The organism is Streptomyces sp. NPDC052016, from assembly GCF_044548445.1.
Taxonomy (GTDB): Bacteria; Actinomycetota; Actinomycetes; order Streptomycetales; family Streptomycetaceae; genus Streptomyces.
On record NZ_JBIUBX010000019.1, the window covers coordinates 113,520 to 194,726 of the forward strand.

Here is an 81,207-nt window from a genome sequence, read left to right on the forward strand (position 1 = left end):
GTTCCATCGCGCTCAGCGAGGCGCTGTTCGAGGACGCGTCCTGGGGCGTCGTCCTCGTCGACGCCGACCTGCGCCCCGCCGTGGTCAACGCGCACGCCGCCCGGGCGCTCGGCACGGGCCGTACGGCGGTCCTGGGCCGTCCGCTGGGCGAGCTGCTCACGCGCGGTGTGGAGGAGCTGGAGAACGCGCTGACGCATGTCCTCGCCGAGGGCGCGCCGCCCGCGCCCGCCGAGATGTGGGTGGGGGTGCGCACCCCGGAGGGCGAGCGACGGCGCTGCTGGCGGAGCGGGTTCCTGCGGCTGGCCTCGCCGCTGGCCGAGGAACCGGTGCCGTTGGGGGTCGGCTGGCTCTTCCAGGACGTCACGGAGGCCAAGCAGAGCGAGCAGGAGGCCGCTTCGCTGCGCTTCCGCGCCAATCAGCTGCACCGTGCCTCCCGTGCGGCCGCCGAGTGCGAGGACCCGGCGGAGGCGGCCACGGTCCACCTGGACTTCGCGCTCGCCGGCTTCGCCGATCACGCGGTGATCGACCGCGTCGCGGGCGTTCCGGCGGCCGACGGCGACTCCGTGGCGCCGCCCCGGCTGGTGCGGGTGGCGGCGACGCCCTCGGGTGGGCCCGGCCCGAGCGCGCTGAGCGGCCACGCGGGTCTGCCCGTGCGCTACGCCGAGGGGCATCCGGCCCTGCAGTGCGTGACCCGCGCCGGCTCGGTGCGCGCGTCGGCCGGGAGCGTGGCGCCGGACCGTTCCCGTGAGTGGGCACGCGCGCGTCAGTGGCCCGAGGACACCGTGCACGCCCTGTGCGCCGTGCTGCGCAGCCGGGGCCGCACCCTGGGCGTCGTGACATTTCTGCGCGGCTCGGCGCGCGCCTCGTTCGAGCGGTCCGACGCGACGTACGCCGAGGACGTCGCCGTGCGCATAGCGACGGCGCTGGACCTGGCCGGGGTGGTCGGGCGCGGCGAGGACGCCTGAGCGGGGCCTGTGCCCGTGTGGGGCCCGTGCCCGTGTGGGTCAGCGCCGGTAGAAGATCCGGTCCCCGTACTCGTCCATGATCCGTCCGTTCCACTCGTGTCCGCCGTCCACGTTGCCGGAGCGCAGCAGGGGCGGCTCGATGCCGCGGTCGGCGAGGGCGGCGGCCGCGGTGGCCATGACGGCCTGGAGCAGGGCGGTGGTGACGACCGTGGAGGCCGGCGCGAAGGGCACGGGGACGGTGTCGAGGGTCAGTTCGGCGTCGCCCACGGCGATCTTGGAGTCGAGGACCACGTCGCAGTGGTCCTTCAGGAACGTCCCCGAGGCGTGCCGCGACGTGGTCTGCGTGGCGTACGCCACCGACGTCACGCCGATGACCTTCACACCGAGGGCACGTGCGTTCAGGGCCATCTCCACGGGCAGGGCGTTGCGGCCGGACAGGGAGATGATCACGAGGGCGTCGCCCGCGCGCACGGGCGAGGTGTCCAGGACGGCGGCGGCCAGGCCGTCGACGCGCTCCAGGGCGGAGCCGAGGGTGGCGGGCACGACGTCGACGCCGACGACGCCGGGGACGGCGAGCAGGTTCATCAGGGCCAGGCCGCCGGCCCGGTAGACGACGTCCTGCGCGGCCAGCGAGGAGTGGCCCGCGCCGAAGGCGAAGAGGCGGCCGCCGGAGGCCACGGTGTCGGCGAGGATGCCGCCCGCGGCCTCGATGGCCCGGGCCTCCTCGTCGCGGACCCGGTGCAGCAGGCCGATCGCGGCGTCGAAGAACTGGGCGGCGGGCGTGCGGTCGCTCATCCGAAGGGCCCCTCTGCCGTGTCCGGTGTCCGTGTCGGGATCACGGTGCGGTCTGGACCAGAGCCCTGTCAACACGGCACGACGCAACCCACACGCGGGCACCCGCCGACGGCCCCGGGCACCCGCCGGCGGCCCCGGGCACCCGCCGGCGGCCCTGGGCGGACGCTCGCCACCGCCCTCACCTGGGCCGGCCCTCGCCCGAGCAAGCCGCCGGACGGCCGCCGGAGGCCGCCCCGGCTCTCGCCGGGTCTCCTCGGCGAGGCCTTGATCGAGGCCTAGGTCCTCGCCGTAACCGTTCGGTTTCGACGGCGCGGCACGCTTGTCAGTGGTATCCGGCAGAATTGAAGACAGGGCCAGCGCACGCGCCGGAGAGCCGTCGAGCCTTCGGCACACTCATCGAGGGGCACGTATGTCCGGACTGATCGACACCACGGAGATGTATCTCCGCACCATCCTCGAGCTGGAGGAGGAAGGTGTGGTCCCCATGCGTGCCCGGATCGCCGAGCGGCTCGACCAGAGCGGGCCGACGGTCAGCCAGACGGTGGCGCGCATGGAGCGGGACGGCCTGGTCTCCGTGGCCAGCGACCGGCACCTGGAGCTGACGGACGAGGGTCGCCGGCTGGCGACGCGCGTGATGCGCAAGCACCGCCTCGCCGAGTGTCTTCTCGTCGACGTGATCGGCCTGGAGTGGGAGCAGGTGCACGCCGAGGCCTGCCGCTGGGAGCACGTGATGAGCGAGGCCGTCGAGCGCCGCGTGCTCGAGCTGCTGCGGCACCCGACCGAGTCGCCGTACGGCAACCCGATCCCGGGCCTGGAGGAGCTGGGCGAGAAGGACGGCGCCGACCCGTTCCTGGACGAGGGCATGGTCTCGCTCGCCGACCTCGACCCGGGGCTGGAGGGCAAGACGGTCGTCGTCCGCAGGATCGGTGAGCCGATCCAGACCGACGCGCAGCTGATGTACACGCTGCGCCGCGCCGGCGTGCAGCCCGGTTCCGTGGTGAGCGTCACGGAGTCGGCCGGGGGTGTGCTGGTGGGCAGCGGCGGTGAGGCGGCCGAACTGGAGTCGGACGTCGCCTCGCACGTCTTCGTCGCCAAGCGCTGAGCCGCTGCTCCGCGGCGGATCGAGACAGGCCGAAGGCGGTTCAAGGTCGGTTCGAGGCCGGTTCGCGGCCGTTCCCGGCCTGTTTCGGGGTCGCCCCCCAAGCCGCTATAGAGCTGCTGGGGAGCCGTTTCGGAGCCGCCGGGGGGCGGTCTCAAGACTGAGCCTTGTTCAACTCCTGCGACCCGCGGTGCAGTTGAGGCGCGGCGTCGATGTCGTCGGATCGGGGATTCCCTGCGCGGAATCGCAGCGCTGCGCCGCTTCGCGTGCCAATCTGTCGCGTGAGGCATATGACCTGAGGGGGCGGGATGATGTGCCGCAGACGAAGGGAGGGCCCCGGTGCCGTTCGGCACCGGGGCCTGTCCTCCCCTGTTCTGACCCGGAGCCCCGAGCTCTCAGGGTCATTCCCGACGGACCGGTTTCCCCGAGCGGTCCGCCTCCCGCTGAAGATCTCCCCTCGGCGGCGGCGATCATTCCTTGAGCGAGGTCACTCGAACGAGGGGTGTTGGCTGGGGAGAGGCGTATTTTCGAATAGGCATTCGATAATCTGCGGGTGAGTGAGCCCGCGTGTGACGGATCACGCGCGGCGCGCGATGACTGAAGGCAGTGCGCAGCACATCAGTACGAGGGCAGACACGACGCGTGACCGGACCGGCCGCTTCGAGTGGGAGCGAGGGGTCCGAGTGGAGCTAGGGGGTGCCAGGAGCTATGGCGCGACGCATCGACGTGACCGGGGCGGGCGGCGTACGCCTGGCGGCCTGGGAGTTCGGCGACCCGCCCAAGGGTGACCCGTCGGACAACGGGTCGGAACCCACGATTCCGGCGCAGTCGGCGGGGGAGCCGACGGCGTCGGCCGGTGAACCGACGGCTTCGGCCGGTGGACTGGCGGCGCCGGCCGACCCCGACCGGCCGACCGGCATCCTGTTACTGCACGGCCTGATGGGCCGGGCCTCGCACTGGGCGTCCACCGCCCGCTGGCTCTGCGAACGGCACCGCGCGGTCGCCCTCGACCAGCGCGGCCACGGCCAGAGCGAGAAGCCCCCACAGGCCGCCTTCACCCGCGAGGCGTATGTCGAGGACGCCGAGGCCGCCCTCGAACAGCTCGGCCTCGCCCCCGCCGTCCTCATCGGGCACGCCATGGGCGCCCTGACCGCGTGGCAGCTCGCCGCCAAGCGCCCCGACCTGGTCTCCGGGCTGATCATCTGCGACATGCGGGCCTCCGCGCTCGGCGCGGCCTCGCAGCGCGAGTGGGCCGACTGGTTCAAGTCCTGGCCCGTCCCCTTCGCCACCCTCGCCGACGTCCGCAAGTGGTTCGGCGAGGACGACCCCTGGGTGGAGCGCCCGAACCCGGCGCGCGGCGAGTTCTACGCCGAGGTCATGCACGAGTCCGCCGACGGCTGGCGGCCCGTCTTCGAACTCGAGCAGATGCTGAAGTCCCGCGAGACCTGGGTCTACGACGCCCACTGGGAGGAACTGGCCCAGGTGCAGTGCCCCACGCTGGTCGTCCGCGGCCTCGACGGCGAACTCGGCCGCGCCGAGGCCCAGGAAATGGTCCGCGTCCTGCCCCGCGGGGAGTACGCCGAGGTCGCCGACGCCGGGCACCTCGTCCACTACGACCAGCCGGAGGCCTGGCGGGTGGCTGTCGAGCCGTTCCTGGACGCGGTGCTCACGGTGTGAGGCCGGGCCGGGCGCCTTCCCGTCCGCGTGGGCGCGGTGCGTCGGCGGCCGCACCCCGTCCGTGCGTTCTCGTGCCGTTCCCCGTGCCCATGAGCGGGCCGCACGCCCCTGCCCGCGTGTCCTTCGCACTCGTCCGTCGTCGGCGTCCGTCCGTCGCGCCGCGCCTGTCCGTCGCGTTCCGCACCCCGTCCGTGCGTTCTCGTGCCGTTCCCCGTGCCCCTGAGCGGGCCGCACGCCTCTGCCCGCGTGCCCTTCGCACTCGTCCGTCGTCGGCGTCCGTCCGTCGCGCCGCGCCTGTCCGTCGCGTTCCGCACCCCGTCCGGTGCGTTCTCGTGCCGTTCCCCGTGCCCCTGAGCGGGCCGCACGCCTCCGCCCGCGTGCCCTTCGCACTCGTCCGTCCTCGGTGCCCGTCCGTCGCCCCGCGCCCGTCCGCTCTCGGCGTCCGTCAGCCGTCCCGCACCCGCCCGTCCTCGGCGCCCGTCGGTCGTCCCCGCACCGCCGCCCGCGGCCCCCGCCCGCGTGCGCCCGTCCCGCGCCGGTCAGCCGTCCCGCACGCCTCCGCCCGCGGCGCCCGTCACCCCTTGCTCACCGCTGTGAGGATCTCCGGCAGCCGGGTCGCTGTTCGGGGTGCCGCCAGGCGGAGGCCCAGCCAGGTGATCGCGGTTCCGTAGGCCGCGCCCACCGGCAGCAGGACCCAGCTCCACGCCTCCCCGCCCTCGCTCACGTTCAGCCAGATCGTCACCGTGATGACGGGAGCGCACAGGAGGGCGGAGGCGACCATGCCGCCGAAGATCGCGATCCAGGCCAGCCCGGCCTGACCGGGGGCCACGTTCTTGTGGCCCTCCTGCGGGATGGAGTACGGGAAGCGGGCCGAGGTCCAGGCGCCCGTGGCCAGCATCGCGCCCAGCAGTGCGAAGGACAGCCCAAGCACCTCCGGCAGCTTCCCCCAGGCGCCGAGGAGCGCCGTCGTCAGGACGGTCACCAGCGTCGTGTACGGCAGGGTGATCACCAGCAGGGCCAGGGCCCGGGCGCGCAGTTCGGCGTACGCGTCCCGCCGCGACGAGATCGTCATCGCGACCATCCAGAACGCGGACGTGTCCTGCCCGAACTGGTTGTACATCTGGATGCCGAGCATCCCGGCGGCGAAGCAGGCGAAGTAGATCGAGCCGGTGCCCTGCGAGGCGTTGAAGACGGGCACGATCAGGCCGATGGCCAGCGAGGTCACCCAGGCCGCCTTCGTCTTCGGGTCGCGCCAGACGTAGCGCAGGCTGCGCTCCATGACCGTGCCGGTGCGCCCTCCCGGCAGCAGCCGGCCGAGGCCCGCCGAGGTCCGCCGGTCCCGTGCGGCCGGCTCGGCGGCCTGGAGGGTGGACCCGTCCGGCGCGGTCATCAGCCGCGTCAGTGTCCGCGCCCACAGCGCGACCAGCAGCACGAGCGCCCCCGCGCTCACGACCAGGCGCGCGACGGCGACGCCGTACGCTCCCTCGCTCGCCGCGTCCACCGCGCCGATCGTGGACGCGGGCGGCACCCAGGCCAGCACCCCCGCCGCCGGATCGAGCTGCCCGAGCCCGGCCGTCCCGAGCCGCTGGGCCCCGAAGTTGACGACCTGCGCCCCGATCGCGATCACCAGCCCGCTCAGCACCGCGAGATCGCGGCCCCTCCGGCTGGTCAGCAGACGGAGGTTGGCGGTGGCGACCGCCCGCGCGAGCGCCACGCACACCAGCAGCCCGATCACGACGGCGACCACGGCCACTCCGTACGCGAAGGCCCCGTGGCCCACGGCGATCGCCGAGCCCAGCAGCATCAGCAGGGTGAACAGCGGTCCGATGCCCACCAGGGACGCCGCCAGCAGTGCCCGCACCAGCGGCCGGGGCCGCAGCGGCAGCATCACCAGCCGGGTGGGATCGAGCGTCTCGTCACCGTCGGGGAAGAACAGCGGCATCACCGCCCACCCCAGCCCCAGGACCGCGACCAGGAGCACCACCAGCGACGCGGCGTGCGCGTGCCCCCGCAGGGCGATGAGCCCGGCCAACTGCAGCGCGGCGAACAGCAGGGTCGCCACCGCGGACGCGACGTACGCCGCCCGCCGTCCCGTGGACTGCCGCAGCCCGTTGCGCAGCAGCGACCACTTCAGCCGTACGACGGTGGAGGTCAGGCCGCTCACCGGGAGCCGCCGCCCAGCCAGTCGAGGTGGGAGCCGGCGTCCCGCCCCCGCGCACCGACGAGTTCGAGGAACGCCTGCTGCAGGGAGGGGGCGGACCCGCGGACCTCCGCCAGGGGCCCGTGGGCGCGAATGCGGCCCGCCGCCATCACCGCCACCCAGTCGCACAGCGACTCGACGAGCTCCATGACGTGCGAGGAGAAGACGACCGTCGCGCCGGACGCGGTGTACCGCTCCAGCACTCCGCGGATGGTCTGCGCGGAGACGGGGTCGACGCCCTCGAACGGCTCGTCGAGGAAGAGCACTTCGGGGTTGTGCAGCAGCGCCGCCGCGAGGCCGATCTTCTTCCGCATGCCGGTCGAGTAGTCGACGACGAGCTTGTGCTGGGCGCCGGCCAGGTCGAGGACGTCGAGAAGTTGCGCGGCCCGCTTGTCGACCTCGTCGCCGGGGAGCCCGCGCAACCGGCCGCTGTACCCGAGCAGTTCGCGCCCGGACAGCCGCTCGAACAGCCGCAGCCCCTCGGGCAGCACCCCGATCCGCGCCTTCACCTCCACCGGATCACGCCACACGTCGTGTCCGACGACCTCGACGCTCCCCTGGTCGGGCCGCAGCAACCCGGTCACCATCGACAACGTGGTGGTCTTTCCGGCCCCGTTGGGCCCGACGAGCCCGATGAACTTCCCCGCCGGCAGATCCAGATCGATCCCGGCCACGGCGACCTGCTGCCCGAACCGCTTCCAGAGCCCACGCACCCGTACGGCGGCGGCACCCACGACTGCTTCCGAGGTCATGCCCGAACCCTACGGCGGGCCGGGCGCGCCGAAAGGGGCGCGAGGACTGCGCGAGCCATCACGCACGACCCGCACCCGCCGACGGCGAGCGCCCCCGGGGCCGGGGGGCGCCCCTACCGGTCCCTGCCGCACGCATAGGCGAGCGGCGAAATCAACTCCTCCGCGTCCGGCAGCCACCGGTTCGCCGGAGTCGGCCGGCAGGCCCACTGCACGGCGCCCCGCGACCCGAACCGCGTGGGCGGCGCGGCCACGTACGCGCCCTCGCCCAACGCCACGAGGTCCAGCGACCCCGGAGACCAGCCGAGCTTGCGCACCAGATCCGGAACCTTCACCGCCGCGCCGGGCAGGACGAAGAAGTGCATCCGGCGGTCCGGCGTCAACGTCACCGGCCCCAGCGTCAACTCCATCCGCTCCATCCGTGCCAACGCCAGGAAACCCGCCGTCTCCGCCACGGAGATCGCGTCGAACGTGCGCCCGGTGGGCAGCAGGATCGATGCCGTCGGCTGCTTCTGCCACATCCGGCGCGCGACGGTCGCACTGCCCGTCGCCTGCGTCGCCCAGTCCTCCCGTGAGGGGTGCGCGCCGGGCGCCGGACACGCCGCGTCGCCGCAGGAGCACCGCTGCACGCCGTCGACGGCTTCGAGCCAGGTGCCGGGGAAGACGTCCCAGTGACGCTCCTCGGCGTAGCGCACAGCGGTGTCCAGCAGCGAATTCCCGCGCTGCTTCGGGATCTGGGTGGCTTCGGTGCCCACGATGGTCTCTTCCACGATGAGCACAACTCTGGGCGTCACCAGGGGTTACGCACGCCCGTGTGCGCGGGGGGAGAGCATCCGTTCACCGGCCGGGGCGCATGGGTGCATGGCTGGGGGCGCGCGGGAGGAATGAGCGCGGGAGCGGGTAGTCACGCTTGGGGGTCGGCTTCCGCCTTTACCCCGGCAATCCGCGCATGCCTCGCATTTTCGCCCTGTTCGCGGGGCATTGATCTTCACGGCCGGAACCAATCGGTGGAAGACACGTCAACTCGGTGCGCGGGAAGGCACCGCAGTCACATGGCGAGCGAGCCGAAGGCGAGCCGCCAGGACACAGGGGGTAGTGCCATGGCCGCAAGGCCTCTCGTCGCGCGGCAGCCCAACGAACGGCTGCAGGCGCTCATCCAGGAAGCGGCATGCTCGAACGCCGGACTCGCCCGCCGCGTCAACATGTGCGGCGCCGAACACGGCCTCGACCTGCGCTACGACAAGACCTCCGTGGCCCGTTGGCTGCGCGGGCAGCAGCCACGGGGCCGTGCGCCGGCGATCATCGCCGAGGCCCTGGGCCGCAAACTCGGCCGTACGGTCACGATCGACGAGATCGGCATGGCCAACGGCAAGAACCTCGCGTCGGGTGTCGGTCTCCAGTTCTCGCCGACGGTGCTGGGGGCCATCGAGCAGGTCTGCGAGTTGTGGCGCAGTGACGTGGGCCGCCGGGACTTCCTCTCCGGGTCGTCCGTGGCCGCCTCGGCGCTGGTCGAGCCGAGCCGCGACTGGCTGATCTCCTCACCCGACGCCCAGGTGGCGCGTTCGGCGGGTCCCCGGGTGGGCCTGTCCGACGTGGCGGCCGTGCGGGCGATGACCCAGGCGCTGGTCGACCTGGACCACCAGTACGGCAGCGGACATGTGCGTCCGGTCGTCGTGCACTACCTCAACAGCGTCGTCTCCGGGCTGCTCGCCGGCTCCTACCGGGAGTCTGTGGGGCGTGAACTGTTCGCGGCCGTGGCCCGCCTGACGGAGCTGGCGGGCTACATGGCCGTCGACACCGGCCAACCCGGCCTGGCCCAGCGCTACTACATCCAGGCCCTGCGCCTCGCCCAGGCGGCGGGCGACCGCGGTTACGGCGGCTATGTGCTCGCCGCCTCCATGAGCCACCTCGCGGCCCAGCTCGGAAACCCGCGGGAGATCGCCCAGTTGGCGCGCGCGGCGCAGGAGGGCGCGCGGGGGCGCGTGACACCGCGGACCGAGGCGATGTTCCACGCGGCCGAGGCGCGCGGACACGCGCTCATGGGCGACGCGCGGGCGGCGCAACTGGCCTCGGGGCGGGCGCTGTCGGCGCTGGAGGCGGCCGATCCGTCCTCCGGGGACGACCCGGCGTGGATCGCGCACTTCGACGAGGCCTACCTGGCCGACGAGTTGGCGCACTGCCATCGCGACCTGGGACAGGCGGAGGCGGCGGCGCGGTGCGCGCAGCAGTCCCTGGCCGGGCACCCGGAGAGCCGGGCGCGGCGGCGGGCCATCGGATATGTGCTGTTGGCCACCGCGCAGGTGCAGCAGCGAGAGGTGGAACAGGCCTGCGCCACCGGTCTGAAGGCGGTGGAACTGCTGGAGACCCTCCGCTCCGACCGGGGCGCGGAGTACCTGGAGGACCTCCAGCAGCGGCTGGAGCCGTTCCGGGAGGAGCCGGTGGTCAGGGAGTTCGGGGCGCGCCTGGAGCTGCAGGCCGCCGCGTGAGAGGACGGGCCACCGGGCGTCGACGGCCGGGGCACCGGCCGCGGTCGCGCGATGGCCCGGCGGACACAGCGCACGGCGCTCCGGTTCCGTCACTGGAGGCATTTGGGAGGGAGCTCACGTTCTGAGGTGCGTGGCACGGGGTTCCGGGGACCCGGTAGCGTGAGCCGACGATTCCGAAGGTCCCCCATCAGTAGGAGTCCCGGTGACGCAGAGTGGACAGGGCGAGGAGCCCTCGGCGCGGCCCGCGCACGAAGGCATCGTGCTGCCCTCCGACGGCGGGGAACCCCTGCTGCCGGGCATGAGGAGCGGTGCCCACGACGGCGGGCAGCAGTACGGGCAGCAGGCGCCGCCCGCCTCCGCGCCGCCCGGCGGGCAGACCTGGGGGCAGCCGTGGGGCCCGGAACAGCAGCAGCCGGGCTCCGCCGGCCAGGGCTGGCCGCTGCCGACGGAGCAGCAGGGGTGGCACACTCCGCGGCCGACCGGCCCCGACGGGTGGGGCTCCGCGTCCCGCCCGGGCGGCGCCCCGCTGCCGCCGGAGGGCGCCCCGGCCCCGTCGTCGTACGGGCACGGCGCCCCGTCCGCGCCCCTGCCGCCGCCCGCCGACGGGGGCGTCACGCAGTACATATCGCCGGTCCCTGTGACGCCGGTGGACGACGGCGCGACGCAGTACATATCGCCGGTCCCTGTCACGCCGGTGGACGACGGCGCGACGCAGTACATATCGCCGGTCCCTGCCACGCCGGTGAACGAGGGCGCGACGCAGTACATACCGCCGGTCACGGCCGCCCCCGTGGACGAGGGCGCGACGCAGTACCTGCCGCCGGTCGGCCCGGGCGCCCTGCCCCCGGAAACCCCGTCGGAGTCGACCCACTTCCTCGGCAGCACCGCCCAGAGAGGCCCGGGCCCGATGCCGGGCGCCGGTGCCCGGCCCGCCGGCTCCTTCCCGGGCGCTCCCTCGCACCCCGGTGCCCCGGCGTACCCGGGTGACCCCTCCTACCCGGGCGCGGGCGGCCCTCTGCCCGGGGCGTCCCACCCCGACGCCGACGCCACGCAGTACATCCCGCCGGTGACCGGCCGTACGCCGTACGGCGGGGGCGACGGGGAGCGGCAGCCGCCCGCGGAGTTCGAGAACCTCTTCAGGAACGGGCCGGCGGGTGACGGACCGGCCGCCTCCACGCAGCATTTGCCGCGGTTCGCGGAGCCGGGAGCCGCCGCCGGACACGGCGGTTACGGTGCCGGACACGGCGGCCCTCACGGCGGCGGCCACGGCGGTCACGGTGCCGGGACCGGCGGCCCCGCCCGGCCCTCGCGCGCGATACGGGACGACGACGATCACGGGCGCGGCCGGGGAGGCCGTACCGGGTCGCGGCTGCCGTTGTTCGCGGCGGTCGGGGTCGGTATCGCGGTCGTCGGGATCGGCGCGGGTGCGCTGCTCGCCGGCGGAGGCGGCGGCGACCAGGGCGACGACAACAAGACCGTCGCCGCGTCCGCTCCCGCCACCGAGGCCTCCCCGTCGGCGTCCGCCGCCGATCCGGCCGAACAGCAGGCGATCGCGCTGGACAAGCTGCTCGCCGACAGCGGCAGCAGCCGGGCCAGTGTGATCAGCGCGGTGGCCGACGTGAAGAAGTGCGGCAACCTCGCGCAGGCCGCCTCGGACCTGCGGGACGCGGCGAAGCAGCGCAACGAGCTGGTGACCAAGCTGTCGGGGCTGAGCGTCGACAAGCTCCCGAACCACGCCGCCCTGACCACCGCCCTCACCAAGGCGTGGCAGGCCTCGGCGTCCGCCGACAACCACTACGCGGCCTGGGCGGACCAGGTCGCCGGGGACAAGAAGAACTGCAGGAAGGGCCAGGCCCGCACCACGGCCCAGACGCAGGCCGGCAACCGGGCGAGCGGCACGGCCAGCGCCCAGAAGACCCAGGCCGCGAAGTTGTGGAACGAGATAGCGAAGACGTACGGCCTGACGCAGCGCCAGCCGACCCAGCTCTGACGTGAGGCGGGCGCCGCTCAGTCGACGTCCGCGTTCTCCAGCGTCTTCGTCACGTCGACGAAGCCGTTCTTGGCGGCCACGAGCTGGCCCTTCCGCACCGTCTGGAGGGTGACGTCGGCGTTGACCAGGCGCGGGAAGCCGATCGAGGCGAGCTTGTCGGTGAACCCCCACCGCAGTTCGGGCGTGAGCCCGCCCGTGCTGATCCTCAGCCCGTCGTCCAGCGCGTCGCGCACGCTGTCGGCGGTCACCTCGCCGCCGCCCAGCGACTCCACGACCTGCCGGAACACGGTGTAGGCGATCCAGGTGGTCTGCACCCCGGTGTCCGCCGCGTCGATCCGGGTGTCGGAGAAGGCCTGCTCGCTGATGACCTTCTTCATCGCGTCCCAGCGGGTGTCGCTCGCCACCGGGTACCAGCCGGTGACGTACGCCCCCTCGAAGGGACTCGACGCGCCGCCGGTGGAGTTGATGACCGTCTGGTCGACGCTGCCGAGCACGGTGGCGGTGCGCACGGCGGGGTGGTCCCCGCGGCTGCGGCGGAAGGAGTCCATGAAGGTGCGGGTCCGGTCGCCGAGCGCGGGCACCACGCACCCCTTCTCGCCGGTGTCTCCGGCCGCGTGCTCCAGGGCCGTCTCGGCCTGCGCGGAGTACTCGGCGGCGTCCTCCGCCGCCCGCTGGTCGTCCGCGGCTTCGTGCCCGCCCGCCTTCAGCCCGGCGTCGAGCATGACGGGCAGGGCGTCGCCCGCGATGGTGTCGGGGCGGACGAGCGAGACGGGGCCGCAGACCGCGGAGAGTTCCCTGCCCAGACCGGCCAGCAGCGCGGGCTGGCCGCCGTTGACGGGGTAGGAGAGCGGGCTGGTGAATTCGGCGTTCGTGACGCCGTAGCCCCCGATGTAGGGGATGCCGGCGCCCTCCAGGTGCGGGAGGAAGGACTCGGAGTGCTGGCTGTAGGAGCCGACGACCGCGACCGCGCCCTCCTTGATCGCGCGGCGGGCGCACTGCGCGGCGTCCACGGTGTCGTTGTGGTCGTTGCAGGTCAGGACGGTCAGTTCGCGGCCGCCCAGCCCGCCGTGGGCGTTGACCCAGCGGGCGTAGGCGCGGGCGAAGGCGGGCATTCCGGGCTTGTTGGTCGCGGCCGTGCCCTCGGGGGCCCAGGTCATGACGACGATCGGATCGTCCCCGGAACCCCCCGTGGTACCGGGGACGATCCCGCATCCGGCGGCGAGTGACGCACACGCCGCCAGAGCTCCCGCCGACAGGGCGGTGGCTCTGGCAGATCTGCTGCTGCGGAGGAACCTGGGGAGGAAGGTGCTTCGCGGACGTCGCCTGCCGGTCATGGGCACACACGATTCCGTCACATCGATAACCCGGGAGTGACCCTCGGTCAACGGCCGGTGACGTGCAGGTGAATTGCAGGGGCGGCTGAGGCGCCGGGGACGCGGAACGTACGATCGATGACCGTGCAACAAGGTTCGGAGAACTCTTCCCGTCGCGGCCGTCGCTCATCCACCATGGGCGGCATGCCACTCAACGACATGCCGTGGTGGCGCTGGCGCAGCAATGTGCGCTCCGCGCTGCACATGCTCTCCGATCCGGTGTTCCAGCGGGACGTCTGGCTGGCCGGCGTGGACGGGTACGGCGACGTCACCGACGCCGTGTACCGCCTGGTCGAGGACACCTGGCTGGACAACTGGTCCGCGGAGAAGTACGTCGGCACGATATTCCGCGACTCCCAGGAGGCGGCGCTCGTCGACACGGCCGTGCTGCGGGTGCTGCGGATCATGCACCAGGTCGGCCCGGACGCGCCGGTCTCCGCCTACCTCGACCACCAGGCGTGGCCGGAGGCGGTGCGGGCGGCCCGCGACGCGCACGTCCGCATGGCCGTGGCCGACGGGGAGGACCCGGACGCGCCGCCGCGCACCCTCGAGGTGCTGCGGATCCTCACGAGGTCCGCGTAGGACCGCACGGGTCCACGGGTCCGAGTCCGCGTCGAGCGCGCGGGTTCACGGGTCCGAGTCGGCGTCGAACCGCGAGGGCCCACGGGGCCGATGAGGGCGCCCGCCACCGGTCCGCCCTGCGGACGGGGTTCCGCCGGGCCCGTACCGTCATGAGACCCTGTCCTGCATGAGTGAGCAGTCCACCCGAGCCGCGGCCACCCCCGCCGACCAGTACGTCCTCACCCTGTCCTGCCCCGACAAGCAGGGCATCGTGCACGCCGTGTCGAGCTACCTCTTCATGACCGGTTGCAACATCGAGGACAGCCAGCAGTTCGGCGACCACGACACGGGACTGTTCTTCATGCGCGTCCACTTCTCGGCGGAGGCGCCGGTGACCGTGGACAAGCTGCGGGCGAGCTTCGCGGCGATCGGTGACTCCTTCCACATGGACTGGCAGATCCACCGGGCCGACGAGAAGATGCGCATCGTCCTGATGGTCAGCAAGTTCGGCCACTGCCTGAACGACCTGCTGTTCCGCGCCCGCATCGGCGCACTGCCGGTGGAGATCGCGGCGGTGGTCTCCAACCACACCGACTTCGCCGAGCTGGTGGCCTCGTACGACATCCCCTTCCACCACATCCCGGTGACCAGGGACAACAAGCCCGAGGCCGAGGCGCAACTCCTGGAGATCGTCCGCGGGGAGAACGTCGAGCTGGTGGTCCTCGCCCGTTACATGCAGGTCCTCTCCGACGACCTGTGCAAGCAGCTCAGTGGGCGGATCATCAACATCCACCACTCCTTCCTGCCGAGCTTCAAGGGCGCGAAGCCGTACCACCAGGCGCACGCGCGGGGCGTGAAGCTGATCGGCGCGACGGCGCACTACGTCACCGCCGACCTCGACGAGGGGCCGATCATCGAGCAGGAGGTCGAGCGGGTGGGGCACGACGTCACACCGGACCAACTGGTCGCGGTCGGCCGGGACGTGGAGTGCCAGGCGCTGGCGCGGGCCGTGAAGTGGCATGCGGAACGCCGCATCCTGCTGAACGGGCGGCGCACGGTCGTCTTCGCGTAGGCCGTCGCCGGTCCGCGGGGCCCGGGCGCCGCTCGCGCCCCCACCGCGGATCCGCACGCACGACGACGGCCCCGCGCCGCGCCTCGGCTCCGACCCCCCGCTACATCCGGCTCAGGGACGCCGCCGCGGACAGGACCTCCCTGATCGCCGCCCGGTCGCCCACCTGACCGGCCGCGGCCTCCTCCGGTGACACATGGCCCGCGGCCAGCTTGCAGAACTCCACGTCGTCCAGGGCGACATGGGCGACCTGGTGGTCGGCGGAGCCCACCGCGCCGGGGGAGTCCAGCGGGATGAGCCACTCGCCGCCGCCCAGCCCCTCGATCTCCAGCCGCAGGCTGCGGCCGGGCTGTCCGGCGGCGACCAGGTGCCGGCTGGACACCGGTGCGGTGAGCCCCGCGCGGCGGCGTTCGGCGAGGACGCCGGGCAGCATGCGGGCGGCCAGGTCGATCATGTCGTGGAGGTGGCGCGGCGCGGGCGGCGCGTACGGGTAGTCCACGGCCTCCGCGATGTCCTCGGCGTGCACCCAGCACTCGAAGGCCCGGTCGAGCAGCGCGTCCCGCAGCGGCAGTTCGAAGTCGCCGTACGAGACCGGCAGGGTGCCCGGGCCGGCGCCGGTGAAGGAGACCGTGCGGACGAGGGCGTGGGCCTGCTCCCGCCACGGCCCCCGCACGGAACGCGTCGGCGGGAAGTGCGAGGCCTCCCAGAACGCCTCCGTGCGCTCGGCGGGCGTCCCGGCCGGCTTGTCGCCGGGCCTGTCGCCGGCGAGCGGGTCGTCAAGGCCCAGCGCGACGGCGACCAGACCGTCCACCGCGAGCAGATGCGCGATCACGCCGGCGACGGTCGTACGCCGGTTCACCCCGCCCTCGCCGCGGAACCAGCGCAGCCGGACGGGCGCGTGCCACTCGGCGTCCCCGAAGTCCTGGAGCAGGGCGTCCAGGCGCGCGGTCTCGGCGTCGTACGGCATCGCCCACCCGGGAACCGGGATGCGGGGCGGGCGCCGGTCCAGGCAGCCGTCCAGGACGCGGGTGCGCAGGCCGGGGTCGAGGTCGAGGCTCTCGGGCCGCTGGAGCAGGCCGACCGCCTCGCGCAGCCGCCGGGCCTCGTCGGCGCAGGCGCCGCAGCCGCCGAGGTGATCCTCGACGGCGGCGGTCTCCTCGGCCGAGCAGGCGGCCAGCGCCCACGCGCCCAGCAGCGACTTGAGCACCGGGTGCTCGAGCCGGGGAGGCGCGGGGTCCACGAAATCCGGCAGCGGCAGTCCGCCGTCCTCCACGGAGGCGCGGGGAGTGGGGATGCGGGGGGTCCGGCCGGGGACGGGGAGCGGGCGCGCAGGGGTGTCGTCGCCGGTGCCGTCACCGTGGTCGTCGCCGTGGCCGGTGCGGCCGTCGTGGTGGTGGCCGCTGTCGGCGTCGCCGCCTTCGGCGTCGGGCGGACCGCCGGGCGCCCCCGTCCCCCGGGTCGGGAACTCCCCTTCCTCGTCCTTGCCGTCGCCCCGGCCCTCGCCGTACGCCCCGAAGCGATCCGGGCCGCTCATGCCGCACCTCCGTAGCCGGGCGGCGCTCCGGGCGCGGCGGCGTCGTGGGCCGTGGACAGCAGTTGCAGTCCGAGGCGGAGGCGGCGGCGGGCCTCGTCCTCGGTCACGCCGAGGTCCACGGCGGTCTGGCGGTAGTCACGGCGCTGGAAGTACGCCAGTTCGAGGGCGGCGCGCAGCGGGGCCGGCATGGACTGGACGATGTAGTCGGCGCGGGCGGCGACGGAGGCGTGACGGACCTTGTCCTCCAGTTCCTCCGCGGTGCCCGGGCCGCCGTGGGCGAGGGCCGCGGTCTCGGTGGCGCGCAGTTTCCGCACGGCCAGGTGGTGGGTCAGCGCGGCCACATAGGTGCGCAGGGGGCCCTGCCGGGGGTCGTAGGCGTCGGGGTGCTCCCAGACGTGGGCGAAGACCTCGCGGGTGATGCCGTCGGCGGCTCGTTCATCTCCGAGCACGCGGTGGGCGAGACCGTGCACGAGCGAAGCGAATCGGTCATAGAGCTCGCCGAGAGCGGCCGCCTCGCCGCGCGCGAGCCGCTGCTGCATTTTGCGGTCCCAGCGGGGCGGTGCGTCCTTCTTCGCCATACGGCCCCCTCACCGTGCTCCTGTCCGCGTCCAGCGTGCGTCCACCGTCAGCTCGAATGTAGTCGGCACGTCCGGCACCGCACGCCCCTTTGTTCCAATGTGCGCCCCCTGCCCGTCGGGGGGTGGTATAGGCCTCGCCTACCCGTGGGGACGATTGATCAGGCCCGATCGTGTCTATTCAGTCCTGATCGACAGTGATCGAACAGGACTGAATACGACTGGAACAAGCCTCTTTCCTCAAGCGTCCGTTTTCCGCCCCGTGTTTCGGGGCAACGCCGCTGGGCAGCCGCGCTGCAAGGAAGCGAAGGGACGGCTTCCGTTTACGGCGAGCGAAGGGCGTGGTGGTGGCCTTCAAAGTGACCGGCGGCGAGCGGGGCGAATGGGCCGTGCTCCATGTGTCGGGCGAGCTGGACCTGGTGACGTCGCCCCTGTTGCGGCAGCGGGTCCACGACGCGGTGGCCGAGGGCCGCCACGACCTCGTCCTCGACCTCTCCGAGGTGCATTTCTGCGACTCCAGCGGCGTCGGCGTCCTCATCGCCGCCCGTCGCCTCATCCGATCCTGCCAAGGCCGCCTGCGCCTGATCCTTCCGGCGCGCGGTGCCGTGGAGGACTCCCATGTCAACCGGGTCCTCGGCGCGTTGGGCGTGCGCCGGCTCTTCGACGTCTACGGCGATGTCGCGGAGGCCGTGGACGACGGCACGGAGCCGCTGTCGGCGTAGACGGGATCGGCCCCGCGGCCCGCCCGAACTGCGCCGGAAAATAGCCGCATATGCCAGAACCGTGCCGGAACGCGTGCCGACCGGACCCTTCGGCGTGCCTTCGGCCGCGGCGAACTCCCTCAGGCGCCCGGCAGCGTTGCCGGCACCGCTGTGACACGCGCCACCACCGCTTCCGTGTCCGACGGTGGATCACATCACGGCTCGGCCACACGCCTGTCCCGAAATTCCCCCGGTCTTGGCACAACCGTCACCTTCCCGCTGCCGGAGCGTCGTCGGCGTCGTACGCTCCCTGGCGGAAGCACCCCCACGCGAGATGTAAGGCGGCCCGAGGAGACATGGTCAGCAGCGAGTACGAGCGCAGGATCGCCGGCCGGTTCGCCACCTTCGACCAGGACGGCAACGGCTACATCGACCGCGAGGACTTCGGCGCCGCCGCCAAGGCGCTGCTCGCCGAGTTCGGTACGCCGGCCCGGTCGGACAAGGGGCAGGCCCTGTACGCCGGTGCGGAGGCGTTCTGGCAGGGCATGGCCGGGATCGCGGACCGGGACGGCGACCAGCGCATCACCCGCGACGAGTTCGTCCACGGCGCGGTCAAGCGCCTGCGCGACAACCCCGACCGGTTCGCCGAGATCGCCCGGCCCTTCCTGCACGCCGCGCTCGACATCGCCGACGCCGACGGCGACGGCCGCGCCACCGTCGAGGACACCGTACGGGGCCTGAGGGCCCTCGGCGCGACCGAGGAGACCGCCCGGGCAGCCGCCGCGGCCCTCGACGCCGACGCGGACGGGAAGGTCGGCGAGGCGGAGATCGTCCCGGCGTTCGCCCGCTACTTCACTGTCCCGGAGTAGCCCTCCTCGTGGCTCCGCCCCGGCCCCCGGGGGGCGTTGCCCGCCCGCCCGACTCGGTCGGGTGAGGAGTCCCCTCTCTTCGGGGCTCCGCCCCGGGCCCCGGGGGAGTTCGCCCGCCCGCCTGCCTGGCTCGGTCGGGTGGGGAGTCGCCTTTCTTCGGGGCTTCGCCCCGGGTCCCGGGGGTGTTCGCCCGCCCGCCTGGCTCGGTTCGCCTCGGATTCCGCGGGCGTTGCCCGCCCGTCTGAGGGCCGCTCGGTGGGGTGAGAGGCCATCTCCGCTGTGGGCGGAGGAGCCTCACCCCTCCGAGAACCTCTCCCGCAGCTTGTACTTCAGTACCTTCCGCAGCGTCTCGTTGCGGGGCAGCGCGTCCACCAGTTCCAGCTGTTCCGGCAGCTTGTGCGGGGAGAGGCCTTTCGCGCGGAGGTAGGACGTCACCGTCTCCAGGGTCAACCGCCGGCCCGCCTCCGCGCGTTCGACCACCGCGCAGACCCGTTCCCCTCGCTCCGCGTCCGGGAGTCCGATCACGGCCACGTCCCCGACGGCCGGGTGGGTGTGCAGCAGGTCCTCGATCTCCTTCGCCGACACGTTCTCGCCCTTCCGGATGATGACGTCCTTCAGGCGGCCGGTGAGGACCAGATGGCCCTCGTCCGTGAGGTGCCCGAGGTCGCCGGTGCGCAGGAAGCCCTCCTCGTCGAAGGCCTCCGCCGTCTGGGACGGGTCCAGGTAGCCGCTGCATACCGCCTCGCCGCGCAGGCGCACCTCGCCGTCGACGATGCGGATCCGCATCCCCTCCGGAGGCCGCCCCTCCGTCGTCGCCAGGTTCTCCGGGGTGTCGTCGGGCGAGCCCATGGTGATCATCGGGACTTCGGTCATCCCGTACCCGTGGGTGAGCTGTACGCCCATCTCGCGGACGACGGAGTGGTACAGCTCGGGCGGCTTGGGAGCCCCGCCGCCGGCCAGCAGGCGCAGGGTGGGGATCAGCCTCGTGTCCGGCCGCTTGCGCTGCTCGGCGAGGAACATCGAGTAGAACGCCGTCGAGCCGCCCGCCACCGTCACCCCGTGCCGCCGGTACTCGGTCAGCGCGTCCGGCAGCGCGAAGTGCTCGAACATCACCGCCGGGAAGCCGTACAGCAACAGCATGACGGTGTAGTCGGGGCCGGCGATGTGGGCGTAGGGGAAGGCCATGGAGCCGACGTCGTCGGCGGAGAGGCGCAGCGCGTGGGCGAGGCAGGAGCCGCCCGCGATCAGCGAACGGTCCGTGTGCAGCACTCCCTTGGGATCGGAGGTGGTCCCGGAGGTCCAGTAGATCCAGCGGACGGACGTGCCGTCGGCGGGCGGGGCGGGCAGGACGGCCGGGTCGCCGTCCGGGAGGTCGTCGTAGGCCTCGAAGACGCCCTTGGCGCCCAGTCGCCGCGCCATCTCGCCGTGGTCGAAGCCGCGCCAGACACCCGGCACGGCGAAGTACTCCGCCCTGGACTCGCGCAGCGCGAAACCGACCTCGCGGTCGCGGTAGAACGGGATGACCGGGCTCTGCACGGCGCCCAGGCGGGCCAGCGCGAAGGTCAGGACGGCCGTCTCCAGGCGGGTGGGGAGCTGCCAGGCGACGACCGTGCCGGGGCGTACGCCCCTCTCGTACAGGCCGGCCGCGGTGCGTTCGGCGCGCTCGCGCAGGGCGCCGAAGGTCAGGACGCGGTCGCCCTGGAGGAGGACCGGACGGTCGGGGGTGAGGGCGGCGCGGCGGGCGAGCAGGTCCCAGAGCGTGCGGGACGCGCTCAGGGCGTGGGCGGTGTCGGTCACGGCGAACCCCCAAGAGCTGACGGTCAGTCAGATTGTGGGCAGAGCGTAGGGCTCGTCGCCTTGTCGGTCCAGGGGGTGCGGACTAGCCTGCTGGGCGAGAGGCCGATCTGACGAACCGTCAGTTACCCATGAATCGCCCGGTTCGGGCGGCGCTCGCAAGACCTCCATCGGAGTCGGCTCGCCGGAAAAGGTCCATCGGCACAGCCCGCCAGCAACAGCCCACGACGGCCCACCACGGCCCACCAGCAACGGTCCATCAGGACGCGTCCGCCAGGCGGAGGGGACCCATGACCGAACTGCCCCGCATCATCAGCGTCGACGACCACGTCATCGAGCCCGCGCACCTCTTCGAGACCTGGCTGCCGCGGAAGTACCGCGACCGCGGCCCTCAGCCCCTCACCGCCGGGATCGGCGAGCTGGCCTACGTCGGCGGCAAGTACCAGATCACGATGGACCCGGCCGGCCAGCCCACCGACTGGTGGATCTACGAGGACCTGAAGTTCCCGTACAAGCGCAACATCGCCGCCGTGGGCTTCGACCGCGACGAGATGACGCTGGAGGGCATCACGCGGGCGGAGATGCGGCGGGGGTGCTGGGACCCCAGGGCGCGGCTGGCGGACATGGACCTCAACCACGTCGAGGCCTCGCTCTGCTTCCCGACCTTCCCCCGCTTCTGCGGGCAGACCTTCGCCGAGGCGCACGACAAGGAGGTCGCCCTGGCCTGTGTGCGCGCCTACAACGACTGGATGGTCGAGGAGTGGTGTGGGGACAGCGGCGGGCGGCTCATCCCGCTGTGCCTGATCCCGCTGTGGGACATCGACCTCGCGGTGGCGGAGATCCGGCGCAACGCCGCCCGCGGGGTGCGCGCGGTGACCTTCTCCGAGATCCCCACCTACCTGGGCCTGCCGTCCATCCACTCCGGCTACTGGGACCCGTTCTTCGCGGTCTGCCAGGAGACCGGGACGGTGATCAACATGCACATCGGCAGCAGTTCGCAGATGCCGGCAGCGTCCCCGGACGCCCCGCCCGCCGTCCAGGCGTCGCTGTCCTTCAACAACGCCATGGCCTCGATGATGGACTTCCTCTTCAGCGGGGTCCTGGTGAAGTTCCCGACGCTGAAACTGGCCTATTCGGAGGGGCAGATGGGCTGGGTGCCGTACGCCCTGGAACGCGCCGACGACGTCTGGGAGGAGCACCGCGCCTGGGGCGGGGTCCGCGACCTGGTCCCCGAGCCGCCGTCGACGTACTACTACCGGCAGATCTTCTGCTGCTTCTTCCGCGACAAGCACGGCGTGGCCTCGATCGACGTCGTCGGCCGGGACAACGCCACCTTCGAGACCGACTACCCGCACGTCGACTCGACGTTCCCGCACACCAAGGAGGTCGCCCTCGACCATGTGAAGGGCCTCGACGACGAGACGGTGCACAAGCTGATGCGCGGCAACGCGATCCGCATGCTCGGCCTCGACCTCGACCGTGCGCCCGACGGCGGCACCGGAGCCGGCGCCGGCCGCGCTCCCCACCCCGGCCGTGCCCCCGGCCCCGACGGCGACCTCGGCCCGAGCCGCTGATGGACCTCGCGGACGCACCGGAGGAGGCGGAGTTCCGGGCCCGCCTGCGCGAGTGGCTGGCCAAGGCGCTCCCGACGCTGCCGGCGAAGCCGTCCCCGGAGGACTGGCCGGCCCGCAGGGCCTACGACCTCGGCTGGCAGCGGATGCTGTACGAGGCGGGGTACGCGCACGTGCACTGGGACGCCCCGCCGGGCGTCCGTCTGATCTTCCTGGAGGAGACGGAGAAGGCGGGCGCGCCCTACGTGGGCGCGAACTTCGTCGGGCTGCTGCACGCCGGTCCGACCGTCGCCGCCGAGGGCACGGACGCCCAGCGGGCCCGCTGGCTGCCGCCGATCCTGCGCGGCGAGGAGGTCTGGTGCCAGGGCTTCAGCGAGCCCGGCGCCGGTTCCGACCTCGCCTCCCTGCGCACGCGCGCGTGGCGCGACGCAGACCACTACGTGGTGAGCGGCTCCAAGATCTGGACCTCGCACGCCGAAGTCGCCGACTGGTGCGAGCTGCTGGTCCGCACGGACCCGCGGGCGCCCCGGCACCGCGGCATCACCTGGCTCGCCATGCCGATGGACGCGCCCGGCGTCACCGTACGGCCGCTGCGCACGCTCGCCGGGTCCGCCGAGTTCGCCGAGGTGTTCCTCGACGAGGTGCGGGTGCCGGTCGCGAACCGGGTGGGCGAGGAGAACGACGGCTGGCGGGTGACGATGGTGACCCTGTCCTTCGAGCGCGGCACCGCCTTCGTGGGCGAGGTCGTCGCCTGCCGCCGCGTGCTCGGCGAACTCGCCGGCGAGGCGCGGCGCAACGGGCGCTGGGACGATCCCGCGCTGCGGCGGCGGCTCGGCCGGCTCAACGCCGAGTTCCGGGCGCTGTGGCGGCTCACGCAGTGGAACGTGAGCGAGGCGCAGGCCACGGGCGGTGTGCCCGGCGTCAGGGGTTCGGTTTTCAAACTGAGGTACTCGCACGCGCGCCAGGAGCTGTACGACGCCGCCGCCGACGTCCTCGGCGACGGCGCCCTCGACCTGGACCGGCCCTGGGTGCTCGACCGGCTGTCGTCGCTGTCGTACACCATCGCGGCCGGGACCTCGCAGGTCCAGCGGAACATCGTGGGCGAGCGGATCCTGGGGCTGCCGAAGGGGCGGTGAGGCTGCGCGATGCGTTTTCGACTGACGGAGGACCAGCGGGCGCTGCGGGACGGCGTGCGGGCCGTGCTGGCCCGGCGGTTCGGCCCCGGGGAGCTGCGCGCGGCCGTCGAGCGGCCGGTACTGGACCGGGCGCTGTGGCGGGAGCTCGGGGACGCCGGGTTCTTCGCGCTGCGGCTGCCGGAGGCGGACGGCGGGGTCGGACTCGGGCTGCCCGAGGCGGTGTTGGCCTTCGAGGAGGCGGGCCGGGCACTCCTGCCGGGTCCGCTGGTGGCCACCCATCTCGCGGCGGGCGGGACGCCGGGGGCGGCCACCGGGGAGACGGTCGTGGCGGCCGTCGACGGCGGGCTGGTGGAGTGGCTGGACGAGGCGGACGTGGTCCTGGGGGAGGCGGAGGGGGCCGTGGCCGTGCGGTCGGTGGATCCCCTGACGCCACTGCACCGGGTCCCCGCCCGGGGGGCCCCGGATCCCGTCGCGGTCCTCCTGACCGCCGCCGAACAGCTCGGCACGGCCACGCGCGCGTGCGAGCTCGCCGTGCAACACGCCCGGACACGCGAGCAGTTCGGCCGGCCCGTCGGCGCGTTCCAGGCCGTCAAACACCTGTGCGCCGACCTGTGGGTGCGGGTGGAGGTGGCCCGTGCGGCCGTCCACGCGGCGGCCGTCACCGTCGACCCGGCCGACGTCGCGGCCGCCCGGCTCCTCGCCGACGAGGCCGCCGTGCGCGGCGCCCGCGACTGTCTCCAGGTGTACGGCGGTATGGGGTTCACCTGGGAGGCGGAGGTGCACCTGCTGCTGAAGCGCGCGTGGGTGCGCACCCGGCGTGCGGGAGGTGCTACGGAGAGTGAGGAACTGCTCGCGCGGGACCTGCTGTCGGGAAGCGGGCGGCAGGGCGCCGGCCTGCGGTGACGCCGGATCGGCGGGCCGGATGTCGCGGATCGTGGCGCACCGCAGTCACGGAGCGTGAATTGTGGTTGTGTCCGAGGCGTGACCCGTCACGGCCCGGAGTCGGGGAGTCGCTCGGGTACCGTCTGTGAGATGCGAGTGGTTCCGAGCGCGAGCCGTGCCGGTGGTGCCCCCGGGGCTGCCTCCGCTGCCGCCGTGCACCCGCCTGCTCGCAGGGCGGATGTCCGTCGGAGCCCCGTCTGTTCGACTCTTCCGGGTGAGCGTCGCACAGTATGCCGCACGAGTACTCCTTCGCGCTGGAATATGCCCGAAGCGCTTGTTGAGGTGACTGTACGTCAATCAAGCTGTCTCGTAAGGGATTCACGTTCCGTCACCCTGCCTCTGGCTGTTGTTCTGGTCATGCAGAAAATGGCTACGATCGTGGCCCTCGTCGTCATGGTGCTCGCGTGGCTTGCGTGGCTCACGTGGCGCGCGGCCATGTGTCCGCCGGTTCGGATGGTGTGAGCGGTGCAGGTGCTTCAAGTGCAGCTGGAGATCCGGCCCGACCCCGCTGAGGTGGGTCGGGCCCGGAGGTGGGCCCGTTCGCGCCTCGCCGGGTCCGGGATAGAGGTCGACGAGGCGCTCGCCGAGACGCTGGTCCTGCTCGTCTCCGAGCTGGTCACCAACGCCGTGGTGCACACCGGTCGCCCCGCCGTGCTGCGGCTCTCCCTGCCGCGCGGTCAGGACGAGGAGGCGGGGGAGTCCACCGTCCGCCTGGAGGTGGCCGACAGCAGTAGCAGGGCCCCCGTTCCCCGGTGTCTGGACGACGACGCCACCGGTGGCCGCGGCCTGGCCCTCGTCGACGGTCTCGCGGACCGCTGGGGCTGGGTCGTCGAGTCGCCCGGCAAGCGCATCTGGTGTGAACTCGACCGCTGTGCGCGGCCCGTCGCGGGCGCGGTCGACCGCGGGACGACGGTGGACCGCGCGGGCGCGGCGGAGCGTGGGGCCGGGGCCCTGCCCGAGCCGGCGGTGGCGTACCAGGGGCCCGCCTACGGCGGGTTCGCGTACGAGGCCGTGTGAGGCGCACGGGCGTGGGGGCGTCCGGGCGGAGGCGTGGCGGACGGAGTGACGCCCGCGGTGCACGGGTGTGCGGGTGCGCAACCGTGCGGGGTCGAGGTGCACGGATGCAGAAAGCGCTGTCGCCGCCTCTCCGGCGGGACGTCGGTGCGCCCGGGTGTGCTTCTGTGCGCGCCCGTCACAAACGGGGCGAAAGGAATGAATCCCCGATCGGGTGTTGACGCGACGTGTCCGTTTGATCACGCTTGTGGGCAGCGATTCGCTGCGAGGGGACGGCGAGGGCTTCGGTGACGGGAGCCCTCGGCGAGTGCGGGTCGTTGACTCGGCGTCGGGTCTCTCAGGGTCGAGGGGAGCCGATGGGGGTCCCCCGCTCGAGCGGAGCGGAGAGCGGGGGAAGGTACGCCGAGTCGGATGGCGGCGCGCGGTGCCGTGCTCGGGGCGGGGTTCGAGGCACCTCCCGCTCGAGCGCGGTCGAGAGTGGGGGAGGCGCGCGCCGCCATCCGGCGTTCTTCCGTCTAGAGAACGGCCACCGGCGCCACCGGAGTGCCGGTCCCGCCGACGAACGGCTCGGGCATCGCCGACAGCAGGAACGTGTAACGCCCCTCTTGTCCACAGGCTGTGGACAACTCTTCGAGATTCCAGTTCTGGCCCTGCAGCATCCCCATCTCGACCAGGTCGAGGGCGTGCACCGGCAGCCACAGGTCGTCGATCTCGGGCGGAAACACCTCGAAGGTGAGGGTGTCGTTGGCGACCGCCGCCACATCGCGCGTGTGGAACCACTCCGGCGTCCGCAGCGACAGGCCCGGCGACGGATGCGCGTACCCGTGCTTGTCGCCGGAGAGGTACAGCCGGACCTGCCCGGTCCGGACGAGCGCGATGTCGCCGGCCCGCACCCGTGTCCCCGCCAGCTCCTCCGCCGCCTCGAGGTCCTCCGGGGTGACCGCGTGCCCGCCGTCCAGCCGGTCGACGCCGCGCGCGCGTGCCACGTCCAGCAGCACCCCGCGCGAGACCACGTGCCGCGCCTTGTCGATGCCGCTGAACTCGGCGCCCCCGTGCGGGGTGATGGTGCCGGCCGGGCGGCCGTTGTAGAGCCGGCCCGAGTGCGAGACGTGCGTCAGCGCGTCCCAGTGGGTGGCCGCCTGCAGCCCCATGGTCACGGCGTCGTCGCTGCACGCGACCGTGCCCGGGCCGAAGATCTCCTGGTTGATCTGCACCATCGTGTGCAGGGGGTTGACCCGCCCCGGGATCATCCCGGTCTGCACGCCGTCCTCGCGCAGGGGGAGGGCGAGCGGGACGCGCCGGCCGGTGCGGATCTCGGCGGCCGCCCGCCGCACGACCTCGTCGGTGATCAGGTTGAGGGTGCCGATCTCGTCGTCGGCGCCCCAGCGCCCCCAGTTGTTGACGCGCTCGGCGATGTCGTGGAACTCGGCGGGCAGTGCCATTCGGTGCCTCCCCGGGGCTTGTCGCCGGGTGTCCTACGGGTCAAAAATCTAACGGACCGTCAGAAACCGTGGGAAGGGGCCGGGCGTGGGGAACTTCTTGACCGGCAGGACCGTGGCCGTCACCGGCGCGGGGCGAGGCATCGGGCGGGCGGTGGCGCTCGCCGCGGCGGCGGAGGGGGCCCGGGTCGTCGTCAACGACCACGGCGTCACCGTGGACGGCGCCTCACCCACCAGCGAGGTCGCCGAGGCCGTTGTCAAGGAGATCGAGGCGGCCGGCGGGCAGGCCGTCGCGGTCGCCGACGACATCTCCACGATGGCGGGCGGGCAGCGGGTCGTGGACACGGCCATGGCGGCGTACGGACGGCTCGACGGGGTCGTGTGCGTGGCCGGGATCCTGCGCGAGCGGATGCTGTTCAACATGACCGAGGAGGAGTGGGACCCGGTCGTCGCCACGCACCTGAAGGGCACGTTCACCGTCTTTCGGGCCGCCTCCGCGGTCATGCGCGCGCAACGGTCGGGCACCCTGATCGGTTTCACCAGCGGCAACCACCAGGGCTCCGTCTCCCAGGCCAACTACAGCGCCGCCAAGGGCGGCGTCATCTCCCTCGTGCGCAGCGCCGCGCTCGGGCTGCACAAGTACGGCGTGACCGCCAACGCGGTGGCGCCGGTCGCGCGGACGCGGATGTCGGCGGGGGTCCCCGTGGAGCTGGCGGAGATCGGGGAACCGGAGGACGTCGCCCCGCTGGTCGTGTACCTGCTGTCCGACCGCGCGCGCGAGCAGGGCGTCACCGGGCAGGTGTACACGGTCGCCGGGCCGAAGATCGCGGTGTGGGCGCAGCCGCGTGAACTGCGTGCGGCTTACACGGAGGGCGGCTCCTGGACGCCGGAGCGGATCGCGGACGTGCTGCCCGGGTCGGTGGGCACGGATCCGATGCCGATGCTGGCGCGGGTGGAGGAGATGGCTCGCGCCGCCCGGGAAGGGGAGAGGCCGAATGTGTGAGCGCGCCTGTCGCAGACCTCGGGGTGCGGGGCGTCCCCGGCCGGCCGCTCGGTTCCCCGCGCCCCTCGAGCCGTTCGACTCGACCCCGGCCTGAGGCGGTGCCGTGGATTTCGCACCCGTACCCGAGGACGACGCGTTCCGTACCGAAGCCCGGGACTGGCTGGCCGCGAACGCACCGCACGCCCCCGACCGCCGCATCTGGGAGCGCACCCTCGGCGCGGCCGGGTGGGTCGGGATCGGCTGGCCGGAGGGGGGATACGGCAACCGCACCGCCACCCTCACCCAGCAGGTCGTCTGGGCCGAGGAGTACGCCCGGTCGGCCGCCCCGCCCCGCTCGGGGCACATCGGGGAGAACCTCCTCGCCCCCACCCTTCTCGCGCACGGCACCCCGGAGCAGAAGGCCCGCTTCCTGCGGCCGATCGCCGCCGGAACCGAGCTGTGGTGCCAGGGCTACAGCGAACCGGGCGCGGGATCCGACCTCGCCGGAGTCCGTACGCGGGCCGAACTCGCCGCCGGAGGACGGTCGTACCGCGTCACCGGCCGGAAGATCTGGACCTCGCTGGCGCACGAGGCCGACTGGTGCTTCGTGCTCGCCCGTACCGACCCGGGGTCGACGCGGCACCGGGGGCTGTCCTTCCTGCTCGTGCCGATGGATCAGCCGGGGCACGTCGAGGTGCGGCCCATCCGGCAGATGACCGGCACGAGCGACTTCAACGAGGTCTGCTTCGACGGGGCGCAGGCGCGCGCGGAGCACGTCGTCGGTGAGGTGGGCGACGGATGGCGGGTCGCGATGAGCCTGCTCGGCTTCGAGCGCGGGGTGTCGACGCTCGCCCAGCAGATCGGGTTCGCGCAGGAGCTCGGGCGGGTGCTGCGGACGGCCGTGGAGACCGGGGCGGCCGAGGATCCCGTCGTACGGGACCGGCTGGTGGGGCTGTGGGCCGAGCTGCGGGCCATGCGGTGGAACGCGCTGCGGACGCTGGGGGGCTCCGGCGGGCCGGGGGCGCCCAGCGCGGCCAAGCTGCTGTGGGCGGGCTGGCACCAGCGGCTGGGGGAGGCCGCGGTGCTGGTGCGGGGGGCGGCGGCGGGCGTCGGGCCGGTGGAGTGGTCGCCCTCGGCGCCGTACGAACTCGACGACGCGCAGCACCTGTTCCTGTTCTCACGGGCCGACACGATCTACGGCGGCACGGACCAGATCCAGCGCACGATCATCGCCGAGCGCGTGCTCGGCCTGCCCAGGGAGCGCAAGGGGGTCGTCTGATGCGAGGCGTGGTGTTCGACGGGAAGCGGGCCGAGGTCGTCGACGACCTCGTCGTACGGGATCCGGCGCCCGGTGAGGTGCTCGTGGCGGTCTCGGCGGCGGGGCTGTGCCACAGCGACCTGTCGGTGGTGGACGGGACGATCCCGTTCCCGGCGCCCGTGGTGCTCGGGCACGAGGGCGCGGGCGTGGTGGAGGCGGTCGGGGCGGGCGTCACGCACGTCGTCCCCGGGGACCACGTCGCGCTGTCCACGCTCGCCAACTGCGGGACGTGCGCGGAGTGCGACCGGGGGCGGCCGACGATGTGCCGGTGGGCCATCGGGCGGCCGGGGCAGCCGTTCACCCGCGGGGAGCGGCCGGTGTACCAGTTCGCGTCGAACTCCGCCTTCGCCGAGCGGACCGTGGTCAAGGCCGTGCAGGCGGTCCGGATCCCGAAGGACGTCCCGCCGGCCTCCGCCGCGCTGATCGGGTGCGGGGTGCTGACCGGTGTGGGGGCCGTGCTCAACCGGGCGCGCGTGGACCACGGGGAGAGCGTGGTCGTCATCGGCACGGGCGGGATCGGGCTCAACGTCCTCCAGGGCGCCCGGATCGCGGGCGCGTCGCGGATCGTGGCCGTCGACGCGAACCCGGCGAAGGAGGCGGTGGCGCGGCGGTTCGGCGCGACCCACTTCCTGACGTCCGCCGAGGGGGTGCGGGAGGTGCTGCCGACGGGCGCCGACCACGTCTTCGAGTGCGTCGGGCGGGTGGAGCTGATCCGGCAGGCGATCGACCTGCTCGACCGGCACGGCCAGGCCGTTCTGCTGGGCGTGCCGCCCGCGGCCGCGGAGGCCTCCTTCCGCGTCTCGTCCCTCTACCTGGACAAGTCGGTCCTGGGCTGCCGCTACGGCTCCTCCCGTCCGCAACGGGACATCGCCCTGTACACGGACCTGTACCGCGAGGGGCGGCTCCTCCTCGACGAACTCGTCACGCGGACCTACCCGGTCGAGGACTTCGGGAAGGCCGCGGCGGACGCGGAGGCGGGGCGGGTGGCGCGGGCGGTCCTCACCTTCTGACCGCGGGCCCGCTCACGGCCCGACGGCGGTCCGGAAGGTGCGCCGGTACGCCGTCGGCGTCACCCCCAGTGCCGCCTGGAGGTGCTGCCGCATCGACTGGGCGGTGCCGAACCCGGCGTCGCGGGCGACCTGGTCGACGGACAGGTCGGTGGACTCCAGCAGGTGCCGGGCGCGCTCGACGCGCTGCTGGGTGAGCCACTGGCCCGGGCTGACGCCGACCTCCTCGCGGAAGCGGCGCGTGAAGGTCCGTACCGACATGGACTCCTGCGCGGCCATGTCGCGCAGCTGGATGGGCTCGTGGAGGCGCCCGAGCGCCCATGCGCGCGCGGAGGTCGTGGTGGCGTGCTGCGGATGCGGGACGGGCCGCTCGATGTACTGCGCCTGCCCGCCGTCGCGGTGCGGCGGTACGACCGTACGGCGGGCGACCTCGTTGGCGAAGGCGGTGCCGTGGTCGCGGCGGACCATGTGCAGGCACAGGTCGATGCCGGCGGCGACGCCCGCCGAGGTCAGGACGTCGCCGTCGTCGATGAACAGCACGTCCGGGTCGACCGCGATCCGCGGGAAGAGCCGCTGGAGGCGCTCGGCGTCGGCCCAGTGGGTGGTCGCCGGGCGGCCGTCGAGGAAGCCGGCGGCGGCCAGGACATAGACGCCGGTGCAGATGGAGGCGAGGCGGGTGCCGGGGCGCAGGTGCGCGAGGGCGGCGGCCAGCTCGTCGGTCAGCACGCCCTGCTCGAAGACCGGGCCCAGCTCGTAGGAGGCGGGGACGATCAGGGTGTCGGCGGTGGCCAGGGTCTCCGGGCCGTGCGCGACCTGGACGGCGAAGTCGGCGTCCGTCTCGACCGGGCCGGGCGGGCGGACCGAGCAGGTCACGACCTCGTACAGGCGCCGTCCGTCGGGGCCCTTGGGGCGGCCGAAGATGCGGTGCGGGATGCCCAGCTCGAAGGGGAGCAGGCCGTCGAGGGCGAGCACGACGACTCGGTGCGGACGGAAAGCGGCGGGCTCCGGCTCTCGGCTCATGGCCCGATCCTAACGAACACTGTCCTTCGGGCCACTCGATGGGCGTGGTCCGGTACCGGAAGCTCTAGGGCGTGACCCAGACATCCGAAACCGCGGCAGAGATCGCAGGACAGGCGCCCCGTGCCGGAAGGCCCCGCATCCACCGGGCGTGGTTCGTCGCCGCCGTCACCTTCGTCACGATCATCGGCGCGGCGGCCTTCCGCTCGCTGCCCGGACTGCTCATCGACCCGCTGCACCAGGAGTACGGCTGGTCGCGCGGCACGATCGCCGCGGCCGTCTCGGTCAACCTCGCGCTGTACGGGCTCACCGCGCCGTTCGCGGCCGCGCTGATGGACCGTTTCGGCATCCGCCGGGTCGTGGCCGTGGCCCTGACCGTGATCGCGATCGGCTCGGGCCTGACGGTGTGGATGACGGCGGCCTGGCAACTGCTCCTGTACTGGGGGCTGCTGGTCGGCCTGGGCTCGGGCTCGATGGCCCTGGCGTTCGCGGCGACGGTCACCAACCGCTGGTTCACCGAGCGCCGGGGCCTGGTCAGCGGCATCCTCACCGCGGCCTCCGCCTCCGGCCAGCTGATCTTCCTGCCGCTGCTGTCCTGGATGGTCACCCGGTACGAGTGGCGCCCGGCGGCGGTGACCGTGGCCCTCTCCGCCCTGGTCGTCGTCCCCTTCGTGTGGCTGCTGCTGCGCGACCACCCGGCGGACGTGGGCCTGAAGCCGTACGGAGCGCGGGAGTTCGTGCCGAAGCCCGCGCCGGTGACGGGTGCCGCGCGCCGGGCCGTCACGGTCCTCCTCTCCGCGATGCGCACCGGCCCGTTCTGGCTGCTGGCCGGCAGCTTCGCCATCTGCGGCGCCTCGACGAACGGCCTGGTCCAGACCCACTTCGTGCCCGCGGCCCACGACCACGGCATGCCCGTCACGGCGGCGGCCTCGCTGCTCGCGGTCATCGGCGTGTTCGACGTCGTCGGCACCATCGCCTCCGGCTGGTTCACCGACCGCTTCGAACCGCGCCGCCTGCTGGCGGTGTACTACGCCCTGCGCGGCATCTCCCTGCTCTTCCTCCCCATGCTGCTGGCCCCGACGGTCCATCCGCCGATGATCTTCTTCATCGTCTTCTACGGCCTCGACTGGGTCGCCACCGTCCCGCCCACCCTGGCCCTGTGCCGCGAGCAGTACGGCGACGACAGCGCCATCGTCTTCGGCTGGGTCCTCGCCTCCCACCAGGTCGGCGCCGCCCTGGTCGCCTTCCTCGGCGGCGTCGCCCGGGACGTCTTCGGCTCCTACGACGTCGTCTGGTACGCCTCGGGCGCGCTGTGCGCGGCGGCGGCGCTGATGGCGCTGGTGATCCGGCGGCGGCCGGTGGCGGCGCCGGGGCTGTCCGCGGCCTGACGGCGCCCGCCCTCGCGGCGGTCTGATTCGGGGCGGTCTGATTCGGGGCGGTCTGATCGGGGCGGTCTACAGAAACCGTCCCTTGTGGAAGAGCAGCGGCGCCGCCTCCTCGCCGGTGCCCAGCGCCTCCACCCGCCCGACGACGATCAGATGGTCGCCGCCCGTGTGCACCGCGTGGATCGTGCAGTCGATCCAGGCGAGCGTGCCCGCCAGGCGCGGCGAGCCGGAGGCGGGGGCCCTGTCGTGGGCGACGCCCGCGAACTTGTCGGCCCCGCTCACCGCGAAGGCGCGGCACAGGCCTGCCTGTGCCGCGCTGAGGACGTTGACGCAGAAGACGCCCGAGCGGGCGATGCGCGGCCAGGTCGCGGACGTGCGGCCCACCATGAAGGCGACCAGGGGCGGGTCGAGGGAGAGGGAGGAGAAGGACTGGCAGGCGAAACCGGCGGGGGTGTCCTCGTCGTCGGCCGCGGGGGCCGTGATGACGCTGACGCCCGTCGCGAAGTGTCCCAGGACGCGGCGGAACTCGCCGGGGTCGACTGGCGCGCGCTCGTGGTCGCGGACGCAGCGCAGTTCGGGGCGGGGGAGCGGCTCGACCGGCGCCGCCCGGTGGGTCCGGAGAAAGCGGACGGCCGCCGCCGCCATGCCTGCGTGTCCCATCACGCCCCCATTGAAACTGACGGGGTGTCAGATAGGAAGGGCCGTGCACGCGGGAGGGAAGGGGGCCCGTACGCTGCCGCCGAGGGGTGGGGTGGCATGCACACGAAGACGGCGTCGAAGCGGCCGGGGACCGAGGCGACCGCGGCGATAGCGGCCGGAGCGGCACAGCTCCCTGCGGTGTTCCTGCTCTGGTGGCTGGTCGGCCTGCCTTCCGACCCGTACGGCCGCGACTACGGCGGCGCCCTGGCCCTGCTCTGCGTGTTCCTCTTCGCGCCCGTGTACGTGCCGCTGCTGGGCCTGCTGCACGCGCTCGCCCACACGCTGCCCGGCGCAGCCCTCGCCGACCTCGCGTTCGGACGGCTCCGACGGCCGTCCGGGGCCCGGCATCTGCTGGGCGCGGTCTCGGTCGGGGCGGTGTGGGCCGTGGTGACCGCCGTTCTATGGGACTGGCCGTTCGTCACCACCGCCCCGGTGCTCATGGCGCTCGGAGTCCTGCCGGTCCTCGCGATGGCGTACGCGCGCCGGACGGTGCCGGGCACCTGGGGCATCTGGTGGCGCGCGGGCGCGGCGTCCGTCGCCTTGTCCGTCCTCGCGTTCTCGGGTGGAGCGCTGGCCACCGCTACGGGCCTGGTCCGGGGGTACGAGCCTCCGGAACTGTCCGCGACCCGGGTCGCCGGGGTCTGGCGTGGCGACGACGGCGCGGAACTGCGGCTGCTGCCGGGCGGGCGGGCCGAGCTGACGCGGATGCCGGCGGAGCCGGAGCCCTTCGCGGACGCCGACCCGGTCGTGTGCGACGGCACCGGGACCTGGTCCCTCGACCGGGCGGACGAGGACGGGCGCCCGGACGTGGTCGTGGTGCGCCTCGACGAGGGCCGTGGTACCGGCAGCGGCTGCGGGAACGAGGCGGCCTGGACGATCGGCGGGACCGGGCGCGCTCCCGAGCTGTTCATGTTCGTGGGCGGCCCGGTCGTGGGAGAACTGCGGATCCTGACGCAGGCCGAGGCCTGAGCGTCACCGGCCCCGGAACCGGGCCTCCCGGCGCTCCACGAAGCTCGCCACGCCCTCCCTCGCGTCCGCCGTCGTCATGTTGATCTCCTGCGCGGCGGCCTCGGCGGCGAAGGCGGTGGCGCGGTCGGAGTCGAGGGAGGCGTTGACGAGCTGCTTGGTCAGGGCGAGGGCCCGGGTGGGGCCGGCGGCGAGACGGGCGGCCCACGCGCGGGCCGTCCTGTCCAGCTCCCCGTCCGGGACGACCCGGTTGACCAGGCCGAGGCGTTCGGCGTCGGCCGCGGTGAGGGCGTCGCCGAAGAACATCAGCTCCTTGGCGCGCCGGGGGCCGATCAGGCGGGGGAGGAGGTAGGCGCCGCCGCCGTCCGGGACCAGCCCGCGCCGTACGAACACCTCGATGAAGCGGGCCGACTCGGCGGCCAGGACGAGGTCGCAGGCCAGGGCGAGATGGACGCCGAGGCCCGCCGCCGTCCCGTTCACGGCGGCGACGACCGGCTTCTCGCAGTCGAGGACGGCGGCGATCAGGCGCTGTGCGCCGAGGCGGAGGGTGCGGGCCACGTCGCCGGGGATCCGCTCCCCGGCCGGCGGGCCGCCCCGCAGGTCCGCGCCCGCGCAGAAGCCGCGGCCCGTCCCCGTGAGGACGACGGCCCGCACCTCCGGGTCGGCGGAGGCCTCGGCGAGGTGCCGGATCAGGCGTTCGCGCTGGTCGGGGGTGATGGCGTTGAGGGCTTCGGGGCGGTTGAGGGTGAGGGTCGAGACGTGCTTGTCAGTGGCGTGCAGTATCCATGACGCGCGGGCGTTGTCCGGCTTGTCGGTCGATGCCGGCGTACGGGGGGAATCGGACATGTTCATCTCAGCGACACACCGCCAGCGCGTCCAGCGCCACCGCTCCCTGCCCGCACGGCAGCACCACCAGCGGGTTGATGTCGAGCTCCGCGAGGTCGTCCCCGAGTTCCAGCGCCATGCGCTGCACGCGCAGGACGACCTCGACGAGCGCGTCCAGGTCGGCCGGGGGACGCCCGCGGACCCCGTCCAGCAGAGCCCGCCCCCGTAGTTCGGCGAGCATGTCGCGGGCCTGGTCCTCCCCGAAGGGCGGCACGCGCACGGCGGCGTCCCGCAGCACTTCGACGAGCACCCCGCCGAGTCCGGCCGTCACCGTGGGCCCGAAGAGGTCGTCGTGCGTGACGCCGACGAACATCTCCACGCCCCGCTCGACCATCTGGCACACCAGGACGCCGTCCAGGTCGACGCCCTCGTAGCGGGCGATGTCGGTCAGCTCGCGGTAGGCGTCGCGGACCTGGCTGGCCGAGGTCAGGCCGATCTTCACCAGGCCCAGCTCGGTCTTGTGGGCGATCTGTGCGCCGGACGCCTTCATCACCACCGGGTAGCCGACGAGCCCCGCCGCCCGTACGGCCGCCGCCGCGCTGGTCACCAGCTGCTCGCGCGGGACCCGGATGCCGTACGCCCGCAGCAGCTGCTTCGCCGCGTGCTCGCTGAGCTGCTGTCCCGGCCGCATCAGCATCCGGGCCTTGCGGAAGGACGGGGACGGGGTGCGGGGGGCCTGGTCGAAGGGGGAGCGGTAGTCCCGTACGAAGCGGTGGTGGTCGAGGTGGGCGCGGACGGCCGTGAGGCAGTTGGCGACGGTGCGGAAGGTCGCCACCCGGGAGGAGCGGAGGAGGACGTCGCGGTAGGCGGGCTCCGTGCCCACCGGGGATCCCCAGACCACGCACACCAGCTTGTCCGTCCGCTCCGCCGCGTCCACCAGGTCCTGCACGAGGCGGTCGCTCAACGGCGGGAAGGGGCCCGTGATCGGACAGATCAGGACGCCGACCTCGGGGTCGTCGAGGATCGCGTCGATGATCTGCCGGCCGCGCCGGTCCCCCACCGGATGGCCGCCGTTGTCGACGGGGTTGGCCACGTGCAGGTAGTCGGGGATCCACTGGTGCAGTTCGGCCTGCTTGGCGGCCGACAGCGTCGGAAGGCGCAGGCCCGCCGCCGTCGCCAGATCGGCCGCGTGGGCGCCGGTGCCCCCCGAGATCGAGTAGATCACCACCCCGTCGGCCCGCGGCGGGCGGGCGCGCGCCAGCAGGGTCGCCGTGTCCTGGAGTTCGTCGAGCCCGTCCACGCGGATCACGCCGTACTGGCGCATCGCCGCGTCCACGACCTCGTCCGCACCGGTCAGTTTGCCGGTGTGGGAGGCGGCGGTGCGGGCGCCGGTCTCGGTGCGGCCCACCTTGACCGCGACGACCGGCACCCCGCGCCGGGCGGCCCGGTCGGCGGCGAGCAGGAAGGCGCGGCCGTCCTTGAGACCCTCGACGTAACAGGCGATGGCGCCGACTTCGGGGCGCTCGGCGAAGTAGGAGAGGAAGTCGGCGGTCTCCAGGTCGGCCTCGTTGCCCGTCGGCGCCCAGTGGGAGAGCCGGATGCCGAGCTCCTGGAGGGCGAAGACGGGGCGGCCCTGGTGGCCGGACTGGGTGATCAGGGCGATCGCCGGTCCGTCGAGGTCGTCGCGGAAGCGCTCGAAGGCGTTGAGGTTGGTGTTGGGGCCGAGCAGGCGCATGCCCGAGCGTTCCACGGCCGCCGTGAGGCGGCCTTGCGCGGCGGCGCCCTCCTCGCCCGTCTCCGCGAAGCCCGAGGCGAAGACGACCGCGAACCTGGCCTTCGCCTCGGCGAGACGCTCGATCACGGGCAGCGGGTCGGCGACCAGGACCACCGCCAGGTCGACCTGCTCCGGCAGGTCGGTGACGGACCGGACGCAGGGGATGCCGAAGACCGAGTCGCGGATGGGGTGCACGGGATGCAGCCGCGCCCCCACCCGCTCCGCCCAGCCCACCAGTTGCCGGGTGACACCGGTGTTCGGGCGTCCTTCGGCGTCCGAGGCGCCGACGACGGCGACCGACTCGGGCCGGAAGAAGCGGTCCAGGTCGGGGACGTCCGCATACAGCGGGCGGCCGCTGACGTCGAGGTCGTCCGCGTCGGCCGGCCGCCCGTGCACGGTCGGACCGGGCTGCTCGCCGCACGCGATGACCCGGGCCCGGCGGGAGTCGGTGGTGAGGGTGCCGTGGGTTGATCCAAGCATCGGTCCGCCCGCTCCTGTGTGACTGCCAAGTAACTGACGCTCTGTCAGATTACAGAACTGACGGCCTGTCAGAAATGGTCGTGCACACAGAAACGAACGGGCCCGGATCGGGCGGACCGGCGGGGCCTACAGGACCGCCAGCACCTCCCGCGCCACCCGCTCGCCCGACCGCACGGCCCCGTCCATGAAGCCCGTCCAGTAGGTGGAGGTCTCGGTGCCGGCCCAGTGGATGCCGCCCACGGGCCGGCGCAGGGCCGGGCCGTACTGGGTCAGGACGCCGGGCGCGGCGATGGAGACGGGGCCGCCGCGCGTGTAGCCCTCGTTGTTCCAGCGTTGCAGGACGAAGGAGGAAGGGGAGGCGGCTTTCTCGCCGAAGTAGGTCGCGTAGTCCTTCAGCACGGCGGTCCTGACCTCCGCCTCGCTCGCCGCGTCCAGGGCCCGGGCCTTGTCGGCCTCGATGAAGCCCATCAGCGCGCCGTACGAGCCGTCGGGCGGGGAGTTGTCGAAGGTGGAGCTGACCACGCCGGTGTCGCTGACGACCTGGCCGTTGAGGCCGTCGGCACGCCAGAAGGGCGTGTCGTAGATCGCGATCGCCTTGCCCACCGAGGCCATCGGCAGGCGCTGGGTGAGCTGGTCGCGGCTCGCGGGCAGGAGGGGGTCGTACGTGATGCGGGCGGCGAGGGGCGGGGGTACGGCGACGACGACCTTCCTGGCGTTGACGGTGACGCCGTCGGCGGTCACGACGTACGAGTTGCCGCCCGTCCGGGTGATCGCGCGGACCGGGGCGTTCAGCACCACCCGGTCGCCGAGGGTGGCGGCGAGTCTGATCGGGATCAGCTGGGAGCCCCCGACGAAGCGCAGTTCCTGGGCGCCGTTCGCGGTCTCGGTGAGGCGCTCCAGAGTGCCGGGGTTCGAGGCGCTGCCGGCCGCGGCGATGTAGAAGAGCACGAACAGGAAGGACAGTTCACGGGGCTCGGCCGAGAAGATCGACGTGCACGCCACGTCGAGGAGGAACTTGGCGGACGGGACGACGGCGTTGGCGCGCAGCCAGGTCTCGAACGTCTGCCGGTCCCACTCCGCGGCCTTCGCGGCGGTCCAGGGCGCGTCGACCGGGATCTGCTTCGCCAGGTCGTCGAGCGTGGCCTGCACGATCGCCGCGTTGGCGAGCCCGGCCGCGTCGATCGGCGGGACGGCGCCGAGCAGTCCGTCGGTGGCGTACGGCGTCTTCCTGCCGTCCTTGTAGAGGAGGTTCCTGCCGGTGTTGTAGGTGGCGAAGGTCGCCACGCCGAGGGAGTCGGCGAGCGCCTTGATGCGGTCCTGGGTGGGGCCGATGAACTCGCCGCCGCCCTCGGTGACGCCGCCGTTGGCGAGGGGCAGACCCACCACCCGGCCGCCGACGCGGTCGCGGGCCTCCAGGACGGCGACGGTCCGGCCGGCCGCGACCAGGTCGCGGGCCGCGGTGAGTCCGGCGAGCCCGGCGCCGACGATCGCGACGTCGACGTCCGCGGTGGCCGCGGACGCCGTGGCGGCGGTGGTCGCGGTGAGGGCGGTCGCGCCGGCGGCCACGGCGGCGGTGCGGCCGAGCAGGGAACGGCGGGAGAGGCCGTCGCCGGAGCGGCCGGAAGGGCCGTCGCCGGAGCGGCGGGAGAGCTGTCTTTCACGTGCCACGTGCGTCCTCCGTCGAGAGGGAGTGGAGCCGGAAAGGTGAACAGGGCTCACATTCTGGCTTCGCACGTAGGCGCGGGACAACGCTCCCGTCACATCCGGTGCACGGGTAACGAGGAGAGGGATCAAGCGAGTTGGCGGCGCACGGCCTTCGCGATCCGTTCCGCGTCGAGGGCCACCTCGCGCAGCGTGCCGCTGATCGGGGTGGTGAATCCGGTGAAGTACAGGCCGGGCGCGTTCTTCGGGGTGCGGGGGCCGTGCGCGACCGGGCGGCCGTGCTCGTCGAGCACGCCGAGGTGGCCGACCAGGCCCTCCAGCGCGCGCACGTACCCGGTGGCGGCGACGACCGCGTCCGGGGAGATCCGGGTGCCGTCGGCGAGCAGGACCTTGCCGTCCTCGAAGCCCTCCACCGCGGCCACCACCTCGATCCTCCCCTTGCGCACGGCGTCGATCAGGCCGACGTCCAGCACGGGCACGGCACCCTGCCTGGCCCGGGTGTACAGGCCGGTGTCGGGGCGCGGCAGCCCGTGCGCGGACAGGTCGGGCACGCTCGCCCTGGCCGCCACCCGGCAGAGCCGGTCGACGAGGCCGACGGGCAGCCGGCGGACGAGGATGCCGCTGTACTGACCGGCCCAGCCGGCGGTCGAGCGGCGCATGATGTGCGGGACGGTCCGCACGGCCAGCCGCACCCGCCCGGCGCCGTGCTCCACCAGGTCGACGGCGATCTCCGCCCCGGTGTTGCCGATGCCGACCACCAGGACGTCCCGGCCGGCGTAGGGCGTGCCGTTGCGGTAGGCGGAAGCGTGTACGAGGTCACCCGTGTACGCCTCCCGGCCCGGCCAGTCCGGCAGGTGCGGGGTGTGGTTGTGGCCGGTGGCGACGACGACCGCGGAGCCCGTCAGTTCCCGCCCGCCGGAGGCGTGCAGCAGCCAGCCGGTGCCGTCGGGGGTGCGCTCGACGCGGGAGACCTCGACCCCGGTGACGAGCTCCAGCTCGTGGTGCTCGGCGTACTTCTCCAGGTACCGCACCACGTCGTCGCGGGCCACCCACCGCCCGAACCGGCGTGGCATGGCCAGACCCGGCAGGGCCGACAGGCGCCGGGTGGTGTGCAGGTGCAGCCGGTCGTAGTGGCGCAGCCAGGACGCGCCGACCCGGTCGGCCCGCTCCACCACGACGGCACGTATCCCCCGCGAGCGCAGCGCGTGCGCGGCGGCGAGGCCGCCCGGTCCGCCGCCGATGACGTACACGGGGCGGTCGGCGGGGTTCGCAGCGGTGATCGCGGCGGGGGTCGCGTGCGGTGCGGAGTCTTCCATGAGCGCGAGCGTAATCACGCACAGGATTGATGGGTCTCGGTCAAGACCGGAATTGGTTGCGGATCGATCACGCCTGTACGACTCGTGTGTGGGGCCGGTGACGTAGGTCACCTGATTGTGGACGCCCCGCGACGCCGGGCCCAGGTGCGCGGGGGCCCGGCGTCGCGGGGGCGGACGGTGTCCGGTCGTCATGACGGGAAACGGGACACCGCCGTTCGGGAGCCTCGGCAGCGCCCGGGGACGGGCTTCCTGCCGGGCCGGCTTCCTACTTCCTGGTCTTGGTCCGGTGACCCGTCACCTTCGCGATCCACTCGATGAAGTCGCCCGCGTCGGTGTTGGCGCCGTGGCCCTGGTCCCAGTAGTAGAGGTGGCTGACGTCGTCGCCGAGGGTGTGTGCGGCGGCGGCCAGGTTGGCGGACACCGTGTGCGAGGTGTCGGAGTCCTTGGCGCCGAGGCGGATCCACCAGTGCTTGGTGCGGTTCGGGTTGGCCTTCTCGACCAGGAAGTACATCGGGTTCATCAGCCGCAGCAGCTCGGGGATGTCGCTGTCCAGCCGCTTGCTCGTCAGCCCCGTGGTGTCGTTCTTCAGGCTGTACGCCGTGAAGTGGCGGGAGACGGTCGTGCCCTTGCCGAACAGGTTGTTCTCGCCGGTCGACAGGTCGAAGGCGTCGAAGGCCGGGGCGGTCTTCTTGCGGGCGCCGACGTGGGTGAGGAAGTCGGCCCAGGAGAAGGAGGCCCTGCCGTTCTTCCAGGTGATGAAGGTGTGGGCGTCGAGGTAGGTGGCGCGCTCGGAGTCCGGGAGGGCCGCGAGGTAGGTCGTCGCGGACGGCTCCAGGTACTGCTTGACCAGGTACTCGTCGTAGTTGCGGGCGTTGAGCGTGCCGAAGCCGTTCAGGCCCTCGAGCTTCAGGGAGGCCTGGTACTCGGCGAACCGGGCCCGCAGTTGCGTCGACACCGTCTGGTCGACCTTCGAGCCCGAACCGGTGGCGTTGGAGCCCCAGTTCCACTCGTAGGCGCCGTCGGCGTGCTCCAGGTCCGTGATCGGGCACCAGGCGCCGGTCGCGAAGATCGCGTCGCTCGCGTCCGCCGCGCCGATCTCCTCGAGGTACTCGTCGTAGAGCGGGCTGTCGCCGGAGGCGCCGAGCAGGGAGGAGAGCGCGCCGCCCGCGCTGGTTCCGGCGGAGACGATCCGGTCGGTGTTGCCGGGAATGCGGCCCTTGTTGGCGCGCACGTACCGCACGGCGGCCTTCAGGTCGACGATCGCGGCCGGGGCCACGCCGTAGTACTCGCCGGCGGAGTTCTTGAGCGTACGGCCGCGGGCGCCGGGCTCGACGACGACGTAACCGGCGGCCAGGGCCAGGAGTTGGTTGGTGCTCAGGGCGCCGCCGGTGGCGTTGGTGTTGCCGTTGGCGCCGGGGGCCGTGGCAGCGGCCGAGGCGCTGCCGGAGGGCGCCCCGCTGGGCGTGCCGCCCCCCATTCCGCCGCCCATGCCCCCGCCGCCGATCCCGGTCGCGTTCGCGACGGAGGACGGCATGTACCCGCCGACGGAGTTGGCGAACAGGATCGGCGCGTCGGAGGCGTCCACGGCGGTGCCGTCGATCGTGACGGGGACGCTGACGTTCAGGCTCTGGTAGGTCGCGTCGACCGGCTTGGCGACGTAGGTGATCGCCTTCCAGAAGTGGTAGGTGACCTCGTGGTCGGTGCCCTCCGTGTCCGTGACCGTGGTGGTCAGCTCGGTGTAGGCGTCCGGGTCGAAGACCAGGGAGCCCGAGGCGGAGGACGAGGACGCGGAGGCGTCACCGGACGCCTGCGCGGTGAGGGCGACGCCGCCCACCGCCGCGACGCCCGCGGCGGCGCCGATGCCCATGACGACCGACCTGCGCTTGACTGCCCTGTGCTTCACGGTTCGACTCCCTCGTTCGACGGGTTGCGTCTGCGAACCTAGCCTGACTGCCAACAAGATTGCCAACAATCCGTGCGTATTCATGGAGGACCCACAGCTTCACGGCGGACGCACAGGCTTGCCTCGTCGGGCACCCGAGGACTTCCCGGATCCCTTCACCTGACGTACCGTCAGATTTATGGATGCGATCTGGCTCACCGGTGCGGAATGGCTGGCCGTCCTGCGGATCGGGCTGGGTCTGTGGTGGCTGGAGAGCTGGCGGCACAAGGACAGGAAGAGCTGGCTCGAGGGCTCCGGCATCGCGTGGGCGGCGGACGTCGCGGCCAGGCACCGCTGGAACGCCGTCCGCTCCGGCTTCGCCGTGGTCGTCCGGCCCCGCCCGCGCGTGATGGCCCACGTCGTCCTCTCTGCGGAACTGGCGCTCGGCCTAGGGCTGGTCCTGGGCTTCCTCACCCCGGTCGCCCTGGCCGCCGGTCTGCTCCTCAACCTGATCTACCTGATCCTCATGATCCACGACTGGGCCGAGCAGGGGCAGAACGGGATGATGGCGCTGATCTCGGTCGTGGCGCTCTTCGGGATGTCCTGGCAGACGTGGTCGGTGGACGACGCGCTGGGGTTCTTCCGATGAGCGCGCGGTACGACGTCCCCGAGACCGACGCCTTCACCCGCGCGTACTGGGACGCGGCCGCCGAGGGCCGGCTGCTGATCCGGCGCTGCGAGGCGTGCGGGCGGGCCCACCACTACCCGCGGGAGTTCTGTCCGTACTGCTGGAGCGAGGACGTGACCTGGGAGACGGCGAGCGGCCGGGCGACCCTCTACACCTGGTCCGTCGTCCACCGCAACGACCTGCCGCCCTTCGGGGAGCGCACGCCGTACGTCGTCGCGGTCGTCGATCTCGCCGAGGGGCCGCGGATGGCGACGGAGGTCGTGGGGGTGCGCGCGGAGGACCTCCGCGCCGGGACGGAGCTGTGGGTGGCCTTCCGCGAGGGATTGCCGGTGTTCGCGCGGGGGTGACGGGCGGACGGCGCGGGGGACGCGAGCACGGGCGGCTGGAACGGGTGTTTCAATGAACGGATGACCGACATCCGTGAGTCGTCCGCTCTTCCGGCAGGCCCCCGACTCGAAGGCCACGGACTGCTGCTGCGCCTTTGGGATCCCGACTCCGAGACCGACGTGGACGCATGGTTGCGCGGGCTCCTCGACCCCGACTTCCTGCGCTGGAACACCCCCCTGCGCACGATCACGGATGCCGCCGGAGCGCGGGAGTCGCTCCGGGCGAAGGCTGCGGACGCGGAGGCCGGGACCGGCCTGACCCTCTGCGTGACCGACGCCGGTGACGGGACGGTCCTCGGACAGATCGGCCTCAACGCGATCGACCGCGTGCAGAGCGCAGGCAACATCGGTTACTGGGTCCTGCCCGAGGCCCGTGGGCGCCAGGTGGCCACCCGGTCCCTGCTGCTGGTGTCCCGCTGGGCGTTCACCGAGCTCGGACTGCACCGACTGGAGCTCGGGCACGCCCTCGGCCACGAGGCGTCCTGCCGGATCGCCGAGCGCTGCGGGTTCCTGTACGAGGGAACCCTGCGCGGGGCGATGTGGGAGGCCGGCCGCCGGGACGCCTGGCGGGACGTCCACCGGCACGGACGCCTGGCGACGGACCCGGAGCCGCGGGTCGGGGAACGCGCGTGAGCCCCGCCGAAACGGCGCCTCACCCACGACCTCGATGGCCGGTACCAGCGGATCGGGTACCGGCCGGTGGGGGACTTCGCGGTGTACGAGTGCGGCGGGTGAGCGCGGTACGCCCTCAGTGCCGGGCGAACTGGACCCGCGTCGCCTGGACGGCCTCCGCCCGCAGGGCGATGCCCTCGACGGTCAGCCGCTCCCCGTGGATGTCGGTGATCCTGATCGCGCCTCCGCACCCGCTGCCCTGCTCGGAGAGGAAGTAGTTGTACTCGGTGCGCGGCAGCGCGATCCACGCGCCGCCCGTGCGCACCTCCAGCCGCGCCAGCGGATTCCGGTGGCCGATCGCCTGGATGCCGCACCAGTACCGGGTGGACCCCGTCTTGTAGCGGATCGACACCGTGTCGGAGGTGCTGGGGCTCAGCAGGCTCCAGGTGATCGCTATCCGGCCCGCCGAGAGGGGGGCCAGCTCGGCGAACGCCTGCCGGCTCAGGTCCAGTTGGCCTGCCTCGCAGGGCGCGGGGCACTCGTTCGTGATCCGGACGGTGACGGACGTGCCGCCCGCGCGGACCAGGACGTACGCCCCGCACGCCTTGGACGTCTCGTAGTCCGCCGTGTTCATGGCCGCGGTCATGACGTCGTCGGTCGGGCCGAAGGAGCAGGCGCCGTCGCCGTTCCCGACGTCGTAGGAGGTCGCCACGCCCTGGTAGGAGACACCGGGGCGGATGCGTCCCGCCAGTGACGCCGTGCCGGACGGTGTCCGGGGGCGACTCGCGGCGGTCGGCCGCGCGGAGGCGGCCGGTGCGGCGGGGGAGGGGGTGGCCCGAGGGGTGGCCGGGGCCGCGGCCGTGGCGCTCGGCGAGGCGGGGGAGGCCGTGGCCGGCGTCGGGGCCGTCGGAGCCGACGCCGCCGGGGAACCGGCGGCCCCGGCGCCCGCGACGGACGTGGCCGCGGCCTTCCCGGCCCGGGTCCCGTCCCCGGACCCGGGCCCGAAGGCCGCCACCAGGGTCACGAACAGCGTCACGGCCGCGACGGCCGCCACGGCGACGGCGGGGCCTGGGGCGATACGTCTCTTGCCGCGGGAACGGCGGTGCGAAGGGGCAGCCACGGAGGGTCCTTACGGCTCGGAAGAACACGTCGTCCCCTCTCGGTCGCCGCCGGACGCGGAAAGGTTGCCGCGCACGCGGAACGGCGGGCGACCGCGCCTCCCGGCCTTGACGCCGGGACGAGCCCGCGATGGGGGGCAGGACCGTGGACTTCGAAGAGCACGCGGCCGGAACCGGGCGGCCCCGGCGGCTCGCGGCTCACGGCTCGCGGCTCGCGGCTCACGGCCAGAGCAACACCCGCTCCCAGTCCGGATCCGTACGCCGGTAGAGGAGCCGTACGTGCCGCCGCCTCTCGTCCCCCTGGAAGAACTCCACCGCGTCCGGCCGCAGCCGGTACAGCGTCCAGGAGGCCGCCTGGGCGTCCGGCTCCCGTCCCGCCCGTTCCCAGGCCGCCTCCGATGCCCGCGCCAGCTCCTCCAGCGATCCCAGGGCCTCGCTCTGCCGCCCGGTCAGGGCGGCGGCCAGCGCTCCCGTCGAGCGCATCCGCAGGTCGGCCCGGGCGGCCTCCGCCGGGGCCGTGCTCACCGGGCCCCGGACGCGGACCTGGCGGCCCAGGGCGGGCCAGTAGAAGGTGAGGGCGGCATAGGGGCGGGCCGCGAGCTGGCGGCCCTTGCGGCTGGTGACGTGGGACGCGAAGGACCAGCCGTCCTCGTCGGCGCCGTGCAGCATCACGATCCGGGCGTCGGGCAGGCCGTCCTCGTCCGCCGTCGCCAGCGTCATCGTGTGCGGCTCCCGCTCACCGGCCGCCACCGCCTCGGCGAACCACCGCGTGAACAGCTCCACCGGTTCGGCGGGCGCGGCCCCCGGGTCGAAGGGCGGCAGCGCGGTCACCTCCGGGGCCCACACCCGCAGCGACCTGAGCAGCTCGTGAAGATCCGTTCCCATGGCCCCGAGTATCCCCGTGCCCCCGGCCCCGGCCGCCACCGACGGGCCCGGGGCGCACGCCCCTAATCCCGCCCCAGCACCACCGTGCCCGAGGAACAGAACCACCCGCCGGTGCCCGAGGCCACCCCCAGTCGCGGAAGCTGCCCGTCCCGCGCGCGCACCTGCCGCGCACCCGCTTCCCCCCGTAGCTGACGTACCGCCTCCACGAGGAGGAACAGGCCCCGCATGCCCGGGTGCTGGGCCGACAGGCCGCCCCCGTCCGTGTTCACCGGCAGTTCCCCGCCGGCCGCCAGCAGCCGGCCCTTCTCCACGAACGCCCCGCCCTCGCCCTTCCCGCAGAAGCCCAGGTCCTCGAGGGTCACCAGCGTCATGTAGGTGAAGGCGTCGTAGATCTGCGCGAAGTCCATCTCCCCGGGGCCCACCCCGGCCCGCTCGAACGCCAGGCGTCCGCTCACCGCCGCCGGGGACACCGTGAAGTCGTCCCACTGCGTCATGCCGGCGTGCGACACGTGCTCGCCGGTGCCGAGGACCCACACCGGGGCCGTACGGCAGTCCCGCACGTACTCCCCGGCCGCGAGCAGGACGGCCGCGCCGCCGTCGGAGCGGATGCAGCAGTGCAGTTTCGTGAACGGGTCGGCGATCATCGGGCCGGACAGGACGTCGTCCACCGTCACCGGGGTGCGGAACATCGCCTCTGGGTTCAGGGCGGCGTTCGCCCGGGCCTGCACGGCGACCTCCGCCAACTGCTCGACGGTGGTGCCGTGTTCGATCATGTGGCGGCGGGCCGCCATCGCGTACTTGGCGATCAGGGTGTGGCCGTAGGGGACTTCGAACTGCAGCGGGCCGCGCGCGCCGAAGGCGAACGTGCCCGTGCGGCGGCCCGCCCTGACGTCCGCGCGCGCCGTCGAGCCGTACACCAGCAGCACCGCCCGCGCGTGGCCGGCCGCGATCGCGTCCGCCGCGTGGGCCGCCATGACCTCCCAGGTCGAGCCGCCGACCGAGGTGGAGTCCACCCAGGTGGGGCGCAGGCCCAGGTAGTCGGCCACCTCGACGGGGGCGAGGGTGCCCAGCCCGGCGGAGGCGAAGCCGTCCACGAGCGACCGGTCGAGTCCCGCGTCCGCCAGCGCCCGGCGGGCCGCCTGGGCGTGCAGGGCGTACGGCGTCGCGTCGTCCACCCGGCCGCAGTCGGAGAGGGCCACGCCGACCACGGCCACCCCGCGGTTACCCGGGTTGCTCCCCGGCTTCCCTGGCATCCCCATAGATCTGACGGTACATCAGATCCGATCGGGGTGGCAGGTGCCGTACGCCTGGGCATTCCCGTCCCGCCGACCTAACATGACGCCCCGTCAGAACCGGAGGGAGCGCCCGCCATGGACCCCAGCTTCACCGCCGAACAGGACGAGATCCGCCGCACACTGCGGGAGCTGCTCCACGAACGCTCCGGCCCGCACGACCTGCGGGCCGCCCTCGACACCCCCGCCGGCCACGACCCCGCCCTCTGGACCGCCCTCGCCGGGCAGCTCGGCCTCCCCGGCCTCGCCCTCCCGGAGGAGTACGGCGGCGTCGGCTGCCCCGTCACCGACCTCGCCCTCGCCTGCGAGGAGACCGGCCGCGCCCTCACCCCGTCCCCCCTCCTCGCGACCGGCGTCCTCGCCGCCCCGGCGCTCCTCGCCCTCGGCGCCGACGCCCAGCGCCGCACCCTCCTCCCGCGTCTCGCCTCCGGCGCCCTCACCGCCACCCTCGCCGTCCCCGCCCCCGCCCTGTCCACCGCCCTCGCGCTGACCCGCGGCAACGACGGCGACTGGGCCGGCGGCGGGCGCGCCGGAGGGGTCCAGGCCCGGCGCGTGGGCGGCGAGTGGCGGCTGTACGGGGAGGCCGCGCAGGTCCTCGACGGACACAGTGCCGGGCTGCTGCTGGTCGCCGCCCACACCGGAGGGTTCGTGCGCTCCCGGATCCTGCTCTTCCTCGTGCGGGGGGACGCCGACGGAGTCGTCCGGGCGCGGCAGACCGCGCTGGACGCGACCCGGCCGCAGGGGCGGATCCAACTCCGCGACGTGGCGGCCGACCTGCTGGGGGACGGCGAGGGCCAGGACGTGCCCGCCGCCCTCGCCCGGCTCGGCGACTCCGCGGCCGCCGTCCTCGCCTGCGAGGCCGTCGGCGCCGCCGACCGCGCGCTGGAGCGGACCGTCGAGTACGTCGGGCAGCGTGAGCAGTTCGGGCGGGTGATCGGCTCCTTCCAGGCGGTCCAGCACCGGCTCGCCGACGTGTACGTGCAGGTGCAGGCGGCCCGGTCCGCCGCCTACTACGCCGCCTGGGCGACCGGGCGGGGCGAGCGCGTGGGCGGGCTCGCCCTCGCCCAGGCCCTGCAGGCCCTGTGCACCGCGGCCGGGGAGGCGGTCCAGCTGCACGGCGGCATCGGTTTCACCTGGGAGCACGACGCCCACCTGTACTTCAAGCGCGCCGCCGGGGACGAGCTGCTGTTCGGCCCGGTGCACCGGCTGCGCGCCCGCGCGGCGGAAACGGCCCGGCTCTTCGAGCGGAAGGAGGTGGCGGTGTGATCACCGTCGGGGTGCGGCTCGTGCGGAAGATCTCCTCGGCCCCGGCCTTCGCCAAGGTCGCCCCGCACGTCATCCCGGCCCTGGACCGGGCCGTCCACCGGCTCACCCGCGGAAAGGTGCTGCTTAGCGCCCAGATGCTGCCGGGTGTCCTGCTCACCTCCACAGGCGCCCGCAGCGGGCTGGCCCGGCACACGCCCCTCGCCTGCATGCCCGAGGAAGGCGGCCGAAGTTGGATCCTGGTCGGCTCCAACTTCGGCCGCCCCGGCCACCCCGCCTGGACCGCCAACCTCCTCGCCCACCCGGACGCCGAGATCAGCTGGAAGGGCACGGACATCCCCGTGACGGCCCGGCTGCTGGAGGGGGAGGAGCGGGCGGCGGTCTGGAAGGCGGCGCTGGCGTTCTGGCCGCCGTACGCGACGTACCAGGCGCGGGTGGACCGGGAGATCAGGCTGTTCCGGCTCACCCCGCGGTCCTAGGGGATGTCCGCGAAGTCTCGCCTGGCCCGCGACGCCCTGCGGGCGGACGACGCGACTTTGCGGACACCCCCTGGCGCCGCCACCTCCGGGCATGGCGCCATGGCGTCGCCCCCGCCCGCCCGCCCGTCGCGCGGTCACAGTGTGGCCAGTCGCTGGACCAGCAGGAACGCCCCGATCCCCAGCATCGCCGCCCCCGACGTCCGGGTCACCGCGCGGGCGGCGGCCGGGCGGGCGCCCAGCACCGCGCGGGCCAGGACGCCCACCGTCAGGTAGACGGCGGCACAGCACGCCATGTGCAGCAGTCCGAGCGCGGCGGTCTGGACGGGGACCGGCAGGTGGGCGTCCCGGGTGGTCAGGAACTGGGGCAGGACCGAGAGGTAGAGCAGCAGCCCCTTGGGGTTGAGGCCGCTGATCGCTGCCCCGCGCAGGAAGACCCGCCCCCGGCTCTCGCCGCCGGCGTCCCCCGCCTCGGGCAGCGCGGGCCGGCGCAGCACCCCCCATCCCAGCCACAGCAGGTACCCCGCGCCCGCCACCGTCAGCGCGGTGAGCAGCGCGGAAGACCCGGCGACCAGCACCGCGAGTCCCGCCGCGGCCAGCGCGGTGTGCAGGGCGTAGCCGCTCACCAGGCCGCCCACGGCGGCGCCCACGGCCGCGCCCGCCGACCGGCCGCGCAGCCCGGCGGCGATCACGTACGCCCAGTCGGCCCCCGGCACGCACACCAGCAGCAGGTCGACGGCGAGGAAGGAGAGCAGCGTTCCCGAATCCATGGAAGTGACATTAGGCGCGAGACCGCCGAAGGTGTTCCCGAACTTTTCCCTGGAACGGGCTTTCTGAGGCAAGATCTACCTCATGGACGACGTGGACCGGAAAATCCTTGCCGAGCTTCAGCAGGACGGGCGGCTGACCGTGACCGAGCTGGCCGCGCGGGTGCGGCTGAGCGTCTCGCCGTGCCACCGGCGGCTGCGCGAGCTGGAGCGGACCGGGGCGATCAGCGGCTACCGGGCGATCGTGGAACCGGCCGCCGTCGGGCTCACCTTCGAGGCGCTGGTCTTCGTCTCGATGCGGCAGGAGGACCGGGACACGGTCGCCGAGTTCGAGAGCGCGCTGGCCGGCATCCCGCACGTCCTGGAGGCGGAGCGGTTGTTCGGGGAGCCGGACTACCTGCTGCGGGTGGCCACCGCCGACCTCGCGGCCTTCCAGCGGCTGTACGACGAGCGGCTGGCGACGCTGCCGGGGGTGCAGCGGCTGACGTCCACGCTGGTGATGAAGCACGTGGTGAAGGCCCGGCCGCTGCCGGCCTGAGCGCCGTTCCCCCGCGTTCCGCTCGCTCCGCCGCTCCTTGTGAGACAAGCGCCCGCATAGCGCGACAGGCGGTGGTCCGCCCGGGGAAACCGGGTGAACCACCGCCTGCCAGACAGGACTTCGGATGGATAAAAGGAGAAGTGCCGCTACGGGCTATTTCGTCGGCTTCCTGCCGGTGATGCCCAGGTAGACCAACAGCGCCAGATTGGGCTTCAGTTCAGCCTGTTTGACGCCCCACGTCTGGAATCCCTTCTGGTGCGAGGCGACCGCCGCCAGCATCGCGACCAGCGAACCGGCGATCGCGGCCGGATTCACGTCCTTGTCGACCCTGCCCTTGGACTGCAACTCGGTGACGGAGTCCGCCAGGGAGTTGTTCACCGAGTTCAGGATCTTCATACGGAGTTTGTAGAAGCGCTTGTCGCCCTCGGCGGCCCCGAGGTCGACGACGCGCAGGATCGCGTCGTTCCTCTTCCAGAACTCCAGGAAACCGTCGACGAGTTCCTGCGCCGTCTGCCAGCCCGCCTTGCCGACCCAGGAGCGGCCCTCGAGCAGCTCGGTCAACGCGGCGCCCTCGGCGGCCATTTGCTCGGCGATCTCCAGGACGGCGCCCTCGACGTCCGGAAAGTACTGGTAGAAGGTCGCGGGCGAAGTGCCCGCCTTCCGGGCGACGTCGATGACCTTGACGTCCCGGTACGGAGAGGAGCTGAGCATCTCACTGAGGCAGTCGAGCAGCTTCTGCCGCGTCGCCTGCCCACGTCGACCGGCCACGCGGCCGTCGACGGTACGCACTTGTCCTGTCATGTCGTCAGCTTACCGAGGGGTGATCGGAGCGCGATTCGGCCGACTGCAAATGGGGTGCGAGGGGCTGCGGAGGCGGGTGTGCCTGGTCTGCGGCTTGCGTGAAGCGCCGTTAGCTTGGCTGTATGGCCGAAAACAGGGCATCGGTGTACGCAGAGGGCGTCCCCTGCTGGGTGGACGCGCAGCTCCCCGACGTGGAAGCGGGGCAGCGGTTCTACGGGGCGCTCTTCGGATGGACCTTCGAGACGGCGTACGGCGCCGCCGTGTGGGCCCTGCTGGACGGTGAACCGGTCGCCGCGCTGGCCCACAAGGCGGACGGCCGCATGCCCACCGTCTGGACGGTGTACTTCGCGACCCCGGACGCGGAGGCCACCACCCGCCGGATCCGGGCGGCCGGCGGCCAGGTCGTCACGGCCCCGTTCCCGGTCCACGGGCTGGGCACCGCCGCCCTCGCCACCGACCCCGAGGGCGCCGTCTTCGGCCTGTGGCAGGCGGCCGGCCACCAGGGCTTCGGCGTCCGCCACCGGCCCGGCGCCTTCGCCTGGGCGCAGCTCTACGCCCGCGACACCGAGACCGTGAACACCTTCTACGGCCACCTCTTCCACGACGCCCTCTTCGGCCCCGGCGCCCGGCCCGACTTCGGCCGGGTGCCGGTCACCGACGTCTTCCCCGAGGTCATGCCGCCCCACTTCCTCGTCCACTTCGGGGTCGAGGACTGCGAGGCGGCGCTCGGCGCGGTGAGCCGGCTCGGCGGGCGGGTGCAGGCGGGTCCGTTCACCGCCTCGTACGGAACCGTGGCCGTCGTCACGGACAATCAAGGGGCGTCGTTCGCCGTCCTGCAGCGCTGAGCCGTCTTTTTTGCCGGTATATGAAATGAGACACCCTGATTGTCCCGGGGTTCGCAACCGGTGGCCCGGCCAGGAAGAATCGGGGTGCGTGCCGCCATGGCGGTGCGGTGGTGAGACGCTGCACGGGGTCGCGTACACATATGGGTGACGCGGCTCGTACGGGGAGGTGGCAGGCAAGTGGTGGATCAGCTGACGCAGCACGATCCGCGGCGGATCGGGCCGTTCGAGGTGCTGGGACGGCTGGGTGCCGGCGGCATGGGGCTGGTCTATCTGGCACGCTCGGCCTCGGGCCGGCGCGTGGCCATCAAGACGGTCCGCACGGAGCTCGCCGAGGACCAGCTCTTCCGCGTGCGCTTCACGCGCGAGGTGGAGGCGGCCCGGGCGGTCTCCGGCTTCTACACGGCCGCGGTCGTGGACGCCGACCCGCGCGCCGCCGTGCCCTGGCTGGCCACCGCCTACGTGCCCGCACCCTCCCTCGAGGAGATAGTGAACGAGTGCGGGCCGCTCCCGGCCCAGGCGGTGCGCTGGCTGGCGGCGGGCGTCGCGGAGGCCCTGCAGTCCATCCACGGCGCGGGTCTCGTGCACCGTGACCTGAAGCCGTCGAACGTGCTCGTCGTCGAGGACGGTCCCCGGGTGATCGACTTCGGCATCGCCTCCGGCGTGTCGAACACGCGTCTGACGATGACGAACGTCGCCGTCGGCACCCCGGCCTACATGTCCCCGGAGCAGGCCAAGGACTCCCGCAGCGTCACCGGCGCCAGCGACGTGTTCTCCCTCGGCTCCACCCTCGTCTTCGCCGCCACCGGCCACCCCCCGTTCCACGGCGCCAACCCGGTGGAGACGGTCTTCATGCTGCTGCGCGAGGGCCCGGACCTGGAGGGCCTGCCGGACGAGCTGCGCCCGCTCATCGAGTCCTGCATGCAGATGGAGGCCACGGGCCGCCCCAGCCCCGCCGACCTCCAGGCCCAGCTCGCCCCGCACCTCTTCGGCTCCGGCTCCGACGACAGCGGAACGGCGTCGGCGTGGCTGCCCGAGAAGGCCGTCGCGCTCATCGAGTCCCGCCGCGGCGGCCGCCCGCCCGGCAAGGCGGCCGCGCCCCTCACGGGCCGCGGCGGAGGGGGCGGCGCGGACGCCCGCCCCGCCGTCCCGCCCCCGCCCGCGCACGACCCCGTCGTCCCGGCGCGCCCGGCGCCCGTCGCGGTCGGCGCCCCCGACACCGGCCCCGTCCGGCTGGCCGGGGCGGCCGTCCCGATCGGCCCCGGCCCGCGCGTCGCCGACGTGCGCGCCACCGCGGCCGTGAAGGCGCCCGCGCCCGAGCCCGGCCTGGTCGCCTCCTGGTCCCGGCCCCGTCCCGGCGTCAACGGCGCCGACCCGACCGGCGTGCCGGCCGCCCCGCCCGCGCCCCCGGAGACCCCGGCCGGCTGGCGCCCCTGGCGCTTCCGCATGTCCAACGACGTCTGGGGCACCCCGGCCGTCGACGGCGACCTCGTCTACGTCACCTCCTTCGAGGTGCACGCCCTGGACGTGGCCACCGGCCGCCGCCGCTTCAAGACGCGGGACGTGGCCTGGTCGATGGCGGTCGCGGACGGCCGTGTCCACGCCTCCGACGGCCCCACCCTCTTCGCCCTGGACGCCCGTGAGGGCACCGACCTGTGGCGGCTGCCCACGGACGCCTGGGTGTACTGCCTCAAGGCCGAGCGGGGCACCGTCGTCACCGGCACCCGCGGCGGCGGGGTGCAGGGCTGGGAGGCCTCCACCGGCCAGAAGCTGTGGGAGGTCACCGGCTGCCAGACCGACTTCGAGTCCCCGGAGGCCGGGCCCGCCCTGCACGAGGGCACGGTCTACGTCTGGCAGGACGCGCGCCTGCGCGCCCTGGACGCCCGTACCGGCGACGAGCGCTGGGCGTACCCCATCGGCGACATGGCCTCCTGCGGCGGCGTCCCGGTGCGCGTCACGTCCGCGCCCGACGGCTACGTCTACATCTCCGCCGGCACCCGGGTCCTCGCCGTGGACGTGGCGAGCGGCATGGTGCGCTGGCACTTCGAGGCCCCGGCGGTCTTCCTCTCCCCGCCCGCCTTCGTCCCCGGCCCGGCCGTCACGGGCGGCGGCGTCTACCTCGCCGACTACCTCGGCACGGTGTACGCCCTCGACGCCACCGACGGCCGCGACCGCTGGCGCATCGCCACCGAGGCGCGCTCCTCCGTCGACCCGGTGCTGGTCGCCGCGGGTCACGTCCACGTCGGCAGCGGCAAGGGCCTCTACACCCTGGACGCGGTCACCGGCACGCCCAAGTGGCGCTTCCAGGCGGGCGGCGACATCGTGGGCGCCCCGGCGGTGGCGGAGGGCCGTATCCACTTCGGCTCCACCGACCACCTGCTGTACACCCTGAAGGCCGACGACGGCCGCCTGCGCTGGAAGCTCGCGACCGGCGGCGAGATCACCGGCTCGCCCGTGGTCAGGGACGGGGTGGTGTACGCGTGCAGCAAGGACCGGTGCGTGTACGCCCTGGACGCGGAGAAGGGAACCGGGACGGCGAGAACGGCTTAGCCGCTCGGCCTCGCCGTCCGGGACGGCCGTCGTACCGAGTACACGGAAAGGGGGCCGGACGGCGGCCGTCACTGCGGAAAGCGGCGCGTTCACCGCTCTCACCGCAGACGCTACGCCCCGCACGGGCCGGTCGCCAGGCAGTGGGCACGGCCGTGAGAGACGGTCCCCGCACGTCCACGGCGACGGTGCCGGCCCCTACGCCCCGCCGGCGGCCCCGTCCGGCTCACCGCGTCCGGAACTCTCCCGGCCGGCGGGCGGCGAACAGCTCAGCCTGGCGCTCGGCGGGCAGGTTGCCCAGCGAGACGAGATGCGGCGCCTGCGCCAACCCGGCCGCGCGGGCCGCCTCCCTGCCCGCCCACAGGGCCCGCACGGTGCCCTGCACACCGGCGGCCGGATACCCGGCGAGGACGCCCGCACGGGCGACGGCGGCGTCCAGCGCGCCACCGGCCTCGGTGATCTCGGACACGAGCCCGGTCTCGTACGCCCGCCGGGCCGAGATCCGCTCGGCGGTCCCCATGAGCATCATCCGCGCGGCCTCCCCGTACGGCATCCGCTGCGCCATGAGCACCGACTCGTACGCGCTGACCATCCCGTAGGAGGTGTGCGGGTCGAAGAAGACGGCGTCGGACCCGGCGACGAGGAACTCGCACTCCCCGAGCAGGTAGAAGGCTCCCCCGCAGGCCATCCCCTCCACGGCGGCGACGACCGGTTTCCACAGGTCGTTCGCCTTGGGCCCGACGGTGAGGAGCGGGTCGTCCTGCATGTAGGGGGAGCCGGGCTGGGGCACGACGGCGTCCCGGTCGATGCCGGTGGAGAAGGCGCGCGTCCCCGAGCCGGTGAGGACGACGGCCCGTACGGAGTCCTCGAACCGGAGCGCGCGCCACGCGTCCCTCAGGCGGCCGGCCAGGTCGAGGTCGATGGCGTTGAGCCGCTCCGGCCGGTCGAGGGTGACGACGGCGACGCCGGTCTCCCCGTCGGTGGTCAGACGCAGGCTCACGGCCGCTCCAGGACCCACTGGGGCGGACACGGGGAGGGCCCGTCCACGTCGAACACGGCCCGCACCCGGGCGCCGATGCGCAGGCGGCCGCGGGGAACGGAGCCGAGCGGCGCCCCGGCCCCGCTCACCAGGTTCCCCACCAGCCGGATCCGCGGTGCCTCGGCCAGCTCCACCAGGACGACGTCGTAGGGGGCGTGCTCGGCGTAGTCCGGCAGCAGGGGCGGATGGGCGACGACGTACGACCAGATCCTGCCTCGCCCGGAGGTCGCCGTCCACGCGCTCGCGAAGGACCGGCAGTGCGGGCAGCAGGGCCGGGGCGGGAAGCGGGGTTCGCCGCATCCGGAGCAGGTCTGGACACGGAGTTCGCCCTGGGCCGCGTACCGCCAGAAGGGCGCGCCGTCGGCGTCGGCGAGGGGTTTCAGCATCTCAGCTCCTCAGGAGCAGTGCGGAGGTCGGGACTCCTTCACCGGCGGTGACCAGGCAGGTCGCGGCGTCCGGCACCTGGGCCGTGCTCGTCCCCCGCAGCTGCCTCACGCCTTCGTCGATGAGGTTGAAGCCGTGGACGTACGCCTCGCTGAGCCCGCCCCCGCCGGTGTTGAGGGGCAGCCGCCCGCCGATCTCCAGCGCGCCGCCCTCCGTGAACGCGCCGCCCTCCCCGCGGCCGCAGAAGCCGTACCCCTCCAGGGAGAGGAGGACGAGCGGCGTGAACGCGTCGTAGATCTGGGCGACGTCGACGTCCTGCGGGGTGAAGTCGGCGTGCTTCCACAGGTGTCGGGCGGCGGTCCAGGCGGGGCCGGTGAGCGGGTCGTCGTTCCAGTAGTTGACCATGCCGTGGTGCTGGGCGGGCAGCCCCTGCGCGGCGGAGTGGACGTAGACGGGCCGTCGGCGGCAGTCCAGGGCGCGTTCGCTGCTCACCACCACGCACGCCAGCGCCCCGTCGGTCTCGAGGCAGTTGTCGTACAGGCAGAGGGGTTCGCTGATCCAGCGCGAGGTCATGTACGACTCGCGGGTGAGGGGCCGTTCGTACATGACGGCGGCGGGGTTCTGGTTCGCCCTGTTCCGGCAGGCGAGGGCGACGTTGAACAGGTGGTCACGGGTGGCGCCGTACTCGTGCATGTAGCGGCGGGCGAGCATGGCGATCTCGTCGACGGGCCGAAGGAGGCCGTAGGGCCGGGTCCACTGGGCCGGGGTGGGGAGCTGGACGGTGGTGTTCGTCCAGGGGCGGGGCCCGCTGCCCCTCTTCCGCGACCGCCACGCCACCCCGACCGTCGCCTGCCCGGAGGCGATGGCGGTGGCGAGGTGGGCGACGGTGGCGCAGGAGCCGCCGCCGCCGTAGGGCACGCGGCTGAAGAAGGTGAGGTCCCCGAGACCGACGGCCTTCGCCAGCTCCACCTCGTCCGTCTCCTCCATCGTGTAGGAGGCGAGGGCGTCGACCTCGCCGGGCGCGATCCCGGCGTCGTCGAGCGCGGCGAGGACGGCCCGGCAGGCGAGGGTCCTCTCGTCCTCGGGGAGGTGTCTGGCGAACGGCGTCCGGCCGATGCCGACGATCGCGGTGGCGTCCTTGAGTCCTGGTCCTGGTGCTGGTCCTCCGGGCACGGGCGCACACCTCCGCGGACGGCTGTGAGGAGCTGACAGCCCGTCAGGTTACAGCTAATCTGACGGTCAGTCAGCTCCTGGGATGAGGAGGTCCGCGGTGGACGACGGCGCGCGGTGCGGCGAGTGGGGCAGCGTTCCCGGGCTGGTCCGATGGGCGGCCGAGCGGTACGCGGACGTGGAGGCGGTGGTGGAGGGCCGCACCCGGATCACGTACGGCGAACTGGGCGCGCGGGTCGAGCGGTCGGCGGCGGCCTGTCTGGCGAGCGGGGTGGAGCCGGGCGACCGGGTCGCGATCTGGGCGCCGAACTCCCTGGACTGGATGGTCGCGGCGCTGGGAGCGGTGTCGGCGGGCGCGGTGCTGGTGCCGTTGAACACGCGCTTCAAGGGCGCGGAGGCCGCGGACGTGCTCGGCCGCAGCGGCGCCCGGCTGCTGTTCGTGACGGGCACGTTCCTGGGGACGTCGTACGTGGCCTCGCTGCGGCGGGCGGCCGGCCGGGGGCCGGGGGAGGGGCCGTTGGGCGGGCTGCCCGCGCTGGAGACGGCGGTGGTGCTGTCGGAGGACGCGCCGGTGGGCTTCCGCACGTGGAAGGACTTCCTGGCGGGCGGGGACGCGGTGGGCGCGGCGCGGGTGCGGGCGAGGGCGGACGCGGTGGACGGCGGCCGGCCCTCGGACATCGTCTTCACCTCGGGCACCACGGGCCGCCCGAAGGGGGCGGTGATCACCCACGCCCAGACCCTGCGGGCGTACGAGATCTGGTCCGAGCTGGCCGGTCTGCGCCGGGGCGACCGCTACCTGATCGTGAACCCCTTCTTCCACACCTTCGGCTACAAGGCGGGCGTCATCGCCTGCCTGATGCGGGGCGCGACGATGATCCCCCAGCCGGTGTTCAACGTGACCACGGTCCTGGCGAACGTGGCGTCGGAGCGGGTCTCGGTCCTCCCGGGACCGCCCACCCTCCACCAGTCGCTGCTGGACCACCCGGCCCGGGACACCTACGACCTCTCGGCGCTGCGACTCGTGGTGACGGGCGCGGCGGTGGTGCCGCTGCGGCTGGTGGAGCGGCTGCGGGACGAGCTGGGCGTGTCGACCGTGCTGACGGCGTACGGCCTGTCGGAGGCGAGCGGCATCGTCACGATGTGCCGCCGCGGTGACGAGCCCTCGGTGATCGCGTCGACCTCGGGCCGGGCGATCCCCGGGACGGAGGTGAGGGTGGTGTCCGGCGCGGGCGCCGTGCTCGGCCCCGGCGTCCCCGGCGAGGTCCTGGTCCGCGGCTTCAACGTCATGCGCGGCTACTACCAGGACGAGGCGGCGACGGCGGAGGTGCTGGGCGCGGACGGCTGGCTGCGCACGGGGGACGTCGGCGTGCTCGACGAGGCGGGCAACCTCCGCATCACCGACCGCGTCAAGGACATGTTCATCGTCGGCGGCTTCAACGCCTATCCCGCGGAGATAGAACAGCTCCTGGGGCTCCACCCGGACGTCGCCGACGTCGCGGTGATCGGCGTCCCGGACGCCCGGCTGGGCGAGGTCGGCAAGGCCTACGTGGTGCGGCGGGCGGGATCCGTGGTGACCGCGGACGACCTCATCGCCTGGTCGCGCAGGGAGATGGCGAACTACAAGGTGCCGCGGGCGGTGGAGTTCGTGCGTGAGCTGCCGCGGAACGCGAGCGGGAAGGTGGTGAAGGGGGAGCTGCGGGGTGGGCCCGCGCGGGGGGCCGTGTCCCGGTGAAGGCGGTGGTGCGGAACCGGTGAGGCCGGCGGACCCCGGACGCACCTCGGCCGCGGCGGCTCCCCTCCGCGCCGCCGCGGCCGATCCCCGTTCGGTCGAGGCTTACTTGCCGTCCAGGTCCAGGGCGGGCGGGGCCGGCATGTGGTTGTCCAGCGCGATGATGTTCTCCCCGGCCGGCTCGCTCGGCATGTGGTTGTCGAGCGTGGTGATCGTCTCGTCCTTCGCCGGCGCGGTGGGCGCGGTGTTCTCCTGCGGCGTGCTCACCGCGTCCTTCTTCGTCTCGCTCATGGGTGTTCCTCTGCTGTTGGGTGGTGAGTGAGGAACGCCCGTCCGGAAGCTCCCCCGCGGGCCGCCGGACGGGCGTTCGGAGCCGCACCCTAATCGACCGGCTCCTGGCCGGACCGTCTGCCCCCCGACGCGACGGTCTGGCAGGTATGAGCATGCCGGGCCGGGATAAACAAACGCTGAACGCCCCTCAGGGACCGGCGTGCGGCCCACTCTCAAGCCGGGGCCGACGTGAGCAGTGCCCGCACGTCGTCGACCTCCGCGGCCCCGTTCTGCTCGAGGAGGTTGAGCGCTTCGCGCCAGCACGCCCTGGCCCGTTCCACCTGCCCCAGCACGGACAGGGCCCGGCCCAGAAGCGTGAGGATGTTGCCGCGCATCCGGTCACCGCCGATGCTGCCCAGGGCGAGGGCCTGTTCGGCGTGCCGAGCCGCGTGGGCGGGGCGCTCGGCGGCCATGTGCACCTCGGCGATGCGGAAGTTCGTCGCGCCCTCCCACAGCCGCTGCCGGTGGTCGCCGAAGATGGCCAGGGCGTCGGCGAACTGACGGAGCGCCTCGTCGTGGCGTCCTGCCTTGGTCAGGGCGACCCCCACCGCGAAGTGCCCGTTGGCCAGGCGCATGGTGCGGCCCATCTCCACGTACAGCGCGAGTCCGTGCTGGGCGATGTCGACCGCCGCGGTGATGTTGCCCGCGCCCAGTTGGGCGCGGGACAGATTGGACAGGGCGGATGCCTCCCCCGGCTTGTTGCCCGCCGCGCGGAATCCGTTTATGGCCTGGTCGAAGAAGAGCTGGCCCTCCGCGTACCGGTGCTGGTGCAGGCAGATGAGCCCGCGGTTGTTGGCCACCCAGCTCACAGCGGTGGAGTCCCGCACCGATCCGGCGAGTTCCATGGCCAGCCGGGCCTCCTGCTCCGCCTGCTGGATCCGCCCCGAGACCAGGAGGACGTCGGTGAGCACCGTCCGGGCCCTGCCCTCGGCGCGTGCGTCGCCCGCGGACCGGGTCGCCTCGCACATCGCCCTGGCCGTGGTCTCGTACTGGTGCGAGTTGGCGCCCGATTCGGTCAGGTCCTTCGCCGCCCACAGCAGATCGACCGCCCGCCGCAGACGGTCGGTGCCGGCCGACTGCCGGACGCACGCCAGCAAGGGGGCGGCCTCCGTGTACAGCCAGTCCAGTGCCGCCGAGCCCTCGGTGAAGCGCAGTCCGGGGTGCTCCGTCGGCTCCAGCGCGTCCACCAGCCGGTCGCCGGGCCGCTCCGACGCGTAGACCGCCGCCGCCGTGGCCAGATAGAAGTCCAGCAGCCGCGACATCGCGGCCCCCCGCTCGCTCGGCGGCCACTCGTCCCTCTCCGCGCAGGCACGCGCGTAGAGCCGCACCAGGTCGTGGAACCGGTACCGGCCGGGCGCCGCCGACTCCAGCAGCGACGTGTCCACCAGGGACTCCAGCAGGTCCTCGGTCTCGTCCGTGCCCAGGTTCAGCAGCGCCGCTGCCGCCGCCAGGGAGATGTCCGGACCGTCCGCCAGGCCCAGCAGGCGGAAGGCGCGCGCCTGCGCCGGTTCCAGGGCGCCGTAACCCAGCTCGAAGGTCGCCTTCACCGCCAGGTCGCCCGCCTGGAGCTCGTCCAGCCGCCTGCGTTCGTCCGCGAGCTTCGCCGCCAGCACGGAGACGGTCCACGTCCGGCGCGCCGCCAGCCGCGACGCCGCGATCCGGATCGCCAGCGGCAGGAAGCCGCACGCCGCCACCACGTCCAGGGCCGCCTCGCGCTCGCTGGACACCCTCTCCTCGCCCACGATCTTCGTGAACAGCGCCAGCGCCTCGTCCGGCGACATCACGTCCAGGTCGACCAGGTGCGCCCCCGCCAGGTCCACCATCCGCACCCGGGACGTCACCAGCGCCGCGCAGCCCTCCGCGCCGGGCAGCAACGGCCTCACCTGCGCCGCGTCCTTGGCGTTGTCCAGCAGGACCAGCACCCGCCGCCCGTCCAGCACCGACCGGTACAGCGCCGCCCGTTCCACCAGCGAGTCCGGGATCGCCGAGTCCGCCGTCCCCAGCGCCCGCAGGAACGCGCCCAGCACCGTCTCCGGCTCCGCCGCCCGCTGCCCCGCGCCCTGCAGGTCGACGTACAACTGGCCGTCCGGGAACGCCGAGCGCGCCTGGTGGGCCACGTGCACCGCCAGCGTCGTCTTGCCCACACCGCCGATGCCGGCCAGCGCCGAGACGGCCATCACCCGGCCCTCGGCCCCCGACGCCAGTACCTCGCTCAGTTCCTGCACGAACGAAGCCCGGCCGGTGAAGTCGGGAACGGTCGCGGGCAGTTGCGCCGGACGCACCCGCACCACCGGCGGCTCCGCGGCCGACGTCGACGGCTCCGTCACGGCGGGGTCCGCCCGCAGGATGCCCTCATGGAGGTCCTGCAGGCTCCGGCCCGGGTCCACCCCGAGCTCCTCCGCCAGAAGCTGCCGCGCGTCCGCGTACACCGCCAGCGCCTCCGCCTGCCGGCCGCTGCGGTACAGCGCCAGCATCAGCAGCTCGCGGAAGCGTTCGCGCAGCGGGTGCGCGGCGGTGAGCGCGGTCAGTTCGGAGACCGCCTCCGTGTGGCAGCCCAGCTCCAGGTCCAGGTCCAGCCGGGCCTCCAGCAGGCCCAGCCGCCACTCCTCCAGGCGCACCCGTTGCGCCTCCGCGTACGGGCCCGGCACCCCGGCCAGCGCCTCCCCGTCCCACAGCGCCAGCGTGCGGTTCAGCACCTCCCGCGCGGGGGCCAGGTTCCCGGCGGCCCGCGCCTTCTCCGCCCGCGCCGCCCACTCCTGGGCCACCGCCAGGTCCAGGGCGCCGTCCCCCAGCCCGCGCACCGCGTACCCGCCCGACTCGGTCACCAGGACGCCGGGGTCCAGCACCTTCCGCAGCCGGGAGGCGTACGTCCGCACCGCCGCCAGCGCCTGGGACGGCGGCTCCTCGCCCCACAGCGCGTCGATCAGCTCCGCGGCCGTCGCCGTGCGGCCCTCGCGCAGCAGCAGGGCGGCGAGCAGAGCGCGTTGCTGGGGAGATCCGGTCGCCAGCGGCTCCTCGCCGCGCCAGGCGCGCACCGGGCCGAGCACGTCGAAGCGCAACGGCGCCGGCTCCCCCGAGGAGCCGGGACGCCTCTGCTCCGGCACGCGCGGTCCACCCTCGTCCATCGGGGTCCCCCTAGGCATCATGACCAACAAGGTCAGTTTGCCCTGTCCATGCCGGAACCGTCAGCCGTGCGAGACGCCGATCACAGGGCGGCACGCGGGAGGCACACACCTCTCACACGCTCTTCGCACACATCCGCACAGAGGCCGACAGGTGAGGCACCCGAGCGCCCTGCCACGCTAGCTGACGGACCGTCAGATCGGCGCTACCGTGCCCACATGGAGACCATGGAGACCCCGGAGACCACGGACACCCGCCCCGGCACCCCGTTGCCGCGGATCATCTCCGTCGACGACCACACCGTCGAACCCCCCACCGTCTGGCAGGACCGCCTCCCGAGGAAGTACCTCGGCACCGGCCCGCGCATCGTCCGCGCCCCGCTCAAGGAGATGACCTTCCTCGGCGGCCGCTTCAAACCCGTCATGGGCACCCCGGGCGGCGACGACGGCCCGCTCGGCGACTGGTGGGTCTACGAGGACCTGCACCGCCCCCTCACCCGCCTCGACACCGCCGTCGGCTTCGACCGGGACGAGATCAAGCTGGAGGTCATCACCTACGAGCAGATGCGTCCCGGCTCCTACGACGTCCCCGCCCGCCTCGCCGACATGGACGTCAACCACGTGCAGTCCGCCGTCTGCTTCCCGACCTTCCCCCGCTTCTGCGGCCAGACCTTCACCGAGGCCGCCGACCACGACCTCGGCCTGCTCTGCGTGCGCGCCTACAACGACTGGATGGTGGAGGAGTGGTGCGGCCCCGAGGCCCGCGGCCGCCTGATCCCGCTCACCCTCATCCCCCTCTGGGACGCCGAACTGGCCGCGGCCGAGGTCCGCCGCAACGCCGCCCGGGGCGTGCGCGCCGTCGCCTTCTCGGAGATCCCCCCGCACCTGGGCCTGCCCTCCGTCCACACCGACGACTGGGACCCCTTCCTCGCCGCCTGCGACGAGACCGGCACGGTCGTCGCCATGCACATCGGCTCCAGCAGCCGGATGCCCTCCACCTCCGCCGACGCCCCGCCCGCCGTCGGCTCCACCATCACCTTCGCCAACTGCTGCTTCTCGATGGTCGACTGGCTGATGAGCGGCAAGTTCGAACGCTTCCCGAACCTCAGGGTGATGTACGCGGAGGGCCAGATCGGTTGGATCCCGTACATCCTGGAGCGCGCCGACGTCGTCTGGGAGGAGAACCGCGGCTGGGGCGGCGTCGCCGACAAGGTCACCCGCCCGCCGTCGGAGCTGTTCGCCGACCACGTCTACGGCTGCTTCTTCGACGACGCGTTCGGGCTCAGGAACCTGGACTCCATAGGCGTCGGAAACGTCCTCTACGAGACCGACTACCCCCACTCCGACTCCACCTGGCCGAAGTCCAGGGAGGTCGGCGAGGCGCAGATGGGCCACCTGGACCCCGACGTCGTCGAGCGGATCGTCCGGGGCAACGCCATCGACCTGCTGGGCCTCACGCCGGAGGGCCTGTGGCCCGGTGGGATCCGTTGACCGGCTCGCCGTACGGCGCGACCGGTGCGGCCGGCCCGGAGGGCGGGTCGGAGGGCGGCCTGGAGTACGGCATCCAGCTCCCCGTCCAGTCCCAGTCGACCCTCTACGCCGAACCCTGGGAGGCCGGCGCCGGTCCCGCCGACCTGGTCGCCGTCGCCCGCGCCGCCGACCGCGCGGGTTTCGCCTACGTCGCCTGCTGCGACCACGTCGCCATCCCGCGCCGCCTGGCCGGCGCCATGAGCACGGTCTGGTACGACCCCGTCGCCACCCTCGCCCACCTCGCCGCCGTGACCGAACGCGTCCGCCTCCTCAGTCACGTCGCCGTCGTCGGCCTGCGCCACCCCCTCCTCACCGCCAAGCAGTACGCGACCCTCGACCACCTCAGCGGCGGCCGGCTGATCCTCGGCGTCGGCGCGGGGCACGTACGCGAGGAGTTCGAGGTGCTCGGGGCGGACTTCGAGCGGCGGGGGGCCGTCCTCGACGAGACGATCGACGCGCTGCGGGCCGCACTGGGCCCGGAGGAGTTCCCGGAGCACCACGGGAAGTCCTACGACTTCGAGGGGCTCGGGCAGCGGCCCCGGCCCGCCCAGCCCCGCGTCCCCCTCTGGGTCGGCGGGTCCTCGCCCGCCGCCGTGCGCAGGGCCGCCCTCAAGGGCGACGGCTGGCTGCCCCAGGGCGACCCGAGGGACCGGCTGCCCGCGCAGATCGAGCGGATCAGACGCATCCGCGACGCGGGCGCCACCTCCTCCGGCGTCCCCTTCACCATCGGCGCCCTCACCGAGCCCCTCTACGTCGGCGCCCCCGCCTGGGACGTCGGCCCCCGCACCCTCACCGGTCCCGGGGAGGCCCTCGCCGCCTCCCTCCGGGCCTACCGCGCCATGGGCGTCGACCAGATCCAGGTCCGCTTCCGCTGCCGTGACCGCGCGGAGCTCACGGACCAGATCGAGGCGTTCGGCGCCGAGACAGCCCCCCACCTGTGAGGAGACCCCATGGGCAAGCTGGACGGACGTGTCGTGCTCGTCACCGGCGGTGCGCGCGGGCAGGGCGAGCGGGAGGCGCGGCTGTTCGCCGAGGAGGGCGCGCGGGTCGTCGTCGCCGACGTCCTCGACGAGCAGGGACGGGCCCTCGCCGAGGAGATCGGCGCGCTCTACGTCCACCTCGACGTCGGCGAGGAGGACGGCTGGCAGCAGGCCGTCGAGGCGGCCCAGGACGCCTACGGCCGCCTCGACGGCCTGGTCAACAACGCCGGCATCCTGCGCTTCAACGCCCTCACCGACACGCCCCTCGACGAGTTCATGGAGGTCGTCAGGGTCAACCAGGTCGGCTGCTTCCTCGGCGTGCGGACGGTCGCACCGGCGATGGCCGACGGCGGCACGATCGTGAACACGGCCTCGTACACCGGCCTGACCGGGATGGCGGCGGTGGGCGCGTACGCGGCGACCAAGCACGCCATCCTCGGGCTCACCCGGGTCGCCGCCCTGGAGCTCGCGCCGCGCGGCATCCGGGTCAACGCCATGTGTCCCGGCGCCATCGACACCGCGATGTCCAACCCCGCCGCACTGGACCCGGCGGCGGACGCCGAGGAGACCGCGAAGGCCCTGGACGGGCTGTACCGCAAGCTCGTGCCGCTGGGCCGGATCGGCCGCCCGGAGGAGGTGGCCCGACTTGCGCTGTTCCTCACCTCCGACGACTCCTCCTACATCACCGGGCAGCCGTTCGTGATCGACGGGGGATGGCTGGCGGGGGTCAGCGTCATCTGACGGGTAGTCAGCTATTGACGGTCCACGCGGCCGGTGCCACAGTCGGCGGGAACCGATCTGACGACTCGTCAGAAACAATTGGGGACGGTGAACCTCCTTGGAATTCGGGCTCTTTGTACAGGGATACGTGGGCAAGCGCGCCGAGACCGACCCGCTGGCCGAGCACAAGGCGCTGATGGAGGAGACCGAGTACGTCATCCAGGCGGACCGCTCCGGCTTCAAGTACGCCTGGGCCTCCGAGCACCACTTCCTGGAGGAGTACTCCCACCTCTCCGCCAACGACGTCTTCCTCGGCTACCTGGCGCACGCCACCGAGCGCATCCACCTCGGCTCCGGCATCTTCAACCCGCTCGCCCAGGTCAACCACCCCGTCAAGGTCGCCGAGAAGGTCGCCATGCTCGACCACCTCACCGGCAACCGCTTCGAGTTCGGAAGCGGACGCGGCGCGGGCTCCCACGAGATCCTCGGCTTCCTCCCCGGCATCACCGACATGAACCACACCAAGGAGATCTGGGAGGAGACCGTCGCGGAGTTCCCCAAGATGTGGCTCCAGGACGAGTACGAGGGCTTCCAGGGCAAGCACTGGCAGCTCCCGCCGCGCAAGGTCCTGCCGAAGCCGTACGGGAAGTCCCACCCCGCGATGTGGTACGCGGCCGGGTCGCCGCCCTCGTACGCGATGGCCGCGCGCAAGGGGCTCGGGGTGCTGGGCTTCAGCATCCAGAAGGTGTCCGACATGGAGTGGGTGCTGGAGCAGTACAAGACGGCGATCGTGAACGCCGAGCCGATCGGGGACTTCGTCAACGACAACGTGATGGTGACGACGACCGCGATCTGCGCGCCGACCCACGACGAGGCGATACGGATCGCCGTGAACGGCGGGCTGCACTACCTGCCGTCCCTGGTCTTCCGCTACCACGACACCTTCCCGCGCCCCGAGGGCTTCCCGGTCTGGCCGGAGACGCTGCCGGAGTACACCGCAGAGTTCGTCGAACTCCTCATCGAGGAGGAGCTGCTGATCTGCGGCGACCCGGACGAGGTGCTGCGGCAGTGCAAGCGGTGGGAGCAGGCGGGCGCCGACCAGCTGTCCTTCGGACTGCCGGTCGGCGTCCCCAAGGAGGAGACGTTGCAGACGATCCGGCTGATCGGGGAGCACGTCATTCCCAAGATCGACACGGATCCCGTGCATCGGACGTCCCGTTTCCGCCAGAGCGCGTGATCACCGTAGGGGTGCGGGTCGTCCGGCGACCGCGGGCCGTGGGTGGCCGGTCGCGCCCACGCGGCGGTAGCCGCACATCGCTACAGCCCCGCGCCCCTTCAGGGCGTCGACCGCCACGGAGTTGAGGAGGAAGCCCCCATGCTCGATCACGTCATCCGAGGCGCGACCGTCGTCGACGGCACGGGAGCGCCGGCCCGCACGGCGGATGTCGGCATACGGGACGGCCGTATAGCCGCGATCGGCTCGGTCACCGAGGAGTCCCGTACGTCCGAGGACGCGGCCGGCCTCGTCCTCGCCCCCGGGTTCGTCGACCCGCACACGCACTACGACGCCCAGCTCTTCTGGGACCCGTACGCCACCCCGTCCCTCAACCACGGGGTGACCACCGTCGCCGCCGGAAACTGCGGCTTCACCCTCGCGCCCCTGAACCCCGCCCGCCCCGAGGACGCCGACTACACCCGCCGCATGATGTCCAAGGTGGAGGGCATGTCCCTGGTCGCCCTGGAGGAGGGAGCGCCCTGGAGCTGGCACTCCTTCGGGGAGTACCTGGACGCCCTGGAGGGCCGGATCGCCGTCAACGCGGGCTTCATGGTGGGGCACTGCGCGCTGCGGCGGTACGTGATGGGCCCGGAGGCGGTGGGCGGTCAGCCGAGCGCGGAGCAGCTCGCGCGGATCGTGCGGCTGCTGCACGAGGCCATGGACGCGGGGGCGTGGGGCTTCTCCACCACCCAGTCGTCCACGCACTCCGACGGCGACGGGCGGCCGGTCGCCTCCCGGCACGCCCGGCCGGAGGAACTGCTCGCGCTGTCCCGGGCCGTCGGCGAGCACGAGGGCACCCAGATCGAGGCGATCGTCGCGGGCTGCCTGGACCGGTTCAGCGACGCCGAGATCGACCTGCTCGCGGAGATGAGCGCGACGGCCGGCCGCCCCCTGAACTGGAACGTCCTCACCGTCGACGCGGCCGTCCCGCAGCGGGTGCCGAGGCAGCTCTCGGCGAGCGAGCAGGCGCGGAAGGCGGGCGGCAGGGTCGTCGCCCTGACCATGCCGATCCTCACGCCGATGAACATGTCCCTGGGCACGTTCTGCGCCCTCAACCTGATCCCGGGCTGGGGCGAGATCCTCGGCCTGCCCGTCCCCGAGCGGATCGGCCGCCTGCGTGACGCGGACGTCCGGGCCGAGATGCTCCGGCGCGCCGACTCCGAGGAGGCGGGCGTCTTCCGGCGCCTGACGAACTTCGGACGGTACGTCATCGGCGACACCTACAGCGCGGCCAACGAGGGCCTCACCGGCCGGGTCGTACGGGACATCGCCGCCGAACGCGGCCTGGACCCCTTCGCCTGCCTGGTCGAGATCTGCGCGCACGACGACCTGCGTACGGTCCTGTGGCCCATGCCGACCGACAACGACCCCGCCTCCTGGGCGCTGCGCGCGGAGACCTGGCAGCACGAGGACGTCCTCCTCGGCGGTTCCGACGCGGGCGCGCACCTGGACCGCATGTGCGGAGCCCCGTACACCACCCGTTTCCTCGGCGACTGCCTGCGCGGCCGGAAGCTCGTCGGGCTGGAACGGGCGGTGCGGATGCTGACGGACGACCCGGCCCGGCTCTTCGGCCTGCGCGAACGCGGGCGGATCCAGGAGGGCTTCCACGCGGACCTCGTCCTGTTCGACCCGGAGCGGATCGACGCGGGCAAGGCCACCCTGGTGCACGACCTGCCGGGTGACGGTCCGCGGCTGGACTCGAAGGCGATCGGGGTGCGCGCCGTCTGGGTCAACGGGGTGGCGACGATCCGGGACGACGTGGTGACGGGCGCGGTGCCGGGACGGGTGCTGCGGTCGGGGCGGGACACCAGGACGGTGAGCACGACGTGAGCCCGCACGCGCCCGACGCGCAGAGGTTGTTCATCGGCGGCGCGTGGGTCGAGCCGGACGGCGGCCACTACGAGGTGACCGATCCGGCGACCGAGGAGACCGTCGGCCGCGCGCCCGAGGCCTCGCGGGACCAGGTGCGCGCGGCCTGCGCCGCGGCCCGCGAGGCCTTCGGTCCCTGGTCGCGTACGGCTCCGGAGGAGCGGGCGGCGGTCCTCGGCCGGGCCGCGGACATCATCCGCGGACACCTGGAGCCGTACGCCGCGCTCGCCCGGGCGGAGACCGGCGCGACCACGGCGACGGCGCGCGCGATGCAGGTCGGGGTGGGCGCGGCCCGCTTCCGCAGGTACGCGCGCGTGGAGCCGACCGAGTGGGCGATCCCGCCGCAGATCAACGAGGCGGGGCCGATGGGGAAGGCGGGCGTCATGGGTGCGCTGGCCGTACGCCAGCCCGTCGGCGTCGTCACCTGCGTCACCTCGTACAACAACCCCTGGGCCAATCCGGCCGGCAAGATCGCCCCCGCCCTCGCCATGGGCAACACGGTGGTGGTGAAACCGGCCCCGCAGGACCCCCTCTCCGTCTACCGGATGGCGGAGGCGCTGGAGGCGGCGGGCGTGCCGCGTGGCGTGGTCAACGTCGTCTCCGGCCGGTCCGTCGAGGTCGGCGAGGCGGCCGTGGACTCCCCGGACGTGGACATGGTGAGCTTCACGGGCTCGACGGCGGTCGGGCAGCGGATCGCCGAGGTGTGCGGGCGCGGGATGAAACGCCAGTTGATGGAGCTGGGCGGCAAGGGCGCGGCCGTCGTCCTCGACGACGCCGACCTCGCTTCGGCCGTGGCCGGCATCGGCACGACCTTCTCCTTCTACAGCGGCCAGATCTGCACGGCGCCGACCCGGGTGCTGGCGCAGCGGCGCGTGTACGAGCGGCTGGTCGACCACTTAGCGGCCTACGCCCGTCGGCTGAAGGTGGGGGACCCGAGGGAGCCGGACACGGTGGTGGGGCCGCTGATCTCCGCCGCCCACCGGGACCGGGTGGAGTCGTACGTCGAACTCGGCCGCAAGGAGGGCGCGGTGGTGGTGACGGGCGGCGAACGCCCGCCGCTGGAGCGCGGCTTCTACACCTCCCCGGCGCTGCTCGCCGACTGCACCAACGACATGCGCGTCGCGCGGGAGGAGATCTTCGGCCCCGTGGTCGTCGTCATCCCCTTCGACGAGGAGGACGAGGGCGTGGCCCTCGCCAACGACTCCGACTACGGCCTGATCGACTACGTCTGGTCCGGCGACGTGGCGAGGGCCTTCCGCGTGGCCCGCCGCCTGCGCGCCGGCGGCGTCGGCGTCAACACCGTCGGCCGCAACATGGAGGCCCCTTTTGGCGGGTTCAGAAGGAGCGGGGTGGGACGCGACGTGGGGTCGTACGCGCTGCACGCCTACAGCGAGGTGCAGGCGATCGTCTGGCCGGGGTGAACGCCCTCGGCCCGGCCACGGGACCCGCCGGGGCGCTCAGTCCGTCAGGTCCACCCGCACCGTGAGCAGGTTCGTCCCCAGCGCCCGTACCGCCGTGCTGTTGAAGCGGGGAAGGGCGCGCAGCCGGGCGACGGGGTCGTCGTCGGGGAGGAGGTGGGCCGTTCCGGTGTGCCAGCGGCCGCGTATCCGTACCCGTACCCGCGGGTCGGCCTTGATGTTGCGGACGTACTGCGACCGCTCCCCGAACTCCGACACGAGCCAGAACGAGTCGCCGACGCGCCGGCCGCCGACCGGTGTCCGCCGGGGCAGGCCGGAGACGCGGCCGGTGGTCTCCAGGACCGTCTGGAAAGGGAGGCGGCGCAGCACGGGGTTGCCGACGCGCCGCTGGAAGGCGGTCGCGGCACGGAAACGGATGTCGTCGAGACGGGGCATGATCCGTTGTGCCTTCCGGATGGTGGGCGGACAAGGACGCGCGCCTCCACCTTGTCACCCGGTCGCCCGTAGGGGAGGACGCCCCCGGTGCTGGAGTGGCCCTCCGGCCATGCGCCGGGCAGGATGTATCGGGCTGAAAGGTGCATATCACCGCCGGGAAGGGACCCCATGCCATGAGCGCCGACGCGTCGGAGGCGAAGAGACCACCGCGACGAGCCACCGCCCGCGCCCGGGCCGCCACCGCGTTCGCCGGACTGGCCCTGGCCGCCGCGGGCACGGCGTCCCTCGTCTCGTGCGGCACGGGCGACGACGACGGCGGTGAGTCCGGGAGGACCCCGGGCCCGACGGCCGCCGACACCGCCTCCTTCACCGGCACGCCGCCCTCCGCCCTCGCCTCGCTCAAGGAGTCCGCCCGCGCGGTCGCGTCGGCCGCGGCCTCGTCGGCATCCGCCAGGGCCTCGGAGTTCGAGGCCTCGGTGTCGGCGGAGGTCGCACGGGCCAACGCGGCCGCCCAGAGGGAGCTCGAGGACGTCGAGGGCCGCGGCAACGCGACCGCCGACGTGTCGCTCACCGGGAAGCCGAGGTCGGAGACGGGCGGCCTGCTGGCCGTCGTCGTGAACATCACCAACCGCACGGACGGCGCCGCGTCCTACGCCGTCCAAGTCGACTTCCGCGACGCCGACGGCAAGGTCAGGGAGACCCGCTACGTCGGCGCCGAGGACCTCGCGCCGGGCGAGAGGGCACACCCCCTCGCCATCAGCCGCAAGCCCCCCGAGCCACCGCTGATCGCCGAGGTCGCCAAGGCGCAGCGGTACTGAGGCGCCCGGCGGACGGCACGGGCCCCGCTGCCAGCGGGGCGGGACACTCGGTCCTGGCGGCCTGCGTCCTGGCGGCCTCGGCCCGTGGCCGGCGCCGGTCTCGCGCACGCGGGTCGGCTCCGCCCTGTTCCGCATCGGTTCTCCGGAGCCCGGCGACGCGGCCGGCCGTCGCGGAGGCCGTCGTCGGCGGACGGCGCGGACGGCCGTCCCGGCGGGGAACGATCCGTGCTACACCTTCACACCGGCCGGCTCGAACCGTTGCTTCAATGGTGGGCGGCACGTGGAGGGAGCGGGTGGCTGCGGATGCGGATCGTGACCTGGAACCTGTGGTGGCGCTTCGGTCCGTGGCGGGACCGGCAGAAGGCGATCCTGTCGGTCCTGCGGGACCTGCACCCCGACGTCGTCGGCCTGCAGGAGGTGTGGGCGGCGGCCGGGGAGAACCAGGCCGAGTGGCTCGCCGGCGAACTGGGCCTGCACTGGACCTGGGCCCCGTCCCCCGCCCCCGAGCGCTGGCGGCACCGTATCGGCGACCCGTCCGTGGACATAGGCAACGCCGTGCTGAGCCGCTGGCCGGTCACCGAGCAGGAGACGCTGGAACTGCCCGCGCCGCCCGACCTGTCCGACGGCCGCACGGCCCTCTACGCCCGTCTCGCCGCCCCCGCCCACGACATCCCGTTCTTCACCACCCACCTCACCTCGGCCCTGCACGCCTCGGCGGTGCGCAGCCGCCAGGTCACCGCACTGGCCGAGTTCGTCGCCCGCCACCGCGGAGACGGACCCTTCTCGCCGATCGTCACCGGCGACTTCAACGCCTGGCCCGACTCCGACGAGATCCGCCTGTTCGGCGGCTACAGGACGGCTCCACCCGTTCCCCGCCAGGTGTTCCTCGACGCCTGGGAGTACGCCGACCCCACGGCCCCCTGGGCCACCTGGGACGCGGCCAACCCCTACGTGGCGCGGGGCGGCCTGCCGAGTGCCCGCATCGACTACGTCCACGTCGGGACGGGGGGACCGGCCCGCGTACGGGCGGTGCGGCGGGCCGGCGACGGGCCGGTGGAGGGGGTGTGGCCCTCGGACCACGCCGCGGTGGTGGTGGACCTGGAGGCCGGCCCCACCGCCTGAGACGCCGGGCCCACCGCCCGGAAACGCCTGCCGCGCGCGGGCGTTGGGATCCTGTGAGGCCTGTACGGAGAGGTGTGATCCGCCGACGGCCGTGCGCCTGCCGCTGGCCATCCTGGCGGCCGTCGTCCGCGCGGGCGGCCGTCGTCCGCGCGGGCGGCCTCGCCTACGCGGCGACACTGCCCGAGCCGCTGCCCCGCCCCGACGCGGCCACCAGGGTCCGCGACTGGCTGACGGCGGCGACGGAACTCGCGGGCGGACCCGACGTCGAGGAGACCGCAGCGCGCTGGCTGTGCGCGGTCGCGACGATCATCGAGGTGCGTCAGCTGAACAGGTCGAGGGCGTGAGGCCCGCAACGGCCTGAAGGAGAGCGGCGAAGGCGGTGGGGGTGGCCGTGAGGGTCGCCCGGGCGGGGTCGGCGGATTCCGTCAGTCGTATGAGCGCGGGGGTGCTGGATATGTGGACGCAGGCCTCTCCTTCTTGGCAGTAGGACGACTTCTGCCAGGTGCCAGTGGGCATGTCGGGCTCCTTCACAGGTTCTGGGCGATGGAGTGGATCAGGTCTCGCGACTTCTCAGGGCTGAGGGCGGTGGCTTCGACGACGTCCAGGAGGCGCCGGTACTTCTCCAGGTGGGCCTCGGCGTCCAGCAGCTCGGGGCCGTGGAACTGGTCCAGCTGAACGGTGTCCAACTCCGGTACGGGGCCGCAAAGGTAGTTGATGGACTGGCCGGACCCCGGGAACGCCCCCACGTCGAAAGGGAGCACCCGCAGGATGATGTGATCCCGTTCGCTCATGTCCACCAGGTGCTGGAGCTGCTCGCGGGCCACCCGTGGGCCGCCGACCCGCATGTGCAGGGCTGCCTCGTGGATGACGGTGCTGTACGGGTTCGCGTTCGCCCGGAACACGACGTCCTGGCGCTTGATGCGGTGCGATACGCGGTGCTCGACCTCCGGGGGAGTGGGCGTCGGGATCGCGTGGCGGAAGATCTCCCGGGCGTGTGCGGCGGTTTGCAGCATGCCGGGGATGTGCGCGGTGAAGGCGGTACGGATGGCCGTGGAGTGGTGCTCCAGCTCGGCGAGGGTGAGCAGCCCTGACGGCAGCACCTCGCGGTACGCGTCCCACCATTGGCCGCGCACCTTCTCGGCGGCCATGTCGGCCAGGGCGTCGACGTAGTTCTGGTTGGTGCACGAGTAGACGTTGGCCATCGCCCTGACGCGCTCAGGGCTCACCCCGAACCGTGCCGACTCGACGTTGCTGAGTTGACCGGAGCTCGTGCCGAGCAGTTTCGCGGCCTCCGTCGAGGTCAGCCCGGCCCGCTCGCGGAGTTTGCGCAGCTCCGTCGCCAGCCGGACGCGGCGGGCCGTTGGCGCGGGCCTTTGCGTCATGAGACCTCCTTCTAGCGGGGGCTGGGGGCGCACGTCACCCACACGAGGGAGAAAGTGCCCAGATTCTTCGGAATCCCGCAAAGATGCTTTGCGTAACCCCTACCTTCTTCCTCAGGCGCCCCGCCTGGAAGCGCACCGTGGGACGCCACGGCAGAGACACCAGGCACCCGTCCAACTCCCCTCAGCGACCGGAGACTTCCGATGGCCACCGTATCCCCGTGCTGGAACTACACCCTGCACCTTCCGCGTGATCCCCGCGCACCGGGTGTCGCGAGAGGTGCCCTCCGTCTGATCCTGGCCGCCCACGAACTGGGCGAACTGACCCCTACCGCCGAGCTCTTGGCCGCGGAACTGCTGACCAACTCCCACAGCCACACCACCGGCCCGTACGCCCTCCGCGTCCTGTCCCCCCGGCCCGGCCGCCTCCGCGTGGCGGTCTGGGACACGGACCCCCGGGTCCCGCCCGGTTTCACGGACAGCACCGCCGCCCCGCCTCCGCTCGACGCCGAGGACGGCCGGGGCCTGCACCTCGTCCGGGCGTGCGCGGACGAGGTGGGGGTGTCGGTCCTCCGCCACCTGGGCGCGTCGAGAGGCGGAAAGCTGCTGTGGGCGGACTGCGGGGGAGGGGTGACGCGGTGAGCATGCGATGTTCCTTCCGGCCGGGCGCCGCCATACTGGGAACCGGAGCCGTGCCCGTTCAGGAACCGCATGGATGCCGACCAGTCGGTATGGACACCTGTCCCGTCCCCCGGTACAGATGAGGACGTCAGCCGCGACGAGAGGCCCCCGTACCGAAAGGCCCGCCATGCGCATCGCCGTCACCATCTTCCTCACCGACGAGACGATCACCCCCACCCGCCTCGCCCGTGAGCTGGAGCAGCGCGGGTTCGCGGGGCTCTACCTGCCCGAGCACACGCACATCCCGGTCGAGCGGACCACCCCGTACCCCGCCGGCGGCGACCTGCCCCGCGAGTACGGCCGCACCCTCGACCCCTTCGTCGCCCTCGGCCAGGCGGCGGCGGTGACGCGGACGCTGGGCCTGGGCACCGGCATCACCCTCGTCGCCCAGCACGACCCGATCGACCTGGCCAAGCAGATCGCGACCGTCGACCATCTCTCCGGCGGCCGGCTCACGCTCGGCCTGGGCTACGGCTGGAACGTCGAGGAGGCCGCCGACCACGGAGTCGAGTGGCGTACCCGGCGGGAACTGGTCCGGGACCGGATGGCGCTGATGCGCGCGCTGTGGTCGGAGAAGCCCACCGCCCACGAGGGCCCCTTCGGTTCCGTCCGGGCCAGCGAGGCCCACCCCAAGCCCGTACAGAAGCCGCGCGGCCCGGTCGTCGGCCCGCGCACCCTGATCGGCGGGGCGGCGGGCCCGAAGCTCTTCGCCCACATCAGCGAGTACGCCGACGGCTGGCTGCCCATCGGCGGGCGCGGACTGTCCGAGTCCCTGCCCGTGCTGCGGGCCGCCTGGGCCGACGCCGGCCGCGATCCGTCGGCCCTCCAGGTCGTCCCCTACGCCGTCCACCCGAGCCCGGGCAAGCTCGCCCACTACGCCGAACTCGGCATCGAGGAGGTCGTGGTGCAACTGCCTCCGGCGGGGGAGGCGGAGGTGCTGCGGGCGCTGGACGGATACGCGCCGTACCTCTAGGGCCCGCCGGACGGTACGCGCCGTACCTCTGAGGGCCGCCCCCGGCAGGATCCACCGGACCACCACAAGGCCTCTACGGGGACCCTCTACCGGGCCGCCGACGGCCCGAAGACGGGCGGCTCCAGGTCGTCCCCGGCGGGTTCGTCGTCGCCCTGCCGCCATGCGGGGTCCACGGCGCAGGGCGTGGAGGCGCCGCCGGTGAAGTAGTCGCGGTCCGCGTACCAGTGGAAGGACATCCGCTCGTCCCCGTCCGAGCGCGAGACGAACAGGGACCAGCCCCCGGAGGCGTCCTTGCGGTACGACGAGATGTCCCAGCCGGTGTCCCTCAGGTGCTCGTGCAGCCGGCGCAGGCCGGGGACCGCCTGCTCGGCGGTGACGTCGTCGAGCGCCCAGCCGTGACTCACGCGGTAGGCGCCGTCGACGGTCTCGTCGGTCAGGCCGCCCCGGTAGCAGTGGTCCGAGTGGAGCGTGTTCTCGGTGGACACCCCCAACTCCCGCACCCCGGGCGGGATGGTGCGGGTGAACCCCAGGACGTCGTACGCGTCCCGCGAGCGGTCGACGGCGCGGCTCGCCATCTCCTCGGGAGCCACGCGGGGGAAGTCCGACGGGTCCTTCGTCACCACGGCGATCCAGACGACCAGGGCGAGTACGAGGAGCAGCGGTACCGCGACGAGCGCCGCGCAGCCGATCCCGACGGCTTTCGCGGCGGTGTGGCGGGTCGTGACAGGGGCGGCGGTGATCTCCTGGGGCATGCGAGGACCGTAGAACGGCGGGGGCGCCCGCCGGATCGGTACGGCCGCGCACCGGCGATGGGTACGCGTACTCAGATCCCGGAACCGGCCCCCGTGCCCGGACCTGCCCCGCTGCCGGTCACGGCCCGGGCCCCGAAACGGTGATCGTATGCTCGAGGGATGACGACCTCCGCGACCTCCGGAACCGGCCCCACCGACCGCCCCGGCGGCACCGGCCCGACCGAGAACGCCATGCGTCGCGCCCTCAAACGCGCCCGGGACGGCGTCGCACTCGACGTCAGCGAGGCCGCCGTTCTGCTCCAGGCGCGCGGCGAGGCCCTCGAGGACCTCGCCGCGTCCGCCGCCCGCGTGCGCGACGCGGGTCTGGAGGCGGCCGGCCGGCCCGGCGTCATCACGTACTCGAAGAGCGTCTTCATCCCCCTCACCCGGCTGTGCCGGGACAAGTGCCACTACTGCACCTTCGTCACCGTGCCCGGCAAGCTGCGGCGCGCCGGGCACGGGATGTTCATGTCCCCGGACGAGGTCCTCGACATCGCCCGCAAGGGCGCGGCCCTCGGCTGCAAGGAAGCCCTCATCACCCTCGGCGACAAGCCGGAGGACCGCTGGCCGGAGGCGCGCGAGTGGCTCGACGCGCACGGCTACGACGACACCATCGCCTACGTCCGTGCCGTCTCCATCCGCATCCTGGAGGAGACGGGCCTGCTCCCGCATCTCAACCCGGGCGTGCTGACCTGGACCGACTTCCAGCGCCTCAAGCCCGTGGCGCCGTCGATGGGCATGATGCTGGAGACGACCGCCACCCGCCTGTGGTCCGAGCCCGGCGGCCCGCACCACGGCTCCCCGGACAAGGAGCCCGCCGTACGCCTGCGCGTCCTGGAGGACGCCGGCCGCTCCTCCGTCCCCTTCACGTCCGGGATCCTGATCGGGATCGGGGAGACGTACGAGGAGCGCGCGGAGTCCCTCTTCGCCCTCCGCAAGGTCTCCCGCGCCTACCACGGCGTCCAGGAACTGATCATCCAGAACTTCCGCGCCAAGCCGGACACCGCGATGCGCGGCATGCCCGACGCCGAGCTGGACGAACTGGTCGCCACGGTCGCGGTCGCCCGCCACATCATGGGCCCGTCCGCCTGCCTCCAGGCCCCGCCGAACCTGGTCGACAGCGAGTACGAACGCCTCATCGGCGCCGGCATCGACGACTGGGGCGGGGTCTCCCCGCTCACCATCGACCACGTCAACCCCGAACGTCCCTGGCCGCAGATCGAGGAGCTCGCGGCGAGGTCGGAGGCCGCCGGTTTCACACTGCGGGAACGTCTCTGCGTGTACCCGGAGTTCGTCACCCGCGGTGAACCCTGGCTCGACCCCCGTCTCCTCCCGCACGTCCGCGCCCTCGCCGACCCGGAGACCGGCCTGGCCCGGACCGAGGCGCTTCCCCGCGGGCTCCCGTGGCAGGAACCGGAGGAGGCGTTCGAGGCCTCCGGCCGCACCGACCTGCACCGCACCATCGACACCGACGGCCGTACGTCCGACCGCCGCGACGACTTCGACGAGGTGTACGGCGACTGGGGCGCCCTGCGCGAGGCCGCCGCCCCCGGCATGGCGCCGCAGCGCATCGACACCGACGTACGCCAGGCCCTGAACACCGCGGCCGACGACCCGACGAAACTCACCGACGACGAGGCGCTGGCCCTCCTGCACGCGGACGGCCCCGCCCTGGACGCCCTCACCCGCATCGCGGACGACGTCCGCAAGGCGGCGGTCGGCGACGACGTCACCTACATCGTCACCCGCAACATCAACTTCACCAACGTCTGTTACACGGGCTGCCGCTTCTGCGCCTTCGCCCAGCGCCGCACGGACGCCGACGCCTACACCCTCTCCCTGGAGCAGGTCGCCGACCGCGCCCAGCAGGCCTGGGACGTGGGCGCGGTGGAGGTCTGCATGCAGGGCGGCATCCACCCCGACCTGCCCGGCACGGCGTACTTCGACATCGCGAAGGCGGTCAAGGAGCGCGTCCCCGGCATGCACGTGCACGCCTTCTCCCCGATGGAGGTGGTGAACGGCGCCACCCGCACCGGCATGTCCGTCCGCGAGTGGCTGACGGCCGCGAAGGAGGCCGGCCTCGACTCCATCCCCGGCACGGCGGCGGAGATCCTCGACGACGAGGTCCGCTGGGTCCTGACGAAGGGCAAGCTGCCGACGGCCACCTGGATCGAAGTGGTCACGACCGCCCACGAGCTGGGCATCCGCTCGTCCTCGACGATGATGTACGGCCACGTCGACCAGCCCCGCCACTGGCTCGGCCACCTGCGGACCCTGTCCCGCATCCAGCAACGGACCGGCGGCTTCACGGAGTTCGTCACCCTCCCCTTCATCCACACCAACGCCCCGGTGTACCTGGCGGGCATCGCCCGCCCCGGTCCGACCACCCGCGACAACCGGGCGGTCACGGCCATGGCCCGGCTCCTGCTGCACCCGTACATCCCCAACATCCAGACGAGCTGGGTGAAGCTGGGCACCGAGGGCGCGGCCGAGATGCTCCGCTCCGGCGCGAACGACCTCGGCGGCACCCTCATGGAGGAGACCATCTCCCGCATGGCGGGCTCCTCCTACGGCTCCTACAAGTCGGTCAAGGACCTCATCGCGGTCGCCGAGGCGGCCGGCCGTCCGGCGAAGCCGCGCACGACCCTCTACCAGGAGGTCCCGGAGGAACGGCAGCGGACGGCCCGTGCCTCGGACGGCCACCTGCCGGAGCTGCTGCCGGTGCTGGACTGAGGAGCGGGGGACTGGAGCGCCACAGTTAGGATGATCCGACCCCCGGCACCGGGGGCTGGAGACTGAGGAGAGGCGTGCCCGTGGCTGCCCGACGGCTTCCCTCGTGGGCCTGGGTCACCGGTCTGACGGCCGGCGCGATCGTCGTGGTCGGCGCTCTGACGGTGAAGGCCGAGCAGGGCCCGCATCCGACGGCGTCGACGGCCAAACCCTCCGCGACGGCCGCGGCGGGGGCCGAGCCCGCCGCCTCCCCCTCCGCGACGACCCCGACGGCCGCGCCCGTGCCGGACGGATCCGGCACGGGCCGCCGTATCGTCTACTCGCTGGAACAGCGGCGGGTCTGGCTGGTCGACGCGGACGACGAGGCCCGGCGCACCTTCACCGTCTGGCCGGGCACGGTGGATCCCGATCCCGGCAGCTACACGGTGTCCCTGCGCAAGGACGCCACCACGGGGTCGGACGGCGTGCAGATCGAGCACATCATCTACTTCTCGGCGAAGTCGGGCGTCAACATCGCGTTCTCCAACGCGGTCGACGGCTCCTCCCCGCCCCCCGCGTCCGGCACGCGGACCGGCGGGATCCGCATGGCGAAGGCCGACGGGTCGGCGCTGTGGGCGTTCGGGGCGACGGGGACGAACGTACGGGTCGTCGAGTAGTCAGTCGGTGCCGCCGGGTGTCCGCCCGAACGGCAGGTACTGCACGATCAGCACGATCCCGCTGAACACGAACACCCGGGTCGCCGCGTCCAGCCCGTTCCAGTCACCGGACTGCCACATCGCGAACCACTCGCCGCCGATCGCGATGAACCCGCCGCCGAACAGCAGCATCAGCATGAGCAGCCCGTAGGTGGACACACGCCGGGCGCGGTCCTCGTCCCGCCGTATCCAGAACCACGTCCCGGCGAGGAGGACCAGCGCGGCGACGGTCTCCCAGGCGATGATCGCCACGTACGCGGCGTCCTGGAGACCCTTGCTGGTGACGGCCCGCCACATCAGGTCGTCGTCCTTGAACGTCGTGTCCATGGCGAGGACATGTCTCACGAACTGCTGGTTGGTCCCGAAGTCGGTGATGTTCCCGAAGGCGACGAGGGTCGTATAGAGGGCGACGGTGGCGGTGAGGAGGGTGGCGCTGAGGGAGAGGGCGCGTGAAGTGGGCTTCGTCATGCCGGTCATCTTCCCCGCGGGGCAGGAGCGTCCCGTGCGCATTGAGCCAGAACGAGGGCCGACGTCCCTCCCGGCCGGAACCTTCACCCCGCCCTCACCTCCCGTCTCCCCGACAGACCGCCCCCAGCCGGGTCATAGCGCCCTTCCCGCCGGGAGTCGTCCCGATCACGCCTCAACGCCACCGCGCCGCTGGATTACAGTGCGAACGTCGTACGTACGGACGGTGCCCGGGAGGACTTGGTGGGTGCGACAGCCGGCGCCGTCTGGGGCCGTACCGAACAGCAGGACTTCCGCAGCCGGGTGCGCGGCACACTGCTGGGCGCGGCCGTCGGGGACGCGCTCGGCGCGCCCGTCGACGGTCTCGGCCTCGAGGAGATCCGGCAGGTCCACGGGCCCGAGGGCCTCGTCGACCTCGCCCCCGCCCACGGCCGCCGCGGCGCCGTCACGCACCTCACCCAGCTCACCCTCTTCACCGTGGACGGCCTGATCCGCGCGCAGGTCCGCCGCGACACCGGCGCCTGGCACCCGCCGACCGACCTGCACCGGGCCTACCTGCGCTGGGCGGCGACCCAGCGGGACTGGGGGCCGGACCTGCGCCGCGAGGAGGACGGCTGGCTGGCCCGCGAGGAGTGGCTGTACGCCCGCCGGAACCCGCCCCGCGCGCTGCTGCTCGGGCTCGGCGACGCCACGATGGGCACCCTCGAGGCGCCCAAGAGTCCCGCCGAGACCGGCCCCGAGGCCACCGTCCGCTCGGCGCCCTTCGGACTGCTCGTCGGCTGGGAGCCGCAGCTCGTCGCGCAACTCGCCGTCGAGTGCGCCGCCCAGACCCACGGCCACCCCACGGCGTACCTGTCGGCGGGCGCGTACGCGGTCACCGTGCACGCGCTGGCCCGCGGCGACAGCCTCGACGGCGCGGTGCAGCGGGCGCTCGCCCTGCTCGCCGCACGGCCGGGGCACGAGCCGGTGTCGGAGGCGTTGCAGCACGCGCTGGGCGCCGTACGGCAGGGGCTGCCCGGACCGGCACGGGTGGAACAACTGGCCGGCACCGGTGCGGCGCACGCCGCGCTGTCCGCGGCCGTCTACTGCGCCCTCGTCGCGGAGGACGTCCGCCACGGCCTGCGCCTCGCGGTCAACCACGGCGCCCCCTCGGCCGCGACCGCCGCCCTGACCGGCGGCCTCCTCGGCGCCCTGCACGGCGAGACGGCCCTCCCGCCGGCCTGGCTGGCCGAGCTGGAGGGCCGTCCCACGCTCCTGGAACTGGCCGACGACTTCGCGATGGAGATGACCCAGGGACCCGCCCTGCACACCCCGGCCGGAGCGTCCCCGGCCTGGCTGGCCCGCTACCCGAGAACCGCCTAGATGATCTATTCCAAGGGGTGCCCGTAGAGACGTGAACGAGGGTGTCCAAGATCGTTGTGTGACGAACAACCTGGACACCCTCGCGACCGCACTCTACGTGAGAACCGACGACCTTCTGAAAG

At 73.3% G+C, this 81,207-nt stretch carries 72 protein-coding genes (1 of these 72 cut by a window edge); 41 read left to right on the forward strand and 31 right to left on the reverse strand.

Going from position 1 to position 81,207, the window contains the following annotated elements; genetic code table 11:
- A protein-coding gene (locus ACIHAR_RS23970; protein ID WP_400021667.1) for a PAS domain-containing protein crosses the window boundary here: on the forward strand, positions 1–965 show its 3' portion. Its footprint begins 451 nt before the window's first position; only the last 965 of its 1,416 coding nucleotides appear in the window; its start codon lies beyond the left edge, outside the window; its stop codon occupies positions 963–965.
- A gap of 39 nt (positions 966–1,004) precedes the next feature.
- Here the strand turns inward: ACIHAR_RS23970 and ACIHAR_RS23975 are convergent, their stop codons facing one another.
- Complete coding sequence (locus tag ACIHAR_RS23975; RefSeq protein ID WP_400021669.1) at positions 1,005–1,760, reverse strand: SIS domain-containing protein; 756 nt, start codon at positions 1,758–1,760, stop codon at positions 1,005–1,007.
- A gap of 409 nt (positions 1,761–2,169) precedes the next feature.
- Between ACIHAR_RS23975 and ACIHAR_RS23980 the strand changes: the two genes are divergently transcribed.
- Both ACIHAR_RS23980 and ACIHAR_RS23985 read left to right on the forward strand, forming a co-directional pair.
- On the forward strand, positions 2,170–2,862 hold the full coding sequence (locus ACIHAR_RS23980) for a metal-dependent transcriptional regulator (protein WP_020130217.1): 693 nt from the start codon (positions 2,170–2,172) through the stop codon (positions 2,860–2,862).
- A 705-nt stretch (positions 2,863–3,567) separates the two neighbouring features.
- Positions 3,568–4,536: an alpha/beta fold hydrolase gene (locus tag ACIHAR_RS23985; RefSeq protein WP_400021672.1), complete on the forward strand. Its 969-nt coding sequence runs from the start codon at positions 3,568–3,570 to the stop codon at positions 4,534–4,536.
- Between the two features lie 574 nt (positions 4,537–5,110).
- Here ACIHAR_RS23985 and ACIHAR_RS23990 read toward each other — a convergent pair.
- The 3 genes from ACIHAR_RS23990 to ACIHAR_RS24000 form a co-directional block, all read right to left on the reverse strand.
- Entirely contained in the window at positions 5,111–6,700 is a 1,590-nt protein-coding gene (locus tag ACIHAR_RS23990; protein ID WP_400021674.1) for a transporter, read from the reverse strand.
- Positions 6,697–7,488: an ABC transporter ATP-binding protein gene (locus tag ACIHAR_RS23995; RefSeq protein WP_365459767.1), complete on the reverse strand. Its 792-nt coding sequence runs from the start codon at positions 7,486–7,488 to the stop codon at positions 6,697–6,699. Before ACIHAR_RS23995 ends, ACIHAR_RS23990 begins: the two co-directional genes overlap by 4 nt.
- A 113-nt stretch (positions 7,489–7,601) precedes the next feature.
- Positions 7,602–8,264, reverse strand: a complete 663-nt coding sequence (locus ACIHAR_RS24000) for a bifunctional DNA primase/polymerase (RefSeq protein ID WP_388752627.1) — start codon at positions 8,262–8,264, stop codon at positions 7,602–7,604.
- A gap of 321 nt (positions 8,265–8,585) precedes the next feature.
- Between ACIHAR_RS24000 and ACIHAR_RS24005 the strand changes: the two genes are divergently transcribed.
- A complete protein-coding gene (locus ACIHAR_RS24005; protein ID WP_365459764.1) occupies positions 8,586–9,971 on the forward strand; it encodes a transcriptional regulator in 1,386 nt (461 codons plus the stop codon).
- 202 nt (positions 9,972–10,173) lie between these two features.
- A complete protein-coding gene (locus tag ACIHAR_RS24010; RefSeq protein WP_400021678.1) occupies positions 10,174–11,961 on the forward strand; it encodes a hypothetical protein in 1,788 nt (595 codons plus the stop codon).
- A gap of 17 nt (positions 11,962–11,978) precedes the next feature.
- Here the strand turns inward: ACIHAR_RS24010 and ACIHAR_RS24015 are convergent, their stop codons facing one another.
- Entirely contained in the window at positions 11,979–13,295 is a 1,317-nt protein-coding gene (locus ACIHAR_RS24015) for an ABC transporter substrate-binding protein (protein WP_365459758.1), read from the reverse strand.
- A gap of 117 nt (positions 13,296–13,412) precedes the next feature.
- Between ACIHAR_RS24015 and ACIHAR_RS24020 the strand changes: the two genes are divergently transcribed.
- Both ACIHAR_RS24020 and purU read left to right on the forward strand, forming a co-directional pair.
- On the forward strand, positions 13,413–13,916 hold the full coding sequence (locus ACIHAR_RS24020) for a hypothetical protein (RefSeq protein WP_365459755.1): 504 nt from the start codon (positions 13,413–13,415) through the stop codon (positions 13,914–13,916).
- Between the two features lie 166 nt (positions 13,917–14,082).
- Positions 14,083–14,967 (forward strand): formyltetrahydrofolate deformylase, encoded by an 885-nt coding sequence (gene purU, locus ACIHAR_RS24025; RefSeq protein ID WP_365459752.1) that lies wholly within the window; start codon positions 14,083–14,085, stop codon positions 14,965–14,967.
- A gap of 100 nt (positions 14,968–15,067) precedes the next feature.
- On the opposite strand, the gene ACIHAR_RS24030 is transcribed toward purU, so the two are convergent.
- Together ACIHAR_RS24030 and ACIHAR_RS24035 are read right to left on the reverse strand one after the other, a co-directional pair.
- A complete protein-coding gene (locus ACIHAR_RS24030) occupies positions 15,068–16,498 on the reverse strand; it encodes a maleylpyruvate isomerase N-terminal domain-containing protein (RefSeq protein WP_400021681.1) in 1,431 nt (476 codons plus the stop codon).
- Positions 16,495–17,076 carry a sigma-70 family RNA polymerase sigma factor gene (locus ACIHAR_RS24035; RefSeq protein ID WP_365459746.1) on the reverse strand — a complete coding sequence of 194 codons (582 nt, stop codon included), beginning with the start codon at positions 17,074–17,076 and terminating at the stop codon, positions 16,495–16,497. Before ACIHAR_RS24035 ends, ACIHAR_RS24030 begins: the two co-directional genes overlap by 4 nt.
- 338 nt (positions 17,077–17,414) lie before the next feature.
- Here ACIHAR_RS24035 and ACIHAR_RS24040 point away from each other — a divergent pair, with 338 nt between their 5' ends.
- Both ACIHAR_RS24040 and ACIHAR_RS24045 read left to right on the forward strand, forming a co-directional pair.
- A complete protein-coding gene (locus ACIHAR_RS24040) occupies positions 17,415–17,795 on the forward strand; it encodes an STAS domain-containing protein (RefSeq protein WP_365459743.1) in 381 nt (126 codons plus the stop codon).
- 335 nt (positions 17,796–18,130) lie between these two features.
- A complete protein-coding gene (locus ACIHAR_RS24045) occupies positions 18,131–18,643 on the forward strand; it encodes an EF-hand domain-containing protein (RefSeq protein ID WP_400021684.1) in 513 nt (170 codons plus the stop codon).
- A 294-nt stretch (positions 18,644–18,937) separates the two neighbouring features.
- Here the strand turns inward: ACIHAR_RS24045 and ACIHAR_RS24050 are convergent, their stop codons facing one another.
- Positions 18,938–20,440, reverse strand: coding sequence for an AMP-binding protein (locus ACIHAR_RS24050; RefSeq protein WP_365459737.1), 1,503 nt, complete (start codon positions 20,438–20,440; stop codon positions 18,938–18,940).
- Positions 20,441–20,727: 287 nt separating this feature from the next.
- Between ACIHAR_RS24050 and ACIHAR_RS24055 the strand changes: the two genes are divergently transcribed.
- From ACIHAR_RS24055 to ACIHAR_RS24070, 4 genes are all read left to right on the forward strand, one after another.
- Positions 20,728–22,011: an amidohydrolase family protein gene (locus ACIHAR_RS24055; RefSeq protein WP_365459734.1), complete on the forward strand. Its 1,284-nt coding sequence runs from the start codon at positions 20,728–20,730 to the stop codon at positions 22,009–22,011.
- Entirely contained in the window at positions 22,011–23,144 is a 1,134-nt protein-coding gene (locus ACIHAR_RS24060; RefSeq protein WP_400021687.1) for an acyl-CoA dehydrogenase family protein, read from the forward strand. Before ACIHAR_RS24055 ends, ACIHAR_RS24060 begins: the two co-directional genes overlap by 1 nt.
- Positions 23,145–23,153: 9 nt before the next feature.
- Positions 23,154–24,047 (forward strand): acyl-CoA dehydrogenase family protein, encoded by an 894-nt coding sequence (locus tag ACIHAR_RS24065; RefSeq protein WP_400021689.1) that lies wholly within the window; start codon positions 23,154–23,156, stop codon positions 24,045–24,047.
- Between the two features lie 519 nt (positions 24,048–24,566).
- Positions 24,567–25,103 carry an ATP-binding protein gene (locus ACIHAR_RS24070; RefSeq protein ID WP_365460081.1) on the forward strand — a complete coding sequence of 179 codons (537 nt, stop codon included), beginning with the start codon at positions 24,567–24,569 and terminating at the stop codon, positions 25,101–25,103.
- Between the two features lie 512 nt (positions 25,104–25,615).
- Here ACIHAR_RS24070 and ACIHAR_RS24075 read toward each other — a convergent pair.
- Positions 25,616–26,542: a cyclase family protein gene (locus ACIHAR_RS24075; protein WP_400021691.1), complete on the reverse strand. Its 927-nt coding sequence runs from the start codon at positions 26,540–26,542 to the stop codon at positions 25,616–25,618.
- An 85-nt stretch (positions 26,543–26,627) separates the two neighbouring features.
- Between ACIHAR_RS24075 and ACIHAR_RS24080 the strand changes: the two genes are divergently transcribed.
- From ACIHAR_RS24080 to ACIHAR_RS24090, 3 genes are all read left to right on the forward strand, one after another.
- Entirely contained in the window at positions 26,628–27,542 is a 915-nt protein-coding gene (locus tag ACIHAR_RS24080; RefSeq protein WP_400021693.1) for an SDR family oxidoreductase, read from the forward strand.
- A 103-nt stretch (positions 27,543–27,645) separates the two neighbouring features.
- Complete coding sequence (locus ACIHAR_RS24085; protein ID WP_400021695.1) at positions 27,646–28,800, forward strand: acyl-CoA dehydrogenase family protein; 1,155 nt, start codon at positions 27,646–27,648, stop codon at positions 28,798–28,800.
- A complete protein-coding gene (locus ACIHAR_RS24090) occupies positions 28,800–29,849 on the forward strand; it encodes a Zn-dependent alcohol dehydrogenase (protein ID WP_388752429.1) in 1,050 nt (349 codons plus the stop codon). The genes ACIHAR_RS24085 and ACIHAR_RS24090 overlap by 1 nt, the downstream gene beginning before the upstream one ends.
- A gap of 12 nt (positions 29,850–29,861) precedes the next feature.
- Here ACIHAR_RS24090 and ACIHAR_RS24095 read toward each other — a convergent pair whose 3' ends face one another.
- A complete protein-coding gene (locus ACIHAR_RS24095) occupies positions 29,862–30,866 on the reverse strand; it encodes a GlxA family transcriptional regulator (protein ID WP_400021697.1) in 1,005 nt (334 codons plus the stop codon).
- Positions 30,867–30,937: 71 nt separating this feature from the next.
- On the opposite strand from ACIHAR_RS24095, the gene ACIHAR_RS24100 reads away from it, so the two are divergent.
- Complete coding sequence (locus tag ACIHAR_RS24100) at positions 30,938–32,251, forward strand: MFS transporter (protein ID WP_400021700.1); 1,314 nt, start codon at positions 30,938–30,940, stop codon at positions 32,249–32,251.
- Between the two features lie 66 nt (positions 32,252–32,317).
- On the opposite strand, the gene ACIHAR_RS24105 is transcribed toward ACIHAR_RS24100, so the two are convergent.
- Positions 32,318–32,908 carry a flavin reductase family protein gene (locus tag ACIHAR_RS24105; RefSeq protein ID WP_400021760.1) on the reverse strand — a complete coding sequence of 197 codons (591 nt, stop codon included), beginning with the start codon at positions 32,906–32,908 and terminating at the stop codon, positions 32,318–32,320.
- A 96-nt stretch (positions 32,909–33,004) separates the two neighbouring features.
- Between ACIHAR_RS24105 and ACIHAR_RS24110 the strand changes: the two genes are divergently transcribed.
- Complete coding sequence (locus ACIHAR_RS24110; RefSeq protein WP_400021702.1) at positions 33,005–33,916, forward strand: hypothetical protein; 912 nt, start codon at positions 33,005–33,007, stop codon at positions 33,914–33,916.
- A 3-nt stretch (positions 33,917–33,919) separates the two neighbouring features.
- Here the strand turns inward: ACIHAR_RS24110 and ACIHAR_RS24115 are convergent, their stop codons facing one another.
- From ACIHAR_RS24115 to ACIHAR_RS24135, 5 genes are all read right to left on the reverse strand, one after another.
- Positions 33,920–34,759 carry an enoyl-CoA hydratase/isomerase family protein gene (locus ACIHAR_RS24115; protein WP_400021704.1) on the reverse strand — a complete coding sequence of 280 codons (840 nt, stop codon included), beginning with the start codon at positions 34,757–34,759 and terminating at the stop codon, positions 33,920–33,922.
- 7 nt (positions 34,760–34,766) lie between these two features.
- Positions 34,767–36,992: an acetate--CoA ligase family protein gene (locus tag ACIHAR_RS24120; protein WP_400021706.1), complete on the reverse strand. Its 2,226-nt coding sequence runs from the start codon at positions 36,990–36,992 to the stop codon at positions 34,767–34,769.
- 126 nt (positions 36,993–37,118) lie between these two features.
- Positions 37,119–38,660, reverse strand: a complete 1,542-nt coding sequence (locus ACIHAR_RS24125; RefSeq protein WP_400021708.1) for a flavin monoamine oxidase family protein — start codon at positions 38,658–38,660, stop codon at positions 37,119–37,121.
- Positions 38,661–38,782: 122 nt separating this feature from the next.
- A complete protein-coding gene (locus ACIHAR_RS24130) occupies positions 38,783–39,970 on the reverse strand; it encodes an NAD(P)/FAD-dependent oxidoreductase (RefSeq protein ID WP_365459699.1) in 1,188 nt (395 codons plus the stop codon).
- A gap of 265 nt (positions 39,971–40,235) precedes the next feature.
- Positions 40,236–41,837, reverse strand: a complete 1,602-nt coding sequence (locus tag ACIHAR_RS24135) for a subtype B tannase (protein ID WP_400021762.1) — start codon at positions 41,835–41,837, stop codon at positions 40,236–40,238.
- A 214-nt stretch (positions 41,838–42,051) separates the two neighbouring features.
- Here ACIHAR_RS24135 and ACIHAR_RS24140 point away from each other — a divergent pair, with 214 nt between their 5' ends.
- Genes ACIHAR_RS24140 through ACIHAR_RS24150 form a run of 3 tightly spaced genes read left to right on the forward strand, consistent with a single transcriptional unit; the run spans position 42,052 to position 43,559 of the window.
- Positions 42,052–42,501: a DoxX family protein gene (locus tag ACIHAR_RS24140; protein WP_365459696.1), complete on the forward strand. Its 450-nt coding sequence runs from the start codon at positions 42,052–42,054 to the stop codon at positions 42,499–42,501.
- Positions 42,498–42,887: a Zn-ribbon domain-containing OB-fold protein gene (locus tag ACIHAR_RS24145; RefSeq protein WP_400021711.1), complete on the forward strand. Its 390-nt coding sequence runs from the start codon at positions 42,498–42,500 to the stop codon at positions 42,885–42,887. Before ACIHAR_RS24140 ends, ACIHAR_RS24145 begins: the two co-directional genes overlap by 4 nt.
- Before the next feature lie 60 nt (positions 42,888–42,947).
- On the forward strand, positions 42,948–43,559 hold the full coding sequence (locus ACIHAR_RS24150) for a GNAT family N-acetyltransferase (RefSeq protein WP_400021713.1): 612 nt from the start codon (positions 42,948–42,950) through the stop codon (positions 43,557–43,559).
- Between the two features lie 115 nt (positions 43,560–43,674).
- Here the strand turns inward: ACIHAR_RS24150 and ACIHAR_RS24155 are convergent, their stop codons facing one another.
- The 3 genes from ACIHAR_RS24155 to ACIHAR_RS24165 all read right to left on the reverse strand — a co-directional run bounded on the left by ACIHAR_RS24155 (position 43,675) and on the right by ACIHAR_RS24165 (position 46,800).
- Positions 43,675–44,658, reverse strand: coding sequence for an expansin EXLX1 family cellulose-binding protein (locus ACIHAR_RS24155; RefSeq protein WP_400021715.1), 984 nt, complete (start codon positions 44,656–44,658; stop codon positions 43,675–43,677).
- A gap of 217 nt (positions 44,659–44,875) precedes the next feature.
- Positions 44,876–45,541, reverse strand: coding sequence for a pyridoxal 5'-phosphate synthase (locus ACIHAR_RS24160; protein WP_365459684.1), 666 nt, complete (start codon positions 45,539–45,541; stop codon positions 44,876–44,878).
- A 62-nt stretch (positions 45,542–45,603) separates the two neighbouring features.
- The gene (locus tag ACIHAR_RS24165) at positions 45,604–46,800 is read right to left on the reverse strand and encodes a thiolase C-terminal domain-containing protein (RefSeq protein ID WP_365459681.1); all 1,197 of its coding nucleotides are present in this window, start codon (positions 46,798–46,800) and stop codon (positions 45,604–45,606) included.
- A gap of 111 nt (positions 46,801–46,911) precedes the next feature.
- On the opposite strand from ACIHAR_RS24165, the gene ACIHAR_RS24170 reads away from it, so the two are divergent.
- Both ACIHAR_RS24170 and ACIHAR_RS24175 read left to right on the forward strand, forming a co-directional pair.
- Positions 46,912–48,099, forward strand: coding sequence for an acyl-CoA dehydrogenase family protein (locus ACIHAR_RS24170; RefSeq protein WP_400021718.1), 1,188 nt, complete (start codon positions 46,912–46,914; stop codon positions 48,097–48,099).
- Positions 48,096–48,575 (forward strand): nitroreductase/quinone reductase family protein, encoded by a 480-nt coding sequence (locus ACIHAR_RS24175; protein WP_365459675.1) that lies wholly within the window; start codon positions 48,096–48,098, stop codon positions 48,573–48,575. The genes ACIHAR_RS24170 and ACIHAR_RS24175 overlap by 4 nt, the downstream gene beginning before the upstream one ends.
- A 134-nt stretch (positions 48,576–48,709) precedes the next feature.
- On the opposite strand, the gene ACIHAR_RS24180 is transcribed toward ACIHAR_RS24175, so the two are convergent.
- Complete coding sequence (locus ACIHAR_RS24180) at positions 48,710–49,342, reverse strand: LysE family translocator (protein WP_400021721.1); 633 nt, start codon at positions 49,340–49,342, stop codon at positions 48,710–48,712.
- Positions 49,343–49,424: 82 nt separating this feature from the next.
- Between ACIHAR_RS24180 and ACIHAR_RS24185 the strand changes: the two genes are divergently transcribed.
- Entirely contained in the window at positions 49,425–49,877 is a 453-nt protein-coding gene (locus ACIHAR_RS24185) for an Lrp/AsnC family transcriptional regulator (protein ID WP_365459669.1), read from the forward strand.
- Between the two features lie 153 nt (positions 49,878–50,030).
- On the opposite strand, the gene ACIHAR_RS24190 is transcribed toward ACIHAR_RS24185, so the two are convergent.
- On the reverse strand, positions 50,031–50,666 hold the full coding sequence (locus tag ACIHAR_RS24190) for a TetR family transcriptional regulator (RefSeq protein ID WP_365460069.1): 636 nt from the start codon (positions 50,664–50,666) through the stop codon (positions 50,031–50,033).
- 134 nt (positions 50,667–50,800) lie between these two features.
- On the opposite strand from ACIHAR_RS24190, the gene ACIHAR_RS24195 reads away from it, so the two are divergent.
- Positions 50,801–51,523 carry a VOC family protein gene (locus ACIHAR_RS24195; RefSeq protein WP_400021723.1) on the forward strand — a complete coding sequence of 241 codons (723 nt, stop codon included), beginning with the start codon at positions 50,801–50,803 and terminating at the stop codon, positions 51,521–51,523.
- A gap of 177 nt (positions 51,524–51,700) precedes the next feature.
- Positions 51,701–54,070, forward strand: a complete 2,370-nt coding sequence (locus ACIHAR_RS24200) for a serine/threonine-protein kinase (protein WP_365459663.1) — start codon at positions 51,701–51,703, stop codon at positions 54,068–54,070.
- A 223-nt stretch (positions 54,071–54,293) separates the two neighbouring features.
- Here ACIHAR_RS24200 and ACIHAR_RS24205 read toward each other — a convergent pair whose 3' ends face one another.
- Genes ACIHAR_RS24205 through ACIHAR_RS24215 form a run of 3 tightly spaced genes read right to left on the reverse strand, consistent with a single transcriptional unit; the run spans position 54,294 to position 56,663 of the window.
- Positions 54,294–55,067, reverse strand: coding sequence for an enoyl-CoA hydratase/isomerase family protein (locus ACIHAR_RS24205; protein WP_365459660.1), 774 nt, complete (start codon positions 55,065–55,067; stop codon positions 54,294–54,296).
- Positions 55,064–55,492: an OB-fold domain-containing protein gene (locus ACIHAR_RS24210; RefSeq protein WP_365459657.1), complete on the reverse strand. Its 429-nt coding sequence runs from the start codon at positions 55,490–55,492 to the stop codon at positions 55,064–55,066. The genes ACIHAR_RS24205 and ACIHAR_RS24210 overlap by 4 nt, the downstream gene beginning before the upstream one ends.
- Before the next feature lies 1 nt (position 55,493).
- Positions 55,494–56,663, reverse strand: coding sequence for a lipid-transfer protein (locus ACIHAR_RS24215; RefSeq protein WP_365459654.1), 1,170 nt, complete (start codon positions 56,661–56,663; stop codon positions 55,494–55,496).
- 82 nt (positions 56,664–56,745) lie between these two features.
- On the opposite strand from ACIHAR_RS24215, the gene ACIHAR_RS24220 reads away from it, so the two are divergent.
- Complete coding sequence (locus tag ACIHAR_RS24220) at positions 56,746–58,392, forward strand: FadD3 family acyl-CoA ligase (RefSeq protein WP_400021727.1); 1,647 nt, start codon at positions 56,746–56,748, stop codon at positions 58,390–58,392.
- 102 nt (positions 58,393–58,494) lie between these two features.
- Here ACIHAR_RS24220 and ACIHAR_RS24225 read toward each other — a convergent pair whose 3' ends face one another.
- Positions 58,495–58,680, reverse strand: a complete 186-nt coding sequence (locus ACIHAR_RS24225) for a hypothetical protein (RefSeq protein WP_365459648.1) — start codon at positions 58,678–58,680, stop codon at positions 58,495–58,497.
- A 212-nt stretch (positions 58,681–58,892) separates the two neighbouring features.
- Entirely contained in the window at positions 58,893–61,844 is a 2,952-nt protein-coding gene (locus tag ACIHAR_RS24230; protein WP_365459645.1) for a BTAD domain-containing putative transcriptional regulator, read from the reverse strand.
- A gap of 216 nt (positions 61,845–62,060) precedes the next feature.
- Between ACIHAR_RS24230 and ACIHAR_RS24235 the strand changes: the two genes are divergently transcribed.
- From ACIHAR_RS24235 to ACIHAR_RS24260, 6 genes are all read left to right on the forward strand, one after another.
- Positions 62,061–63,332 carry an amidohydrolase family protein gene (locus ACIHAR_RS24235; RefSeq protein ID WP_365459642.1) on the forward strand — a complete coding sequence of 424 codons (1,272 nt, stop codon included), beginning with the start codon at positions 62,061–62,063 and terminating at the stop codon, positions 63,330–63,332.
- A 59-nt stretch (positions 63,333–63,391) separates the two neighbouring features.
- Positions 63,392–64,312: a TIGR03619 family F420-dependent LLM class oxidoreductase gene (locus ACIHAR_RS24240; protein WP_400021764.1), complete on the forward strand. Its 921-nt coding sequence runs from the start codon at positions 63,392–63,394 to the stop codon at positions 64,310–64,312.
- A 9-nt stretch (positions 64,313–64,321) separates the two neighbouring features.
- On the forward strand, positions 64,322–65,092 hold the full coding sequence (locus ACIHAR_RS24245) for an SDR family NAD(P)-dependent oxidoreductase (RefSeq protein ID WP_400021730.1): 771 nt from the start codon (positions 64,322–64,324) through the stop codon (positions 65,090–65,092).
- Between the two features lie 97 nt (positions 65,093–65,189).
- Entirely contained in the window at positions 65,190–66,308 is a 1,119-nt protein-coding gene (locus tag ACIHAR_RS24250; RefSeq protein ID WP_365459636.1) for an LLM class flavin-dependent oxidoreductase, read from the forward strand.
- Between the two features lie 42 nt (positions 66,309–66,350).
- Positions 66,351–68,177: an amidohydrolase family protein gene (locus tag ACIHAR_RS24255; protein ID WP_400021733.1), complete on the forward strand. Its 1,827-nt coding sequence runs from the start codon at positions 66,351–66,353 to the stop codon at positions 68,175–68,177.
- Positions 68,174–69,637, forward strand: a complete 1,464-nt coding sequence (locus tag ACIHAR_RS24260; protein WP_400021735.1) for an aldehyde dehydrogenase family protein — start codon at positions 68,174–68,176, stop codon at positions 69,635–69,637. Before ACIHAR_RS24255 ends, ACIHAR_RS24260 begins: the two co-directional genes overlap by 4 nt.
- A 36-nt stretch (positions 69,638–69,673) precedes the next feature.
- On the opposite strand, the gene ACIHAR_RS24265 is transcribed toward ACIHAR_RS24260, so the two are convergent.
- Positions 69,674–70,069 carry a nitroreductase family deazaflavin-dependent oxidoreductase gene (locus tag ACIHAR_RS24265; RefSeq protein ID WP_388752358.1) on the reverse strand — a complete coding sequence of 132 codons (396 nt, stop codon included), beginning with the start codon at positions 70,067–70,069 and terminating at the stop codon, positions 69,674–69,676.
- A gap of 173 nt (positions 70,070–70,242) precedes the next feature.
- On the opposite strand from ACIHAR_RS24265, the gene ACIHAR_RS24270 reads away from it, so the two are divergent.
- The 3 genes from ACIHAR_RS24270 to ACIHAR_RS24280 all read left to right on the forward strand — a co-directional run bounded on the left by ACIHAR_RS24270 (position 70,243) and on the right by ACIHAR_RS24280 (position 72,353).
- On the forward strand, positions 70,243–70,887 hold the full coding sequence (locus tag ACIHAR_RS24270) for a hypothetical protein (protein WP_365459624.1): 645 nt from the start codon (positions 70,243–70,245) through the stop codon (positions 70,885–70,887).
- Positions 70,888–71,190: 303 nt separating this feature from the next.
- Complete coding sequence (locus ACIHAR_RS24275; protein WP_365459621.1) at positions 71,191–72,009, forward strand: endonuclease/exonuclease/phosphatase family protein; 819 nt, start codon at positions 71,191–71,193, stop codon at positions 72,007–72,009.
- 74 nt (positions 72,010–72,083) lie between these two features.
- Positions 72,084–72,353: a hypothetical protein gene (locus tag ACIHAR_RS24280; RefSeq protein ID WP_400021738.1), complete on the forward strand. Its 270-nt coding sequence runs from the start codon at positions 72,084–72,086 to the stop codon at positions 72,351–72,353.
- Here the strand turns inward: ACIHAR_RS24280 and ACIHAR_RS24285 are convergent.
- Together ACIHAR_RS24285 and ACIHAR_RS24290 are read right to left on the reverse strand one after the other, a co-directional pair.
- A complete protein-coding gene (locus tag ACIHAR_RS24285; protein ID WP_400021740.1) occupies positions 72,316–72,525 on the reverse strand; it encodes a DUF397 domain-containing protein in 210 nt (69 codons plus the stop codon). The two genes, ACIHAR_RS24280 and ACIHAR_RS24285, sit on opposite strands and share 38 nt — an antisense overlap.
- Before the next feature lie 11 nt (positions 72,526–72,536).
- The gene (locus ACIHAR_RS24290; RefSeq protein WP_400021742.1) at positions 72,537–73,391 is read right to left on the reverse strand and encodes a helix-turn-helix domain-containing protein; all 855 of its coding nucleotides are present in this window, start codon (positions 73,389–73,391) and stop codon (positions 72,537–72,539) included.
- Between the two features lie 201 nt (positions 73,392–73,592).
- On the opposite strand from ACIHAR_RS24290, the gene ACIHAR_RS24295 reads away from it, so the two are divergent.
- Together ACIHAR_RS24295 and ACIHAR_RS24300 are read left to right on the forward strand one after the other, a co-directional pair.
- Positions 73,593–74,030: an ATP-binding protein gene (locus ACIHAR_RS24295; RefSeq protein ID WP_365459611.1), complete on the forward strand. Its 438-nt coding sequence runs from the start codon at positions 73,593–73,595 to the stop codon at positions 74,028–74,030.
- 166 nt (positions 74,031–74,196) lie between these two features.
- On the forward strand, positions 74,197–75,042 hold the full coding sequence (locus ACIHAR_RS24300) for an LLM class F420-dependent oxidoreductase (RefSeq protein WP_365459608.1): 846 nt from the start codon (positions 74,197–74,199) through the stop codon (positions 75,040–75,042).
- A gap of 86 nt (positions 75,043–75,128) precedes the next feature.
- Here the strand turns inward: ACIHAR_RS24300 and ACIHAR_RS24305 are convergent, their stop codons facing one another.
- Positions 75,129–75,794: a hypothetical protein gene (locus ACIHAR_RS24305; RefSeq protein ID WP_400021745.1), complete on the reverse strand. Its 666-nt coding sequence runs from the start codon at positions 75,792–75,794 to the stop codon at positions 75,129–75,131.
- A gap of 159 nt (positions 75,795–75,953) precedes the next feature.
- Between ACIHAR_RS24305 and ACIHAR_RS24310 the strand changes: the two genes are divergently transcribed.
- Positions 75,954–78,566 carry a bifunctional FO biosynthesis protein CofGH gene (locus tag ACIHAR_RS24310; RefSeq protein WP_365459602.1) on the forward strand — a complete coding sequence of 871 codons (2,613 nt, stop codon included), beginning with the start codon at positions 75,954–75,956 and terminating at the stop codon, positions 78,564–78,566.
- A 74-nt stretch (positions 78,567–78,640) separates the two neighbouring features.
- Entirely contained in the window at positions 78,641–79,219 is a 579-nt protein-coding gene (locus ACIHAR_RS24315; protein ID WP_365459599.1) for a hypothetical protein, read from the forward strand.
- On the opposite strand, the gene ACIHAR_RS24320 is transcribed toward ACIHAR_RS24315, so the two are convergent.
- The gene (locus ACIHAR_RS24320; RefSeq protein ID WP_400021748.1) at positions 79,220–79,735 is read right to left on the reverse strand and encodes a DUF2165 domain-containing protein; all 516 of its coding nucleotides are present in this window, start codon (positions 79,733–79,735) and stop codon (positions 79,220–79,222) included.
- 231 nt (positions 79,736–79,966) lie between these two features.
- Between ACIHAR_RS24320 and ACIHAR_RS24325 the strand changes: the two genes are divergently transcribed.
- Complete coding sequence (locus ACIHAR_RS24325; RefSeq protein ID WP_365459593.1) at positions 79,967–81,085, forward strand: ADP-ribosylglycohydrolase family protein; 1,119 nt, start codon at positions 79,967–79,969, stop codon at positions 81,083–81,085.
- Positions 81,086–81,207 lie beyond the last annotated feature (122 nt).

Coding starts and splice junctions, on each gene's coding strand:
- ACIHAR_RS23975 (WP_400021669.1), bottom strand. CDS start 1,760: ATGAGCGACCGCACGCCCGCCGCCCAGTTCTTCGACGCCGCGATCGGC.
- ACIHAR_RS23980 (WP_020130217.1), top strand. CDS start 2,170: ATGTCCGGACTGATCGACACCACGGAGATGTATCTCCGCACCATCCTC.
- ACIHAR_RS23985 (WP_400021672.1), top strand. CDS start 3,568: ATGGCGCGACGCATCGACGTGACCGGGGCGGGCGGCGTACGCCTGGCG.
- ACIHAR_RS23995 (WP_365459767.1), bottom strand. CDS start 7,488: ATGACCTCGGAAGCAGTCGTGGGTGCCGCCGCCGTACGGGTGCGTGGG.
- ACIHAR_RS24005 (WP_365459764.1), top strand. CDS start 8,586: ATGGCCGCAAGGCCTCTCGTCGCGCGGCAGCCCAACGAACGGCTGCAG.
- ACIHAR_RS24015 (WP_365459758.1), bottom strand. CDS start 13,295: ATGACCGGCAGGCGACGTCCGCGAAGCACCTTCCTCCCCAGGTTCCTC.
- ACIHAR_RS24020 (WP_365459755.1), top strand. CDS start 13,413: ATGACCGTGCAACAAGGTTCGGAGAACTCTTCCCGTCGCGGCCGTCGC.
- purU (WP_365459752.1), top strand. CDS start 14,083: ATGAGTGAGCAGTCCACCCGAGCCGCGGCCACCCCCGCCGACCAGTAC.
- ACIHAR_RS24030 (WP_400021681.1), bottom strand. CDS start 16,498: ATGAGCGGCCCGGATCGCTTCGGGGCGTACGGCGAGGGCCGGGGCGAC.
- ACIHAR_RS24035 (WP_365459746.1), bottom strand. CDS start 17,076: ATGGCGAAGAAGGACGCACCGCCCCGCTGGGACCGCAAAATGCAGCAG.
- ACIHAR_RS24045 (WP_400021684.1), top strand. CDS start 18,131: ATGGTCAGCAGCGAGTACGAGCGCAGGATCGCCGGCCGGTTCGCCACC.
- ACIHAR_RS24055 (WP_365459734.1), top strand. CDS start 20,728: ATGACCGAACTGCCCCGCATCATCAGCGTCGACGACCACGTCATCGAG.
- ACIHAR_RS24060 (WP_400021687.1), top strand. CDS start 22,011: ATGGACCTCGCGGACGCACCGGAGGAGGCGGAGTTCCGGGCCCGCCTG.
- ACIHAR_RS24065 (WP_400021689.1), top strand. CDS start 23,154: ATGCGTTTTCGACTGACGGAGGACCAGCGGGCGCTGCGGGACGGCGTG.
- ACIHAR_RS24075 (WP_400021691.1), bottom strand. CDS start 26,542: ATGGCACTGCCCGCCGAGTTCCACGACATCGCCGAGCGCGTCAACAAC.
- ACIHAR_RS24090 (WP_388752429.1), top strand. CDS start 28,800: ATGCGAGGCGTGGTGTTCGACGGGAAGCGGGCCGAGGTCGTCGACGAC.
- ACIHAR_RS24095 (WP_400021697.1), bottom strand. CDS start 30,866: ATGAGCCGAGAGCCGGAGCCCGCCGCTTTCCGTCCGCACCGAGTCGTC.
- ACIHAR_RS24105 (WP_400021760.1), bottom strand. CDS start 32,908: ATGGGACACGCAGGCATGGCGGCGGCGGCCGTCCGCTTTCTCCGGACC.
- ACIHAR_RS24110 (WP_400021702.1), top strand. CDS start 33,005: ATGCACACGAAGACGGCGTCGAAGCGGCCGGGGACCGAGGCGACCGCG.
- ACIHAR_RS24115 (WP_400021704.1), bottom strand. CDS start 34,759: ATGTCCGATTCCCCCCGTACGCCGGCATCGACCGACAAGCCGGACAAC.
- ACIHAR_RS24120 (WP_400021706.1), bottom strand. CDS start 36,992: ATGCTTGGATCAACCCACGGCACCCTCACCACCGACTCCCGCCGGGCC.
- ACIHAR_RS24130 (WP_365459699.1), bottom strand. CDS start 39,970: ATGGAAGACTCCGCACCGCACGCGACCCCCGCCGCGATCACCGCTGCG.
- ACIHAR_RS24135 (WP_400021762.1), bottom strand. CDS start 41,837: ATGGGCATCGGCGCCGCCGCGGGCGTCGCGGCGGTGGGCGGCGTCGCC.
- ACIHAR_RS24140 (WP_365459696.1), top strand. CDS start 42,052: ATGGATGCGATCTGGCTCACCGGTGCGGAATGGCTGGCCGTCCTGCGG.
- ACIHAR_RS24145 (WP_400021711.1), top strand. CDS start 42,498: ATGAGCGCGCGGTACGACGTCCCCGAGACCGACGCCTTCACCCGCGCG.
- ACIHAR_RS24150 (WP_400021713.1), top strand. CDS start 42,948: ATGACCGACATCCGTGAGTCGTCCGCTCTTCCGGCAGGCCCCCGACTC.
- ACIHAR_RS24160 (WP_365459684.1), bottom strand. CDS start 45,541: ATGGGAACGGATCTTCACGAGCTGCTCAGGTCGCTGCGGGTGTGGGCC.
- ACIHAR_RS24165 (WP_365459681.1), bottom strand. CDS start 46,800: ATGGGGATGCCAGGGAAGCCGGGGAGCAACCCGGGTAACCGCGGGGTG.
- ACIHAR_RS24170 (WP_400021718.1), top strand. CDS start 46,912: ATGGACCCCAGCTTCACCGCCGAACAGGACGAGATCCGCCGCACACTG.
- ACIHAR_RS24180 (WP_400021721.1), bottom strand. CDS start 49,342: ATGGATTCGGGAACGCTGCTCTCCTTCCTCGCCGTCGACCTGCTGCTG.
- ACIHAR_RS24185 (WP_365459669.1), top strand. CDS start 49,425: ATGGACGACGTGGACCGGAAAATCCTTGCCGAGCTTCAGCAGGACGGG.
- ACIHAR_RS24195 (WP_400021723.1), top strand. CDS start 50,801: ATGGCCGAAAACAGGGCATCGGTGTACGCAGAGGGCGTCCCCTGCTGG.
- ACIHAR_RS24210 (WP_365459657.1), bottom strand. CDS start 55,492: ATGCTGAAACCCCTCGCCGACGCCGACGGCGCGCCCTTCTGGCGGTAC.
- ACIHAR_RS24220 (WP_400021727.1), top strand. CDS start 56,746: ATGAGGAGGTCCGCGGTGGACGACGGCGCGCGGTGCGGCGAGTGGGGC.
- ACIHAR_RS24225 (WP_365459648.1), bottom strand. CDS start 58,680: ATGAGCGAGACGAAGAAGGACGCGGTGAGCACGCCGCAGGAGAACACC.
- ACIHAR_RS24230 (WP_365459645.1), bottom strand. CDS start 61,844: ATGGACGAGGGTGGACCGCGCGTGCCGGAGCAGAGGCGTCCCGGCTCC.
- ACIHAR_RS24235 (WP_365459642.1), top strand. CDS start 62,061: ATGGAGACCATGGAGACCCCGGAGACCACGGACACCCGCCCCGGCACC.
- ACIHAR_RS24245 (WP_400021730.1), top strand. CDS start 64,322: ATGGGCAAGCTGGACGGACGTGTCGTGCTCGTCACCGGCGGTGCGCGC.
- ACIHAR_RS24265 (WP_388752358.1), bottom strand. CDS start 70,069: ATGCCCCGTCTCGACGACATCCGTTTCCGTGCCGCGACCGCCTTCCAG.
- ACIHAR_RS24270 (WP_365459624.1), top strand. CDS start 70,243: ATGAGCGCCGACGCGTCGGAGGCGAAGAGACCACCGCGACGAGCCACC.
- ACIHAR_RS24275 (WP_365459621.1), top strand. CDS start 71,191: ATGCGGATCGTGACCTGGAACCTGTGGTGGCGCTTCGGTCCGTGGCGG.
- ACIHAR_RS24285 (WP_400021740.1), bottom strand. CDS start 72,525: ATGCCCACTGGCACCTGGCAGAAGTCGTCCTACTGCCAAGAAGGAGAG.
- ACIHAR_RS24290 (WP_400021742.1), bottom strand. CDS start 73,391: ATGACGCAAAGGCCCGCGCCAACGGCCCGCCGCGTCCGGCTGGCGACG.
- ACIHAR_RS24295 (WP_365459611.1), top strand. CDS start 73,593: ATGGCCACCGTATCCCCGTGCTGGAACTACACCCTGCACCTTCCGCGT.
- ACIHAR_RS24300 (WP_365459608.1), top strand. CDS start 74,197: ATGCGCATCGCCGTCACCATCTTCCTCACCGACGAGACGATCACCCCC.
- ACIHAR_RS24305 (WP_400021745.1), bottom strand. CDS start 75,794: ATGCCCCAGGAGATCACCGCCGCCCCTGTCACGACCCGCCACACCGCC.
- ACIHAR_RS24310 (WP_365459602.1), top strand. CDS start 75,954: ATGACGACCTCCGCGACCTCCGGAACCGGCCCCACCGACCGCCCCGGC.
- ACIHAR_RS24320 (WP_400021748.1), bottom strand. CDS start 79,735: ATGACCGGCATGACGAAGCCCACTTCACGCGCCCTCTCCCTCAGCGCC.